At 63.4% G+C, this 112767-nt stretch carries 112 protein-coding genes and 14 pseudogenes (1 of these 126 running past the window's edge); 27 read left to right on the top strand and 99 right to left on the bottom strand.

The window, feature by feature from the left end; all coding sequences use genetic code 11:
• Window positions 1-266 carry the 3' portion of a cation:proton antiporter gene (locus tag CU110_RS10405; protein ID WP_084209042.1) on the top strand. It extends 1723 nt beyond the left edge of the window, so only the last 266 of its 1989 coding nucleotides appear in the window; its start codon lies off the left edge, out of view; the stop codon is at window positions 264-266.
• 15 nt (window positions 267-281) lie between these two features.
• Window positions 282-521 (top strand): late competence development ComFB family protein, encoded by a 240-nt coding sequence (locus CU110_RS10410; protein ID WP_127735857.1) that lies wholly within the window; start codon window positions 282-284, stop codon window positions 519-521.
• 4 nt (window positions 522-525) lie between these two features.
• Here CU110_RS10410 and CU110_RS10415 read toward each other — a convergent pair whose 3' ends face one another.
• The 3 genes from CU110_RS10415 to CU110_RS10425 form a co-directional block, all read right to left on the bottom strand.
• The gene (locus CU110_RS10415) at window positions 526-1290 is read right to left on the bottom strand and encodes an amino acid ABC transporter ATP-binding protein (RefSeq protein ID WP_084209044.1); all 765 of its coding nucleotides are present in this window, start codon (window positions 1288-1290) and stop codon (window positions 526-528) included.
• Window positions 1287-1961 carry an amino acid ABC transporter permease gene (locus tag CU110_RS10420; RefSeq protein WP_077372544.1) on the bottom strand — a complete coding sequence of 225 codons (675 nt, stop codon included), beginning with the start codon at window positions 1959-1961 and terminating at the stop codon, window positions 1287-1289. The genes CU110_RS10415 and CU110_RS10420 overlap by 4 nt, the downstream gene beginning before the upstream one ends.
• Before the next feature lie 67 nt (window positions 1962-2028).
• Window positions 2029-2763, bottom strand: coding sequence for an amino acid ABC transporter substrate-binding protein (locus tag CU110_RS10425; protein ID WP_103751385.1), 735 nt, complete (start codon window positions 2761-2763; stop codon window positions 2029-2031).
• A 99-nt stretch (window positions 2764-2862) separates the two neighbouring features.
• Between CU110_RS10425 and CU110_RS10430 the strand changes: the two genes are divergently transcribed.
• From CU110_RS10430 to CU110_RS10445, 4 genes are all read left to right on the top strand, one after another.
• Window positions 2863-3969: a DUF3549 family protein gene (locus tag CU110_RS10430; RefSeq protein WP_127735860.1), complete on the top strand. Its 1107-nt coding sequence runs from the start codon at window positions 2863-2865 to the stop codon at window positions 3967-3969.
• Window positions 3970-3982: 13 nt separating this feature from the next.
• Entirely contained in the window at window positions 3983-4492 is a 510-nt protein-coding gene (locus CU110_RS10435) for a RimK/LysX family protein (RefSeq protein ID WP_077372535.1), read from the top strand.
• Window positions 4493-4521: 29 nt separating this feature from the next.
• The gene (gene rimK, locus CU110_RS10440; protein ID WP_084209047.1) at window positions 4522-5430 is read left to right on the top strand and encodes a 30S ribosomal protein S6--L-glutamate ligase; all 909 of its coding nucleotides are present in this window, start codon (window positions 4522-4524) and stop codon (window positions 5428-5430) included.
• Between the two features lie 154 nt (window positions 5431-5584).
• Entirely contained in the window at window positions 5585-6043 is a 459-nt protein-coding gene (locus CU110_RS10445; RefSeq protein ID WP_077372529.1) for a hypothetical protein, read from the top strand.
• Here the strand turns inward: CU110_RS10445 and CU110_RS10450 are convergent.
• The 20 genes and pseudogenes from CU110_RS10450 to CU110_RS17740 form a co-directional block, all read right to left on the bottom strand.
• Window positions 6004-6654 (bottom strand): ElyC/SanA/YdcF family protein, encoded by a 651-nt coding sequence (locus CU110_RS10450; protein WP_240665563.1) that lies wholly within the window; start codon window positions 6652-6654, stop codon window positions 6004-6006. The genes CU110_RS10445 and CU110_RS10450 overlap by 40 nt on opposite strands.
• 93 nt (window positions 6655-6747) lie before the next feature.
• Window positions 6748-7308 (bottom strand): YceI family protein, encoded by a 561-nt coding sequence (locus tag CU110_RS10455; protein WP_127735866.1) that lies wholly within the window; start codon window positions 7306-7308, stop codon window positions 6748-6750.
• 30 nt (window positions 7309-7338) lie between these two features.
• Window positions 7339-7914 carry a putative Fe-S cluster assembly protein SufT gene (sufT, locus tag CU110_RS10460; protein ID WP_084209050.1) on the bottom strand — a complete coding sequence of 192 codons (576 nt, stop codon included), beginning with the start codon at window positions 7912-7914 and terminating at the stop codon, window positions 7339-7341.
• A 166-nt stretch (window positions 7915-8080) separates the two neighbouring features.
• Window positions 8081-9325, bottom strand: a complete 1245-nt coding sequence (locus tag CU110_RS10465) for a cysteine desulfurase (RefSeq protein ID WP_084209051.1) — start codon at window positions 9323-9325, stop codon at window positions 8081-8083.
• Window positions 9322-10734 carry a Fe-S cluster assembly protein SufD gene (sufD, locus tag CU110_RS10470; RefSeq protein WP_084209052.1) on the bottom strand — a complete coding sequence of 471 codons (1413 nt, stop codon included), beginning with the start codon at window positions 10732-10734 and terminating at the stop codon, window positions 9322-9324. Before sufD ends, CU110_RS10465 begins: the two co-directional genes overlap by 4 nt.
• Window positions 10734-11483: a Fe-S cluster assembly ATPase SufC gene (sufC, locus tag CU110_RS10475; RefSeq protein WP_077372513.1), complete on the bottom strand. Its 750-nt coding sequence runs from the start codon at window positions 11481-11483 to the stop codon at window positions 10734-10736. Before sufC ends, sufD begins: the two co-directional genes overlap by 1 nt.
• 75 nt (window positions 11484-11558) lie before the next feature.
• Entirely contained in the window at window positions 11559-13001 is a 1443-nt protein-coding gene (gene sufB / locus CU110_RS10480) for a Fe-S cluster assembly protein SufB (RefSeq protein ID WP_077372510.1), read from the bottom strand.
• Window positions 13002-13036: 35 nt separating this feature from the next.
• Window positions 13037-13483 (bottom strand): annotated as a pseudogene (locus CU110_RS10485) (SUF system Fe-S cluster assembly regulator); the annotation flags it as partial.
• A gap of 131 nt (window positions 13484-13614) precedes the next feature.
• Window positions 13615-14910: an adenylosuccinate synthase gene (locus CU110_RS10490; protein ID WP_077372504.1), complete on the bottom strand. Its 1296-nt coding sequence runs from the start codon at window positions 14908-14910 to the stop codon at window positions 13615-13617.
• Window positions 14911-15044: 134 nt separating this feature from the next.
• Window positions 15045-16229 (bottom strand): ATP phosphoribosyltransferase regulatory subunit, encoded by a 1185-nt coding sequence (locus CU110_RS10495; protein ID WP_077372501.1) that lies wholly within the window; start codon window positions 16227-16229, stop codon window positions 15045-15047.
• A 103-nt stretch (window positions 16230-16332) separates the two neighbouring features.
• Window positions 16333-17235 (bottom strand): protease modulator HflC, encoded by a 903-nt coding sequence (hflC, locus tag CU110_RS10500; RefSeq protein WP_127735872.1) that lies wholly within the window; start codon window positions 17233-17235, stop codon window positions 16333-16335.
• Entirely contained in the window at window positions 17232-18203 is a 972-nt protein-coding gene (gene hflK, locus CU110_RS10505; RefSeq protein ID WP_346427125.1) for an FtsH protease activity modulator HflK, read from the bottom strand. Before hflK ends, hflC begins: the two co-directional genes overlap by 4 nt.
• A gap of 297 nt (window positions 18204-18500) precedes the next feature.
• Window positions 18501-19871: a ribosome rescue GTPase HflX gene (gene hflX / locus CU110_RS10510; protein WP_065392482.1), complete on the bottom strand. Its 1371-nt coding sequence runs from the start codon at window positions 19869-19871 to the stop codon at window positions 18501-18503.
• Between the two features lie 15 nt (window positions 19872-19886).
• A complete protein-coding gene (gene hfq / locus CU110_RS10515; RefSeq protein ID WP_065392483.1) occupies window positions 19887-20135 on the bottom strand; it encodes an RNA chaperone Hfq in 249 nt (82 codons plus the stop codon).
• Between the two features lie 115 nt (window positions 20136-20250).
• Entirely contained in the window at window positions 20251-21186 is a 936-nt protein-coding gene (gene miaA, locus CU110_RS10520) for a tRNA (adenosine(37)-N6)-dimethylallyltransferase MiaA (RefSeq protein WP_077372492.1), read from the bottom strand.
• Between the two features lie 108 nt (window positions 21187-21294).
• Window positions 21295-23438, bottom strand: a pseudogene (mutL, locus tag CU110_RS10525) (DNA mismatch repair endonuclease MutL).
• Between the two features lie 33 nt (window positions 23439-23471).
• Entirely contained in the window at window positions 23472-24881 is a 1410-nt protein-coding gene (locus tag CU110_RS10530) for an N-acetylmuramoyl-L-alanine amidase (protein WP_084209056.1), read from the bottom strand.
• Window positions 24882-24897: 16 nt separating this feature from the next.
• Entirely contained in the window at window positions 24898-25383 is a 486-nt protein-coding gene (gene tsaE, locus CU110_RS10535; RefSeq protein WP_084209057.1) for a tRNA (adenosine(37)-N6)-threonylcarbamoyltransferase complex ATPase subunit type 1 TsaE, read from the bottom strand.
• Window positions 25364-26704, bottom strand: coding sequence for an NAD(P)H-hydrate dehydratase (locus CU110_RS10540; RefSeq protein WP_127735877.1), 1341 nt, complete (start codon window positions 26702-26704; stop codon window positions 25364-25366). The genes tsaE and CU110_RS10540 overlap by 20 nt, the downstream gene beginning before the upstream one ends.
• Window positions 26701-27075 (bottom strand): NAD(P)H-hydrate epimerase, encoded by a 375-nt coding sequence (locus tag CU110_RS17740; protein ID WP_127735880.1) that lies wholly within the window; start codon window positions 27073-27075, stop codon window positions 26701-26703. Before CU110_RS17740 ends, CU110_RS10540 begins: the two co-directional genes overlap by 4 nt.
• A 46-nt stretch (window positions 27076-27121) precedes the next feature.
• Here CU110_RS17740 and queG point away from each other — a divergent pair, with 46 nt between their 5' ends.
• Window positions 27122-28192: a tRNA epoxyqueuosine(34) reductase QueG gene (gene queG / locus CU110_RS10550; RefSeq protein ID WP_127736861.1), complete on the top strand. Its 1071-nt coding sequence runs from the start codon at window positions 27122-27124 to the stop codon at window positions 28190-28192.
• Window positions 28193-28211: 19 nt separating this feature from the next.
• Here the strand turns inward: queG and orn are convergent, their stop codons facing one another.
• Window positions 28212-28784: an oligoribonuclease gene (gene orn / locus CU110_RS10555; RefSeq protein WP_084209058.1), complete on the bottom strand. Its 573-nt coding sequence runs from the start codon at window positions 28782-28784 to the stop codon at window positions 28212-28214.
• 183 nt (window positions 28785-28967) lie between these two features.
• Between orn and rsgA the strand changes: the two genes are divergently transcribed.
• The gene (gene rsgA / locus CU110_RS10560; protein ID WP_077372474.1) at window positions 28968-29978 is read left to right on the top strand and encodes a small ribosomal subunit biogenesis GTPase RsgA; all 1011 of its coding nucleotides are present in this window, start codon (window positions 28968-28970) and stop codon (window positions 29976-29978) included.
• On the opposite strand, the pseudogene CU110_RS10565 reads toward rsgA, so the two are convergent.
• The 3 pseudogenes from CU110_RS10565 to CU110_RS16260 form a co-directional block, all read right to left on the bottom strand.
• Window positions 29961-30172, bottom strand: a pseudogene (locus CU110_RS10565) (aminopeptidase N C-terminal domain-containing protein); the annotation flags it as partial. The gene rsgA and the pseudogene CU110_RS10565 overlap by 18 nt on opposite strands.
• Window positions 30108-30977: pseudogene (locus CU110_RS17120) on the bottom strand (NCS2 family permease); the annotation flags it as partial. The pseudogenes CU110_RS17120 and CU110_RS10565, both read right to left, overlap by 65 nt.
• 126 nt (window positions 30978-31103) lie before the next feature.
• Window positions 31104-31679, bottom strand: a pseudogene (locus CU110_RS16260) (M1 family aminopeptidase); the annotation flags it as partial.
• A 5-nt stretch (window positions 31680-31684) separates the two neighbouring features.
• Between CU110_RS16260 and CU110_RS10585 the strand changes: the two are divergent.
• Both CU110_RS10585 and asd (CU110_RS10590) read left to right on the top strand, forming a co-directional pair.
• Window positions 31685-31918: pseudogene (locus tag CU110_RS10585) on the top strand (rhodanese-like domain-containing protein); the annotation flags it as partial.
• 17 nt (window positions 31919-31935) lie between these two features.
• Window positions 31936-32760, top strand: a pseudogene (gene asd / locus CU110_RS10590) (archaetidylserine decarboxylase); the annotation flags it as partial.
• Between the two features lie 46 nt (window positions 32761-32806).
• Here the strand turns inward: asd (CU110_RS10590) and CU110_RS10595 are convergent.
• The 3 genes and pseudogenes from CU110_RS10595 to CU110_RS10605 form a co-directional block, all read right to left on the bottom strand.
• Window positions 32807-33194: pseudogene (locus tag CU110_RS10595) on the bottom strand (amino acid--tRNA ligase-related protein); the annotation flags it as partial.
• A gap of 79 nt (window positions 33195-33273) precedes the next feature.
• Window positions 33274-33840 (bottom strand): elongation factor P, encoded by a 567-nt coding sequence (gene efp / locus CU110_RS10600; protein ID WP_077374233.1) that lies wholly within the window; start codon window positions 33838-33840, stop codon window positions 33274-33276.
• A gap of 105 nt (window positions 33841-33945) precedes the next feature.
• Window positions 33946-34281 (bottom strand): hypothetical protein, encoded by a 336-nt coding sequence (locus tag CU110_RS10605; RefSeq protein ID WP_127735883.1) that lies wholly within the window; start codon window positions 34279-34281, stop codon window positions 33946-33948.
• Between the two features lie 387 nt (window positions 34282-34668).
• Here CU110_RS10605 and CU110_RS10610 point away from each other — a divergent pair, with 387 nt between their 5' ends.
• On the top strand, window positions 34669-36024 hold the full coding sequence (locus tag CU110_RS10610) for a RimK family protein (protein ID WP_240665565.1): 1356 nt from the start codon (window positions 34669-34671) through the stop codon (window positions 36022-36024).
• An 18-nt stretch (window positions 36025-36042) separates the two neighbouring features.
• Here CU110_RS10610 and CU110_RS10615 read toward each other — a convergent pair.
• From CU110_RS10615 to CU110_RS10630, 5 genes and pseudogenes are all read right to left on the bottom strand, one after another.
• Window positions 36043-36882 (bottom strand): annotated as a pseudogene (locus tag CU110_RS10615) (DUF2797 domain-containing protein); the annotation flags it as partial.
• 80 nt (window positions 36883-36962) lie between these two features.
• Window positions 36963-37241 carry a DUF1315 family protein gene (locus tag CU110_RS17125; protein ID WP_084209063.1) on the bottom strand — a complete coding sequence of 93 codons (279 nt, stop codon included), beginning with the start codon at window positions 37239-37241 and terminating at the stop codon, window positions 36963-36965.
• 12 nt (window positions 37242-37253) lie between these two features.
• A pseudogene (locus CU110_RS17745) lies at window positions 37254-37841 on the bottom strand (rhomboid family intramembrane serine protease); the annotation flags it as partial.
• Between the two features lie 41 nt (window positions 37842-37882).
• A complete protein-coding gene (locus CU110_RS10625) occupies window positions 37883-38944 on the bottom strand; it encodes a metallophosphoesterase (protein WP_127735889.1) in 1062 nt (353 codons plus the stop codon).
• Between the two features lie 16 nt (window positions 38945-38960).
• On the bottom strand, window positions 38961-39845 hold the full coding sequence (locus CU110_RS10630) for an NAD(+) kinase (RefSeq protein WP_077372443.1): 885 nt from the start codon (window positions 39843-39845) through the stop codon (window positions 38961-38963).
• A gap of 144 nt (window positions 39846-39989) precedes the next feature.
• Here CU110_RS10630 and CU110_RS10635 point away from each other — a divergent pair, with 144 nt between their 5' ends.
• Both CU110_RS10635 and CU110_RS10640 read left to right on the top strand, forming a co-directional pair.
• Complete coding sequence (locus tag CU110_RS10635) at window positions 39990-40568, top strand: sigma-70 family RNA polymerase sigma factor (RefSeq protein ID WP_077373190.1); 579 nt, start codon at window positions 39990-39992, stop codon at window positions 40566-40568.
• Window positions 40565-41227, top strand: coding sequence for an anti-sigma factor (locus CU110_RS10640; protein ID WP_127735892.1), 663 nt, complete (start codon window positions 40565-40567; stop codon window positions 41225-41227). The genes CU110_RS10635 and CU110_RS10640 overlap by 4 nt, the downstream gene beginning before the upstream one ends.
• Before the next feature lie 56 nt (window positions 41228-41283).
• Here the strand turns inward: CU110_RS10640 and CU110_RS10645 are convergent, their stop codons facing one another.
• Window positions 41284-41670, bottom strand: coding sequence for a histone-like nucleoid-structuring protein, MvaT/MvaU family (locus CU110_RS10645; RefSeq protein ID WP_077372437.1), 387 nt, complete (start codon window positions 41668-41670; stop codon window positions 41284-41286).
• A 34-nt stretch (window positions 41671-41704) separates the two neighbouring features.
• Here CU110_RS10645 and bioA point away from each other — a divergent pair, with 34 nt between their 5' ends.
• Window positions 41705-42997, top strand: a complete 1293-nt coding sequence (gene bioA / locus CU110_RS10650) for an adenosylmethionine--8-amino-7-oxononanoate transaminase (RefSeq protein ID WP_240665356.1) — start codon at window positions 41705-41707, stop codon at window positions 42995-42997.
• Here the strand turns inward: bioA and CU110_RS10655 are convergent.
• Window positions 42903-43541 (bottom strand): YrbL family protein, encoded by a 639-nt coding sequence (locus CU110_RS10655; protein WP_127735896.1) that lies wholly within the window; start codon window positions 43539-43541, stop codon window positions 42903-42905. The genes bioA and CU110_RS10655 overlap by 95 nt on opposite strands.
• Window positions 43542-43713: 172 nt before the next feature.
• On the opposite strand from CU110_RS10655, the gene CU110_RS10660 reads away from it, so the two are divergent.
• On the top strand, window positions 43714-45060 hold the full coding sequence (locus CU110_RS10660) for a Na+/H+ antiporter family protein (RefSeq protein WP_077372432.1): 1347 nt from the start codon (window positions 43714-43716) through the stop codon (window positions 45058-45060).
• Between the two features lie 47 nt (window positions 45061-45107).
• A complete protein-coding gene (gene dinB, locus CU110_RS10665; RefSeq protein WP_084209067.1) occupies window positions 45108-46166 on the top strand; it encodes a DNA polymerase IV in 1059 nt (352 codons plus the stop codon).
• Window positions 46167-46226: 60 nt separating this feature from the next.
• Here dinB and CU110_RS10670 read toward each other — a convergent pair whose 3' ends face one another.
• The gene (locus CU110_RS10670; protein ID WP_240665357.1) at window positions 46227-48440 is read right to left on the bottom strand and encodes an EAL domain-containing protein; all 2214 of its coding nucleotides are present in this window, start codon (window positions 48438-48440) and stop codon (window positions 46227-46229) included.
• On the opposite strand from CU110_RS10670, the gene CU110_RS10675 reads away from it, so the two are divergent.
• Both CU110_RS10675 and CU110_RS10680 read left to right on the top strand, forming a co-directional pair.
• Complete coding sequence (locus tag CU110_RS10675; protein WP_127735898.1) at window positions 48439-49203, top strand: 2OG-Fe dioxygenase family protein; 765 nt, start codon at window positions 48439-48441, stop codon at window positions 49201-49203. The genes CU110_RS10670 and CU110_RS10675 overlap by 2 nt on opposite strands.
• A gap of 12 nt (window positions 49204-49215) precedes the next feature.
• The gene (locus CU110_RS10680) at window positions 49216-49833 is read left to right on the top strand and encodes a LysE family translocator (RefSeq protein WP_084209068.1); all 618 of its coding nucleotides are present in this window, start codon (window positions 49216-49218) and stop codon (window positions 49831-49833) included.
• An 8-nt stretch (window positions 49834-49841) separates the two neighbouring features.
• Here CU110_RS10680 and CU110_RS10685 read toward each other — a convergent pair whose 3' ends face one another.
• The 17 genes and pseudogenes from CU110_RS10685 to leuC form a co-directional block, all read right to left on the bottom strand.
• The gene (locus CU110_RS10685; RefSeq protein ID WP_276317927.1) at window positions 49842-50396 is read right to left on the bottom strand and encodes a YceI family protein; all 555 of its coding nucleotides are present in this window, start codon (window positions 50394-50396) and stop codon (window positions 49842-49844) included.
• 40 nt (window positions 50397-50436) lie between these two features.
• On the bottom strand, window positions 50437-50979 hold the full coding sequence (locus CU110_RS10690; protein WP_077372418.1) for a cytochrome b: 543 nt from the start codon (window positions 50977-50979) through the stop codon (window positions 50437-50439).
• Window positions 50966-52189: an O-succinylhomoserine sulfhydrylase gene (locus CU110_RS10695; RefSeq protein WP_127735902.1), complete on the bottom strand. Its 1224-nt coding sequence runs from the start codon at window positions 52187-52189 to the stop codon at window positions 50966-50968. Before CU110_RS10695 ends, CU110_RS10690 begins: the two co-directional genes overlap by 14 nt.
• Before the next feature lie 170 nt (window positions 52190-52359).
• A complete protein-coding gene (gene purF / locus CU110_RS10700; protein WP_077372413.1) occupies window positions 52360-53874 on the bottom strand; it encodes an amidophosphoribosyltransferase in 1515 nt (504 codons plus the stop codon).
• 138 nt (window positions 53875-54012) lie between these two features.
• Window positions 54013-54510: a CvpA family protein gene (locus CU110_RS10705; protein ID WP_127735905.1), complete on the bottom strand. Its 498-nt coding sequence runs from the start codon at window positions 54508-54510 to the stop codon at window positions 54013-54015.
• Window positions 54507-54731 (bottom strand): annotated as a pseudogene (locus CU110_RS10710) (SPOR domain-containing protein); the annotation flags it as partial. The gene CU110_RS10705 and the pseudogene CU110_RS10710, both read right to left, overlap by 4 nt.
• 376 nt (window positions 54732-55107) lie before the next feature.
• Window positions 55108-55842: a Mur ligase family protein gene (locus tag CU110_RS10715; protein ID WP_346427126.1), complete on the bottom strand. Its 735-nt coding sequence runs from the start codon at window positions 55840-55842 to the stop codon at window positions 55108-55110.
• A 4-nt stretch (window positions 55843-55846) separates the two neighbouring features.
• Entirely contained in the window at window positions 55847-56899 is a 1053-nt protein-coding gene (accD, locus tag CU110_RS10720; protein WP_127735911.1) for an acetyl-CoA carboxylase, carboxyltransferase subunit beta, read from the bottom strand.
• Between the two features lie 190 nt (window positions 56900-57089).
• Window positions 57090-57707 (bottom strand): annotated as a pseudogene (locus tag CU110_RS10725) (phosphoribosylanthranilate isomerase); the annotation flags it as partial.
• A gap of 22 nt (window positions 57708-57729) precedes the next feature.
• On the bottom strand, window positions 57730-58788 hold the full coding sequence (gene truA, locus CU110_RS10730) for a tRNA pseudouridine(38-40) synthase TruA (protein WP_127735914.1): 1059 nt from the start codon (window positions 58786-58788) through the stop codon (window positions 57730-57732).
• Window positions 58788-59099 carry a hypothetical protein gene (locus CU110_RS10735; RefSeq protein ID WP_127735917.1) on the bottom strand — a complete coding sequence of 104 codons (312 nt, stop codon included), beginning with the start codon at window positions 59097-59099 and terminating at the stop codon, window positions 58788-58790. The genes truA and CU110_RS10735 overlap by 1 nt, the downstream gene beginning before the upstream one ends.
• Window positions 59083-59262 (bottom strand): hypothetical protein, encoded by a 180-nt coding sequence (locus CU110_RS10740; RefSeq protein WP_127735921.1) that lies wholly within the window; start codon window positions 59260-59262, stop codon window positions 59083-59085. Before CU110_RS10740 ends, CU110_RS10735 begins: the two co-directional genes overlap by 17 nt.
• Window positions 59262-60374, bottom strand: coding sequence for a FimV/HubP family polar landmark protein (locus tag CU110_RS10745; RefSeq protein ID WP_346427127.1), 1113 nt, complete (start codon window positions 60372-60374; stop codon window positions 59262-59264). Before CU110_RS10745 ends, CU110_RS10740 begins: the two co-directional genes overlap by 1 nt.
• Window positions 60375-60867: 493 nt before the next feature.
• Window positions 60868-61989: an aspartate-semialdehyde dehydrogenase gene (gene asd, locus CU110_RS10750; protein WP_084209075.1), complete on the bottom strand. Its 1122-nt coding sequence runs from the start codon at window positions 61987-61989 to the stop codon at window positions 60868-60870.
• Between the two features lie 218 nt (window positions 61990-62207).
• A complete protein-coding gene (gene leuB / locus CU110_RS10755; protein ID WP_084209076.1) occupies window positions 62208-63290 on the bottom strand; it encodes a 3-isopropylmalate dehydrogenase in 1083 nt (360 codons plus the stop codon).
• 145 nt (window positions 63291-63435) lie between these two features.
• Complete coding sequence (leuD, locus tag CU110_RS10760) at window positions 63436-64089, bottom strand: 3-isopropylmalate dehydratase small subunit (RefSeq protein WP_077372384.1); 654 nt, start codon at window positions 64087-64089, stop codon at window positions 63436-63438.
• A gap of 11 nt (window positions 64090-64100) precedes the next feature.
• Window positions 64101-65552 (bottom strand): 3-isopropylmalate dehydratase large subunit, encoded by a 1452-nt coding sequence (leuC, locus tag CU110_RS10765; RefSeq protein WP_084209077.1) that lies wholly within the window; start codon window positions 65550-65552, stop codon window positions 64101-64103.
• A 228-nt stretch (window positions 65553-65780) separates the two neighbouring features.
• On the opposite strand from leuC, the gene CU110_RS10770 reads away from it, so the two are divergent.
• A complete protein-coding gene (locus tag CU110_RS10770; protein WP_077372378.1) occupies window positions 65781-66671 on the top strand; it encodes a LysR family transcriptional regulator in 891 nt (296 codons plus the stop codon).
• A gap of 726 nt (window positions 66672-67397) precedes the next feature.
• On the opposite strand, the pseudogene phaC reads toward CU110_RS10770, so the two are convergent.
• From phaC to prmB, 4 genes and pseudogenes are all read right to left on the bottom strand, one after another.
• A pseudogene (gene phaC, locus CU110_RS10775) lies at window positions 67398-69128 on the bottom strand (class I poly(R)-hydroxyalkanoic acid synthase); the annotation flags it as partial.
• Window positions 69129-69174: 46 nt separating this feature from the next.
• Complete coding sequence (locus CU110_RS18010) at window positions 69175-70035, bottom strand: phasin family protein (RefSeq protein ID WP_127735927.1); 861 nt, start codon at window positions 70033-70035, stop codon at window positions 69175-69177.
• A 296-nt stretch (window positions 70036-70331) separates the two neighbouring features.
• Window positions 70332-71423, bottom strand: a complete 1092-nt coding sequence (gene aroC / locus CU110_RS10785; RefSeq protein WP_054554938.1) for a chorismate synthase — start codon at window positions 71421-71423, stop codon at window positions 70332-70334.
• Window positions 71424-71534: 111 nt separating this feature from the next.
• The gene (prmB, locus tag CU110_RS10790; protein ID WP_054554939.1) at window positions 71535-72497 is read right to left on the bottom strand and encodes a 50S ribosomal protein L3 N(5)-glutamine methyltransferase; all 963 of its coding nucleotides are present in this window, start codon (window positions 72495-72497) and stop codon (window positions 71535-71537) included.
• Between the two features lie 142 nt (window positions 72498-72639).
• Here prmB and CU110_RS10795 point away from each other — a divergent pair, with 142 nt between their 5' ends.
• Both CU110_RS10795 and CU110_RS10800 read left to right on the top strand, forming a co-directional pair.
• Window positions 72640-73275, top strand: coding sequence for a Smr/MutS family protein (locus CU110_RS10795; protein WP_084209779.1), 636 nt, complete (start codon window positions 72640-72642; stop codon window positions 73273-73275).
• A gap of 51 nt (window positions 73276-73326) precedes the next feature.
• Window positions 73327-74001 (top strand): transporter substrate-binding domain-containing protein, encoded by a 675-nt coding sequence (locus tag CU110_RS10800; RefSeq protein WP_205694032.1) that lies wholly within the window; start codon window positions 73327-73329, stop codon window positions 73999-74001.
• 18 nt (window positions 74002-74019) lie between these two features.
• On the opposite strand, the gene CU110_RS18015 is transcribed toward CU110_RS10800, so the two are convergent.
• Genes CU110_RS18015 through CU110_RS10825 form a run of 7 tightly spaced genes read right to left on the bottom strand, consistent with a single transcriptional unit; the run spans window position 74020 to window position 79245 of the window.
• Window positions 74020-74220 (bottom strand): hypothetical protein, encoded by a 201-nt coding sequence (locus CU110_RS18015; RefSeq protein ID WP_346427128.1) that lies wholly within the window; start codon window positions 74218-74220, stop codon window positions 74020-74022.
• Window positions 74217-74978 (bottom strand): patatin-like phospholipase family protein, encoded by a 762-nt coding sequence (locus CU110_RS10805; protein ID WP_346427129.1) that lies wholly within the window; start codon window positions 74976-74978, stop codon window positions 74217-74219. The genes CU110_RS18015 and CU110_RS10805 overlap by 4 nt, the downstream gene beginning before the upstream one ends.
• A gap of 48 nt (window positions 74979-75026) precedes the next feature.
• The gene (locus CU110_RS10810; protein ID WP_205694033.1) at window positions 75027-75263 is read right to left on the bottom strand and encodes a hypothetical protein; all 237 of its coding nucleotides are present in this window, start codon (window positions 75261-75263) and stop codon (window positions 75027-75029) included.
• The gene (locus CU110_RS10815) at window positions 75263-75826 is read right to left on the bottom strand and encodes an alpha/beta hydrolase (RefSeq protein WP_346427193.1); all 564 of its coding nucleotides are present in this window, start codon (window positions 75824-75826) and stop codon (window positions 75263-75265) included. The genes CU110_RS10810 and CU110_RS10815 overlap by 1 nt, the downstream gene beginning before the upstream one ends.
• Complete coding sequence (locus CU110_RS17140; RefSeq protein WP_240665360.1) at window positions 75711-76328, bottom strand: hypothetical protein; 618 nt, start codon at window positions 76326-76328, stop codon at window positions 75711-75713. Before CU110_RS17140 ends, CU110_RS10815 begins: the two co-directional genes overlap by 116 nt.
• Window positions 76271-78178 carry a GldG family protein gene (locus tag CU110_RS10820; RefSeq protein ID WP_127735936.1) on the bottom strand — a complete coding sequence of 636 codons (1908 nt, stop codon included), beginning with the start codon at window positions 78176-78178 and terminating at the stop codon, window positions 76271-76273. Before CU110_RS10820 ends, CU110_RS17140 begins: the two co-directional genes overlap by 58 nt.
• Complete coding sequence (locus CU110_RS10825; RefSeq protein ID WP_164850354.1) at window positions 78175-79245, bottom strand: ABC transporter ATP-binding protein; 1071 nt, start codon at window positions 79243-79245, stop codon at window positions 78175-78177. Before CU110_RS10825 ends, CU110_RS10820 begins: the two co-directional genes overlap by 4 nt.
• 41 nt (window positions 79246-79286) lie before the next feature.
• Here CU110_RS10825 and CU110_RS10830 point away from each other — a divergent pair, with 41 nt between their 5' ends.
• Window positions 79287-80237: an AEC family transporter gene (locus CU110_RS10830; RefSeq protein ID WP_077372342.1), complete on the top strand. Its 951-nt coding sequence runs from the start codon at window positions 79287-79289 to the stop codon at window positions 80235-80237.
• Here CU110_RS10830 and sixA read toward each other — a convergent pair.
• The 14 genes from sixA to CU110_RS10900 form a co-directional block, all read right to left on the bottom strand.
• On the bottom strand, window positions 80215-80742 hold the full coding sequence (gene sixA / locus CU110_RS10835; protein ID WP_127735942.1) for a phosphohistidine phosphatase SixA: 528 nt from the start codon (window positions 80740-80742) through the stop codon (window positions 80215-80217). The genes CU110_RS10830 and sixA overlap by 23 nt on opposite strands.
• Window positions 80743-80765: 23 nt before the next feature.
• Complete coding sequence (locus CU110_RS10840; RefSeq protein WP_084209087.1) at window positions 80766-81893, bottom strand: NAD(P)H-dependent glycerol-3-phosphate dehydrogenase; 1128 nt, start codon at window positions 81891-81893, stop codon at window positions 80766-80768.
• Window positions 81894-81909: 16 nt separating this feature from the next.
• A complete protein-coding gene (locus CU110_RS10845) occupies window positions 81910-83298 on the bottom strand; it encodes an NAD(P)(+) transhydrogenase (Re/Si-specific) subunit beta (RefSeq protein WP_077372333.1) in 1389 nt (462 codons plus the stop codon).
• Window positions 83298-83630, bottom strand: coding sequence for an NAD(P) transhydrogenase subunit alpha (locus CU110_RS10850; RefSeq protein WP_077372330.1), 333 nt, complete (start codon window positions 83628-83630; stop codon window positions 83298-83300). The genes CU110_RS10845 and CU110_RS10850 overlap by 1 nt, the downstream gene beginning before the upstream one ends.
• Window positions 83627-84793, bottom strand: coding sequence for an NAD(P) transhydrogenase subunit alpha (locus CU110_RS10855; protein ID WP_127735945.1), 1167 nt, complete (start codon window positions 84791-84793; stop codon window positions 83627-83629). The genes CU110_RS10850 and CU110_RS10855 overlap by 4 nt, the downstream gene beginning before the upstream one ends.
• Window positions 84794-85431: 638 nt before the next feature.
• Window positions 85432-86325: a protein adenylyltransferase SelO family protein gene (locus CU110_RS10860; RefSeq protein WP_127735948.1), complete on the bottom strand. Its 894-nt coding sequence runs from the start codon at window positions 86323-86325 to the stop codon at window positions 85432-85434.
• Complete coding sequence (locus CU110_RS10865) at window positions 86310-86996, bottom strand: protein adenylyltransferase SelO family protein (protein ID WP_127735951.1); 687 nt, start codon at window positions 86994-86996, stop codon at window positions 86310-86312. The genes CU110_RS10860 and CU110_RS10865 overlap by 16 nt, the downstream gene beginning before the upstream one ends.
• The gene (locus tag CU110_RS10870) at window positions 86989-88596 is read right to left on the bottom strand and encodes an ATP-binding domain-containing protein (protein ID WP_127735954.1); all 1608 of its coding nucleotides are present in this window, start codon (window positions 88594-88596) and stop codon (window positions 86989-86991) included. Before CU110_RS10870 ends, CU110_RS10865 begins: the two co-directional genes overlap by 8 nt.
• Window positions 88587-89393, bottom strand: a complete 807-nt coding sequence (locus tag CU110_RS10875; RefSeq protein ID WP_240665567.1) for a glucosaminidase domain-containing protein — start codon at window positions 89391-89393, stop codon at window positions 88587-88589. Before CU110_RS10875 ends, CU110_RS10870 begins: the two co-directional genes overlap by 10 nt.
• A gap of 82 nt (window positions 89394-89475) precedes the next feature.
• Window positions 89476-91359, bottom strand: a complete 1884-nt coding sequence (gene htpG / locus CU110_RS10880) for a molecular chaperone HtpG (protein ID WP_084209091.1) — start codon at window positions 91357-91359, stop codon at window positions 89476-89478.
• A gap of 14 nt (window positions 91360-91373) precedes the next feature.
• On the bottom strand, window positions 91374-91628 hold the full coding sequence (locus CU110_RS10885) for a PaaI family thioesterase (protein ID WP_240665361.1): 255 nt from the start codon (window positions 91626-91628) through the stop codon (window positions 91374-91376).
• Window positions 91513-92268 (bottom strand): PaaI family thioesterase, encoded by a 756-nt coding sequence (locus CU110_RS10890; protein ID WP_240665362.1) that lies wholly within the window; start codon window positions 92266-92268, stop codon window positions 91513-91515. Before CU110_RS10890 ends, CU110_RS10885 begins: the two co-directional genes overlap by 116 nt.
• A gap of 2 nt (window positions 92269-92270) precedes the next feature.
• A complete protein-coding gene (locus CU110_RS10895) occupies window positions 92271-92657 on the bottom strand; it encodes an MAPEG family protein (RefSeq protein WP_084209092.1) in 387 nt (128 codons plus the stop codon).
• Between the two features lie 43 nt (window positions 92658-92700).
• Window positions 92701-92970, bottom strand: coding sequence for a DUF1232 domain-containing protein (locus CU110_RS10900; protein WP_240665363.1), 270 nt, complete (start codon window positions 92968-92970; stop codon window positions 92701-92703).
• Window positions 92971-93067: 97 nt separating this feature from the next.
• Between CU110_RS10900 and CU110_RS10905 the strand changes: the two genes are divergently transcribed.
• Window positions 93068-94996 carry a transglycosylase SLT domain-containing protein gene (locus CU110_RS10905; RefSeq protein ID WP_240665364.1) on the top strand — a complete coding sequence of 643 codons (1929 nt, stop codon included), beginning with the start codon at window positions 93068-93070 and terminating at the stop codon, window positions 94994-94996.
• Here CU110_RS10905 and CU110_RS10910 read toward each other — a convergent pair.
• The 6 genes from CU110_RS10910 to CU110_RS10940 all read right to left on the bottom strand — a co-directional run bounded on the left by CU110_RS10910 (window position 94956) and on the right by CU110_RS10940 (window position 99403).
• The gene (locus tag CU110_RS10910) at window positions 94956-95696 is read right to left on the bottom strand and encodes a hypothetical protein (RefSeq protein WP_164850356.1); all 741 of its coding nucleotides are present in this window, start codon (window positions 95694-95696) and stop codon (window positions 94956-94958) included. The two genes, CU110_RS10905 and CU110_RS10910, sit on opposite strands and share 41 nt — an antisense overlap.
• A gap of 577 nt (window positions 95697-96273) precedes the next feature.
• On the bottom strand, window positions 96274-96822 hold the full coding sequence (locus CU110_RS10920; RefSeq protein WP_127735972.1) for an exopolysaccharide biosynthesis protein: 549 nt from the start codon (window positions 96820-96822) through the stop codon (window positions 96274-96276).
• A gap of 20 nt (window positions 96823-96842) precedes the next feature.
• The gene (locus CU110_RS10925) at window positions 96843-97559 is read right to left on the bottom strand and encodes a divalent cation transporter (RefSeq protein ID WP_240499571.1); all 717 of its coding nucleotides are present in this window, start codon (window positions 97557-97559) and stop codon (window positions 96843-96845) included.
• Entirely contained in the window at window positions 97556-97981 is a 426-nt protein-coding gene (locus CU110_RS10930; RefSeq protein WP_077372298.1) for a hypothetical protein, read from the bottom strand. The genes CU110_RS10925 and CU110_RS10930 overlap by 4 nt, the downstream gene beginning before the upstream one ends.
• Window positions 97978-98394 (bottom strand): TM2 domain-containing protein, encoded by a 417-nt coding sequence (locus tag CU110_RS10935; protein WP_164850357.1) that lies wholly within the window; start codon window positions 98392-98394, stop codon window positions 97978-97980. Before CU110_RS10935 ends, CU110_RS10930 begins: the two co-directional genes overlap by 4 nt.
• A 169-nt stretch (window positions 98395-98563) precedes the next feature.
• Window positions 98564-99403, bottom strand: coding sequence for a 2OG-Fe(II) oxygenase family protein (locus CU110_RS10940; RefSeq protein ID WP_077372292.1), 840 nt, complete (start codon window positions 99401-99403; stop codon window positions 98564-98566).
• A 248-nt stretch (window positions 99404-99651) separates the two neighbouring features.
• On the opposite strand from CU110_RS10940, the gene CU110_RS10945 reads away from it, so the two are divergent.
• Window positions 99652-99855: a cold-shock protein gene (locus tag CU110_RS10945; protein ID WP_043335501.1), complete on the top strand. Its 204-nt coding sequence runs from the start codon at window positions 99652-99654 to the stop codon at window positions 99853-99855.
• Between the two features lie 11 nt (window positions 99856-99866).
• Here CU110_RS10945 and CU110_RS10950 read toward each other — a convergent pair whose 3' ends face one another.
• The 5 genes from CU110_RS10950 to CU110_RS10970 form a co-directional block, all read right to left on the bottom strand.
• The gene (locus tag CU110_RS10950; RefSeq protein WP_065392582.1) at window positions 99867-100415 is read right to left on the bottom strand and encodes a hypothetical protein; all 549 of its coding nucleotides are present in this window, start codon (window positions 100413-100415) and stop codon (window positions 99867-99869) included.
• Between the two features lie 45 nt (window positions 100416-100460).
• On the bottom strand, window positions 100461-100919 hold the full coding sequence (locus tag CU110_RS10955; RefSeq protein WP_077372290.1) for a nucleoside deaminase: 459 nt from the start codon (window positions 100917-100919) through the stop codon (window positions 100461-100463).
• A 14-nt stretch (window positions 100920-100933) separates the two neighbouring features.
• The gene (locus CU110_RS10960; protein ID WP_077372286.1) at window positions 100934-101959 is read right to left on the bottom strand and encodes an SPFH domain-containing protein; all 1026 of its coding nucleotides are present in this window, start codon (window positions 101957-101959) and stop codon (window positions 100934-100936) included.
• A 129-nt stretch (window positions 101960-102088) separates the two neighbouring features.
• Complete coding sequence (yegS, locus tag CU110_RS10965; RefSeq protein ID WP_127735978.1) at window positions 102089-103384, bottom strand: lipid kinase YegS; 1296 nt, start codon at window positions 103382-103384, stop codon at window positions 102089-102091.
• 55 nt (window positions 103385-103439) lie between these two features.
• Complete coding sequence (locus CU110_RS10970) at window positions 103440-104633, bottom strand: multidrug effflux MFS transporter (protein ID WP_127735981.1); 1194 nt, start codon at window positions 104631-104633, stop codon at window positions 103440-103442.
• Between CU110_RS10970 and CU110_RS10975 the strand changes: the two genes are divergently transcribed.
• Together CU110_RS10975 and CU110_RS10980 are read left to right on the top strand one after the other, a co-directional pair.
• Window positions 104632-105609, top strand: coding sequence for a LysR family transcriptional regulator (locus tag CU110_RS10975; RefSeq protein ID WP_127735984.1), 978 nt, complete (start codon window positions 104632-104634; stop codon window positions 105607-105609). The two genes, CU110_RS10970 and CU110_RS10975, sit on opposite strands and share 2 nt — an antisense overlap.
• Before the next feature lie 24 nt (window positions 105610-105633).
• Window positions 105634-106029: a glutathione S-transferase N-terminal domain-containing protein gene (locus CU110_RS10980; RefSeq protein ID WP_084209099.1), complete on the top strand. Its 396-nt coding sequence runs from the start codon at window positions 105634-105636 to the stop codon at window positions 106027-106029.
• 83 nt (window positions 106030-106112) lie between these two features.
• Here CU110_RS10980 and CU110_RS17145 read toward each other — a convergent pair whose 3' ends face one another.
• The 4 genes and pseudogenes from CU110_RS17145 to CU110_RS10995 form a co-directional block, all read right to left on the bottom strand.
• Window positions 106113-106541: a COX15/CtaA family protein gene (locus CU110_RS17145; RefSeq protein WP_240665365.1), complete on the bottom strand. Its 429-nt coding sequence runs from the start codon at window positions 106539-106541 to the stop codon at window positions 106113-106115.
• A 77-nt stretch (window positions 106542-106618) separates the two neighbouring features.
• Window positions 106619-106915, bottom strand: a pseudogene (locus CU110_RS17150) (COX15/CtaA family protein); the annotation flags it as partial.
• A complete protein-coding gene (locus CU110_RS10990; protein WP_127735987.1) occupies window positions 106872-107246 on the bottom strand; it encodes a hypothetical protein in 375 nt (124 codons plus the stop codon). The pseudogene CU110_RS17150 and the gene CU110_RS10990, both read right to left, overlap by 44 nt.
• A gap of 187 nt (window positions 107247-107433) precedes the next feature.
• The gene (locus tag CU110_RS10995) at window positions 107434-108078 is read right to left on the bottom strand and encodes an SURF1 family protein (RefSeq protein ID WP_240665366.1); all 645 of its coding nucleotides are present in this window, start codon (window positions 108076-108078) and stop codon (window positions 107434-107436) included.
• A gap of 190 nt (window positions 108079-108268) precedes the next feature.
• Between CU110_RS10995 and CU110_RS11000 the strand changes: the two genes are divergently transcribed.
• Window positions 108269-108460: a DUF2909 domain-containing protein gene (locus tag CU110_RS11000; RefSeq protein WP_077372262.1), complete on the top strand. Its 192-nt coding sequence runs from the start codon at window positions 108269-108271 to the stop codon at window positions 108458-108460.
• Window positions 108461-108487: 27 nt separating this feature from the next.
• Here the strand turns inward: CU110_RS11000 and CU110_RS11005 are convergent, their stop codons facing one another.
• Genes CU110_RS11005 through coxB form a run of 4 tightly spaced genes read right to left on the bottom strand, consistent with a single transcriptional unit; the run spans window position 108488 to window position 112737 of the window.
• Window positions 108488-109348 (bottom strand): cytochrome c oxidase subunit 3, encoded by an 861-nt coding sequence (locus CU110_RS11005; protein WP_077372259.1) that lies wholly within the window; start codon window positions 109346-109348, stop codon window positions 108488-108490.
• On the bottom strand, window positions 109345-109938 hold the full coding sequence (locus tag CU110_RS11010) for a cytochrome c oxidase assembly protein (RefSeq protein WP_077372256.1): 594 nt from the start codon (window positions 109936-109938) through the stop codon (window positions 109345-109347). Before CU110_RS11010 ends, CU110_RS11005 begins: the two co-directional genes overlap by 4 nt.
• A gap of 27 nt (window positions 109939-109965) precedes the next feature.
• The gene (gene ctaD / locus CU110_RS11015) at window positions 109966-111630 is read right to left on the bottom strand and encodes a cytochrome c oxidase subunit I (protein WP_084209103.1); all 1665 of its coding nucleotides are present in this window, start codon (window positions 111628-111630) and stop codon (window positions 109966-109968) included.
• Window positions 111631-111660: 30 nt separating this feature from the next.
• Window positions 111661-112737, bottom strand: coding sequence for a cytochrome c oxidase subunit II (gene coxB, locus CU110_RS11020; protein ID WP_240665568.1), 1077 nt, complete (start codon window positions 112735-112737; stop codon window positions 111661-111663).
• Window positions 112738-112767 lie beyond the last annotated feature (30 nt).

Raw genomic sequence — 112767 nt, forward strand, 5'->3', positions numbered from 1 at the left:
CACAGCTGACCGACAAGCGTGGCAACCCGCTGCTGAGACGCCATCCCGTGACCCTGACCGAGAGCACCTGGGCCTGTGAGCGCCGACTGGACGAGATCTCCCTGCCGGAGCGCAGCGGTATCCTGATCTCCCGCATCGTGCGCGCCAACGGGGACTGCATCGAGGAGCCCACGGGTGATCTTCGTCTCGCGTGTGGCGATACGCTGGTATTGTCCGGGCTGGCTGATCATATTGAAGAGGCAGAAGCGCGTCTGTTGTCGGGCTGAGGCGTCCACAATTACATGGAGCAACTGGTGTTCGATGGCATACGCCTGCATGCCACGGCCAGCGGCATGGATGGCGACAGCCGCGAGGATGTCGCCTGCATCGCGCTCAATCAGCTGGCACCGCGCTACATCCGTCATGATGTGGACATGGCCTTCTACATGACCCCTGCCGAACAGGAGCTGCTGGAAGAGCGTGTGGCCCTGGCTCTCGATGATGCGGTGGCCAGGGTGCACAGCATGCCGCGACGCAGCTAGTCGCTCAGATACCTGCCGCTCCCTGCGGCGGGACTTCATCGAGCACCTTGCGCAGGAAGGCGCGGGTGCGGTCATCCTTCGGCGCGCTGAACAGCTGACTCGGTGGCCCCTGCTCGACGATACGCCCGCCTTCCATGAAGATGACGCGGTCAGCGACTTCCCGCGCAAACTGCATCTCGTGGGTGACCACGATCATGGTCTGACGCTCCACCGCCAGCTGCTTCATCAGCTCCAGCACTTCGTCGACCCATTCCGGGTCGAGCGCCGAGGTCGGCTCATCGAACAGGATGACCTCGGCCTGGGCCGCCATGGCACGCCCGATGCCGATCCGCTGCTGCTGTCCACCGGAAAGCGCCGCCGGGAAGGCATCCGTCTTCTCGCTCATGCCGATGCGCTCGAGAATCTCGCGGGCGCGTTGATGCGCCTTGGCCTTGGGCCAGCCATTGACGACGATCAGGCCCTCGGCAATGTTCTCAAGCGCCGTCTTGTTGGCGAACAGCGCATAGTTCTGGAACACGAAGGCACTGTTGCGACGCAGGGCAAGAATGTCATGGCGACTGGCGCGTGTGGCCGCGACCTTGTGCTCGCCGATCTGGATTTCCCCGTCATCGGGTTGTTCCAGGAAGTTGATGCAACGCAGCAAGGTGGACTTGCCGGTACCCGACGGGCCGATGACGACGATGATCTCGCCCTGTTTCACTTCCAGCGTGATGCCATCGAGCACGGCCTGCCCGCCGAATTTCTTGATCAGATTTCTGACTGCAATCATCGCTGATAGGCCTTGTTGAGACGTTTCTCCATCCAGCGCTGCACGAAGGACAGCCCTTCCACCATCACCCAGTAGACGATGGCCACCATGATGAAGGATTCAAAGTACAGGAAGCTGCTGGCCGCTTCCTTCTGGGTCGCGCCCATCAGTTCGGTCACCCCCAGCGTGAAGGCCAGCGACGTGGACTTGATCATGTCCACGAAGTAGTTCATCAGCGTGGGAGCCGCCACACGGGCTGCCTGTGGCAGCACGATGCGACGCATCAACTGGACATTGGTCATGCCGATGGACAGCGCCGCCTCGGTCTGGCTGCGATCGACGCCGACGATGGCCGCACGGATCGACTCGGCCATGTAGGCAGAGAAGTGCAGCGTCAGGCCCAGAATCGTCGCGGTCACGCCATCGATCTGGGTGAGGAACGACATCACCTGCGGCAGGCCGTAGTAGAACAGGAACAGCTGCACCAGCAGCGGCGTACCGCGGAAGAAGGAGATGAACACCACGGTCAGCGCGTTGAGCACCGGCACCTTCAGCACCCGCACTACCGCCAACAGCGAGGCCAGTACCAGCGCGGCCACCATGCCGATACAGGCCATCTTGAGTGTTAGTGGCAGGTATTTGAGCATGACCGGCAGCAGGCCAAGCATGTAATCGATATTGAGAGTATCCATTCGTTATCCGGACAGGCTGAGGGCTTGGCTGAGAGTCTCCCCTGTATCAGGGCGCGCCCGTCAATGTTCAAGGCGTGGTGATGTCATTGCCGAACCACTTGTTGGAAATCTCGGCCAGACGACCATTTTCCTTGAGCTCGGTCAGCGCGGCATCCACCGCGTCACGCTTGGCTTCACCCTCGGCATCCTTGCGGAACGGCAGCGCGTTCTCGAGACGTGAGAACGGCGTGCCTGCCAGCTCCAGCGGCAACGGTGTCTTCTGGATCACCTGGCTTGCGCTGACGCGGTCCATCACGAAGGCATCGACACGGCCCAGGGCGGTGTCCTGCTCGATGTTGGATTCATAGGTCTTGATATCGATCTGGTCGGCGTACGGCAGCTCCTTCATCAGCGCTTCGTAGTTGGACCCCAGATTGACCGCCACGCTGTGCCCCTTGAGGGACTCGACGCCGGTGATCTCGTCATTGCCACGACGCTTGACCACCTGCGCCCCGTCATAGACGTACGGCTGGGTGAAGGCGAACTTGGCCTTGCGCGCATCGGTGATGGTGATCTGGTTGGCCACGGTATCGATACGACCCGCTTCCAGTGCACCGATCAGACCGGAGAAGCTCATGGTGACGAATTCGACATCGTCGCCGGTGATCTCGCCCACGGCATTCAGGACATCCACCTCAAAGCCCTGCAGCTTGTCCTGCTTGACGAAGGTGAACGGGAAGTAGCCCCCGGACATGCCGACCTTCAGGGTGTCGGCGTGAGCGGCCAGGCTGCCCATGGCAGCAGCCCCCAATGCCGCCGCCATCACGGTGCCCTTGAGAGCAGTGGCAGAGAAGACGGCAGCAAGTGAACGTGAATGGCGCATCGGAAATCCTCGATGGTGGCAACCGCAGCGGTGAGCCTCATGACTCCACTCTCCTCCCTGAGCAACTTCTTCCAGCGCACCGGTGCTGACGTGCACCTTTATCATCTGGGGCGCATCCTGTCCCCCTTGAGCCTTGAAGAGCTGGAAGCCTTCGAGACCCAGCAACAGCCGTGGTCGCAACCTTTCAAGGGACAGGCCCGGCTGGCGTGCGTCTTCCGACCCGCCGGCATCGACGATCCACTGGTGTGGTTTCTGGCCCTGCCGCTGGATGAAGAAGGCCGGCTTTCTCCGCCGCAACGAGATGCATTCCTCGAACGCCTGCTGACCACACTCGGCCAGACGGCACTGAACGTCGGTCGTTCTGACCTGTTGCAGGCCGAGGCAGGCAAGATCGACAACCTGATGCAGGACAATCCCCTGGCCTTCACTCCAGATGACAGCCTGCGCGCCATGCTGCATGCCCGCGCCAGCATCGACTGTGATCGCCCTGCCAGCCAGTACTATGAACAGGCGGAACGCTATCTCGCCGCGCAACTGCCCCTTGATGACTGGCCCAGCGTTGGCCTGCAGGGCATCGCCGATGGGCTGACGCGTCGCGGTGAGTTCACCAATGAACTTGCCGAGGCGATGATCGAACGGATCGGCTATCTTCCCGACACGCCGCTGCGCGCGCTCGCCCTGTGCCTGGAGCAGGCTCCCCCGGCCCATCCGCAGCTGGCCAGTCCGCTGACGGACAGTCTGGAGGCGGAGCTGCTCGACAGTCTGATTCGCCGCGGTCAGACGGCACGGGAGCTGGGAGACCTGGAAACCCTGTGCGCCTGCCTGCGTGCAGCGGCTGCCAGCCCCCTGCCAGCGGCCGCCGAATGGCTGGATACGCTATTGGCGGACGAGAGCGCCGCCAGCGTGGATGTGCTGGTCGCGATCGCCGCACGCGGTTATGCCCATCTGGAAGATGCCGAGCGCCTGCCGACCTTCCTCGTGCGACTGGCCAACTGCCCGCAGGCCAGCTTCCAGGCTCTCGCCCGTGATCTGGCGCTGATTCCGCGTCTGCGTCTGCCGGTACTGGTGACGCTGCGTAACGCCGAACCCGACAGCGCCCTGGGGCTCGCCCTGGCGTCGCTCACCGGCCGGACTCATGCCCTCTGATTCAGGATGAAACATGCCGCATTCCAAGACCCCTGCTCGTCATCACGCTCACAAGGCACCGCCTCTGGATCTCAGATCCCTGAACCACGATCTGCTCGGCTTTCGGCCGCGAGCCGTCGTCGGGCGGCGTGAACTGATCGAGCTGCCGGAGCTGCATCTGCACCTCAACGCCAAGATCGACACTGGCGCGCACTCGAGCGCACTGCACGCAGAGAACATCGAGGTCTTCGAGAAGGATGAAGACCTGTGGGTACGCTTCATCACGCGCAGTGGCGGCAGTGATTCTCCGCCCCATGATGTCGAGACACGGGTCCACGACCGGCGTCGGGTCAGGTCTTCCAACGGTCAGGCACAGTGGCGCTACGTGATTCGCTCCCGCATGCAGCTCGCCGGGCTCGACTACGACATCGACATGACACTGGTCGATCGCTCCCAGATGCGCCACCCCATCCTGCTGGGGCGCCGTGCACTGCGTCGCCTGCTGGTGGCACCGGGTGCCGCCTATCTGCATGGCGAGCCCTGACGACGGCCCTTTCGGCTCTGGAGGATTTCATGCATATCGGTATCCTGTCGCGCAATTCCCGCCTCTACTCCACTCGCCGCCTGATCGAGGCAGCCGAAGCCCGCGGGCATACCGCACGCGTCGTGGACACGCTGCGCTGCTACATGAACATCGCCTCGCACCGCCCCTCCATCCATTACAAGGGTGCCGAGATCGAGCATTTCGACGCCGTGGTGCCACGCATCGGCGCCTCCGTCACCTTCTATGGCTGTGCGGTACTGCGCCAGTTCGAGATGATGGGTACCTACGTGGTCAACGACTCCGTGGCCATCTCCCGCTCACGCGACAAGCTGCGCTCGCTGCAGCTGCTGTCGCGCAAGGGGCTGGGCCTGCCGGTCACCGGCTTCGCGCATTCGCCGGATGACATCCCCGACCTGATCACCATGGTCAAGGGCGCGCCGCTGGTCATCAAGCTGCTGGAAGGCACCCAGGGCATCGGGGTGGTACTCGCCGAGACCAATCAGGCCGCCGAGAGCGTGATCCAGGCCTTCATGGGCATGAAAGCCAACATCATGGTGCAGGAATACATCAAGGAAGCGCGTGGCGCCGACATCCGCTGCCTGGTGGTGGGAGACAAGGTGGTCGCCTCCATGAAGCGCCAGGCCGCCGATGGCGAGTTTCGCTCCAACCTGCACCGTGGCGGCACGGCCAGCGAGATTCGCATCACGCCGGAAGAGCGCTCCACCGCCATCCGCGCCGCCAAGGCCATGGGCCTGGCCGTCGCCGGTGTCGACCTGCTGCGCGCCAACCATGGCCCGGTGATCATGGAAGTGAACTCCTCACCGGGTCTGCAGGGCATTGAAACGGCAACCGGCAAGGACATCGCAGGGATGATCATCGACCACATCGCCAAGTCCGCCGCACCCGCTAGGAAGATCCCGCCCAAGCCCAAGGGGTGAGGACACTGTCGGACGTCACGATAACGTCATCGAACTGTCGTAAAATGAGTGGATTGACGCTACGGGAAGAAATATCAGGACTTTCTGCACATCAGGGGTAGAAAAACACTGTTTTCACCCGCACAATCTCTCCTGACGGAGGAGGTGACCGCCCATGTTTCTCGACAATCGCCAAGTGGCGATGGATAGCGTCCAGGAAGCCCTGGCAGACAGTCTTGATTATTTCGAGGACAACGCCGAACGGCTGCGTCCCGGGCTGCTGAAGGCCTTTGAACCCTTCTATGCCCGGCGCGTGGAGCTCAAGCAGGCGCTGGAAGTCGAGACGCGCAAGCATCTGAGCCTGATGCCGCGAGACGCTGATGTCGAGCGTGATGACTACATGTGGCTGTGGAGTCGCCTGAAGAGCATCGTCAGCAATGACAATCAGGTTCTGATCAACGAACTGCTCGAACAGGAGCGCGTGCTGATGCAGGCCTGCTCGACGGCCTTCACGCATCCTCTCCCGGACAGCATGGAGAAGGTGCTGGAAGCGTGCTTCCACAACTGCCGCCAATTGATTCGCGAGCTCTATCGTCACCAGACCGGCATCGCGGCACGCCGCCGCGCCGGCTGACCTCGGGCCCGCGGCAATACCGGTGTCGGCAGTCGCTCCGCCGGCCCCAGGAAACGCGGCTTGCGGCCCCACAGGTAAAGATCCCCCACCGTGGCGGCACGCGCCAGCCATTCGCGCAGCATCAGCCGCAGCCCCGCAGGCCGACGCTCGGAAACCGCCGGACAGCCGACGGCATCCAACCCCAGCACGTCAGCGATGAACAGTGCCCGTGGCAGATGCCAGGGCTGAGTGACCAGCACCGCCTGATCGACACCGAAGACCTTGTGCGCACGCACCAGCGTATCGAAGGTCGAGAATCCGGCGTAATCCAGCGTCATGAACTGCTGTGGCACATTGCGATCACGCAGGTCACGCCACATGGTCATCGGCTCATTGTAATAACGCGTACGATTGTCCCCTGACAGCAGCAGGTTGCTCACTCGATGCAGCCGGTAGAGCTGGGCTGCGGTGTCGAGACGAGCCTGATAGTGCGGGTTGCGTCCTCCGCCCACCAGGCCATGGGAGGTCCCGAAGACGATTCCCACTTCACGGCTTTCGCAGGTCAGCGGGGAAGACGCGATGCGATCACGGGTCGACATCACGACCCACAGATTGAGCCCGACCACTATCATCAGGCTCACGACCAACAGGCCAATCATGGCCATCACGGCCCGCTTGATCACTCGTCGCATCTGCTCCCCGCACCCATCCTTGCCTGTCTCGGCTCACTCTTCCTGCGTCATGATCGCCTTGACGCTGACCGGCACCTGGGTCGCGATGTTGCCCAGTCCCGCCAGGTCACGCAGGGTACGGATGCCATCCACCAGCGAGAACTGGCTGGCATCGACCATCACCGGCGCATCCGTCTGCACCAGCCAGCGCTCTCCCTGCAGACGTGTCACCTGCAGGCTCACCGGCAGGGTCTGGGTGCTGTCATGCAGCGTCAGCTGCCCTTCCAGGCTGACATGCTGGGTATCGCCCGGCTCCATGACCTTGAGCGTCGGCATGTCCAGTGACGCGGTCAGCACGGCCAGGGGATAGTCTCCGGCCTCAAAGAGTTTCTCGCTGACACGCTGATCACGGATCTCGATACCGGTATCGGCGGAGTCTAGGTCAATCTCGACCGACAACTGGCCCGCATCATTGACGCGAGCACGCCAGGAATCGAAGGCGTGCTGCTCGACGGTGCTGGCACCGTTCTTGCTCATCTTGGTGGACTGGAAATTCAGTTGCGAGGCATCGCTGTCCAGTGTCCATGACGCCTGTGCACTGACGGCAGTACTCATGATCAGGCTGGCGGTCAGGACACGTAAGGCTCAGAACATGCCAAGTTCCAGGCGCGCCTCTTCACTCATCATCTCCCGCGACCAGGGGGGCGAGAACACGATCTCGACGTGAACCTTGGAGACATCCTCCGCGCCCAGGATCTTGCGCTTGGCATCCTCGGCGATCACGTTGCCCATGCCGCAGCCCGGTGCCGTCAACGTCATCTTCAGATTGACCATCTTCTCGCCGCTGATCAGGGTGTCGATACGACAGCCATAGACCAGCCCGAGCTCGACGATGTCCACCGGGATCTCGGGGTCGAAACAGGTGCGCAGCTGCGCCCAGACGAAGGCCTCTATCTCGGCGTCGCTCTGCCCGGCCGGCAGATGCGGGCGCGGCACGGCGTCCAGTCCCAGTGCATCGAGGCTGAAGCTCTCGATCAGGTACATGCGGCCTTCGTACGCCACGCTGACGGTGCCGCCCTTGGCCTGCATGACTTCGACCACCGCGTCCTCATGCAGGGTCACCGACTTGCCGAAGGGTACCGAGATACCTTCCACGTCACGCTGCAACGGCATCTTCTGGCCCTTGCCGAGGCTGGCCAGCTGGTCTTCAGTGTGGCTCATGCCCTCTCCTTGCCGAACCGCATGACAGCCATGCGGATCAAGAATACTGTGGGTTCACTCAGGATGTGCGGGTCACAACATCCCCTGGCAAGCGCCGATAGCAATGAGGCCCGCCATGCGCGAGCCTCATTGATCAGCGCCCGTCAGGGCCACCGCAGGGGGATGCTCAGCGCACCATGGTCAGCACGCGCTGCAGAGCCTCGACGAACAGGTCGATCTCCTCCGGCGTGTTGTAGGCCGCGAAGGAGGCGCGACAGGTGGCATCGACACCGAAACGTCGCAGCACCGGCTGAGCGCAGTGATGACCGGTCCGGATGGCCACCCCCAGCTGATCGATCAGCAGACCGATGTCCTGGGCGTGGGCACCGTCGACCACGAAGGAGATCGCGCCGGCCTTGTCGGGCGAGTTGCCGATGATGCGCAGCCCGTCCACTTCGCGCATGCGCTCGGTGGCATGGCGCATCAGCTGCTGCTCCCAGCGCGTGATCAGCGCCATGTGGGTGCAGTCCAGCCAGTCGATGGCCTTGCCCAGCCCGATGACCTCGGCGATGGGCGGCGTGCCAGCCTCGAACTTGTGCGGCAGATCCGCGAACAGGGTGCCGTTCTCGAACGAGACCGTGCGGATCATCTCGCCGCCGCCCTGCCACGGTGGCATGGCATCGAGCAGCGCTTCCTTGCCGTAGAGCACGCCGATGCCGGTCGGGCCATACATCTTGTGGCCCGAGAAGACATAGAAGTCGGCGTCGGTCTCGCGTACATCGACCTGCTGATGCGGCACCGCCTGGGCGCCATCGACCAGAATCAGCGCGTCGTGAGCATGCGCCAACCTGGCCATCTCGGCCACCGGGTTGATGCTGCCCAGGGCGTTGGAGACCTGATTGACGCAGACCAGGCGCGTCTTCTCGCCCAGCAGGTCACGGTAGGCCGCCATGTCGAGCACGCCATCGTCGTCGCACGGTATCACCTTGATGACGATATCCAGGCGTTCCGCCAGCATCTGCCAGGGCACGATGTTGGCGTGATGCTCCATCACCGAGATCAGCACTTCATCACCGGCATTCAGCCAGTTGGCCCCCCAGCTGTTGGCGACCAGGTTGATCGCCTCGGTGGTGCCGCGCGTGAAGATGACTTCACGCGTCAGGCGCGCATTGATGAAGGCACGTACCTTCTCGCGCGTCCCTTCGTAAGCGGCCGTCGCCTCGTCCGCCAGGCTGTGCAGGCCACGGTGGATATTGGCATTGGTGTTGCGGTAATAATCGCTCATCGCGTCGATGACGGCAGTCGGCGTCTGGCTGGTGGCGGCGCTGTCGAGATAGATCAGCGGCACGTCACCATGCACGCGACGCTCGAGGATCGGAAAATCCTCGCGGACCCGCACGACATCGAGCATCAGATTGTCGAGTGCGCTCATGCGAAGTCCTCATCACGCGCCACTGCCACGGCCCCGCCGCCCAGCTCGACACTCAGATCCACCAGCTCATCGAGGTGGAAGCGTGACGGCAGGCGACCCGCGACGCTGCGCTCGATACGCTCGGCGATGGCGTCGATGCCCAGACCGGACATGACCTCATTGGCGAAGGCCAGGGTCAGCAGGCCGCGGGCCGTCTGCTCATCGATGCCACGCGCGCGCAGTGCGAAGACAGCCGTCTCGTCGAGCTGGCCGGTCGTGGTGCCGTGGGAGCACTTGACGTCGTCGGCATAGATCTCGAGTTCCGGCTTGGTATTGATCTCGGCGCGGTCCGACAGCAGCAGGTTGGCGTTGTTCTGATGCGCCTCGATCTTCTGACTGTCACGCTTGACCAGCACGCGGCCATTGAAGACGCCACGTGCGCGGTCGGCCAGGATGCCCTTGTAGTTCTCATCCGAGAAGGTCAGAGCCTCGTTGTGATTGACCAGCGAGTGGGTATCCACGTGCTGACGATCACGACCGAAGAACAGGCCATCGAGGCGTGCATGGGCGTTGTTGCCGTTCAGGTCGCAGACGATATCGTTGCGCACCAGACCACCACCGGTGTTCAGGTTGATGGAGCGATACTGGCTGTCACGCGGCTGCTCGACCTGCAGCGAGGCGATATGCGTCTCGCCGGTGGCGGCTTCGCCCAGCTTGTAATGATTGAGCACGGCGCCGCGCTCCAGCATCACTTCGCTGACCATGTTGGTGAAGTTGGTCGCGCCACTCTCACCGATGTGATGCTCGATCACGCTGGCTTCGGCGCGGCTGCCCAGCTGCACCAGCAGACGCGGATGGCTCATGGTCACGGGCTGGCCTTCGACGGCGGCACGCGACAGGAACAGCACGTAGACCGGCTTGTCGAGCACCGTCCGCGGGCCGACCTGAATCACCGCACCCTCTTCGGTGAAGGCGGAGTTCAGCGCCACGAAGGGCGTGAAGTCGATACCGGTCAGGCGGTTCAGCGAGCCGCCGATCACTTCCGGCTGATTGACGATGGCGTCAGACAGCGGCACGACACGCACGGTGTCGGGCAGACCTGCCACATCGGAAAGCTCGGCGTTGTAGAGACCATCGACGAACACCAGGCGGTAAGCATCGACGGCGAGCGCCAGCTCGTCCTTCACCGCCGCCGAGAGATGGGCATCGTCGGCGAGACGGTATTGCTGGCGACCCAGCGCCTGGGTGTCGGTGTACTTCCAGGCCTCGACCTTGCGAGTCGGCAGACCCAGCGCTTCAAAGCGGGCGATGCCGGCCTGACGGCGCGCCGCCATCCAGCTCGGGTCAGCCGCGAAGCGAGCCTTGCGCGCGGCGAATTCGCTGGCGAAGGCTTCGCTGCCGGGGACGGACGCGGTAGCAAGTGCTGTCATTACGCGGTTTCCTCCTGCAGCCAGTCATAGCCCTGGGCTTCGAGTTCGAGGGCCAGCGACTTGTCGCCGGACTTGACGATGCGGCCATCCATCAGCACGTGGATGTGGTCCGGCACGATGTGCTCGAGCAGACGCTGGTAGTGCGTGACCATCAGTACGGCACGGTTCTCGTTGCGCAGGGAATTGACGCCCTTGGCGACGATCTTCAACGCATCGATGTCGAGACCGGAGTCGATCTCGTCGAGCATGGCGAGCTTCGGTTCCAGCACCAGCATCTGCAGGATCTCGTTGCGCTTCTTCTCGCCACCGGAGAAGCCTTCGTTGACGGCGCGCTGCAGGAAGCTGGCATCCATCTGCATGAAGGCAAGTTTCTCGCGGATCAGCTTCATGAATTCCGGGGCCGGAATCTCGCCCAGGCCTTCGGCTTCACGCTTGGCGTTCAGCGCCGCCTTGAGCAGGTAGACATTCTTGACCCCCGGGATCTCCACCGGGTACTGGAAGCCCAGCAGCAGGCCGGCACGCGCGCGCTCCTCGACTTCCATCTCCAGCACGTCCTCGCCTTCATAGGTGATGGTGCCCGAGGTCACTTCATAACCGTCCTTGCCGGCGATCACGGAAGACAGCGTGGACTTGCCCGCACCGTTCGGCCCCATGATGGCGTGGACTTCACCCTTGTTGATGGTCAGGTCGAGCCCCTTGAGGATTTCCTTGCCTTCCACCGAGACGTGCAGATCTTTGACTACGAGCATGATGATACCTTTGGCTGACAGGCCGCCCGCAAGCGGCCCTCAAGAATGGGGATGAATGCGAAACAGGCTGTGGCGTTAGCCTACGGCGCCTTCGAGGGTGACATTGAGCAGCGCCTCGGCCTCGACGGCGAACTCCATCGGCAGCTCCTGGAAGACGTCCTTGCAGAAACCGTTGACGATCATGTTGACCGCATCTTCCTCGCTGATGCCGCGCTGACGGCAGTAGAACAGCTGATCCTCGCCGATCTTGGACGTCGTCGCCTCGTGCTCGACGGTAGCGGTGGCGTTGCCGATCTCCTGATACGGGAAGGTGTGCGCACCACAGCGATCGCCGATCAACAGCGAGTCACACTGGGTGAAATTGCGCGCGCCCTTGGCCCGTGGACCGATCTTGACCAGGCCACGATAGGACTGCTCGGAGTTGCCGGCCGAGATGCCCTTGGAGACGATGGTGGACTTGGTGCCCTCACCGATGTGGATCATCTTGGTACCGGTGTCCGCCTGCTGGCGACCATTGGTGACGGCAACGGAGTAGAACTCCCCGACACTGTCCTTGCCACGCAGGATGCATGACGGGTACTTCCAGGTGATCGCGGAGCCGGTCTCGACCTGGGTCCAGGACACCTTGGAACGATCACCGCGGCAATCGGCACGCTTGGTGACGAAGTTGTAGATGCCACCCTTGCCGTCTTCATCGCCCGGATACCAGTTCTGGACGGTGGAGTACTTGATGTAGGCATCTTCCAGCGCGACCAGCTCGACCACGGCGGCGTGCAGCTGGTTCTCATCACGCTGCGGTGCGGTGCAGCCTTCCAGATACGAGACCTGAGCCTGCTTCTCGCAGATGATCAGGGTGCGCTCGAACTGGCCGGTGTTGGCGGCGTTGATGCGGAAGTAGGTGGAAAGCTCCATCGGGCAAGTCACGCCTTCCGGCACGAACACGAAGGAGCCATCGGTGAAGACGGCCGCGTTCAGCGCGGTGAAGTAGTTGTCTGCCTTGGGCACGACGGTCCCCAGATACTGCTTGATCAGCTCCGGGTAGTCCTGGATGGCTTCCGAGATGGAGCAGAAGATCACGCCCGCCTCGGACAGTTCCTTCTTGAAGGTAGTGGTCACCGATACGGAGTCGAATACCGCATCCACCGCCACGCCAGCCAGCGCGGCGCGCTCGTGCAGCGGGATGCCCAGCTTCTCGTAGGTCTCCAGCAGCTTGGGGTCCACCTCATCCAGACTCTGCGGACGATCTTCCGGCTTCTTCGGGGCGCTGAAATAGGAAATCGCCTGGTAGTCGATCTCGGGGTAATCCAGGTGTGCCCAGGACGGCGCCTTCATCTTCAGCCACTGATGATAGGCATCCAGACGCCACTCCAGCATCCACTCCGGCTCACCCTTCTTGGCCGAGATGAAGCGAATCACGCTCTCATCAAGTCCCGGCGGAATGGTGTCGCTCTCGATGTCGGTCACGAAGCCCTGCTTGTACTCTCGCTGTACAAGCTGCTCCATCTCCTGGCTCGCCATGCTGGTCTCCTCTCCCGGAGATCTTCATCGCTGTAGAGACTGACGGCCTGAATGGGCAACTGGATCGGCATCCGCAGCGGTGCGGTGGATGCCAGATGTGCCAACGTCACGCTGCCCAGCAGTTCACCGATGGCGCGTGAGACTCTCTGCCAGTTGTCGGCCACGCCACAGGTGTTGACCAACTCGCAATCGCCATCGGCGTGGCTGCATTCCGTGACGGCCACTGGACCTTCGATGGCGCTGATGATGTCACTGGCCGTGATGTCACTGGCGGGTCGCGCCAGACGGTAGCCCCCCTGCGCCCCACGACGTGACTCCAGCAATCCGGCGCGTACCAGCGCCTTCAGGGTCTTGCTGACGGTGGGGTGCGGCAACTGAACGCTTTCCGCGAGATCGATCGCTGCATGGGCCGACTCCGGCTCGCGAGCGATGCGCGCCATCACCACGGCGGCATAATCGGTCATTCTGGAAAGCTTCAGCATCTTGCCTCCACTGCGGGGTTATCAATTGGGGACCATTTTAGTCCTGTATCAGAACGATGTGAAGCCAAGCACCCAGCGAAAACGCCAAATTGCGGCCTGGGCAACCAGTTTGCCGACAAGATAGGTCATGATCAGTCGTGGAACGGATTGCGCAGCACGATAGTCTCGTTGCGATCCGGGCCGGTGGAGATGATGTCGATCGGCACGCCGACCTGCTCTTCCAGGAAGCTGATGTAGGCACGGGCATTGGCCGGCAGCTTCTCGACTTCACGCACGCCGATGGTGGAGTCGCTCCAGCCCGGCAGGTCCTGATAGAGCGGCTCGATGGCTTCATAGCCTTCGGAATCCACCGGGTTGTCCAGCACGTCGCCATCCTTGCTGCGATAGCCGATGCAGACCCGGATGTTCTCGAGACCATCCAGCACGTCCAGCTTGGTCAGGCAGATGCCGCTGACCGAGTTGATCTGCACGGCGTGACGCAGGGCGACGGCATCGAACCAGCCACAACGACGCGCACGACCGGTGGTAGCACCGAATTCGTGGCCACGCTCGGCCAGGTGACGGCCGAACTCATCGAACAGCTCGGTCGGGAACGGGCCGGAACCGACACGGGTGGTGTAGGCCTTGGTGATGCCCAGCACGTAGTCGAGATACAGCGGGCCGACGCCGGAACCGGTGGCGGTGCCGCCGGCAGTGGTGTTGGAGCTGGTGACGTACGGGTAGGTACCGTGGTCGATGTCGAGCAGTGAGCCCTGAGCACCCTCGAAGAGGATGTTCTCGTTGGCCTTGCGCACGGAGTGGACCAGGTCCACGGTGTCGCAGACCATCGGACGCAGCTCTTCGGCCATTTCCATGGCTTCGTCCAGCACCTGCTGGAAGTCGACCGGCGCTTCACCGTGATAGTGCTGCAGCACGAAGTTGTGGTAGTCCAGCACTTCGCCCAGCTTGGAGGCGAAACGCTCACGGTGGAGCATGTCACCCAGACGCAGACCACGACGCGCGACCTTGTCTTCGTAGGCCGGCCCGATGCCACGACCCGTGGTGCCGATCTTGGCGACACCACGCGCCTTCTCGCGCGCCTGATCCAGGCGCACGTGATAGGACAGGATCAGCGGGCAAGCCGGCGACAGACGCAGACGGTCACGTACCGGCACGTCATTGGCTTCCAGCTCACGGATCTCCTTGATCAGCGCTTCCGGAGACAGCACGACGCCATTGCCGATGACGCAGGTCTTGCCCGGGTGCAGGATACCGGACGGGATCAGGTGAAGAACGGTCTTCTTGCCATCCAGCACCAGTGTATGGCCGGCGTTGTGGCCACCCTGGAAGCGCACGACGGCGCTGGCGGATTCGGTCAGCAGGTCAACGACCTTGCCCTTGCCTTCATCACCCCATTGGGTGCCGAGCACGACTACATTCTTGCCCATGATTCCTAGTCTCTTTCGGTGAATAACCGTCGGTGAAAACCCACTCACAAGTGCAGCCACCTCAAGGGCAGCTGCACCTCGGGACCTGGTGGCCCCTGCTGTTCTGCTGGCTGGCACGCATGGCCGTCAGCGGATCACGACTGCAGCGTCACGACCTGCCAGGCGCCATCGACCTGGACAAGCTCGCGGTTGCAACGGTGCGCATCGGCACCGGTGGTCTGGCCCGGTAGCGCGGCGATGACACGCTCGCCGTCGGCGCGCAGTTGATCGACACACTCGCGCAGCGCGCTGTCATTGAGCGCCGGTGCCCAGATGCCATCGCAGGCCGGAGGCTGCACGGCGAGCGACGCCAGCTGCTTCAGGTCCATCGAGAAGCCGGTGGCCGGACGCGCACGTCCGAAGGCACGCCCAGTATCGTCGTAGCGCCCGCCCTTGGCCAGCGCCTGACCGTAGCCCGGCACATAGGCCGCGAACACCATGCCGGTGTGATATTCATAACCGCGCAGTTCGGCGAGATCGAAGTACAACGTGACCTGCGGATGACGCTCACGCACGACCTGACTGAGGGCGGCAAGCTGATCCAGTGCGCCGGCGACGGCAGCGGGCGCGCCGGCAAAGGCGGTCCGGGCCTGGGCAAGAATCTCTTCATCCCCGTGCAGGTGCGGCAGGGTCTTGAGCATGCCCGCCACCACCTTGTCACCCACCACCCGATCGATCAATGCATCGAGAGCGGAATACTGCTTGCGCTCGATGGCGGCGAACAGCTCGCGCTCATGCTCGTCGCTCATGCCGGCTTCGGCGATCAAGGCACGATAGATGCCGATGTGCCCCAGCGCCAGGTGCAGCTCGCCAGCACCGGCCTGCTCGAGGCTGGTCAGTGCCAGGTGCAGGATCTCGTGGTCGGCCTCAAGGCCAGCATGACCGAACAGCTCGGCACCGACCTGCACCGGGCTGCGTCCGCCCTGATGCTTGTCCGCCTTGGTACGCAGCACGTTGGCGCAGTAGCACAGACGCACCGGCCCTTCACGATGCAGGGAGTGGGCATCCATGCGTGCCACCTGCGGGGTGACATCGGCACTGGCTCCCATCATGCGCCCGGTCATCTGATCTGTCAGCTTGAAGGTCTGAAGGTCAAGCTCGGTACCGGTGCCGGTCAGCAGGGAATCAAGGAATTCGACGGGAGGCGGCAGCACCAGGTCATAGCCGAAGCGATGATAGAGGTCGAGCAGCGCGCGGCGCAGCGCCTCCATACGGGTTGCCTGAGGCGGCAGTACCTCATCCATGCCATCCGGGAGGAGCCAGCGATCTGCGATGGTCATTGCGCTATCCTGCGAGAAATTTTTGACAAGGAGTGGCGCGTATCGCGCGTCGATAGAGGAAAAACGGCCACAAAAAAACCGGGCGGTGCCCGGTTGCAGGAGTCTAGCATGAATCCTTTCGGGATGAACCCCACCCGCCCTGCGAATCCTTGAAGAAGCGGAAGAATTCGCTATCCGGCTGGATGACCATCATGTTGCCATCACCCTTGAAGCTGTCGCGATAGGCCTGCAGCGAGCGATAGAAGCGGAAGAACTCCAGATCCGCCCCGTAGGCCGAAGCGTAGATGGCGGCCGCTGATGCGTCCCCCTCACCACGCAGGGTCTGCGCCTGCTCTTCAGCCTGTGCAAGCAATACCGAACGACGGCGGTCCGCATTGGCCTGGATCTTCTCGGCCTGCTCCTGACCCTGGGCACGATATTCACGTGCCTCACGCTGACGCTCGGTCTTCATGCGCTCATAGACCGCCTGAGAGACTTCGTCCGGCAGGTCGATGCGCTTGACGCGGATATCGAGAATCGACACCCCCAGTTCCTTGCGCATCACCGCGTCGAGCTCTTCGGTGGGCTTCTTCATCAGCGCATCACGCTGTTCGGAGATGATCTGTACCAACTCGAGCTTGCCGAACTCGTTACGCAGACTCTCGTCGACACGCGGCGCGATCAGACGCTCTGCCATCTGCTCATCACCGGACGTCGCCTCGTAGTAGCGCTTCGGGTCGATGATCTTCCACTTGACGAAGGAGTCGACGATGACCGCCTTCTTCTCGCGGGTCAGATAACGGCTCGCCTGGGCATCCAGTGTCAACACGCGCGTATCGAAGGTACGAATCGTGTTGTAGACCGGCAACTTGAAATGCAGGCCCGGCTGGATGTTGTCTTCCACCACCTCACCAAACTTGAGCTTGATGGCGCGCTGGGTCTCATCGATCGTGTAGAGGCTGTTGCTGGCGAACCAGGCAACGACGGCCAGACCCGCCACGGCCATCAGTGAGCGATTGTTGATCATTGACGACCCTCCCGACGAATGCTGTTGCTGCTGTCATTGCTGCTCTGGCTGCTGCGGCCGAGAGCGTCGCTCGCCTGTCGGGACACGCGATCCAACTCACTGCGACTCATGCCACTGGCATCCTCGGACGTGGCATTGGACTTGCCAGCCAGCTTGTCCAACGGCAGGTACATGAGGGAGTTGCCGTTCTCGACATCCACCAGCACCTTGTTGGTCTTGCCGAGCACTTCCCCCATGGTCTCGAGGTACATGCGCTCGCGGATGATCTCCGGTGCCTTCTGGTACTCGGTCAGCAGGGAAGTGAAGCGATTGGCCTCACCCTGGGACTTGGCCACCACCGACTCCTTGTACCCTTCGGCTTCCTCGATGATGCGCTGCGCCTGACCTTGAGCCGCCGGGAGAATCGAGTTCTCGTAGGCCAATGCCTGGTTGATCGTGCGCTGACGATCCTCACGAGCCTTGATGACGTCATCGAAGGAATCCTGGACCGCTGCCGGCGCCGACGTGGACTCGACGTTGATGGTCTGCAATGTCAGACCCACGCCATAGTTGTCCAGGTAGGACTGCAGACGCGACTTGACGTTGCTGGCCAGCAGCTCACGCCCGGAGGTCAGGATGTCATTCATGTCGGCGCTGCCGACTTCATGACGCAATGCAGAGTCCATGGCGTTCTCGAGGCTGACCTCAGGAGCACGCACATTGAGCAGGAAGTCACGCGGGTTGGATACCTGATACTGGACGGACATCTGCACTTCGACGATGTTCTCGTCCTGCGTCAGCATCGACTTGGTCTGGGAGAGCGAGCGCACCTTGGTGACGTTGATCTCGCGAACGTCATCGATGATCGGCGGATTCCAGTGCAGACCCGGGCCGACGATGTCGTTGTACTTGCCGAAGCGAAGCACCACGCCACGTTCGGACTGATCGACCAGATAGAAACCGGAAGCCGCCCAGATGGCGACCAGCACCACCCCGATGATGCCCGGCAGGGCAAAGGCATTGGTGCTGCCACCACTGCCGCCGTTGCCGCCCCCGCTGCCGCCACGCCCGGCTCATTCCAAGCCATACGTCGTCTCCACTCAGTCGATGTTCCGCTCGTCGTTATGATGACGCCGCCCATGCCGGCTTTCGTTGCCGGGAATCGTCCCCGGCAATTGATGACCGGTTCTTTGCTATGACACGGCGGCGCGCCCCTTGCGGGAGAAGGCCATGGCCCTGCCTGACAACCATCCTCTGCCAGGCGGCATCCGACAATCCCTACTGCGTCAGGACTTGTGCGTCACCGAGAGGCGATGCTTCTCGGCGCGCTCGGCAGACAGCTCACGCTGCCAGGCCTCACGATCATCATGCTCGCCCCCGAGGTAGGCCTCGGGAGATTCCCCAAGATGCGACAACAGCTGGAGAAAGTCGCGCTTCTCGAGACGAATGTCCATCAACGCATTGCCCTGCTCGTCATACGCTTCACTCTTGACGGCATCCAGCTCATGCAGACCGGCACGCAGGCGTGACTTCTCCGGCCCCAGCGTCAGACGGGTCGAGATGACATTGTCTGACAGCAGCTCGGAGAAGGCCTGCATCAGCAGATCCAGCCCCTTGCCGTCACGCGCCGACAACCATACGACCAGCGGACGCCCGAAGCCGTCGCGCTCGATGCGCGGCGCCATGTCGAGGCGATCGACCTTGTTCATGACCAGCAGGCGTGGCACGTCACCGGCCTCAATCTCGTTGAGCACCTCGTTGACCTGCTCGGTATTGCGATCATTTTCCGGGTCAGCCGCATCGATGACGTGCACCAGCAGGTCCGCCTCGGCGGCTTCCTGCAGGGTGGCCTGGAACGCTTCCACCAGCTTGTGCGGCAGGTGCCGAATGAAGCCGACGGTATCCGCAAGCACCGCAGGGCCCACGTCTTCCAGCTCCAGACGGCGCAGCGTCGGGTCGAGCGTGGCGAACAGCTGATCCGCCGCATAGACCTCAGAGGTGGTCAGCGCATTGAACAGCGTCGACTTGCCGGCGTTGGTATAGCCGACCAGTGACAGGCTGGGGATCTCGGCACGTGCCCGAGCACGGCGGTTCTGATCGCGCTGCTTGTGCACCTTCTCGAGCCGCTTGTGGATCGACTTGATCCGGGCACGCAGCAGACGACGGTCAGTCTCGAGCTGGGTTTCCCCCGGGCCACGCAGACCGATACCGCCCTTCTGACGCTCAAGGTGGGTCCAGCCACGCACCAGGCGGGTGGACATGTACTCGAGCTGAGCGAGCTCCACCTGCAGCTTGCCCTCGTGGGTACGCGCGCGCTGGGCAAAGATGTCGAGGATCAGACCGGTACGGTCGATCACGCGACACTGGAGCGAACCTTCAAGGTTGCGCTGCTGGGAAGGGCTCAATGAATGGTTGAAGATCACAAGCTCGGCTTGGTGCTCGGCCAGGGCCTCACGCACTTCCTCAAGCTTGCCTTCTCCGATGAACGTACGGGAGTCAGGGCGGGGCCGGCTACCCTCGATGAGGGTGGCCGGCACGGCGCCTGCCGAACGTACGAGTTCGAGGAGCTCACCGGCATCCTCGCGTTCTTTTTCGTCCCGGAAATTGACATGGACCAGGACGGCCGTTTCACCGGCTTCGGGTCGTTCGAAGAACAATCAGCGCCTCGGATTTCAGCTTTCTGTGGAGGGCACGGTCGCATCCTGGGCCGGCAGGCGCACATTGCGCGAGGGCACCACGGTTGAGATAGCGTGCTTGTAAACCATCTGGGAGACGGTATTGCGCAGCAGGATGACGAATTGATCGAAGGATTCGATCTGGCCCTGCAGCTTGATGCCGTTGACCAGGAAGATCGAGACCGGAATACGTTCCTTGCGCAGGATGTTCAGGTACGGGTCCTGGAGTGATTGACCTTTGGACATGTGACTCTCCGTAAAAAATGTCTCGTTCGAGGCAAGTATGGTTATGTTCGCCAGCGCTCCGGGTTGCCCTCTTTGGGGGGCTTCACGGGCGCGGGTCGTGACAGCTCATGTTACGCTAAGTGCTGGTCTGGCGCACGATTTTCAAGGTTTCACTGTAAGGATTTACACCCATGGAATCCACGTGGTGAATCCCCTTCCAGCTACGCAGCCAGGTCAATTGACGCTTGGCGAGCTGGCGGGTGGCAATGATGCCACGCTCACGCATCTCGTCACGCGTCAGATGCCCCTCCAGATAATCCCACACCTGACGATAGCCGACACAGCGTATCGAGGGCAGCCCGGGGTGCAGCTCCGGGCGAGCCTTCAGCGCTTCGACCTCGCCAATCAGGCCCTGTTCCAGCATCTGGTCAAAACGCGTCTCGATACGTTCATGTAACACGGCTCTGTCATGGGGCGCCAGTGCGATCGGGATCGGCCGGAACGGAAGCTCGGCTTCCGGCTGCTCCGCGAGCAGCTCCGTCATCGAGCGCCCGCTCAACAGACAGACTTCCAGCGCACGTGTCAGACGCTGCGGGTCCGAGGGCCGGATCCTCTCGGCGCTCGCCGGATCCAGCCTGGCAAGCTGCGCATGCAGCGCCGGCAGCCCTTCGTCTCTGGCGCGTGCTTCCAGCTGTTCACGCAGCGCGGGATCCGCCGCCGGCAGCTCCGCCACACCTTCCAGCAGCCGCTTGAAGTACATCATGGTGCCGCCGACCAGCAGCGGCATCTTGCCGCGGGACTGGATCTCGGCGATATGCGCCAGTGCATCGCGACGAAACTCCGCTGCCGAATAGCTCTCCAGCGGGTCCAGGAAGTCAATCAACCGGTGCGGCGCCCGCGCCAGCTCTTCGGCGCTGGGCTTGGCGGTCCCGATGTCCATGCCACGATAGATCAGCGCGGAATCGACGCTCACCAGCTCCGCCCCCTGCTCCTCGTGCCAGCGGATGGCCAGGTCCGTCTTGCCGGAGGCTGTCGGCCCCATCAACAGCATGACGGGCGGTTTGTCAGCCATCTCATGCGCGGCACGGGGGGAAATGTCGGGGGATTGCGTCTGGGTCATGACCTATTGTCTGGGCTAGGAGGTGAATCAAGGGTGAACCACTGTCGATACCGGGCAGACTTACTGCCCGCGCAGGAACAGCTTGTCGAGTTCATTCATGGAAAGTTCGGTCCAGGTAGGACGGCCATGATTGCACTGACCGGAGCGCTCGGTGCGCTCCATGTCTCGCAGCAGGGCATTCATCTCGGGGACCGTCAGACGACGATTGGCCCGCACGCTGCCCCGACAGGCCATGTCCGCGAGCAGCTCATTCATGTGAGCTTCCATGCGATCGCTGCGGCCGTAACGCTCGAGATCCTCCAGCATGCCGCGCACCAGTGGCTCGACATCGGCATTGCCGAGCACCACCGGCACCTGTCGCACCAGCAGGGTTTCCGGTCCGGCGGCGTCCAGCTCGACACCCAGACGCGTGAATGCCTCGGATTCGCGCTCGAAGGTACCCATCTCGCGCGAACTGACGGCAAGTGACACCGGCACCAGCAGCGGCTGGGCCTCCAGATGACCGCCGCCATGCACATGGCGCTTCATGCGCTCGTAGGTGATGCGCTCATGGGCGGCGTGCATGTCGACCATCACCAGTCCACGCGAGGTCTGCGACAGGATGTAGACCCCGTGCAGCTGCGCGATGGCGTAGCCCAGCGGTGGCGTATCATCCTCGGCGCTCTGGGCTGGCAGGCCACGCATCACTCACCTTGGCGCATCCCTTCGCCCAGGGTGACACGCGGGGCGCGTCGCGCCTCGCGCTCGGCACTGGCGATGGCGGCAAGGTCGCGAGCAGCGCCATGCTCAAGCGTCGTGCCCGCTGGCCCGCCACCCGGCGTCAGCAGATGGTCTTCGCTGGGATGCAACGCACGATAGCCGGCCATGAACTGACGCACCCGCTCAGCACTCAGGCGCTCGCTGGAGCGGCCATCTCCGGCCGGCGGCAGCTGTGACGATGGCTTCCAGGTCGCGGCAGCGCCTGACGGCTCACCTGCAGCGGCTGACTGATCCTTCCCGGCCGACGCACCACCACCAGGGGATGACTGCGCTGACGCACCATGCTCCTGCGCATCCTGCTCCTGACGCCCGAGACGCATGCCCTGCTGCTGCCAGCCGGGATCCTCCTCCTTCTCCTGGCCCTCGATACCGGTGGGCGCGGCGCTGTTGTCACCGGGGCGCACCTCGGCCAGTGCCTTGTGCAGGCTGGAGAACAGGAAGTCGTGCACCAGGCGTCCGTCGCGGAAGCGCACTTCGTGCTTGGTGGGGTGAACGTTGACATCCACCACCGTGGGGTCCAGCTCCAGATAGAGCACGAACACCGGATGCCGGCCGTGGAACAGCACGTCGCGATAGGCCTGACGCACGGCATGCGCGACCAGACGGTCACGCACCACGCGGCCATTGACGAAGAAATACTGCTGGTCCGCCTGGGCACGCGAATGCGTCGGCAAGCCGACCCAGCCGGAGAGACGCAAGCCGGAGGCCTCGATATCCAGATGCAGCGCATGCTCGAGGAAGTTGCGGCCCAGCAGTGCGCCGATCCGTCGCTCCACCGTCAGCGTGTCCTCGCCGGCACGCAGCTGATGCACCACCTTCTGGTTGTGGCGCAACGTCCAGCCGATGTCGTGACGCGACAGCGCGAGACGCCGGAAGCTTTCCTCGACATGGCCGAATTCGGTCTTCTCGGTACGCATGAACTTGCGACGCGCCGGCGTATTGAAGAACAGGTCACGCACGGCCACGCTGGTGCCACGCGGATGGGGCGCCGGCGAGACACGCGGCGACATCTCACGGCCTTCCGCCACCACCCGCCAGCCATTGGCGGGCTCATCTGAGACGTTCGAGAACAGCTCCAAGCGCGAGACCGAGCTGATCGAGGCCAATGCCTCCCCTCGAAAGCCGAGACTCGCCACTCCTTCCAGGTCATCAAGGCTCTCGATCTTGCTGGTCGCGTGACGTGACAGGGCCAGCGGCAGATCCTCCTCGGTGATGCCGCAGCCGTTGTCACGCACGCGAATCAGCCGCGCACCGCCGCCTTCCAGTTCCAACTCGATGCGCGTACTGCCGGCATCGATGGCGTTCTCGACCAGCTCCTTGACCACGGAGGCCGGTCGCTCCACCACCTCGCCCGCCGCGATCTGGTTGGCAAGACGCGGATTGAGGATGCGGATACGCCGCTCACGTGTTTCAGCGACATCCGTATCAGATGGCTCGACGGACATGGAAGAACTCCTGATTATGCATGCGTAGAGGGCTCAGCCGCGCGGAATCTTGAGCACCTGACCGACGCGGACCGTGTCCCCGCTCATGCCATTGGCCTGCTTCAGCGCGGCCATGCTCACGTTGTGACGCTGTGCGACTTCCGACAGCGTATCGCCACTCTTGACGCGATACTCGCCACCGTTGCCGCCTCGTGCCTGGCTGCGTCGCCATGCCAGCAGGCTGGCAGGCGGCGGATTGCGCTCGAAGTGACTCTGGATACCCGAGAAGATCGAGCGCGCCAGCTTTTCCTGATAGGCGCCACTGTTGAGGTTGCGCTCTTCCTGGGGATTGGAGATGAAGCCCGTCTCCACCAGCAGAGACGGGATGTCCGGCGACTTGAGCACCACGAACCCGGCCTGCTCCACCTGACGCTTGTGCAGCGAGTTGATGCGGCCCAGATTGGCCAGCACGCCGCTGCCTGCCGCCAATGAATCATTGAGCGTGGCGGTCATGGTCAGATCCAGCAGCACGCCGCGCAGCATCTCATCCTTGTCATTCAGGCTGAGGTTGCCATCCACGCCGCCGATCAGGTCAGCACGGTTCTCGGTGGCCGCCAGCCAGCGGGCGGTCTCTGAGGTGGCGCCTCGGCTGGAAAGCGCAAAGACCGAGCTGCCATGCGGCCGCGGACTGTTGAAGGCGTCGGCGTGCACCGAGACGAAGAAGTCTGCCTTCTGCTCACGCGCGATCTCGGTACGCTTGCGCAGCGGGATGTAGTAATCGCTGTTGCGGGTCAGGATGGCCTTGAAGCCGGGCTGCTCGTCGAACATGCGCTTGAGACGCTTGCCGATCTTGAGCACCACATCCTTCTCCTTGGTGCCGCTCGGGCCGCTGGCGCCCGGGTCCTCACCGCCGTGACCGGGGTCAATGGCGATGATGATATCGCGCTTGGGATGCGTCGCCGCCTTGCTGCTCGGCAGCGGCGCGGCAGGCTCGCCCTTCAGCTTGCGCTTGGCTGCCGCCTGCTCCTGCTCGCGGATACGGGCTTCGATCGGGTCAATGGGATTCTCGACCGCAGACTCGCCCGGGAACTCGAGATCCACCACCAGACGGTTGCCGTACTTGTCGTTCGGCGCCAGCGTGAAGTCCTTGGGATTGACCTGGCGCGTCAGATCCAGCACGACCCGCAGGGCATCGTCCTGTCGTCCGGTACGGATCGCCTTGATGGCACTGCCTTCCAGATCCAGCGCATCGAGCTTGCGCTTCACCGCGTTGCTGGCCACCTCGCTTGCCGCGAGGTCGATCACCAGACGCCGAGGATTGTCGAGGCTGAAGATGTTGGCACTGGCTGCGCTATCGAGATCGAACACCAGCCGCGTGTGGTCCGGCGCGGTCCACAACCGCAGATTCTCGACCTTGGCGGCCAGCGCCTGGGGAGCGAGCGCGAGACTTGCCAGCGAGCACATCACCCCCCCGGCGCCATCATGCCTGAGAGGCGCGTCGCTCGGCCAGTGCCTCAAGCCAACCCTCTCCTCGCGGTGTGAGGGCATGCAACTCGGCCTCGCGGCCCTGCTCGGCGACGGACAACGTCACGCGCAGGTCCGGCACCGGCAGGAAGCCCTGACCACAGCTTGGCCACTCGATCAGCGCCAGGCTGCCATCGGCAAGCAGGTCTCGCCCGCCGATGAACTCAAGCTCCTCCGGGTCAGCCAGCCGGTAGAGATCGAAATGATTGATGTGCCATTCGCCGCCCTCGGGACGTGGCAACACATAGGGCTCCACCAGGGTATAGGTCGGACTCTTCACCGCCCCCTCATGCCCGTAGGCACGAAGCACGCCACGCGTGAGAGTCGTCTTGCCGGCCCCCAGCTCACCTTCCAGGAACACCAGCCCGCGGCCGGCAAGGACGTCGCCCAGCTGGCTGCCAAAGGCAACCTGGGCATTTTCATCAGACAGGAGTATGCGCATTTCGGGCCCGTGGATTGAGCAATAAATGCATATAGGATGCCAGATCACCCGCGAGCAGGCCACGCTCGCCGCGCTCCTGCACCGCACGGTCGGCGGCCAAGGCGTGCACCAGCACGCCGACCCGTGCCGCCTGCGCCATGCAACGCGTGACATGCGCCGCCTGTGCCGTGCCCTGCTCATGGGTGCGTGACTGGCGTGCATCGAAGCCACCATTGAGCGCCTGGGCCGCCAGCCCCGCGATGATGCCGCCCAGCACGTCCCCCATGCCGCCACTGGCCATGCCGGGATTGCCATAGGGACACAGCGCCACGTCTGGCCCTTCCAGTACGCCGGCGGGACTGGCAATCAGACTGCCGGCCCCCTTGAGCACTACACTGCCGCCATATCTTTGCTGCAGGGCGCGCACGGCGCCGGGCCGGTCCTGCTCGACCTGTGCCACGGAGCAGCCCAGCAGGCGCGCCGCCTCTCCAGGATGTGGCGTCAACACCCAATCGTCACGACGGATCACCTCACCTTCACCGGCTCGCCAGGCCAGCAGGCTCAGGGCGTCGGCATCCACCACCAGCGGCTGATCGGCCGCGAGCACGCGAGACAGTCCTCCCCAGCCCCACAACAGGCTCTCCAGCGGCTCCGTCCCCATGCCGGGGCCGACCAGTGTCACGCTGGCCTGTGCCATCTGGGCTTCCAGTACGGCAAACCCGTCGTGACTGCTGCCCTCCGGCCCGCTCTTGAGACCACGCACCATGACTTCCGGGCAGCGTGTCAGGCTGGCGCTGACATGCGCCGGCGCGGTAAGCAGCGCCACCTTGCCGGCACCGGCACGCGCGGCGGCTTCACTGGCCAGCAGAACGGAGCCGCCAAGCCCCGGCCCGCCGCCAAAGACCAGCACGCTGCCGGCATCCCCCTTGTGCGCCAGCGGAGAGCGCGGCACCAGCTCGGTCTCCAGCCAGCGCGGCGTGAGGCGCTGCACGGACTCGCACGCCAGCAACGCTGCCGTTCGGGTCTGCTTGACCACCTCCGGCAGCACCCGAGCCGCACCAAGCCGCGCCAGACTGACGTGTCCGGCATGCAGCTCGGCGCGCCCGGTGTGCAGACCCGGCTTGTCGACCAGAAATGTCAGCGTGACATCCGCCTCCACGGCGACACCGGCCACCGCCCCCGTGGCGGCATCAAGCCCCGAGGGCACATCCAGCGCCATGACATGCGCGCCCTCCCGGTGACGTTGGTTGATCAGCTCGATGGCGTGGGCGACCGCGCCGCGGGGCGCCTCGCGCAGACCGATACCGGTCAGGGCGTCCAGCAGCAATGGCCAGCCCTTCACCAATGATTCTGCCGCTCGACCCCGGCTTCCCGCGCGGCAATCGCGGCCAGCTGGGCATCGCCCGTCAATTGCGCCTCATCCTTCAAAGCGATGATGCGCACCTCGAACCCCGCCAGCTGAGCGAGACGCGCCACCAGATAGCCGTCGCCCGCATTGTTGCCGCCACCACACAGGACACACAATCTGCGCGTCTCGGGCCATCGCTGCCGCAGCAGGTCGAAGGCTGACTGCGCCGCCCGCCCCATCAGACGCTTGTCCACCGACGCTTCAGGCAAGCCGTTGGTCATCGAGACGGTCTCTTCCGCCAGCAGCCAATGCTCGAGGTCACGCAGCGCCGCGATGGGCCACAGGCAATTGACCGAACGCCACAAGGCTTGAGTGGCGGATGATGACTCGCGCGTCGCCGACCCTCAGGCCATGGCGGAACTGGCAGCCCGCATCAAGACATGGGGGCGCGAACTGGGGTTTCAGCAGGTCGGGATCACCGATGTCGACCTCTCGGAACACGAGGCCTACCTGGAACGTTGGCTGGCCAATGGTCATCACGGCGAGATGAACTTCATGGCCAAGCACGGCACCAGGCGCACGCGCCCGGAGGAGCTAGTGCCCGGCACGCTGCGCGTCATCAGCGTGCGCCTCGACTACCTGCCGCCCGAGGTCGAGACCACCCAGGTACTCAGTCAGCCCGAGCGCGCCTACGTCTCACGCTACGCGCTGGGACGCGATTACCACAAGCTGATGCGCAAGCGGCTGGCCAACCTGGCCAAGCAGATAGAGAAGGAAGTCGGCACGTTCGGCTACCGCGCCTTCGTCGACTCCGCTCCGGTCATGGAGCGCGCGCTGGCCCAGAAGGCCGGTATCGGCTGGTTCGGCAAGAACGCCATGCTGATGAACCAGCAGGCTGGCTGCCTGTTCTTCCTGGGCGAACTCTACACCGACCTGCCTCTGCCGGTGGATGCCCCCTTCGAGAAGGAACACTGTGGCAGCTGCAACGCCTGCAAGGTCGCCTGCCCGACGGATGCCATCGTCGAGGACAAGGTCATCGATGCACGCCGCTGCATCTCCTACCTGACCATCGAGCTGGATGGCGCCATCCCCGAAGAATTCCGCCGTGCCATGGGCAACCGCATCTATGGCTGCGACGACTGCCAGCTGTTCTGCCCCTTCACGCGCTTTGCCAAGGCGACCCAGGAGGCGGATTTCTCGCCACGCCATGATCTGGATCGCATCGAGCTGATCCGGCTGTTCTGCTGGGGGGAGCAGGAGTTCCTCGACAAGACGCAAGGCAGCCCCATCCGGCGTATCGGCTATGAGAAGTGGCTCTCCAACATCGCCATCGGGCTGGGCAATGCGCCCTGGTCGGAGCAGGTCGAGCATGTCCTGCGTGCCCGCCTGCCCTATCCCAGCGAGCCACTGCGCGAGCACGTGCGCTGGGCACTGAAGGAGCAAGCCATCAAGCGCGGCGCCCGTCTGGCCACCGCGCTCTGAGACTCTCACGCTGCGTCGTTCAGACGATGCCCTGCTGGGTCAGCTTGAGGAAGGTTTTGCGGTAATGCGCAAGCTCCGCCAGTGACTCGCGGATATCATCCATCGCCTGGTGAGTCGCCCGCTTCTTGAAACCGTCCAGCGCGGCCGGATTCCAGCGCTTGGCGAGTTCCTTGAGGGTCGAGACATCGATGTTGCGGTAGTGGAAGAACGCTTCCAGCAACGGCATCTCATGCTGCAGGAAACGGCGGTCCTGATGCACGCTGTTGCCGCACATCGGCGAGGCGCCTGCCGCCACGTGGCGGGCCAGGAACTCGAGAGTCTGACGTTCGGCTTCGGCGGTATCGATTTGACTTTCCTTGACGCGCGTCACCAGTCCGGACTCACCGTGGGTGCGCGTGTTCCACTCATCCATCGCCTCCAGCAGGCTGTCCGGCTGATGCACGGCCAGCACCGGCCCTTCGGCAATCAGGTTGAGATCTCCGTCGGTGACCAGCGTGGCCACCTCGATGATGCGCTCACGCGCGGGGTCCAGCCCGGTCATTTCCAGGTCGATCCAGATGAGTCGATCGGCCTGCGCGGTGGGATTTGCCATGGGTCACTCCTTGCTGAACGGGGAATGGGAAGACGCTGAGGATCCGCCTGTGACGGCAGTATCACACGCCATCCCGGGGTGCCGCACGACACCCGAGGGCGCAAAGGGTACAATCGCGCCGCAGAGGGGGGAAGACGCTCCCATCCCTGGCGAACGAACGGCGACCGGAGTCACCAGCCAAGCATGAGCAAACGCAAGCTAAGCCGCCAGCAACAATGGCGCATCGAGAAGGTCCAGGCCGAGCGTACCAAGCGCGCAGAAAAGCGCGAGACGCAGGACCGCGACAAGCTCGACGCCGGCGAATACGGCCCGGAACAGCACGGCCGTGTCATTGCCCACTACGGGCGCAGCCTGGAAGTCGAAAGTGAATCCGGCAGCCTGCATCGCTGCCACCTGCGCGCCAACCTGGAGACGCTGGTCACCGGTGACCGCGTGATCTGGCGTGAAGCCAGCGACGCCACGGGTGTGGTGGTGGCACGCGGTGCCCGCACTACCGAGCTTGAACGCCCGGACATGCGGGGGGTGCTCAAGCCGGTGGCCGCCAACATCGACCAGATCATGATCGTGTTCGCCGCCGAACCCGCGCCACAACCCAACCTGATCGACCGCTACCTGATCGCTGCGGAAGCCACCGGCATCACGCCGGTGCTGGTGCTCAACAAGGTTGACCTCCTGCCCGAGAGCGGTGGTGTGCTGCGTGACCTGCTGGCACGCTACGAGGCACTCGGCTACGACGTCGTCGCCTGTACCACGCGCGGCGAGGCAGGCCTGGACGCCCTGAAGGCACAGCTGAGCGATCGCACCTCGGTGTTCGTCGGTCAGAGTGGCGTCGGCAAGTCGTCACTGGTCGGCATGCTGCTGCCCCGAGAAGAGATACGTGTCGGCCCGCTCTCCACCGAATCACGCCAGGGCATGCACACCACCACCACGGCCTGGCTCTATCACATGCCGGACGGCGGTGATCTGATCGACTCACCCGGTATCCGTGAATTCGGCCTGGTGCACCTGACGCCGGAGCAGGTCACCGATGGTTTCCGTGAATTCCACGACTACCTGGGGCTATGCCGCTTCCGTGACTGCAAGCACGAGAAGGAGCCGGGCTGCGCCCTGCTCCAGGCGGTCGACAGCGGCGAGATAGGCCGCGTGCGCTTTGACAGCTACAAGAAGATCCTGCTGTCACTGACCGAGAGCTGAACGTGCGCTCATCAGCGCCTGACGCTTGGCATCGAAACGCTTGTAGCGCGTCAGCGGCGTGATGATGCGCGCCGCGCTTCGCCATCGAGGCGATGGAAGTTGACACGGTTCTGGCCGGCGAAGGCACCGATCAAGGCGCGCACCTTGTTGGGGTTGGTCAGCGAGAACGCCGGGTGCTCCATCAGGAAGCGCAAGACCGGTGCGCCCACCCTGGCTGATACCGGCCGCCGATTCGATATAGGCGTTGGCAGGGCTGGTGCCCAGCGGTGCGGAGACCAGCGCCGAGAAGGCATCGACCATCATCGAGCGACGGATGTTGCGCGGGTCACCATTCTCATCCTTCAGATTGCCCGCCTCAGCGACCGCCATGAAGGTGGACAGGGCATCGAAGAACCTGCTCATTGGCGTGATAGAGCGCGACGAAATCATCGCGCAGTGCCGTGGCCAGTTGCGCCTTGGCGGTCTTGCGCGCCCAGTGGATGGCATCGACATCGACGGGTGGTCGCCACGATGCCGATGATCAAGGCGCCATGGATACGTCTGGCGACCAGAACCGCCGTCAGCGCCAGCCCGATCATGAAGATCACCAGCGAGGGCGTCATGGGGGCGACACTGACCACGGTGACGGGGTTGGACACGATCAGCTTGGCATTCACCAGCCCGATCAGGGTGATGAACAGGCCGATACCGCAGGCAATCGCATAGCGCAGCTGAGCGGACCAGACGTCGCACGTTGAACAGCGCCAGGATGGCGAAGATGACACCCGCCCAGAAGACGCACCCCAGCGCGACCTCCCAGCGCATGCCGGTCCCCAGCACCATGGTGTAGGCGAACAGGGCATTGATGCCCATGCCCGGTGCCACCAGGATCGGATTGCGGGCGTACAGTCCCATCATCAGGCTGCCGAAGAAGCTGACCAGCACGGTGGCGGTCAGTGCGGCACTGAACGGCATACCCGTAGCGGACAGGATGCCGGGATTGACCACGATGATGTACATCGAAGCCAGGAAGGTGGCAATGCCTGCCAGCACTTCCGTGCGCGTCGTGGTGCCTTCGGCGCGAAGTGAAAAGAGGCGCTCGAACAAGGTGAGACTCCCGTGGACTAGGTCGCGATTGGTTGGAAACGGACCGGCATCTTCCGCGAACTGCGCGGTGCGCAGCATGGCGACGTCTTCGATGCGCTTGACCGGCGCCGAATTCATGTCGGCGGAGAAGGTCTGGTCACGATAGACGGTGAAGCCTTCCTTCAGGGACAGCTGGAACCAGTCACGGCAGGTGACGCGATTGCCGGACCAGTTGTGGAAGTACTCGTGTGCCACCACCCCTTCGACGCGCTGGAAGGCAGCGTCGGTGGTGGTGTCGGGATTTGCCAGCACACAGGCGCTGTTGAAGATGTTGAGACCCTTGTTCTCCATCGCGCCCATGTTGAAGTCATTGACCGCGACGATCATGAAGATATCGAGGTCATACTCGCGCCCATAGACCTCCTCATCCCACTTCATGGAGGCCTTGAGAGACATGGTGGTGAAGCTGTCGGCATGCTTGACCAGATCCCCCGCCACCAGCGCGAACAGGTAGCACGGCTTGAGGTGCGGGTCCTGCCAGGTGACGAAGTGACGGCCGCCGTCCAACTCGCCACGCTCGACGGGATTGCCGTTGGAGAGCAGGATCGGGTAGTTCGCCTTGTCCGCGATGACGGTCGACCGAGGCCATGGACCGCGAGCGCGACCTGCGCATTCGTGACTATGCCGAGCTGATCACCGAGCTGGGCGCGCGGGGCATCAGTCCCGAGCAGCATGTGGTGACGCACTGCCAGAGCCACCACCGCTCAGGCCTGACCTGGCTGGTGGGGCGTGCACTGGGGTTCGAGGACATTCGCGCCTATCCCGGTTCCTGGAAGGAATGGGGCAATCGCGAGGACACGCCGATAGAACGCTGACTGCAAGGATCAACATCGTGGATCGTGCCAAGCTGTTCTCTCTGAGCCAATACCCGTTACCCCAGCACCTGATCTCACGCCTCATCGGGCGCATCGCCGCCTGCGAGAACCCGTGGGTCAAGAACACCTTCATCGAACGTTTCATCAAGGCCTACGACGTCAACATGAACGAGGCGCTCGAGGAGAATCCGCGCGCCTACGCCTGCTTCAACGACTTCTTCACCCGTGCCCTCAAGCAAGAGGCCCGCCCCATCGAGGAAGGACTCGTCTCGCCTGCCGATGGTGTGCTGTCGCAGTTCGGAGCCATCAGCCACGGCACCCTGGTGCAGGCCAAGGGTCAGGCCTTCTCGCTGACCCAGCTGCTGGGTGGCAGCGAGGAGCGTGCCGCCCCCTTCCGCAACGGCCGCTTCGCTACCGTCTATCTGTCACCGAAGGACTATCACCGCGTCCACATGCCCCTGGCGGGCCGCCTGGTGGAGATGGCCTACGTGCCGGGACGCCTGTTCTCGGTCAATGAAGCCACCGCCACGCATGTGCCGGGCCTCTTCGCCCGCAATGAGCGCCTGGTCTGCATCTTCGAGACCGAACACGGCCCGATGGCCATGGTGCTGGTCGGCGCGATGATCGTCGCGGCGATCAAGACCGTGTGGAGCGGCCAGGTCACGCCACTGTCCGGCGATGTCGAGACGACCCGCTTCGATCAACTCATCGAGCTGGCACGGGGCGCCGAGATGGGTCGCTTCCAGCTCGGCTCCACCGTGGTGATGTGCTTCCCGGACAGCGTCGAGTTCGATGACACCCTGATGCCGGGCCAGAAGGTCAGCATGGGGCAGTCACTCGGCATGCGGCCAGCAGCGACGACTTGCCGGTCAGCCGCGCCCCGAGCGCCATCACGCGCTGGATCAGCTCACAGGTTTCCTCTCTCAGGCCCTCGAGACTCATGCCGGGGCGATACCATTCCAGCATGCAGAACCTCACCATCGCGGAAGGCACGCGCGATCTGGAAGATCGGCCCGCTGCCGGCCGCCAGCAGACGCTTCATGTGGAATTCCGGCGAGGTCTGCAGCCACATCGGCACCCGTTCACGCTCACCGGGCAATTGCAACGACGATGACAACGAGGCCAGCCCCACGTCGGTCGAGCCGGCCTGCCCCAGCACCGGCGTCTCCACCTCCAGCACCTCACGCTCGGCGAAGAAGGCCCGCACCTCATTGATCAGTCGTGCGCGCTGCACGAGTCGCTCTCGCGTCGCAGTGGGCGCCCAGTCTTGCGGCAAGGGCAGGATTGACCGGCACAAACGATGATGCCCCGCACGAGGCGAGGCATCAGAGGGATCACGACGTGAGCGAAAAGGCTCAGGCGCGCGAGACGTACTCGGCGCTGCGCGTATCGACCTTGAGCACTTCGCCCTGGTTGATGAACAGCGGGACACGCACCACGGCACCGGAAGACAGCGTCGCCGGCTTGGAGCCACCGTTGGCGGTGTCACCCTTGAGGCCCGGATCCGTCTCGACGACTTCCAGCTCGATGAAGTTCGGCGGAGTCACCGCGATCGCGTTGTCATTCCACAGCGTGATGGTGTAGACGACCTGCTCTTTCAGCCACTTGATGTTGTCGCCCAGCGCCTTGCCATCGACGGCATACTGTTCGAAGGAGCCATCGGTACGCATGAAGTGCCACATTTCCCCGTCGGTGTAGAGGTATTCCATGTCGACTTCCATGACGTCGGCAGCTTCGATGCTCTCACCGGACTTGAACGTCCGCTCCCACACACGACCGGTCTTCAGGTTGCGCAGCTTGACGCGATTGAAGGCCTGCCCCTTGCCCGGCTTGACCAGCTCATTGTCAACGATGGCACAGGGGTCATTGTCCAGCATCACTTTCAGACCGGACTTGAATTCGTTGGTAGAATAATTGGCCATCTTGCTCGCTCTCGACTCGTTAACGGGTCTTGCCCGCCATGAATTCCAGATTGCCGCCAGAAGTGATGCGCATGATAACCCGAACCTCGCCATCCTTGCATACCATCACGCATGAGACGTGCGAAAGTCACGGAGTCGTGCCCGGCGTGAATTGCGTCGGAACAGCACGGTGCCATAGCCCAACACGCTGCGCAGCGGGGTGGCGTCATCCTGCGCCACGCTGCCCGCCGGCCACAGTGCGGCCATCGCATTGCCTGCCGCCGGCAGGGCGTCCGGGCCATCGCCTTCTGGCTGGATGATGACGAGGGTGCGTGCATTGGCACGCAGAATCAGATGGGACAGCTGACGACGACTGAACCAGTCGCTATCGAAACTGACTTCCTCGAGCTCTACCAGAGCATCGAGATCGGCCCGGATCGCCGGACGCAGAATGGGGGTCATGATGCAGGCTCTCCCGCCTGTCAGCGCCCTGAGGCAGCCCTGAAATCAAGGTGTCGTGGGGCGGTAGCAATCCGCTGCATTCTGGGCATGCAGGCACGTCTTGTCTCGACCTATTTGCATGAAATTATTTCATCTTGTTGTCTATTGCGATGACGGAGATTGTTTTTCATGATGCGCTGCATTCGGCACCGCTTCGGTGCCCGCCCTTCGAGGCTACTCAATGTCCCGCCTGCGTATCGTGGTTGACCGTGTCAGTGACTGGCGCGCCTTCTATCCCAGTGATGATGTCATCAGCGCCCACGACTTTCTGTCCGAGCTCTCCCACGAGACGCTCCGCAGCCCGCGACCCACGTCATCAATCTCTGCGGCGGGCTCGATTACCTCGGGATCGGCTATTACGTCTCGCTGCTGGCACAGGCGCGCGGACAGAAAGCCCTGCCGTCGGTGGAAACGCTCAACCAGCTGTCGCGCAAGTCACTGATCGACATGGAACTGGGCAGCATCCGTGTGCTGCTTGAGGAGCTGACGCGCAAGAGCGCCCTGCCCGCCCCGCAGACAGTCCCCCACGAGACCGGCAAGCATGCGCATCTCGACCTGCTGCTGACCTTCGGTGAGAGCGATGACCCCGCACTGGCACGTCTCGGTCGCAAGCTGTTCGAGCGACTGCCCTGCCCGTTGCTCGAGGTGCGACTCGAGGCGCGTGGCGAGCGCTGGACCCTCAGGCGAGTGCGCCCGCAATCCTTGAACCATCTGGCGGAAACGGACGAGGATCGCTTTGCCCAGGCGCTCAACCGCCATTCCCGCAAGGTCTGGCGCACCCCGAAGGCTCGCCGCCACTATCGTTTCGACCTGGCGATGCTGGTGGACCCGAATGAGGCACTGCCACCGTCCAATCGTACGGCGCTCAAGCACTTCATCCGCGAGGGACGCCGCCTGGGCATCGATGTCAGTCTGATCACCAAGCGTGACGAGGGACGTCTGGCCGAATTCGATGGGCTGTTCATCCGCGAGACCACAAGCCTGGACCACCATACCTACCGCATGGCCAAGCGAGCCGAACACGAAGGGCTGGTGGTGATCGACGACAGTCAGTCGATTCTGCGCTGTACCAACAAGGTCTTCCTGCATGAGCTCCTGAAGGCTCGCGGCCTCAGCGCCCCACAGGGGCGCCTGATTCATCGCGGCGAACTGCGCCAGCTGGCCGAACGCGGACAGCACATGCGCTATCCGCTGGTGATGAAGGTGCCGGATGGTGCCTTCTCGCGCGGCATCGTCAAGATTGACGGGCCGGAGACACTGGTGCGTGAAGCCGAGCGACTGTTCCATGACTCCGCTCTGCTGCTGCTGCAGGAATGGCTCCCAACCGAGTTCGACTGGCGTATCGGCGTGCTCGACGGCAAGGTGCTGTTCGCCAGCCGTTACTACATGGCGCGTGGCCATTGGCAGATCTATGACCACAGCGGCGCCCGCACCCGCTCCGGCGGCTTTGCCACCGTTGACCCGAGTGATGTGCCCCCCGCCGTGATCAAGGCGGCTCTCAAGGCGACACGTCTGATCGGTGATGGGCTCTATGGAGTTGACCTCAAACAGCTCGAGGATCGCGTGGTGGTCATCGAGGTCAATGACAACCCCAATCTGGATGCGGGGGTCGAGGATGTCGTGCTGGGACGCGAGCTCTACCACCGAGTGATGCAGGTCTTCCTGGAGCGCATGCAGGCGCGCCGCCAGCCCGTGCTCGGCTGAATCCCCCTCGCCGAGCTGGACCTCGACCTCATACCCCGTGAACTTGCGCAGATTGATCACCCCGCTGTCGAGGATCAGATACTGACCCTTGAGCCCTTCGAGAACGCCTTCCACCACGGGTGTCTTGTCGAAGTTGAACGAGGTGACCTTGGTCGGCGCGGTACGCACCGGAAACTCGAAGGCCAATGCCGTGGTATCCAGTACCCGGATGGCGTCTTCCCCGCAATGCGCCTGCAGCGCCGCCAGACCCTCGGCCATCTGCTCGAGCAGTGCATCACGCTCGGCTTCCAGATCCAGCTCGGCCACATCGCCCTTGAGCATCGCGCGCCAGTTGGTGCGGTCATTGAGTGCCTGCTTGAACAGCACCTCGACCAGCCCAGACTGCAGACGATTGGAGACCTCGACGATGGGCAAGGCCTGGATGGCACCCTGATCGAACCAGCGCGTCGGCATCTGGGTCTTGCGGGTGATACCGACCTTGAGGCCGGAGGAGTTGGCCAGGTAGACGATATGCGGCTGGAAGCAATGCTCCTCACCCCACTGAGGATCACGACAGGTTCCTTCCGCGAAGTGACAGGTCTCCGGCTTCATGATGCAGCCATCACACTGTGGCAGCTTGCGAAAGCAGGGATAGCAATGCCCCTGCGCGAAGCTCTTCTTGGTCTTGCGCCCGCAATGGCTGCAGTGGATCTGACCGGTGAAGTCCAGGCGTACCTTGTGGCCAATATAGGCGTTCAGCGGCTGGGTGATCTCGCCCAGTCGCAGGCCATAGCTGGCCGCCAGCGGCTCACGCGAGACTGACTGCGCATCCGCCGAGGTATCGATCGCAAGCGCCTCACCGGCAGGCACGATGGACATCTTGCGGATGTCCCCTTTCAGGGTCACCGACTCCACGGCGGGCTGAGGTGCGCCATCGACGTCCAGTGCATCATCCAGTGTCAGTTGACCCACTTGATCTGCTCCGGCTCATCGCGTGAAGCAGTGTCGTCACCGTCACGTGGACCGCAGGTACCGTTGTCGATGAAGCCGACACGTGACTCGGCAGGCACGTTGTTGTGGACCTCGTACTTGATGACGGCCTCCATGCACAGCTCGACCTGCTCCGAGGTCAGCACCCGGCCGTCCGGCCATTTGCGCAGCTGCATGGACTGCTTGAGGCTCTCGTAGATGGTCGGGGTCATCTGTTCGACCATCCCGTCGAAAGTCATGTCACTCATGCGGCGCGGCAGCACGAATCCCAGCACCAGCCCTGCCAGCAGCCCACCGAGATGCGCCTCATTGGCGATGGCCCCAAGGCCGATGGCACTCGATAACGGTGTCATGCACAGCACCAGATAGATCAACATGAAGATCATCAGCGAGCGCTGCATCTGATAGCCCAGCATCGGCCGTCGACGAGCCGCGATGAAGACATAGCCGATCACGGCGAAATCGATTCCCGAGAGCCCGCCAAACAGCACACTGCCGGTGGCGTACTGCGCCAGGTTGGCAGCCACCCCGCTCACCAGCACCACCAGCGCGAAGCGCCAGGCGCCATCGATGGCCTCGATCTGGCGCCCGAACACCCATAGCCACAGCAGATTGAAGACCAGATGCAGAATGCCGAAATGCATCAAGGAGGGTGACCACAGCCGCCACCACTCCCCCGCCAGTGTCGTGGACAACGGCGCCGGTGCAATGTGCTGACTGCCCACCAGCTCAAAGGGCACGATGGCCAGCCATTCGAACACCGCCGCCTGACCCAGCACGTACTGACAGAGTACGGTGAGGCAACAGGCGAGCCCGACCAGCCATGTCAGCGGAGTCTGAGGGATCATTCAAGGGAACACTTACTCTGAGTCCGGGATGGCGCTTTGGTTCACTGGCTGCTTATTGAAAAAAACAATGGCGATGGCAACTCTTCCGGCAGTGGACGACTCGAGGGTTCGCGCGGCACCGGCACCCAGACGAAATTGGCGGCATCCAGCGTCGCTTCGCCACTGAAGCGATAGGCGACCAGGCGACCGCACTTGACGGCGCTGTAATCGAGACAGGCGATATTGGTCGCCGGGAGCGCAGGCACGCCTTCACACCAGTAATGCCCCAGGAACAATGGCAATTGCTCTGGTCCGTAATACGGCAATTTCTCGAGCTCGCCCTCGCTCAACCAGCGCGACTCCAGCTCTCCCGGCAGATTGTCGGGCTGGAACACCACATCGCCATAGGTGCGAGGCTCGCGCGCCCAGAAATGCGCCCGGAAACTGCGGCGCGTGAAGCCATCCCCCGAGTGGATCTCGACGCCCTCCGGCAAGCGCAGACTGGTCCCCCGAGTCAGGCGATCCAGCACCCGATAGGCAAAGCTCGAGGGGTCGACGGAGTCCTGCAGGAAGGCTTCATCGATGCAGCCATCCGGAAAGCGCGCCAGAAACGGACGCACCAGCGCTTCATCCCAACAGGCGTGGACCACGCGCAGACCACTCTTGCCCTCTCCCAGCGACGGCAGTTCAAGACACAGTGGCATGCGCATGAACCAGCTCAATGCGTCATCCCACTCATCGGGATGATGCTGATACTGATCGAGCGTCTCGCGAATGATGCGATTGTGCCGCGAGGTATGCGGGCGCAGAAAATCACGGTGATCGCCACTCTCCCGCAGGCGTGCACGCCGACAATAGGCCAGCGCGTTGTATTCATGGTTGCCCATCACGATCAACGCCTCACCGGCTTCCACCATCCGGCTGGCCAACTGGACGGCCAGTCGGATACGAGGCCCACGATCGATGATGTCACCAAGAAAGATCACCTTGCGCGAGGCATGACGATACACGCCATCCTTCAGGTGATAGCCGAGCTTCTCCAGCAGCGCCGCCAGCGTGGCGCCACAGCCGTGCACATCACCGATCAGATCATAGCCATCCCGTGGCGCCACGAATGCGTTCATGCTGCTTGCCTTGATGTCATTCGCCGAGGCGGTTGCTCCAGCCGAGCTTGGTGCGACAGATCTCGAAATAGTTGTGCTCCAGCGGATGGATCAGCGTCAGACGTTCGCGCTTGCGACGAATCTTGAGCACATCGCCGGGCTTGGCCACGACCTGAGTCTGGCCATCGCAGCTGATGTGGGGATAGGTCGTGTTGCTGGCGCTGATGTGCAGGAGTATCTCGCTGGCCGCGTCGATCACGATCGGACGACTGGACAGCGTATGCGGGAACATCGGCACCAGCGTGATGGCCTCCAGGCGCGGGTGGACGATCGGCCCGCCGCCAGAGAGCGCATAGGCGGTCGAGCCGGTCGGAGTGGCCACGATCAAGCCATCGGAGCGCTGGGAATAGACGAACTGGCCATCGATGAACAGCTCGAACTCGATCATCCGCGCCGCCTTGCCAGGATGCAGCACGACATCGTTGAGGCCGTCCGCCGCACCTATCTTCTCGCCGTCCCGAAAGACTTCCGCCTCCAGCAGGAACCGCTGCTCACTGAGGTAGTCACCCTCGAGCACCTCGGCGACCTTTTCCTCCAGCTCATCTGGACGGATGTCGGTGAGAAAGCCCAGCCGGCCGCGATTGACGCCCAGTACCGGCGTGCCACTGCGACACAATGCACGCGCCGCGCCCAGCAGACTTCCATCACCGCCCACCACGATCACCAGATCACAGCGCTCGCCCATCTGACGACGGCTCGCCACCTCAAGGCCATGGTCAAGCAACAGCGTCGCCGTGCGCTCCTCGATGATCATCGCCAGCTGGCGAGCCTCAAGAAAGCGAATCAAGCGCTTGAGCGTGTCCACTACCTGAGCACTGCCCAGTCGACCAATCACGCCGATCGTATTGAATTGCTGCTTCATCACGCCTCCCGGGCTGTCATGCAGAACATTATGCGGACTCCCTTGACCAGCGGCAATGCACCTGCCATGTCACTTGCCAACCTCTCATGGGGCGACTACCGTCAGCTGAACGATGGATTCCCAGCCAATGGAGTCGGGCCCCCGATGCCAGCACACACGACACCCGTCAGTTCGCAAGACCCGGACGACTTTGACCACGCCAGTGCCATAGAGGCCTGTGCGCTCGGTGATGAAACCGCCTTTCGTCGCCTCTATGACCTTGAGTCCGGCCGCATGCTGGCACTTGCCATGCGCCTGCTCGGCAGCCGGGATCAGGCCGAGGACGCCGTCCACGATGCCTTCATCAAGCTGTGGTCCAATGCCGGCCAATATCGCCGTGAACTCGGCAATGGCCGCGCCTGGCTGTTCACCATCCTGCGCTATCGTGCACTGGATCAGCTGCGGGCCCAGGGACGGACGCCCCGCGGTGACAGCGAGGCGCTCGACAGCCTCGCCGACTTGCTCGCCAACCCGGAAGCGGCAGCACACGACAGTCAGACAGCCCATCAGCTGAGCGATTGTCTGGGTGAGCTGGAAGCCCCACGACGCGAACCCATTCTGCTGGCATTCTTCAAGGGCCTGACCCACGAGCAGATCGCCGAAAAACTCAGCGCCCCGCTCGGCACCATCAAGGGTCGCATCCGTGCCGGACTCAAGCGACTGCAGGAGTGCCTGTCACGATGAACCATTCCCCGATCCCCGAATCTCCACAAGAGCAGAATCTGTTGCTGGGTGAACACACCCTGGGCCTGCTGGACCCCGAACGTGAAGCCGAGGTGCGCGCCTGGATAGAACGTGACGATGAGGCCGCCCGCATGGCACTTCGCTGGCAGCAGCACTGGCTGAGCGTCAGTGATCGCCTGCCGCCGGAACCGGCCTCCGATTCGCTGTGGAAACGCATCGATGCCAGTCTGACGCGCCTCAAGCAGACTCCGACGCCAGCCAATGACACCCCGCCGGTGGCGAACGAGGTGCCCGAGTCATCCGCGCAGCGCATGGTCGCGGTGCTGCAGACTCTCGAGGACCCTGCCACGCCGACCTGGGTCGCCAGTGTCACGGCCGGTGGCGGACTTCAGCTGACACCCAATGTCACTATCGAGCGTCCGACGGATCGCGCCATCGAACTCTGGACCCTGACCGATCCAGCGGAGGGCCCGCGTTCGCTGGGTCTGGTGGACCCGGTGGCAGGTATCGAGTTGAGCGCCGAACAGATCGGCCGCATGAGTCCGGGCCAGTTGCTCGAGATGACACTGGAGCCCAGCGGTGGTTCGCCGACCGGCAAACCGACCGGCAAGGTGCTGGCCATCGGCCGCCTGGTCAACCTGGGACAGATCGACAGCTGACGGCGAACGCCAGACACGAAGAAGCCCCGCCATGGCGGGGCTTCTTCGTGTCTGGCTCAGCTCTCGGTACGCTCGAGCCAGGATTCGACGGTTTCGGCACCGTGCTCTTCCTTCCACTCTTTCAGCTGCTTGTGATTGCCACCACGGGTCTCGATCACTTCACCGGTATTCGGGTTCTTGTAGACCTTCAGCTTGCGCTTGCGACGAACGCCGCCAGCCTTGGTTTCCGCGCTCGCGGCAGCTGCCGGCGTCTGGCTGGCTTTCGGATCCAGCAGGCCAATCACGTCGCGAGTAGACTTGCCGTATTCACTCATCAGGGAATCAAGCTTGTCCTTGAATTCCAGCTCATTCTTCAGGCGATCATCGTTGCGCAGGCTTTCCAGTTGCTCTTGAAGTTTCTTGAGCTCTTGTTCTTTCTGCATGAAATCAGTCAACAGGGACATGGGGTTCTCCAAGCTTTGGCATCCGTATACGCAGATGCACGCGATGCCTGCCCCGCTTGAGGTCGTGGGCGGAGTCGGGCCGCGCATGACACTGAGTGACGGCGAGACCCTGCTGGACGCAACCTGCTCCTGGTGGTGCATGATCCATGGCTACGGCCATCCTCGACTCGTCTCCGCGATTCAGCAGCAAGCGGCTCAATTGTGTCATGTGATGCTCGGGGGCATTCGGCACCAACCGGCGGTGGCGCTGGCCGAGGCACTGGTGCGCATCACCCCGGAGGGGCTGAACCACGTGTTCTTCTCGGACAGTGGCTCCGTCGGCATGGAAGTCGCCATGAAGATGGCAGTGCAATACCAGCAACAGCGTCAGGATCGTGATGACACTCGCGGGCGGACGCGAATGCTGTCGTTGATGAAGGCCTACCACGGGGACACGGCAGGCTGCATGGCGGTCTGCGACCCGGAAGAGGGCATGCACTCACTGTTTGCCGACTTCCTGCCCAGACATCATTTCGCGCCGGCACCGACGGCGGGATTCACGGCGCCATATGAAGAGGTCCTCGGTGACATCGCAGCGCTGCGCAGAGAGCTCGAGACGCATGATGACATCGCCGCCCTGCTGATGGAGCCGCTGCTCCAGGCTGCCGGCGGTCTCAACATGTACTCGCCTCACTACCTGAAAGCGGCACGTGATTTATGTGACGAGTTCGGCGTGGTGTTGATCTTCGATGAGGTCGCGACAGGATTCGGACGTACTGGAAAACTGTTTGCCTGTGAGCATGCAGATGTGACGCCCGATATCATGGTGCTGTCAAAAGGACTGACGGGAGGGTATCTGGGACATGCTGCCACCCTCGCCCAGAGCCATATCTTTCATGCCTTCGATGGCAAGGATGCCAATACTGCCTTCATGCATGGCCCGACGTTCATGGGCAACCCATTGGCTTGCCGAGTGGCACTGGAAAGCCTCAAGGTTTTCGAGGAAGACGATTATCTCGGCAAGATCGCCAGCCTCAATCAGGTACTACGAGAGGAACTCGCGGATTTCTCACATCCCGCCATTGGCGACATACGCGTATTGGGAGCCACTGCCGTGATAGAGGTTCACGATGCAGCAAGTCTTGAAGGGGCTCAGGCTCACGCTCGTCAGCAAGGGGTCTGGTTGCGACCCTTCGGCCGCTGGCTCTATACCATGCCGGCTTATATCACCTCACACGACGACTTGCGCAAGATCACGCATGCCATGAAGAGCCACTTCCCCAGAGACGCCGCTCGAGGCGCGCATGTGCATCTGCCGTCAGCATCCCGCCCTTCATCAGCTTCTTGAGAAAATGACGATAGCGGCGGGCGATCTTGCGGCGCGCCAACCAGGCGATACCGGTGGCGAGGGGGATGAAGTCCGGATTGGAGATACCATCGATCAACCACAGGCGCGGGGATTGATGCTCGCGAAACTGGACCACGATGTTGCGATCATTGAGGTCGGACGGTATCAGCCAACGCTTGTCGAGATAGCGATAGAGGTTGGCCAGCTCATCCATCAATGCCTCCTCCCCCACCCGCTCGGGAGTTTCATGACAGACCTCTCGCAGACGGCGCGAGGTCGTGCCGTCATCGTCGAGTATCAGATCGAAGACCAGCCCGAGGCCCTCTCGGGTCGCCACGCTGCCATGATAGGCAGGCACGTAGGACCAGTCGTGCACACCTCGCCTCACGAGCCCTTCGAAGTAGCGCTGCTCGCGCTGATTCTGGCGGCTTCCTTTGTCGGGATAGCGCGGTACCTTGATGCAGCGCCGAGGATCACGGGGGTCCTGATAGACACGGCGATCATTGCCCATGCCGATGACACGGGCATTTTCAAGCTCCAGCATGCGCTCTCCTGTTGAATAACGCCTGCGACTGCAGCCGCCGGGCAGCGTGGCATTCTACAAAAAGCCCTTCCCTTGCGCCAACCATTCATCGGCCATTCAGCTTGGGACCTCGCTCTGGTATGATAACGCGCCGTTTTCTGGCAGTTTCAGGACGAAACCGCGAGGTACTCGCATGAATGCGGTAATACTGGCCGTTCTGGTCATGGTCGGCCTGTCACTGGCCCGAGTCTCGGTCGTCTTCGCTCTGGTGGCCGGCGCCTTGGTCGGCGGCCTGTTCAGTGGCCTGTCTCTGACTGACACTCTCGGCGCCTTCAACGACGGCGTCGGCGGTGGTGCCAAGGTCGCCCTGGCCTATGCCACGCTCGGTGCCTTTGCCGTGGCCCTGTCTCGCTCCGGCCTGCCGGATCTCCTTGCGGCACGCCTGATCGGCATGCTCAATGGAGAGAGCACCCCTCGCCGTCAGACCGCCATCAAGTACGGCTTGCTGGGCAGCGTGACATTGGTGGCGATCTCGTCCCAGAACCTGATTCCTGTCCACATCGCCTTCATTCCGATCCTGATTCCGCCACTGCTGGTGGCCATGAACCGCCTGCGCCTGGATCGCCGCGCCGTCGCCTGTGCCCTGACCTTTGGTCTGACGGCTCCCTACATGCTGCTGCCGGTGGGCTTCGGTTCCATCTTCCTCAATGACATCCTGCTGGCCAACATCAATGAAGCGGGCCAGGCAATGGGGCTGGAAGTCACCCGCGGCATGGTGCCGATGGCAATGGCCATTCCGGTAGGCGGCATGTTCCTGGGACTGCTGACTGCGGTCTTCGTCTCCTATCGCAAGCCGCGTGACTACGCCAATCGCGAGATCAAGTCGACCAATGTCCCGCACCATACTCCAGTGCACGCACCATCCCGCAGCGGCCTGATCATGGCTGGGGTCGCCATCATCGCCGCCCTGGGCATCCAGCTCTATTCCGGTTCGATGATCCTGGGCGGCCTGGTCGGCTTCGCCATTCTTTCCCTGGGTGGCCTGTTCAAGTGGAACGAAGCCGACGACCTGTTCACCTCCGGCATGCGCATGATGGCACTGATCGGCTTCATCATGATCTCGGCAGCCGGCTTCGCCTCCGTCATGAAAGCCACGGGTGATATCCAGACCCTGGTGGATGCCTCCTTCCACATCATCGGAGACAACAAGCCGTTGGCCGCGCTCGTCATGCTGATGGTCGGACTCTTCATCACGCTGGGCATCGGCTCCAGCTTTTCCACCATCCCGATCATCGCGGCGATCTATGTCCCGCTGGCCCTGCAGTTCGGCTTTTCCCCCCTGGCGACCGTCGCCCTGATCGGCACCGCGGCCGCACTGGGCGATGCTGGCTCCCCCGCCTCCGACTCCACGCTCGGCCCGACGGCAGGCCTGAATGTCGATCAACAGCATGATCATATCTGGGACAGCGTGGTGCCGACCTTCATCCACTACAACATCCCGCTGATCGTCTTCGGCTGGGTAGCGGCGATGACGCTGTAATCCGCCTGATACTGGACAGCCATCCAGTCTTTTAGGATGATGCGCGAATGCGCAAGATCCTTCATGCTGACTGCGATTGTTTCTACGCCGCCGTCGAGATGCTTCGTCACCCAGAGTGGCGCGAGGTGCCCATCGCCATCGGTGGCCGCACCGAGCAACGTGGCGTGATCGCCACCTGCAATTATCCGGCTCGCGCCTTCGGCGTCCGCTCTGCGATGTCCACAGCGCGCGCCCTGCGCCTGTGTCCGCAACTGATACTCGTCCCCCCCGACTTCGAGCGCTACCGTGCCGTCTCGCAGGAGATCCAGGCACTGTTTCACGAACTGACACCACTGGTGGAACCTCTATCGCTGGACGAAGCCTACCTGGACGTCAGCGACATCGAGGAATTTCAGGGAAGCGCGACCTGGATGGCGCGCTGGCTGAAGGAAGAAGCCCTGAAGCGCACCGGGATCACGCTGTCGATCGGCGTGGCCGCCAACAAGTTCCTGGCCAAGATCGCAAGTGATTGGGAGAAACCCGATGGCCTGACGGTGATCACGCCAGAGTCCAGCGACGCCTTCATTCGTAAGCTGCCCGTCGGCAAGCTGCATGGCGTCGGCCCGGCCACGCTGGCCCGCCTCAATCGGCTGGAGATTACCACCTGCGATGACATCCGCACGACACCACTGACCACACTGGTCGAACACTTCGGCAAATTCGGACATCGCCTGCATGAACTCTCTCATGGCATTGATGACCGCCCCGTCAAGGTCGAGAGAGAGCGGAAGTCCATCAGTGTCGAACGCACTTTCGATCAGGATCTTCCGGATCTCTCCGCCTGCCTCGCCAAGCTTCCCATGCTGATGGAGCGCCTCGGGGAGCGTCACGCACGCCAGGAACAGCCGGTGCTGGCCAAGCAGTTCGTCAAGGTACGCTTCAACGACTTCACCAGCACCACGCTGGAAAGCCTCCTCCCCGCCTCCACCCTCTCATTGCCGGACGCCAGGAGTTTCGCACTGCTGATGGAGCAAGCCTGGCAACGTGGCCATCGACCGGTGCGCCTGCTGGGAGTCGGTGTTCGACTCAAGGCCCACGAAGAGACGCAACAGCTGGGGCTGTTCTGAGAGGGTGCCGCGCCTGACTGGCAAACTTGACGGACGGATGACAGGCATAAAAAAAGCCAGTCACAAGGACTGGCTTGTCCGGTCATCGATACCCCAAGGGTATCGCCGGAAGGGTCGTGAAACCCGCTCAAGGAACCATCGCAACCTGCAATGCAGGCAGGAAGCGAGAGTGGGCGAACAGCTCTGCGCATTGAACGACGCAGCCACTCTCGGCAAACGCCTGCGGGGAGCCGCTTCAACTGTCAGCATCATATCTTTTAGCCCGCAAACTAAAAAGCCGATCCACAGCAACAGTCCCATGCCACAACGGCACCGATGAGGCGGGTTGTTGCCCCCGGACAGCAGCCGCTGGATATCCGCCGCCGCCATGGGCTTGTAGAAGTAGTATCCCTGAATGAGATCACAGCGCATTTCACGCAACAGCTCGAGTTGCTGGATATTCTCCACCCCCTCGGCCACCACCTCCAGCCCCAGTCGATGCCCGAGGAAGACCGTCGCTTCCATGATGGCGCGATCCTTGGGTTCCTGAGCACATTCGATCACGAAGGAGCGATCGATCTTGAGCGCCGTCACCGGCAGCATCTTGAGGTAGCTCATCGAGGAGTAGCCGGTCCCGAAATCATCGATCGCGATCTTGTAGCCTCTGTCGTGCAGGGCACGCAGGCTATCGCGCACCTTGACGTCAGCATCGATCAACACGTTCTCGGTCAGCTCGATGCCGATGTCCCGTGGCGTCAGGCCATATTCCGCCACGCATGCCTCAAGACGCTGGAAGACGTCGCTGTTGATCGCCTGACGCCCGGAGATATTGATATCGATCCGATAGCCCTTGATCCCCATGGCATGCCACTCGGCCTGCTGGCGACATGCCTGGCGAATCACCCAGTCACCCAGGCGCTCGATCAGATTGGTGCGCTCTGCCACCTTGATGAAGTCAGTCGGGGGAATGGGCCCCTCGGGCGCATGCCAGCGCATCAGCGCCTCTACCGACTCGATACGCTCACTGCGCGCCGCGACCTGAGGCTGGAAGTGGAGGAACAGCTCGCCACCCCCATCCTCGCTCAGCAGCGTCTGAAGGCGCCCCGCCAGATGATGCTGATGCAGCATGGCATCGCGCACTTCCTGGTTGAAGAACTGATATCCATCACGCCCGGCCTGCTTCGCTCGGTGCTTGGCGACGTCCGCATTGCGCACCAGTTCCGGCGCATCATTGCCATTCTCGGGATAGAGGCTGACGCCGATGCTCAGACGCAGCAACAACTCACGCCCTTCTATCTGGAAGGGGCGCTGGAAATCTTCGCGGATCCGCTCCACGACCGACAAGGCATCACTTTCATAATCCAGGCGCGGCATCGCCATGACGAATTCATCGCCGCCGAAGCGTGACAGTAGATCCTGACTCCGCTGGAACCCCTGCAAGCGCGACGCGACGCTGCGAATCACGAGGTCCCCCATCTCATAGCCCTGGGTATCGTTGATCTCGGTGAAGTGGTCGATATCCAGGAACAGCACCATCAAGGTATCGCCGTGACGCTGACACTCCCCGAGCATGTTCTCGAGCTCAGTCTCGAACGTCTGCCGATTGGGCAGTTCGGTCAACGGATCGAATCGCGTCATGTAGTCCAGCTCACGCTGCACCTTGCGCTCGCCCGCCAGATCGATGTCGATGCAGAACATCAATGGATTGTCCGACCGCTCACCTAACATGACGTGGTGAGAGAACACCGGCACCGGTGCGCCTGACTTGTGCTTCAGCTCAAGCTCGCTCGCCGGGATCTGGGTGCCGTGATTGACCCACGCGTGGTGGGCATCCACCACGATGTCCGCCATTTCATCCGGTATCAGCAAGGCTTCAAGACAACGCCCTCGAGCTTCCTGCTCGCTGAAACCATACAGTCGCTCGCTGGCCTCATTCCAATAGATCACTCGGCGCTGGCTGTCGTACCCCTGCACTGCCACACGTGGCAGGCTTTCCAGCAATTCGCGAAAGCGCTGGTCACTGGCGGGGAGTCCCATGCTGGCCGAGGGGCCAACAACACTAGTCTGCATGACCGCCTCCTGCGTGTGCTGTTGATATGCCATCTGACGATGACGAATCAGCATGATGCCCGCAGTTGCGCCAATAATCACCATCAGCAGCGCTGAAGGCCAGCGGCCGATGATGTCCTGCACTGCCACGACCCCCACCAGCAGGCCGATCGCGATGGCAGCGACCACTGTTCCAAAGAGCGCAATTCCAGTCGCTCTTCCGGTCTGACGAGACCCATCTGCCATGATCCAGGATACCTCCCCTACCATCTTCTCTGAGTACTGGCCGACAAGCGTGCATGAGGAGCTGGCTCGTCAGCACTGGAGCAAGGCAACGATCACTCCACACATTGACTTGAACGCCTGGCAGGGTTTCCTGGACAACCTTCCCCGTGACCCTTACGTCAACACACGATGGAAGCGCATGTCCTGGCTGCACCTGAATGACCAGATGGAAGTCGAAACCCTTGGCGAGTGCCCGATGGCGCAGGGTGGACGCTTCAATGATGCTGCCAGCATGGCGGACCGCCTGAGATACTACGATCCGCTGGAAGCGGCGTTCACCGAGCGCGACGACGTGCGCGCCTTCGTCAAGGCCTGGGCCGACATGTGGGGCATCGGGCCGCGTGAGCCGATCCTGATGCAGATCACGGGTGTCCGCGGCGACGGCACCATTGACCCTCTCCAGGGACAAGGCATTCACGCCGATGGCTGCAAGTACTTGAGCATTCTGGTACTCAATCGCGAGAACGTCAGTGGTGCCATCAATACCCTCTACCGCGACAAGGCCGGCAGCGAGTTGCTGGCGACCACCGAGCTGGCACCGGGAGAGGTTCTGCACATCCATGATGACCAGCTGTTCCACAGCGTCAGCTCCATCACTCAGGATAACGCGGGCCAGCACTTCGAGCGCTTCATCATCATCATCAACTGCTCATTCATCGATGAGTTCCAGAACCGCATGCTGCGTCGTCACTTCCCGGGGGCAGTCCTGAACGACTGCGAGTGACAGGAAATCCTCATGACGCTTGAATCAGGACTGACCTTCTTCCTTGCCATCTTCCTCTTCGGGATCACTCCCGGCCCCGGAATCCTCGCCCTGATGGCGCGTGGCATGAGCCAGGGAGGCAATGCCTGTGTCCCGATGGCCGTCGGCATGAGCCTCAGTGACGTCTGCTACATGCTGGCGGCCGTCTTCGGGCTCTCGGCACTGGCGACCCATTGGAGCGAGCTCTTTCTGGTCATCCGCCTGCTGGGGGCCGCCTATCTGATCTACCTGGGGTACAAGCTCTGGACCTGCCGACCCAGCCTGGAAGACACGGAAATTCCCGACATACGCGGAAGCTGGTGGCGTGGCTTCCTGCAAGGCTTCCTGATCTCGGCCTCCAACCCCAAGGTCATCCTGTTCTACATCGCCTTTCTGCCGACCTTCATGGACATCACCCGCCTGAGTGGTGGCGATATCGTGATCGCGGCCGCTCTCAATCTCAGTGCCTTGCTGATCGGGGTCGTCCCTGTCGGTTACGCCGCAGGCCGCATTCGTCGCCATCTGCGCTCGACGCGAGCCGTCAGACGCCTCAACCGCAGTGCTGCCAGCCTGATGATCGGTGCCGGCAGCTACCTCGCACTGCGTGGTTGATGGCACCGTTACTGACGGATACCTTCCACCACCAGGTACATGTCGACCGTCGCGGCCGCTGGCCCAAGCTTGGAGGTGTCGATGCCATAGTCGGCGAGCTTGAGCGTGGTGGTGCCCTCGAAGCCCTGACGATAGCCGCCCCAGGGGTCTTCGCCACCGCCGATGTGATCGACATCGATGGTGATCGGCTGCGTCTCGCCATGCAGTGTCAGATCCCCCGTCAGCTTGCCGGCACCATCACCGGAAGAGGTGAACCCGGTGGAGACGAAAGACGCCGTCGGGTACTCGGAAGCATCCAGGAAATCAGCGGACTTGATGTGCTTGTCTCGCTCGGCGTGGGCGCTGTCCAGGCTGTCGACATCGACTTCGACCTTGACGCTTGACGCCTCGGGCTGACCCTCGTCATAGCGGAAGGTCCCCGTGAAGTCCTTGAACTCACCCAGGACGTAGGAGTAGCCGAGATGGCTGATCTTGAACTGGATGAAGGCGTGCTGGCCCTTGGTGTCAATGACATAGTCCGAGGCCTGAGCCTGGCCCGCCATCAAGGGGAGTGCCGCTGCCAGAAGGCCGCCAGCGAACGTCTTGCCGAGCGAGAAGGCCTTGTCAGCGCAGCGGCCAGAGCATACGTCGCAACGTGTCCTGGCCCTCCATCAGATGATGCTTGAAGGCGGCAGCGGCGTGACCAAGCGACAGGATGACAAGCGCCCAGGCCGCGTACCAGTGAACGTCTCCTGCCAACGTCGCCTGATCCTTCATCCCGCTGAGCAAGGCAGGCACGTCAAACAGCCCGAATACGCTGATGGCTCGTCCATCCGCCGTCGAGATCAGATACCCCGAGATCATCACCAGCAACAGCAATGCATACAGCAAGGCATGCCCGATGCGCGCCGCCCGCTGCTCGATGCGGGAGCCATGCGCCTGTGGCGTCGGCTGCATGGCTCGCCAGACAAGGCGCAGCAACGTGATCACGAACAGCACCACGCCCACGGAGCGATGCCACCAGGGACCCAGCTGATACCAGCGATCATAATAGCCCAGTGATGTCATCCACCACCCGAGGGCGAAGAGGCCGATGATGGCCAGCGCCGACAGCCAGTGCATCACGATGACGGGCCAGCCCCACCCCCGACGACTATTGCGCCACATGCGCCAGGCGATCCAACCCAAGCGCCAGATCACGCTTGATGTCATCGAGATCTTCCAGGCCCACTGCGATGCGCACCATGCCGTCCACGATACCGGCGGCCGCTTTCTGCTCATCACTCAAGCGGCCATGCGTGGTGGTGGCAGGATGCGTGATGGTGGTCTTCACATCACCGAGGTTGCCGGTGATCGACAGGATGCGCGTGGCATCGATGACCGACCAGGCCCCTTCACGACCTCCCTTGATGACCACCCCCAGCACGGCACCGAAGGCCTTCTGCTGAGCCTTGGCGAGCGCATGCTGCGGATGACTCTCGAGGCCTGAATAGTGGACGCGCTCGACCGCAGGATGCGCTTCCAGCCAGTGCGCCAGCTCCAGCGCACGTGCACAGTGGGCCTCCATGCGAATGTTGAGCGTCTCCAGTCCCTTGAGGAAGACCCAGGCATTGAAGGGACTCAGGCAGGGCCCGCACGTCCGCACCACGCCGAAGACCTCTTCCATCAACGCGCTGCTGCCGACCACTGCCCCGCCCAGAGTCCGCCCCTGCCCATCCAGATACTTGGTGGCGGAGTGGATGACGATATCCGCGCCCAGGGTCAGCGGACGCTGCAATGCCGGGGTGCAGAAGCAGTTGTCGATGGCAAGCCATGCATCATGTTCATGTGCCAGCGCTGCCAGCGCCTTGATGTCACCGATCTCGGACAACGGGTTGGACGGCGTCTCGGCGAACAGCAGCTTGGTGGACGGTGTGATGGCCGCGCGCCAGGCCTCGAGATCCCCCAGTTCGACGAAGCGCGTGGTGATGCCCAGCTTGCCGAAGTACTTGGTGAACAGGCTCACACTGGAGCCGAAGATGGAACGCGAGGCGACGATCTCATCCCCGGCTTCCAGCAGGGCCAGCACGGTGGACATGATCGCGGCCATGCCGGAGCTGGTGGCCACGCAGCGCTCACCGCCCTCCATTGCCGCCAGTCGCTCCTCGAAGAAGCGCACCGTCGGGTTGGTGAAGCGCGAGTAGATGTTGCCGGCTTCGTCACCACCGAACTTGGCTGCCGCCTCGGCCGCACTGCCATAGACGAAGCTGGACGTGGTGTAGATGGGCTCGCCGTGCTCCTGCTCACCGCCACGCAAGTGACCGGCGCGGATGGCGAGCGTCTCCAGTCCCAGCTCATCGCGGGAAAGGTCGGCGCGGGAAAGATTGTCGTCGTGCATGGTGTCCAGTACCTCTACTGATGGAATCCGCTGATCTCTGCGGGAAACAGAGCAGAAAGCTGTCGGTCAATGTTACCGGTTTTGAACGCGCAACGGGCCCCGGATTTCTCCGGAGCCCGTTGCGAATCACTCACCCTGCCATGACCTGTCACGCGAGACAGGTCATGGGGTCAGTCGATGTCTTCGGAATCGTTGTGCAGATCCACGACCGCGTGGGTCTCGCCTGCGTTCTTGGCACCATCGTTGCGTGAGGCCTGCAGGTCGTTGAGGTAGGCCTCATCGATATCGCCGGTCACGTAGATGCCATCGAACACGGAGCAGTCGAACTCGTCGAGGGCAGGATTGACCTCGCGACAGGCGTCCTTCAGGTCATCGAGATCCTGATAGAACAGACGATCCGCGCCGATCAGATCCGCGATTTCCCTCTCGGTACGACCATGGGCGATCAGCTCTTCCGCGGCCGGCATGTCGATACCGTACACATTGGGATAGCGAACCGCTGGCGCCGCCGAGGCGAAGTAGACATTCTTCGCGCCCGCCTCACGGGCCATCTGGATGATCTCGTTGCAGGTGGTGCCACGCACGATGGAATCATCCACCAGCAGCACGTTCTTGCCGGCAAACTCGATATCGATGGCGTTGAGCTTCTGACGCACGGACTTCTTGCGCAGCGTCTGCCCCGGCATGATGAAGGTACGACCGATGTAACGGTTCTTCATGAAGCCTTCGCGGTAAGTCACTCCCAGATGCTGAGCCAGCTCGAGAGCGGACGTACGCGAGGTATCCGGAATCGGGATGACGACATCGATGTCCTGCTCCGGCCATTCCCGCACGATCTTGTCGGCCAGCTTCTCCCCCATGCGCATGCGGGTACCGTAGACATAGGCACCGTCCAGCAGGGAGTCCGGACGCGCCAGATAGACGTGCTCGAAGATGCACGGCTTGAGTACCGGGTCATCAGCGCACTGCAGGGTATGAAGCTGACGCTCCATGTCGATGAAGACGGCTTCCCCCGGTGCCAGGTCACGGATCAGCTCGAAACCGGCGACGTCCAGCGCCACGGATTCGGAAGCGATCATGTACTCGGTACCTTCAGCAGCCTCGCGCTTGCCGAAGCAGGCCGGACGAATCCCGTGCGGATCACGGAAGGCGACCAGGCCGGTGCCGTTGATGATCGACACGGCGGCATAGCCACCCTTGCAGCGACGGTGCACACGACGTACCGCATCAAAGACATCACCCGCGCCCAGACGCATGCCCTGCTTGCCCAGCTCGTGAGCGAAGACATTGAGCAGCACTTCGGAATCGGAGCTGGTGTTGATATGACGCAGGTCGGAGGAGAAAAGCTCCTGCTTGAGCTGCTCGGAGTTGGTCAGGTTGCCGTTGTGCGCCAGGGTGATGCCGTAGGGCGAGTTGACGTAGAACGGCTGCGATTCCGCCTCGCTGGAAGAGCCAGCGGTCGGATAGCGAACATGGCCGATGCCCATGTTGCCCTTGAGTCGCTGCATGTGACGAGTGCGGAAGACATCACGCACCAGGCCATTGCTCTTGCGCAGCAGGAAACGACCCTCGTGCCAGGTCATCATCCCCGCGGCATCCTGCCCACGATGCTGCAATACGGTCAGCGCGTCATACAGCGCCTGGTTTACCGAGGCGTTGGCCATCAAACCTACAATCCCGCACATCCCGTCATTACCTCACTGATACACACTAGGAGAGGAGGGCGCCAGCCATCATCAGCGCGCCTCCACATGGCAATATGAGTGCTCACATGCCGCAATTGTCAGGCCTGCCCACACCACAGGCAACACCTGACCGATGGGTCAATCCCAATCCCCTCCCGTGTCCCACTCACGGTAGCGTGCCAGCGACCAGTCGCGCAGCTGCTCCAGCGTCGGGCGCAGCTGCGCCGCCTGCCAGTCCGCACTGTCACGCAGAGGTGTCAGGCCGACGACAGCCGTCACCAGCACCAGGATCACCGCCGCCCGAAGCGCGCCGAAGACACCCCCCAGCAGGCGATTGAAGCCCCCCATGCCGACCGCCTGGACCAGGCGTTCGAGCAGACGCAGCATCAATCCCCAGACCAGCACCGTGCCCAGTACCACCAGCACGAAGCCGACCGCGGTGCGAATGCCCGGAGACAGGATCACCTCGTCGAGCAGGGCCCCGGCTTCCGCCCCGAACTGGCGTGCCGCCACCAGGGCCACCAGCCAGCCTGCCAGTCCCAGCGCCTCGCTGAGCAGACCACGCATCAACCCCAGCAACACGGAGATGATCAGCAACCCCAGACACAACCAATCGATCCAGACCAGCGCGTTCACTCACCCTCCTTCCGGCGCACCAGAAGGCCCTTGATATTGACCTGCTCCTGAAGGCGAGAGCGCGCGGACTCACCAATCTCGGAAGATTTGTAGGGACCGACGAATACCACGGTCAGATTGCCATCCCGCGCGACGCGATAGGCCGCGAATCCCTTGCTCTGCAGGTCCTTCTGGAGTCGCTCGGCGTTGGCCGGCTTGCCGAAGCTGCCGACCTGCACCGCCCAGCCACCGGCGGAAGAAGATGGCGCGCTGGCGGCAACGGCAGGCTTGGGCTCAGGCGCCGGCTTGGGCTCTGGCTTGGGCGTCGGGGCCGGCTTGGGCTGCGGTGTCGGCGCAGCCTTCGGCTCTCACGCGCCGCCAGACGACTGGCCAGATAACCTGCCGCATGCGGGTTGTGCCCCACATCCAGACACCAGTCACGCCCATGACGCTGGACCCATTGCATGCGCCCCTTGAGCTGGACATTGGCCATGGCATGGCGCACGCATGACACCTCAAGCGCCACACCGGCCGCGACGAGCGCATTCAGCGCGCTGGCCGCGTTGTCGCGTGGCAGGCCGGGGTCCGGAAGTGCCTCGAGGGTCATGATGGGGTCGCTCAGTCGCTGCCAGTGCCAGCGTCCTGCCAGACAAAGTCCTGCCACAGCACCTGAGGCGTCACACCCAGCGAGCGGGCGTGCTCGGCACAGCTGCTCGGCAAGTGATCGGAGCCGAAGATGGCCGGGCGCCCTGCACGCAGGATACCCGCCTTCTCGAAGCCGATGTTCTCGAGGTCCGTGCCCAGGAAGGCAGCATGATCCTGTGCCACGGTGGTGATCATCGCCACATCGCAGTCGATGATGTTGACGGCATCCAGACGCCCGCCAAGACCGACCTCCAGAATCGCCAACCGTGGCTGTCGCTGAGCGATCAACCACAGGCCAGCGAGCGTGCCGGCCTCGAAGTAGGTCAGGCTGATCACGCCCTGCCCATCTCCCGCATCCGAATGACGCGCCGAATCCACCTGCTCGAAGGCAGTGATCAGCTCGTCGTCACTGGCGTGCTGCCCATCGAGGGTCACGCGCTCGTTGTAATGCAGCAGGTGCGGAGAGGTGTAAGTCGCGGTCGTCAGACCATGCGCACGCCCGAGCGCCTCGAGCATGGCGACCGTGGAGCCCTTGCCGTTGGTACCGGCCACGGTGATGACCCGCTCGCCAATGCGACGAGCCCCGGGGCCGACAAGCCCCAGACGCTCAGCCACGCATTGCACGCGGGCGAGCCCCATGTCGATGCTGACGGGATGCTGGCGCTCCAGACGCGAAAGCCAGTCTTGCAGTGACAGCTCGCGTGGCACGGCCTCATGCAGGGCAGCAATGCAGGGCAGCAACGCTCAGCGGAGGCCGCTCACGGGACTGCAGCACCTCTCGGGTGCTGCAGTGGCCCGGCGCATTGGCCTGCTCAGCCATCGCGACGATCGCCTTGCGGCTTGTCGGCGGAGAATGTCTCGTCAAGCACGCTGTCAACCGCGGAGCGCGGCTCTGCACGGCAGCCTTGACCGGCAGACCCTGCAGCTTGAGCAGGATGCTGGACAGACGCTCACGCATGTCGCGACGATGGATGATCATGTCGACCGCGCCATGCTCGAGCAGGAACTCTGAACGCTGGAAGCCTTCCGGCAGTTTCTCGCGCACGGTCTGCTCGATGACACGCGGGCCAGCGAAGCCGATCAGGGCATTCGGCTCGGCAACGTTCAGGTCGCCCAGCATGGCAAGCGATGCCGATACGCCACCGAAGACCGGATCCGTCAGCACGCTGATGTACGGTACGCCTGCCTGCTTGAGCTTCTCGAGCGCAGCGGAGGTCTTGGCCATCTGCATCAGGGAGAACAGTGCTTCCTGCATGCGCGCGCCACCGGAGGCCGCGAAGCATACCAGCGGCACTTCTTCCGCCAGCGCGAGTTCGGCGGCACGCACGAACTTCTCACCGACGATGGCCCCCATCGAGCCGCCCATGAAGCTGAATTCGAAGGCAACGGCCACGACAGGCTGTCCGGAAAGCGTGCCGCGCATGGCGACCAGCGCATCCTTCTCGGACGTCTGCTTCTGGGCGGCGCTCAGGCGATCCTTGTACTTCTTGGAATCGCGGAACTTGAGGCGATCGACCGGCTCCAGATCTGCCGCGATCTCCTCGCGACCCTCGCTGTCGAGGAACCAGGACAGACGGGCACGCGCAGTGAGACGCAGATGGTGGTCACACTTCGGGCAGACGTTGTCGTGCTTGGTCAGCTCCGGAAGGTACAGGACTGCTTCGCACTTGGGGCATTTACGCCACAGGCCATCAGGAATGGAGGTGCGCCGATCCTTGCGTTGGATACGGCTCATTGACGGCACAATCTTGTCAAGCCAGCTCATGGTGGGGAGGCTTCCGTTTTGCTGCTGTTCTGGGCACCGCTCGACGACTGTCGGCGGCCATGCGAGTTGGCACAGTGGCGCCAAAGGAAAAGACCGTGCAACCCATTGGTCGTACGGCCCCTTTTCCAGATTCTGGCAAACATTGTAGCGGCTTCGCCCCCCTTGCGGGTAGTGCGAGATGCCAATTGCGTACTGCCTGACAGAACGCCTGGAGGCGCTCCCGTGACTTCTCACCAGGGGCAGACTCTACCCCTCCCGAGACATCGACCGCGTGGGGCGCTACCTGCCTGACCGCCTCCGTCACGTTGCCGGCCTCGAGCCCGCCCGCCAGGATCACTGGCAGGGGCAATTCTCGAGGGATGCGCGACCAGTCAAAGGTCTCGCCAGTACCACCGGGGACACCGGGACGATAGGCATCCAGCAGCAGCCCGCGTGCGTCATGGAAGCGTTCTGCCTCTGCCGCCAGGTCGATCCCGTCACGCATGCGCAACGCCTTGATATAGGGGCGGCCAGCGGCGCGGCACTGCTCGGGCGTTTCGTTGCCATGGAATTGCAGCAGATCGAGATGCGGGGCAGCGGCGGCCACTTCAGCCTCACTGGCATCGACGAACAATCCGACACGCATCACGAATGCCGGCACCAGGCGCGAAAGCTCCGCCAGGCGAGCAACGTCCACCGCCCGCTTGCTGCCCGCCCACAGCACGAACCCCAGCGCATCGGCACCTGCCGCCACGGCGCCGGCGATATCCTGTTCACGTGTCAATCCGCAGATCTTGATTCGGGTACGCTGGCTCGCTCGAGCGCTCATCTCGGTCATGGGATCACTCCGTTCAACGTGAGGATTCATTCTGTGCGACAGGCGCGCCTGCCGCAGGAATCGCTTGTTCATGTTCCCGACTGAGACGCTCGGCCTCACGGGCAACGCTTGCCAGCCGAATGGCTTCCTTTTCACTGAGCTTGCCTGCCGCCCGAGCCTCTTCGGCACCCTCGGCTTCGGCACGGGCCAGGCGTGAGCGTACCATCGGGCAATCCGGCAAGGGACGCTCTCCCGTCCACTCCCCGAGATGGGCCACCAGACCAGGCCCGAGCGGCTCCCTGGGCAGCTCATAGCGCGGCGGATAGATGACGTCGACGAAGTGAAGTCCCGTGGCTGCTGCCGTGGCACTCGAGCGCGTGCGATCTCCCCCGCGCATCAGCTCGACGATCCACTCGACAGGCTTCTCGCCACGCCCGATGGCCATCAAGGTACCGGCGATATTGCGCACCATGTGGTGCAGGAAGGCATTCGCCTGGATGTCGATCATGACCAGCTGGCCGTGACGACTCACCTCGATGAAATGCACGTGGCGTCGTGGCGAGCGCGACTGACAACCTGCCGCACGGAAGGCCGAGAAGTCCAGCTCCCCTACCAGATGGGCGGCCGCCGCCTGCATGTCGGCGACATTCAGGGGTTCACGACACCAGGTGGCGTTGTGTCGCTCCATCACTGGCCTAAAAGGCTGATTGATGATCATGTAGCGATAACGACGCGCGATGGCGCTGAATCGGGCATGGAAGTCATCGGGAACGGGGACCGCCCAATGGATACCGATATCCGGGGGAAGATTGACGTTGCCGCCCATGCGCCATGCCTTGCGGCTGCGGCCCACGGGGGTATCGAAGTGCACGACCTGACGCACGGCGTGCACACCTGAATCGGTGCGCCCGCTGCAGTGGACGGTGATGGGAGTGGAAGCCACCTTGGAAAGCGCCTTTTCAAGCGTTTCCTGCACGGAAGGTGCGTGGCTGAGGCGCTGCCAACCGCAATAGCGGCTGCCATCATACTCGACGCCCAGAGCGATGCGCCCCGGGCGTCTTTCATTATCATCAAGCGGTGTAAAAAAGGGCATCAGGTCAGACCAAAGCGCTCCATCAACGCCAGCGCCTCTTCACGGATCATCCCGTCACTGGCGGAGGCGAGCGGCTCAAGCAGCGCTGCCGCTTGATCATCCTCACCATCCACCAGCAACTGGCGGGCTTCCTCGAGCTGCTGGAAAGCCACGCTGTCCTGGGCGCCAGCCCCTGCCCCTGCCATGCCGACAGAGGGATAGGCATTATCCTGATCCCCGGACTCGAACGCCACTTCCTCCACCTCGAATTGCGAGATATCACGACGAGGGACATCCACCTCTTCCAGCGTCATGCTATCCAGCGACGGCAACTCGTCCGCCACCCATGGCGGCACGCATGGGGCTACCCATTCCGGCATAACGGTTGAGCAGCGCCTGAGCCTCTTCACGCTCTTCTGCATTGCCCGCCGCCAATACCTTCTCGCTTTCGTGATTCAGCGCCTCGAGATTGCCAAGTTCTCCATGCACACCCATCAGCTTGAGACGCAGGTCCTGACGACTCTCATCGTCTGCAAGGCCGGTTTCCAGCAGGGCTTGCGCCTGATCGAAGCGTCCATAGGCGATGAAGATATCCGCCTCGCTGATGGCAGCGGCCTCAGGCTGGGCCAGAGGCTCAAGAGTGTGAGAGCCACGACTTGCCACTGCGGACGTCTCTTCCGTGACGGGTCCTGCAGGTCCTGGTCGTTGTGACGCACGGCATCCGCGAAGCTCATGCTGGAGTCATCCTTCGGCCCCGAGCGACGACGCAGCAACAGCAACAGCAGCAACAGCAATGCTCCCGCCGCGCCGCCCACCATCATCAGATTGTCCTGTACCCACTTCCACGTCGCCTGCGGCCAAGGCTGGCTGGGCAACACGAGATTGCCTTCACCATCACGCGGCTGGCCCAGATCCACCCCGGCAGCGACCAGACTCTCGGGTAGTGTCAAGGGAGTGATGCCGCTGTTGACCAGCAGACGGTTCTGCTTGGCCAGCAATACCTTGGCCGTTTCCAGCTGCTCGGTACGCTCGGCTAGGGAAGCACGCAGCTCACCGACTTCACTGCGCAATGAAGCGACTTCACTGCGCAGGTCGTCACGCTCCTGCTCCAGTTGATCCAGACGCTGCTGGTTGGTCAGCAACTGGTCTTCCAGCGATTCGAGGCGATCCGACAGCTCATCGATGGCCTGCTGGCTGCCCGCGGAAATCTGCGTACTGGCGGCCGCCTTGGTCTTCTTGCTGGCCGGGGCAGGAATGGTCTTGCCTTGCGCCCCCGCGACCCACTGCTGATATTGCTCACGCACTTCGCGATCGGCCGCCGTGCGCGAGCGGCCCAGCATGGTGGCGCGATCGGGAACGCTCAGGACCACCCCCGCCCTCAGCTTGTTGATGTTGCCGCCCGGGAAGGCACTGGGATTGGCTTCCTGAATCGCCAGCATGGCCTGACGGATGCTGACCCCGGCATCCGGACGCACGCGTCGTGCGATGGTCCACAGGGAATCGCCACTGCGTACCTTGATGCTTGACGGCGGACTGACCACTGTCACGGAAGACCACGGAACGCGAGGGTGTCGACCCCGTGTCGGCCAACGGACGTGAGCGCGCACCAGAAGGCGTCACCAGTGCCGGCTGGCTGGAATAGCCCGCCGGATCGAACAGCAGCGTGACCTGACGCTGCAGCTTGCCATTGGGCCACTCGACGTCCAGCAGCAGATCCACATAGGGCTCACGTACCGCCCCGTTGGTGGTCAGCTGAAGATAATAGCGGCTGCCCTGCTGCTTGATGGCCACCTTGACGTCATCACTGACATAGCTGCGGTCCACACCGGCACGCGCAAAGGCGGCGGCATCGGAGACGTTCGCCTTGATCAGGCTGCTATCAAGCCCGGAGGTATCTGTCAGGCCGATGCGGGCATCCAGCGGTTGATTCAGATTCGAGCGCAATCGCGGCGATTCCATGCCGACCGCCAAGGCCTGAGCACTATAGATGGCGAAGGAGATCGCCAGTGCGAGAGGAAGCTTGCGTCCCATTGAGTGTCCCTTCGTATGCGACCGATTCAGTGTCCGGCCGGCGCATTATGTTACGTATTCTTACATAGATCAGGCGGCGCGATGTTCCCGCAGAATGGTCAGCATGCGCTTGAGCGGCTCCGCGGCCCCCCACAGCAGCTGGTCACCCACGCTGAAGGCAGACAGGTATTCACCACCCATCGCCAGCTTGCGCAGACGGCCGACCGGAACGGTCAGGGTGCCGGTAGCAGCAGCCGGTGTCAGGTGCTTGAGGCTGTCTTCCTTGGTGTTGGCGACGACCTTGACCCAGTCATTGTGCTTGGCCAGGCGGTCTTCGATCTCGTCCAGCGGCACGTCCTGCTTGAGCTTGACGGTGAAGGCCTGGGAGTGGGAGCGCATCGCACCGATCCGCACGCACAGCCCATCGATCATGATCGGGTTGCCTTGGCTATCGAGAATCTTGTTGGCCTCGACACCGGCCTTCCACTCCTCGCGGGTCTGACCGGATTCCATCGGGGAATCGATCCACGGCAGCAGCGAGCCGGCCAGCGGCGCACCGAACTGCTGGGTCGCGAAATCATCGCCGCGCATGGTGGCGGTCACCTTGCGGTCGATATCCAGAATCGCGCTGGCCGGGTCTGCAAGCTCCGAGGCCACGCTGCCATTGAGCTGGCCCATCTGGGTCAGCAGCTCACGCATGTGGCGCGCACCGCTGCCGGAAGCCGCCTGGTAGCTCATGGAGGTCATCCACTCGACCATGCCGGCCTCGAACAGGCCACCCAGACCCATCAGCATCAGGCTGACGGTGCAGTTGCCGCCGACGAAGGTGTTGGCGCCGGCGCCGATCTTCTCATCAATCACGTGACGGTTGACCGGGTCCAGCACCAGCACGGCATCCTTTTCCATGCGCAGGGTGGAGGCCGCATCGATCCAGTCGCCCTTCCAGCCGGCTTCACGCAGCGGGCCGAACACCTGCTTGGTGTAGTCGCCGCCCTGACAGGTGACGATGACGTCCAACGCCTTCAGCTCATTGATGTCATTGGCATCCTTGAGCGCTGGCACCGGCGTACCCACGTCCGGGCCGGCCTGACCGACCTGGGAGGTGGAGAAGAATACCGGCTCGATACCGGCGAAATCGTTGTCATCACGCATGCGCTGCATCAGCACGGAACCGACCATGCCACGCCAACCGACAAATCCGACTTTCAACATGCTTGTTCTCCTTGTTCATGCACGGCCGGGAGCATGGAAGACACCACCGCTCCCGACACAGGAATGACCCGCAGCGAGCACAGGCAACTCACACGAGGCGAGCCTTGCCCAACGCTCCAGCCGCAGGTCCTGACATGAGAACCCGGCGACGCACGCCGAGCTCCCCCATGATCATCGCGTGAACGCCGCTGGCTCGCGGCGTTCACGCGGGTCTTGCCTTACGCCTGGGCCTTGAAGGCGGCCAGCACGGCATCGCCCATCTCGGAGGTGGAGACCTTGCGAGTGCCGGCGTAAGCGATATCGGCGGTACGCAGCCCTTCATCCAGTACCACGCCGACCGCCTTCTCGATACGCTCGGCCCACGCCGCTTCGTTGAGCGAGTAGCGCAGCATCATGGCCACCGACAGGATGGTGGCCAGCGGGTTGGCGATGCCCTGACCCGCGATGTCCGGCGCGCTGCCGTGGCACGGCTCATACATGCCCTGGCCGCTGGCATTCAGCGAGGCGGACGGCAGCATGCCGATGGAACCGGTCAACATCGCGGCCTCATCCGAGAGGATGTCGCCAAACATGTTGCCGGTGACCACCACGTCGAACTGCTTCGGTGCGCGCACCAGCTGCATGGCGGCGTTGTCGACGTACATGTGCGACAGCTCGACATCCGGGTAGTCGGCGGAGATGCGCTCCATCACGTCACGCCACAGCATGGTGACTTCCAGCACGTTGGCCTTGTCGACGCTGCACAGCTTCTTGTTGCGCTTCTGGGCCATCTCGAAGGCGGTACGGCCGATACGCTCGATCTCGGACTCGGAATAGACGTAGGTGTTGTAGCCGACCTGCTGTCCGTCGCGCGTCTCGATGCCACGCGGCTGGCCGAAGTAGATGCCACCGGTCAGCTCACGCACGATCATGATGTCCAGACCGGACACCACTTCCGGCTTGAGGCTGGAGGCCTCGGCCAGCTGCGGGTAGAGAATTGCCGGGCGCAGGTTGGCGAAGAGTTCAAGCTCCTTGCGCAGCCCCAGCAGGCCGCGTTCCGGACGCAGGGAGATATCTTCCAGCTTGTCCCACTGCGGGCCACCGACCGCGCCGAGCAGGATGGCGTCCGCCGCCTTGGCGGCGTCCAGCGTGTCCTTCGGCAGCGGATGGCCCGCCGCGTCATACCCTGCACCACCGACCTTGCCTTCGCTCAGCGTGATGTCCAGCCCTTCGCTGCGTGCGGCTTCAAGGATCTTCACGGCTTCGGCCGTGATTTCCGGGCCAATGCCATCACCGGGCAGAATCAGGATATTGCGGCTCATCTGGAACTCTCCTTGGGCCGGAGAGCATCCGGCAAGACCGACGGTTCACCGCCGGTGCTGAGACTGGGCTCGCTGCCACTCTGGACGGCGAGCCATGACGAATGTGTTGCGACTTCGGGCGCTGACTGGCGTGACGCTGGACAGATCAGGCCGTCTTGCCATCGCGGAACAGCCACGGACGCTCGGCGCGATGACGCGTCTCGAAGCTGTCGATGGCGTCCTGATCCTTGAGAGTCAGACCGATGTCATCCAGGCCTTCCATGAGGCAATGCTTGCGGAAGCTGTCCACCTCGAAGGGGATCGACTCACCGGACGGCGTGATGACCGCCTGTGCCTCGAGATCGATATCCAGACGATACCCTTCCACCGCTTCGGCCTCCTTGAACAGGCGATCCACCGTGCCCTCGTCGAGGGTGATCAACAACAGGCCGTTCTTGAACGAGTTGTTGTAGAAGATATCGGCGAAGCTCGGCGCGATGACGACACGGAAGCCGAAGTCGGTCAGTGCCCAGGGCGCGTGCTCCCGCGAGGAGCCGCAACCGAAGTTGCGACGTGCCAGCAGCACGCTTGCGCCTGAGTAACGAGGCTGATTGAGCACGAAATCCGGATTCAGCGGACGCTTGCTGATGTCCTGTCCGATATAGCCCTCATCGAGATAACGCAGCTCATCGAAGAGGTTCGGGCCGAAGCCGGTACGCTTGATCGACTTCAGAAACTGCTTCGGGATGATCAGGTCAGTATCGACGTTGGCGCGATCGAGCGGTGCCACGAGGCCCTGCTGGCGAATGAACTTTTCCATGTCGGGCCTCCTCAGGCTGCGTGGGTATCGGAAGTAGGAATGGGGGCAAAGTCACGAACATCAACGAAGTGACCCGCAATCGCGGCAGCGGCGGCCATGGCCGGGCTGACGAGGTGCGTACGCCCACCGAAGCCCTGACGGCCTTCGAAGTTGCGGTTGGAGGTGGAAGCACAATGCTCGCCGGCGCCCAACTTGTCGGCATTCATCGCCAGACACATGGAGCAGCCCGGCTCGCGCCATTCAAAGCCCGCGGCGAGGAAGATCTCGTGCAGCCCTTCGGCTTCCGCCTGTGCCTTCACCAGGCCAGAGCCCGGCACGACCATCGCCTGCTTGAGGCTCTTGGCGACCGTACGGCCTTCGGCCACGCGCGCCGCTTCACGCAAGTCCTCGATACGCGAGTTGGTGCAGGAGCCGATGAACACGCGGTCCAGCTTGATGTCGGTGATCTTCTGCTGAGCGCTGAGGCCCATGTACTCGAGCGCACGGGTGATGCCACGCGCTTCGGTGTCATCGTTGGCGGCTGCCGGGTCCGGCACCACGCCATTGACGCTGGTGACCTGCTCCGGGCTGGTGCCCCAGGTGACCTGCGGGGCGATGTCCTCGGCCTTGAGCACGACGACCTTGTCGAATTCGGCGTCTGCATCGGAGACCAGATTGCGCCAGTCGGCCACGGCCGCTTCCCACTGCTGGGCGTTCGGCGCATAGGGACGGTCGCGCAGGTAATCGATGGTGATGTCATCGACCCCGACCAGACCGACCCGTGCACCGGCTTCGATGGCCATGTTGCAGATGGTCATGCGGCCTTCCATGGAAATGTCCTGGATGGCGGTGCCGCCGAATTCGATGGCATAGCCGGTACCGCCGGCGGTACCGATCTCACCGATGATGGCGAGCACGACATCCTTGGCGGTGACGCCAGTGCCGAGACGACCATCGACGCGCACCAGCATGTTCTTCATCTTGCGCTGGATCAGACACTGGGTGGCGAGCACGTGCTCGACCTCGGAGGTGCCGATACCGTGAGCGAGTGCCGCGAAGGCACCGTGGGTCGCGGTGTGGGAATCGCCACACACCACGGTCATGCCCGGCAGGGTTGCGCCCTGCTCCGGCCCGACCACGTGCACGATGCCCTGACGCGCATCATTGATGGTGAACTGCTCGATGTTGAAGCTGTTGCAGTTGTCGTCGAGGGTCTGCACCTGGATGCGAGAGGTTTCATCCTCGATCCCCGCGATACCGGCAGCGCGCTCCTTGAGAGAGGTCGGCACGTTGTGGTCCGGCGTTGCAAGGTTGGCATCCAGACGCCACGGCTTGCGACCGGCCAGACGCAGCCCTTCGAAGGCCTGCGGTGACGTCACTTCGTGCAGCAGGTGACGGTCGATGTAGATGAGTGCAGTACCGTCTTCACGTTGCTTGACCAGATGCTGGTCCCACAACTTGTCATAAAGGGTCTGGCTGGCCATGTCGTGTCTCCTCGTGGCGCCCTACGGTAAGAGCGCGGTGTGTCGTCCAGTGTTGATGGCGGGGCGGTCGTGCGAGCCGGCTCGAGCATCGCCGCCGCGTCCTGTGTCATCAAGAGTACTCGGCGGCGATGAATAAAAGCAATTCATGTTTTTCATGCTTTGGATTCCCAAAAGGAATACCATTGGATCATTCTTCTGAACGCCCTCATGACAGGATAGCTGCCTCACATGGACACTCCCTCTCTTCAGGCCTTCGTTGCCGTCGCGGAAACCGCCTCCTTCTCGCTGGCGGCCGAGCAGCTGCACCTGACACAACCCGCTGTCTCCAAACGCATCGCGCAGCTGGAACAGCTCCACGGCGCGCGGCTGTTTGATCGCATCGGGCGGCGCGTCACCCTGACGGAGGCCGGCAACATCCTGCTGCCGCGGGCCCGTGCCATTCTGGTGATGCACGATGACACGCGGCGCGCGCTACGCAATCTGTCCGGCGAGGTAAAAGGCAGCCTGACGATGGCGACCAGCCACCATGTGGGCCTGCACCGTCTGCCGCCACTGCTCAAGGCCTTTACCATGTCCCATCCCGAGGTACGCATGGACATGCGCTTCCTGGATTCGGAACAGGCCTATCAGGGCGTACTGGATGGAGAGCTGGAACTGGCCGTCGTCACTCTGGCACCGCATCGCGATCCCAATCTGACGGTGGTGCCGGTGTGGCTGGACGAGATGCGCTTCGTGTGCGGACGAGACCACCCGCTGGCGGGACACAAGGCGTTGCCGCTGGCCGCCCTTTCACAGCACGACGCCGTGCTGCCGGGCCACCTGACCTTCACGCGTGGCATCGTCATCGACACCTTCGCGCGTGATGGCCTCTCGGTGGAAGTCTCGATGTCTACCAACTACCTCGAGACCCTCAAGATGATGGTCGCCATCGGCCTGGGCTGGAGCGTGCTGCCGGAAAGCATGATCGACGACGAGATCGAGATCCTGCCCATCGACCACCGCCCCATCGAACGCCAGCTCGGCTACCTCTATCACAACAACCGCACCCTCTCGAATGCCGCCAGCGCCATGATCGAGCTGCTGGAAGGGGCAAGGGATGCGGCCTCGAGACACCGCTGACGAATTTCGAACGTCCTGCTGGTGGTGCCGCTGATCAGCGCTTGCCAGTGTCCTTGTCATTGCCCGCTGAGCCATCCGTCTTGCTGGCCGTAGGCTTGGCATCATCCTTCTTGGCCTCTTCCGCTGCCTTGGCGGCGGCGGCCTTGCTGGCGCTGGAGGGACGACCACGGCGCGGCTTGGGCGCTTCGCTGGTGGTGTCGCTCTTGGCTTGTTCGCGGTCGTCTTGTTGGCAGCTGTCTTGCGCGGCGTGGAGGTCTTTCTCGCCGTGGTGGTCTTCGCCGTTGAGCTACCTGTACTGCTGGCAGCCGTGCTCGCAGTGCTCGGTTTTGCCGTGCTCGGTTTTGCCGTGCTCTGTTTTGCAGTGCTGTCGCTGGCCGTGCTGCTGGTGGGCGTTGCGCTCTTGGCAGCAGTGCTCTTGGCAGCAGTGCTCTTGGCAGCAGTGCTCTTGGCTGCTGACTCAGTAGCCGCTGATGCCGCCTTGGAAGCGGCAGGCCCGGTGCTGGCGCCTTGCGCCCTGGAGGCACCGGACGAGCTGCTGCCCTTCGCGTCGCTGGCATCATTGCTCGCCTTGCCCGCCGCGCTCCCTGTCATTGCCGACACCATCTCTTCCAGCGGCAATGTCACCTGCTTGAGCGCGTCATTCACACTCTTCTCGACCGTCTCCTGCACATCACGCACGGTCTTGAGCTGCGCCTGTGCGGCTGAGGTGATCTCTTCCGGCACAGTCTGGCCGAGTACTTCCGGAATGGTCTGGCGCGCATAACGCCCCGGCGCCGCTTCGATCACGTCGAGCTTGCCCTCACCCGGCGTGCGCGCAGAGACTTCCGGTTCAGGCTCGACGAAACCATTGCCGGACATCCATGCCTGCCAGTCATTCCACCAGGAGCCTTCATGCGCCTCGGTGCCCTCAAGCCAGGCATCCGGTGTCGCCGGCAGCTCGTCATTGGTGACGTAGCCGTACTTGTTCTTGTGCGGCGGATTGACGATACCCGCGATATGGCCTGAGCCACCCAGCACGAAGCGCTTGATGGAAGCCTTGGGCAGCTGGGTGCCGTTGTAGGTGGTCTGCCACTTGGCGATGTGATCCTCGCGGGCAGAGACCCAATAGCTGGGAATCTCGATCTGCGAGAGGTCGATCGGCACACCGTCCAGCTCGATACCGCCGGGCTGCACAAGGCGGTTCTCCAGATACATGTGACGCAGATACCAGGCATGGGTACCGGCCGGCAGGTTGGTGCCGTCGGTATTCCAGTACAGCAGGTCGAACGCGGTCGGCGCTTCGCCCTTGAGATAGTTGGAGACGTAGAACGACCAGAAGAGGTCATTCTCGCGCAGCAGGTTGAAGGAGAACGCCATCACGCGGCCATCCAGGTAGCCGTCCTGCGCCATCTGCTTCTCAAGGCCCTGCAGTACCGGCTCGTTGAGGAAGACACCGATCTCGCCGGGATCGGAGAAGTCCTGCAACGTCGCCATGTAACTGACCGAGCGCACGCGATCCGCCTGTTTCCTGGCCGTGAGATAGGCCATGGTGCTGGCCGTCAGCGTGCCGCCGATGCAGTAGGACAGGATATTGACCTGCTTCTCGCCGGTGGCCTGTTCGATGGCATCCATCGCGGCAAGCGGCCCCATCTGCATGTAATCGGCCCAGGTGAGATCGCTCTGCTCCGGCCCGGGATTGCGCCAGGAGATCAGGAACACGGTGTGCCCCTGCTCCACCAGCCAGCGCATCATCGAATTGTCCTGACGCAGATCGAGAATGTAGTACTTGTTGATCCACGGCGGCACGACCAGCAACGGCGTACTGAAGGCCTTTTCCGTCGCCGGGCGGTACTGGATCAGCTGGATCAGCTCATTCTCGAATACCACATCCCCCGGCGTGACGGCGATGTTGTCGCCGAGACGGAAGGCTTCGGTGTCGGTCATCGCGACATTGATGCCTTCGGCGGAGTTGGCAAGGTCTTCCCGCAGACGCTTCAAGCCGTCGAGCAGATTCTGGCCGCCGGTTTCACGGGTCACCCGCTGCACTTCCGGGTTGGTGGAGGCGAAGTTGGAGGGCGAGAAGGCACTGACGTACTGGCGCGCGTAGAACTCGAGATTGCGCTTCTGGCTCTCCGGCAATCCCTTGATGCCCGCCAGCATCTCATCCACGGCGCGCGAGAACAGCAGGTATTGCTGCACGAGGAAGTGATAATACGGTTCGCTCTGCCAAGCCTCATCGCGGAAGCGACGATCAGAGCGTGCGGGGCTGATCACGGGCTCGACACTCTCACCGCTCATCTCGCGCAGCGTGCCCTGCATCAGGGCCATCTGGTCCTGGAAGAGGCGGGTCTGCGTGGAAATCAGCAATTGGGGGTCACGTGCCAGCGCCTCCGCGCCTGCCTGGAAGCAACGTCCCATCTCGTCGTAGATGGTGGAGGCAGCAGCACTTGGCCACAGGCGCTCCAGCATGTCACTCATCAGAGCCTGATACTGGGTGCTGGCTTCCTGTACCACGCCGGCCCATTCACCGCCGTCGACGCCATCGGGGAACAGATGGGAAAAGGCCTGAGAGAATGCCTGAGAAAGTGCCTGCTGCTGGGCTGAAACCATATCGCCCGTCCTCCTTGTCATTGGCTATCTCCGCCGTGGCGGAAGACGCCTTGCTGGCAGCGGAAGATGCCTTGTCCGTGGCTTCCTTGCCCGCATCGGAATAGGCCTGTTCCATCTGGCTGCGCATCTCGTTGCCCATTTCCGCCAGTTTCAGGGAATCGTCCATCATCTGCTGGGACAGCTCGGTGGCCACTTCCAGCTGACGATTGCCGAATTCGCTGAGCTGCTCGACACTCTTCACTTCCGTCGCGGCGCGGGCACGCTCGAAACCGGTATCGGCATAGCGCTTGGCGGCATCCATCTGGAACTCGGCCACCTTGCTCATGTGGTCGAGCACCAGGCTGTTGAGCTTGCGCATCGGCTGATAGAAGCTGCGAGCCTGCTCGGCAAAGGCGTTGAACATCTGATCCTGTTGCATGACGGTTCCTCCCATGGATTCCGTACCGGAAGAGCGCGCAGAAGACTCTGCGCCATCTTTGGAGCGCAGCATTATGCTGCACTGCACAAAGACTAGTCTGCTCCCGAAGCGGTTGCAATCCCATGACCCCGCCATGCCTTCCGCCATCCCCGGCGGCATGAACCTGGCAAACGGCGTGCCCGCCCCCGGTGTCATCAGCGGCTTGAGCAGGCTCATCGGATCATAGCCCTCGACGCCCGCTTCCATCTGACGACGAAAGCGCTCCATCAATTCCTGTTGAAAGGCTTCCACATCCGGCAGGCCCATCGCCTGGCGAAACTCCTGAGGCGTCAGGTCGAATTCGACATTGATCTTCATGGCAGTGTCCTTGTGTTGTCTGCCCGCGCACGGCGTGGTGCGCGAGTCCGCTGGCATGCTTGCCATTCGAGTCTAGCAGCGAGAATGACACGGGGGCAGCCTGCTACTTACGCCTTTTCTTATTTACTTTGTGCAAGCCAACCCACCACGCAAGCAAGCCAACCCAGCCACGCAAGACGCAGCCCAGCACACGAAGGATGCAGGGCATCACTTTCTCACTAAAGGATCAGGGGCTTGTCATCGTTTCTAGTTCAACAGCTGGGCAGCGCCAGCAGTTCAGCCGCGCCGCAAGCGGCTTACACCTCGCGCAGCACCGGTGTGTCGACCTTGACGTCGGCATTCTGGCCACGATGGCGCAGCAGGTGGTCCATCAACGTCAGCGCGACCATCGCCTCGGCGATCGGCGTGGCACGGATGCCGACACACGGATCATGACGGCCGGTGGTGATCACCTCGACCGCCTCGCCGTTGACGTCGATGCTGCGACCCGGCAGTCGCAGGCTGGAGGTCGGCTTGAGCGCGATGCTGGCACGCAGGGTCTGGCCGCTGGTGATACCGCCCAGGATGCCGCCGGCATGATTGGAGAGGAAACCTTCCGGCGTCATCTCGTCACGGTGCTCGGTACCCTTCTGGCTGACCACGGCGAACCCGTCCCCGATCTCGACGCCCTTGACGGCGTTGATGCTCATCAGGCCATGGGCCAGCTCGGCATCGATGCGATCGAAGATCGGCTCACCGAGACCCACCGGCACGCCAGTCGCCTCGACGGTGACCTTGGCGCCCACGGAATCGCCTTCCTTGCGCAGGGCGTCCATGTACTGCTCCAGCTCCTCGAGGCGGTCCGCATCGCCACAGAAGAACGGATTGGTGTCGACCAGCGACCAGTCCTTGACCTCAAGCTCGATGGGACCGAGCTGGGACAGATAGCCGCGCACCTGCACGCCGTGGCTCGCCAGATACTTCTTGGCGATGGCACCGGCGGCGACGCGCATGGCCGTCTCGCGCGCGGAGCTGCGGCCACCGCCACGGTAGTCACGCTCACCATACTTGTGGTGATAGGTGTAGTCGGCGTGGGCCGGACGGAACTGGTCCTTGATCTTGCCGTAGTCCTTGGAGCGCTGATCGGTGTTCTCGATCATCAGGCCGATGGCCGTGCCGGTGGTGCGGCCCTCGAACACGCCCGAGAGAATGCGCACCTGGTCCGGCTCGCGCCGCTGGGTGGTGTGACGCGAGGTACCGGGGCGGCGGCGGTCCAGATCGATCTGCAGATCCGCTTCGCTGATCTCGATGCCCGGCGGGCAACCATCGATGATGGCGCCCAGCGCCGGGCCATGGCTTTCGCCGAAGGTGGTGACAGTGAACAGCTTGCCGAAGGTATTTCCGGACATTCAGGGGGTCCTCAGGCGATGCCGCCGGTCATGGCCGACGGCGTTCTGATAATATGTGTCGTGAGCTTTTCAGGTCTGGGGCTGAAGCGACGGCACCAGACGAGCCTGTCTTCAGGCGAATTCGGGGGCGCAGACGTCCAGTGTCTGGGCATCGATGGCGAAGACGCCGTTGCCGCCGCGCTCGAACTCCAGCCACATGAAGGGCACGTCCGGGAACGCGTCCATCAGGTGGCGCTCGGAGTTGCCGACCTCGACGATCAAGACGCCGTCGTCGGTCAGGTAGTCACGCGCCTCGCGCAGGATACGGCGCACGATATCCAGGCCATCATCACCGGCGCCCAGCGCCAGCGCCGGCTCGTGGCCGAATTCCTGCGGCATGTGGGAGAGATCGAAACTGTCCACGTAGGGCGGATTGGAGACGATCAGGTCATAGCGCTTGCCGGCCACGCCCGCGAACAGGTCCGACTGCACGGCGATGACCCGCCCTGCCACGTCGTGGCGCTCGATGTTGCGACGCGCGACTTCCAGCGCCTCGCTGCTGATATCGACCAGATCCACCTCGGCGGTCGGCATCACCAGCGCCGTGGCGATCCCGATGCAGCCGGAACCGGTGCACATGTCCAGCACCCGGGTCGGCGGCAGTTCCGGGAACCAGGCCGAGAAGCCGCTCTCGATCAGTTCGGCGATCGGCGAGCGCGGAATCAGCACGCGCTCATCGACATCGAAGGGAACGCCGGTGAAGAAGGCTTCACCGAGCAGATACGGCAGCGGCTTGCGGGTGGTGATGCGTTCACGCACCAGCGCCACGATGCGCGCACGCTCCATGGTCAGCAGACGGGCGTCGATCACGGCGGGGTCCGTGTCCCACGGCAGATGCAGCGCACCCAGTACCAGCGCCACCGCCTCGTCCCAGGCAGAGTCGGTGCCGTGGGCGAAGTGCAGACGGTGCGCGTGGAACTCGCTGGTCGCCCAGCGAATCAGGTCGCGCAGAGTCACCAGCTCCTCGACGAGACGGGAATCCGGCTCACTGAGGCTGGAAGGATGGCGCAGGTCGGACGCGGAAGTAGTGGACACGGTGATTCCTGTAAGCGGACAGATGGACAACGAGCGCCGCCAGTCATGAAGCGTCGGTGGCGTCTCGCGCAGGCATTGTAGCGTTCACGAGGCGTGGCGGCGACCCTTGCACAGCACCGACAGCCACGCTATACTGCGCCCCTTGCCATTCACCGCTTGCGGAGCCCCCAGCCATGCCCCCCGACACGACGACAGCTCGGATGACGGCGACGATTTCAACGCCTTCCGCGCCGCCCTCAAACAGGCCGGCGTGCGCAAGATCACCAGCAACCGGGCAGACCCCGGCCGCAAGCCGCTCAGCCGTGACGAGCAGGCCCGACTGGCCGCGCGTCGCGCTGCCGCCAGCGAAGCCTCGACCGACTCTCTCGGCACGCCATCGCGCACCACGGACGGCCAGGTCGAACCGGTCACGCCCAGCCAGCTGCTCGACTTCGCGGTACCGGACCTCCCCTACCGCCAGCGCCAGCGCCTCAAGCGCGGCGAGATCGCCTGGGAAGCCGGTCTCGATCTGCACGGCTACACACTGGAGCAGGCGCGCAGCGAGCTGGAATCCTTCATCGATGACGCCATCGCGCGGCGCTCACGCTGTGTGCTGGTCGTACATGGCAAGGCGTGGACCGGCATGGCGGATCACCCGATCATCAAGAGCCACGTCAACGCCTGGCTGCGCCAGTGGCCGGACGTGCTGGCCTTCACCTCGGCGCTGGAGCTGGACGGCGGCAGCGGCGCAGTTTATGTATTGTTGCGCAGCAAGGGCCGTGATCCGTTGATGGACTGAGCCAGCGATTCCCTGACCGACAGCACGCTTTCCCGCGTGAAGGACACTCAGGTGCTGAAGGTCTGCACCACCGGTGACTATGCCCCCTTCAGCCATCGTGAAGACGACGGCGAGTTCGAGGGCATCGACCTCGACATGGCCGCCTCGCTGGCCGCAAGCCTGGGCGCAAGCGTCGAGACGGTTCCGACCAGCTGGCCGACGCTGATGGAGGACTTCACCTCCGGCAAGTGCGACATCGCCATGTCCGGTATCTCGATCAAGCTGGATCGTCAGGCACAGGCCTACTTCAGCCTGCCCTACCAGACCGGCGGCAAGACGCCCATCGTGCGCTGTGAAGATGTCGACAAGTACCAGACCGTCGCCCAGATCAATCAGCCAGGCGTGCGCATCACCGTCAATCCGGGCGGTACCAACGAGCGCTTCGCCAACGAGTTTCTCGGTGATGCCACCCGTGTGGCACACGATGACAACCGCACCATCTTCAACAACATCATCGAAGACCGCGCCGACGTGATGGTGACGGATGCCATCGAGACCCAGCTGCAGGCCAGCCGTCACCCGGCGCTGTGCAGCGTGCATCCGGACACGCCATTCACCTTCTCCCAGAAGGGCTATCTGCTGCCGCTGGGTGACAACATCTGGAAAGCCTATGTGGATCAGTGGCTGACCCAGATGCAGGGCACCGGCGAGCAGGCCGCTATCTTCGAGAAATGGATCAAGGGCTGAACCAGCGCGTCCGACCTCCTAGCCATCCAGCCCCTTCTCGTAACGATCCAGCGCCTCGGCGGCCAGGTGACGGCCCAGCTTGATCAGGCCTTCGGCCCGATGGAATTCGTAGGCGCCACACACCGTCTTGGGGATCTCGACCAGAATGTCCGGCGGATACCCGGCGATCTTGTACTTGGCCAGTGTCGCCTGGGTGATATCGAAGGAGCGCATCATCATGTCGAGCTTGCCCCAGGCCTGCTCCGGCGAATTGTCGTCGGCGTCGCCTCACGCTCGGCCGAGAACATGCGCTCGGCACTGCGGCGCACGCCACGCAGCCAGTCACCGAATCCGCCCTCCTGCGCCTGCAGCGCGGCCTCGCGTGCTTCCTCTTCGGCCGCCTCCGCCGGGGGCAGCATCTGCTCCAGCGTCTGGTTGCGCGGCGAGTGCGCGGTGGCATTCACCGCCAGCACCAGATCCACATGCGCGGCCACCAGCGGCGTGATGGGCAACGGATTCATCAAGCCACCATCCACCAGCATCTTGCGATCGCGCTGCACCGGCGTGATCACCCCCGGCACGGCGATGGAGGCCCGGATCGCCTCGAGCAGATTGCCGCTCTGGAACCAGACCTCCTTCTGGGCGATCAGGTCCGTGGCAACGGTGGTGAGCGGTATCGGCAGGTCCTCGATGCGCGTATCCCCGATCAGGGCCTCCAGCTCTTCCATGATGCGACGGGCGCGGATGGCGCCCATCGGGCTCCAGGTCACGTCCACTAGTCGCAGCACATCGAAATAATCCAGCTTGCACACCCAGTCCCGATAGGCGTCGAGCTGACCGGCGGCATAGATGCCGCCCACCAGCGCGCCCATGGAACAGCCGGAGATGGCGCGAATGTCGTAGCCCCGCGCCAGCACTTCCTCGATGACACCGATATGAGCATAACCGCGTGCCCCGCCACTCCCCAGTGCCAGGGCGATGGTCTTGCGCTTGGCCATGGCATGTCTCCCGATGACGATGATGAAGGATGACCTTGGCGCGACGGACTACTCGCCCGCGACGGTCCAGTCGATGATCCGTGCCGCGACCGCCGCGACATGTCCCGGCTCCAGATGCAGGTGATGGCCGCCGGGCAGGACGCAACGCTCCAGCCCGCGCACGGCCGCTCGCGCCAGCTGCGCTTCGGGCCGCTCCCTCAGGATACCCTGCTCCCCCTCGATCAGCAGCACCGGCTGATTGACGGCGGCCAGCAGCGCCAGTACCTGCTCCGGGGTATAGCGCATCACCGAGGGTCTGAGCAGACGACGGTCACTGCACAGCCGCCAGCCCTCTTCAGCCCGGCCCGTTGGAGCCTGGCGATGCGCGGTGGCGTCAAGAGGTCCGACTGCTCACCTGCCAGTATCTTCACCGGTACCTTGAGCCTGGCCACGGAGCCCGTGAGGTGATCACTCAGATGCCGGAAGATCTCCACCTCGTGACGCGTATCGAAGCTCAGCGACAGGCTGCCATCGCCGTGGCGATGCGTGGCATGCTCGATGTAGTCCGCAAGTGCCCGGGGCGTGAAGTTGGCGAACAGCGAGCGGCGACGCAGGTAATCATGCATCGCCTGAGGCGAATCCCAGCGGGCACGCCGGCCACGCGTGCGCCCTGCCGGCGTGACACGGTCGATGAAACCGAAGCGCTTGGCGATCTTGAGGCCGATGGCATCACGTCCCAGCATCAAGGGCGGGTCAAGCAGGATGACGCAGTGGAAACGCGCCGGCTGCTTGAGCGCGGCCATGTAGTTGACCACGCCTCCCAGCGAATGCCCTACCCCGATGACCTTGCGACTGTCCGGGCTGACGATGGCCGGACAGTCGCCCGGCAGGGCGATAGCCCGCTCGACGACTCGCGTGATAGCGCCGCCAGCAGATCAGCTCACCCAACAGGCCCAGCAACACCGGCAGCGCCAGCAAGGTCCAGAGACGAAGCCTGCGACGCAGATCATCACGCTCGGCATTCGCCGCGCGCTGCTGGCGCGCGAGTGCGCTCTCGAACGCCTGTTGCATGTCATCCAATGCCGTTCGCTGGCGTGTCGCCTCCGCCTTGTCGGCCACCGGGGCAGCCCCCAGTGCACTCAGGCGCGACTGCCAGTCATTGCGCAGACGGGTTTCCTCGGCCGCCTGGCGATCCGCCAGCTGATGCAGTCGCGTCAGCTCGCGCACCTGATGGGCACCGGCACGCAGCGCCACCAGCTCCGGGCTGCCCGCCAGCACATCCACCGCGTTCTCCAGCCAACGGGCATTGGCATTCAGCTCGCGCTCACTGCCGTCCGCCGCGCTGCGCCGCCACAGGCGATCACTGGCCATGTCGACATCGCTGACCACCAGCAGCTGGCCGACGGTGTCTCCGCCGTCTCCTCACGCGGGGCCAGCCAACCAGCGCTGGACATCACCAGCTGATCGACATTCTGGTTCAGCAAGGCATCCGACAGACGGTCCGGGCCGATGCCAAGCAGCGTCGGACTGAGGGCGCGCGTGCCGTCCAGCAGACCGATCGGCAAGGCAAGTCGGGTGTCCGCCACCACCTCGCCGGCACGTGACTCAAGTCCTGCATGGGCCAGCAAGGCGCTCAGAGCCTCAGAGGCCGGGGCTGGCTGATCCAGCATCTCGGGGAGCGGGTCCAGCATCATCAGCACTCGCCCTCCACGATCCAGATAGTCACGGATCGCCGTCAGCGTCGCCGTCGGCAACAGGCGCGGGGCGATCACCAGCAGCGCATCCTGATCGCCGATAGGGCGCGCCGGGTCATCCCCGCCGGACAGCCAGTCGATGCGCAGGCGGGCATTGAGACGTTCCATCAGCCCCCAGCTACCCAGTGCCCGGCCCTGCTCCATGCTCGGCTGACCCATCACCGGCAGGCTGGAGATCACGCCCAGGCAGGGTGGCTGGGTGCGCGAGACTTCCTGGATCTGACGCGCGACCTGCGCTTCCAGTCCGCCGAGATCGGAGGCCTTGAGCATCGGGATCGCACGGCGCTCGGAATAGGGGCCATCGATGATCAGACCGAACAGCATTCTTTCACCGCCAGGTAGCGAAAGCGCCGTGAGTCCCTGGGCCTCGAGGTCCGTGAAATCGGCACTGTCCGGCTGCGGGTCCACCCGCTTCAGGCGCACCTGAGGCTCACGCGCGAAGGCGCCCAGACGCGTCTCGATACGTGTCGCCAGCTCCCGCAGCTGCGGGAGGTCCGCGGCAAAGCGCTCGCTGTAGGCGAAGGTCAGCGTCACGGGGGATGTCAGCCGCGATAGCAGCTCCCGGCTGGCAGGGCTCAGGCTGTGCTGGCGGGTATCGGTGAGGTCATGCGCCGTGATCAGCGGATTGGACGCGTTCGGGGATACCATGGCGGGCAGACGCTGGGCGGCCAGCAGCACGGCCGTGACACTTGATGCCACGGCCAGGGCGACCAGCCACTGGGGCGCCTGCCGACGCGTGTTGCGCTCCTGCTTGAGGCCACGCACCTGCAGCACCAGACCGGCCAGGGTCAACGACAGGAAGTAGCCGACATCCAGCAGCGCGGGGCGCCCTTCGCTGAAGGGCGTGAGATGGGCCGGCAGACTGATCAGATCCAGCAGCTGCACCCAGTGTGGCGCCAGATGACGCGCCAGCTGAGCAGTCACCGCCGGCGTGCCCGGCAGCATCAACGCCAGCCCCAGCACCAGCGCCCCCAGCCAGGCCGAGAGCGCCGAGGGCGCACGGACCGCCAGCGCCTGACCGAGACTTGCCAGTGCCATCACCAACAGCGCCATGCCAAGATACCCGCTGAGCACAAGGCCGAGATCGGGATCGCCCAGCCAGTGGATCAGCACCAGCAACGGTGCCGTCATCGCCAGGCCCAGCCAGCCCAGCACACAGGCGCTTGCCAGGCGGGCGCCCGCCAGCCGCCATGGACCAAGTCCGAGCCCTGACAGCCATTCAAGCAGGCCATTGGCGCGCTCTTCCGGCCAGCCACGCAGGGCCAGCAACGGTGTCCATAGCACCAGCAGCCATGGCAATACCTGCCACAGCGCTCCCAGGTCCGCACGATCACGTGCCAGAAGATCACCGACCTCGAAGGCCCCCAGCGGGGCCAGCACCGCCATCACCACCAGCAGAGACCAGCTGGCCCCCTGGGTCATTGCCTGATGCAGGTCACGCCGCACCAGCGCCATCATCGCCCTCATGACGATACCTCCTGATCCGCATCCAGGGGGCGCTTCACGCGCGGCAATGGCGCGGGCTGCTCGGCCATGCGCGCCACCAGCTGACGGAATGCCACCTCGATGTCCCCCCGCTCATGCACGCACTCATCGAGCCGTATCTGCATGTAGCTGCACCACCGCGCCAGCGCGGAGCGCGGGTCCTGCCCGGGCCTGCCCACCAGTCGGGCGCCCTCGGGCGACACGGCGGTGATGGCCGCGACACCGGGCAGCCGCGAGACGCTGGCCAGTTCCAGCTCGCTGAGTTCACGGCTCAGGATCACCCGCCACACCGGCAGGGGCGACGTGCCGCCATGAGCGGCACCGAGTCGCTCACGATAGGCACTGGGCACCGCCTCGCTGACGGACAGGGCCGCCAGCGCCGCCGGCGTGTCATCGAAGCCCAGCTGGCCGTTGGCCATGACCAGCACGCGATCACAGATGCGCGGCACCTCTTCCAGCAGATGAGTGGAGACGATGATCAGGCGCTCGCGCCCCAGCTCACGTATGAAGGCGCGCACGCTGTCCTTCTGCAGCGGGTCCAACCCATCGGTGGGCTCATCCAGCAGCAGGATGTCCGGGTCATGGGTCAGCGCCATCGCCAGTGCCACGCGCCGGCGATAGCCTTTGGATAACACGGCGCACAATTGATTGGCGAACGGCGTGATGTCGAGGCGATCCATCAAGGCAGGCAGGCGCTCCTTGCGAGTCCTGCGCGACAGACCATGCAGGCCCGCGACGCACTCGAGCGTCTCGCGCACGGTAAGCTGCGGCCACAATGGTGCCCCTTCCGGCAGATAGCCGATCCGTCGCTTCAGGCGATTGAGCTGACGCTGACCGGCTCGCCCATCGAAGGCCTCTCCCTCGAGCGTCAGTTCGCCATCGGTTGCCGCCAGGGTGCCTGCCAGCATGCGCAGACTGGTGGTCTTGCCGGCGCCATTGGGCCCCAGCAGGCCGATCACTTCGCCGCGAAAGGCCTTGAAGGAGAGTCCGGACACGGCCTGGTGAAGGCCGAATTGACGCCCCAGCCCCCGGCTTGCCAGCAGTGGCACAGGCGCAGGCTGATAGAGACTGACATGAGCGAGAGACTGGAATGAACGACATGCTGGCGCTGTTCGTCGCGACACTCAACATCACCGTGCCGGTCTTCGCGATGGTATTTCTGGGACTGGGTCTCAAGCGTCTCGGCTGGATCGATGACACCTTCATCGGCACCGCCTCTTCCCTGGTCTTCAAGGGCACCATGCCCGCACTGGTGTTTCTGTCCATCGTGCGAGCGGACCTCGATCACGCCCTGCGCCCCGGCATGCTGCTCTACTTCGCCTGCGCCACGCTTGGGACCTTCCTGCTGCTGTGGGGCTGGGCCATCTGGCGCATTCCGCTGAAGGAGCGCGGCGAGATCGTCCAGGGGGCGTTTCGTGGCAACTGTGCCATCGTCGGGCTGGCACTGGCAGCCAACCTCTATGGCGATCTCGGCCTGTCGATGGGCGGCATCCTGATGGGCGTCGTCATCCTGTCCTACAACATGCTGTCAGTGGTGGTGCTATCGAGTTATCTGGGCGATGGCCGCACCAGCTGGAGTGCCATCGCGCGCGGCATCATCACCAACCCGCTGATTCTCGGTGTCCTGGCGGCGCTGCCCTTCGCGGCGTTCAGCTGGCAGCTGCCACAGTGGCTGGAAACCTCCGGTGACTACTTCGCGCGCATGACGTTGCCGCTGGCGCTGATCTGCATTGGCGGCACCCTCTCGATGCGCTCACTTCGCGAAGGCCGCCAGCTGGCGCTGAGTGCCAGCCTGATGAAGATGATCAGCGTGCCACTGGTGGCCACGGCCTTCGCCGTGCTGCTGGGCTTTCGCGGCACGGAACTCGGTGTGCTGTTCCTGTTCTTCGCCTCACCGACGGCGGCGGCAAGCTTCGTGATGGTGCGGGCCATGGGCGGCAATGATCGCCTCGCCGCCAACATCATCGCCATCAGTACCCTGATGGCCGCGCTCACCATCACCCTGGGCATCTTCCTCCTCAAGCTGAGCGGATTGGTCTAGCAAGCTCCGCCGGGCTGACGAAGTGGTGCAGGTCCGCCAGACCTGCCGCCCAGATATCGGCATCCAGCCACGCCAGACTCGCGGTGGCAAAGGCCAGCTGAGTGCTGCCGGGGCCATCCACCAGCGCACTGGCCAGGCTCGACACCAGCGGGTTGTGGCTGATGATCAGCCAATCACGCGGCTCACGCGCCTCGCTGCAGGGCGGGACGTGGGTCTGCAGCCAATCCAGCACCGGCGTGAGCGGGTCATCCGGGGTGATGATTTCCAGAGTCGTCTGTTGCTCACCGGCAAGCTTGAGCGCCGAGGAGACTTCCTGCGCCGTCTGCTGGGCACGGGTGAAGGGGCTGACGACGAGGGTCAGACGGGCACGGCGTTCCGCGGGCAACTGATGCGCCAGCCATTGCCCCATGCGGCGGGCTTCTTCACGCCCTCGGGCGCTCAATTCCCTGCTGGCGTCCGGCGAGCCGGAGCTTGCCTCCCCGTGACGCATGATCAATACACTCATGGCTTTCTCCTGAAGGGGAGTCTTCAGGAGCCATCAGGTTCCAATTGACGCGCCTGCTTGACGGACTCGCGCGACAGCACGAATTCCACATCCGTGGATTGCTCACCGCCCATCAGGGCGCGGGCCATGTGGTGAGGATCGACATCCTCGAAGAGCACCTTGGCCATGCCATTCACCAGCGGCATGTAGATCTCCAGACGCTCTGACTCATCCTGGACCAGCCGCACCGTATTGACACCTTCCGCGACCTGCCCCAGCACCTCCACGGCCTGATCCAGAGTACGCCCCTCCCCGAGGGCGTAGCCGACCCGGTAGTTGCGCGACAATGGCGACGAGCAGGTGACGATGAGATCCCCCACGCCAGCCAGGCCGAGGAAGGTCATCGGATTGGCGCCCTTGGCCACGGCGAAACGGCTCATCTCGGCCAGCGCCCGTGTCATCAGCATGGCACGCGTGTTCTCCCCCATGCCCAGGGCCGCCGCCATGCCCGCGGCGATGGCGTAGATGTTCTTCAGCGCCCCGCCCAGCTCCACCCCGTAACGATCATTGCTGGCATAGACCCGGAAGTAATCACAGCCGAAGGCCGTCTGCACGCGTGCGCGGGTGTAGGGGTCATCCGAGGCGATCACCGTCGCGGTCAGCTGACGCTGAGCGATCTCACTGGCCAGATTGGGGCCGGAGAGCACGCCGATGTGGGAGAAGCCGGTTTCCTCTTCCAGCACCTCGCTCATCAGGGTGAAGCCTTCGCTCTCGATCCCCTTGGTGGTCGCGACCAGAATCTGCTCCTCGCGCAGATGCGGGCGCGCTTGACGCACCACACTGCGAAACGCCTTGGAGGGAATCGCCACGCACACCAGTTCCGCCTCCTTGAGGGCCTCTGCCATGTCGGTGGTGGCCCGCACGGCCGAGTTGATGACGAAATCCGGCAGATAGCCCGAATTGCGGTGCTCGGTGTTGACCTCTTCGGCCTGGCTTGCATCACGCATCCACTGGGTGACATTGGCACCATTGTCGGCGGCGATCGAGGCGATCGCGGTGCCGAAGCTGCCGCCGCCCAGCACACAGACATTCAAGCCGGCTGCCTGCGGTGCACTTTCCGAAAGCTCGCGATCACGGATGGCGCGACGAGGAGCGGGTGAAGAGGCAGACATGAAGACTCCTGTCAGTTCAGAGTGTCTTGAGCGCCGTGATCATGTCGCCCACCACCTTCTGACCATCGCCATAGACCATGCGCGTGTGGTCCAGATAGAACAGGTGATTCTCGACACCCGAGAAGCCTGCCCCCTGGCCACGCTTGATCACCAGCACGTTGCGTGACTGATCGGCATTGAGGATCGGCATGCCGTACAGCGGGCTAGAGGGATCGTTCTTGGCGACCGGATTGACCACGTCATTGGCGCCGATGACCAGCGTCACGTCGGTGTTCTCGAAGTCGTTGTTGATCTCGTCCAGGTCCGCGATCATGTCGTAGGGCACCCCGGCTTCCGCCAGCAGCACGTTCATGTGGCCCGGCATGCGACCGGCGACCGGGTGGATCGCGAAGCGCACTTCCACTCCACGCTCGCCCAGCAGCTCGACCATCTCCCAGACCTTGTGCTGCGCCTGGGCCACCGCCAGACCATAGCCCGGCACGATGATGACGCGCTCGGCGAAGGCCAGCTGCACGGCAGCGTCCATCGGATCAGAAGCCTTCATGCTGCCTTCGATCTCACCCTGCTCCGCGCCGCTTGCGCCACCGAACTGCTTGAACAGCACGTTGCGGATCGGTCGGTTCATCGCCTTGGCCATCAGCTGGGTCAGCAGCGTACCCGCCGCCCCGACCACGGTACCGGCGATGATCATCGCGGCATTGCCCAGCACGAAACCTTCCATTGCCACCGCAAGGCCCGTCAGCGCATTGAACAGCGAGATGATCACCGGCATGTCCGCGCCGCCGATGGGCAGTGCCAGCATGGCGCCGAACAGCAGTGCCAGCACGAAGAACACGATCACCAGCGAGCTTGACGGCTCCACCGCCGCGATCACCACCCCGAGATAGATCGCCAGGCCCAGCACGATCATGTTGATCAGCTGCTGATTCTGGAAATGGACAGCCTTCTTGATGCGCCCGTCCAGCTTGGCCCAGGCGATGATGGAACCGGAGAAGGCCACCGCACCGATCAAGGCGCCGAGCACGCCCAGCCACAGGGCCAGCGAGCCGTGCTGCTCGATCAGTCCCGGGTTGTCGCTCATGCGCATCAGCTCGACCGCGGCGATCGCCGCCGCCGCGCCGCCGCCCATGCCGTTGTAGATGGCGATCATCTGCGGCATGTCGGTCATCGCGACCTTCTTGCCCGAGTACCAGGCAATGCCGCCACCGATCACGATGGCCAGCAGCATCAGCCCGTAGCGCCCGTCAATCTGCGGGTGCAGGAAGGTGAGCAGCGTGGCCACGACCATCGCGATCCCGGCCCAGTGGATGCCGCTGCGCGCCGTGGTGGGGTGCGACATGCGCTTGAGGCCCAGAATGAAGACCACCGCCGCGGCGAAATATCCTGTTTCGACCAGCCAGTTCATCAGCGAGCCTCCTTGTCGTTGATGGCGTTGGCCGCGTCAGCGCCCTTGCTGCGATCACTGGCCTTGAACATTTCCAGCATGCGCTCGGTGACGACGTAGCCGCCCACCGCGTTCCCCGCACCCAGCAGCACGGCGATGAAGCCGATGAACTGCTGCATGCCGGTCTCGGCCTGGCCGAGGGCGATCATCGCCCCGACCAGCACGATGCCATGGATGAAGTTGGAACCGGACATCAGCGGCGTATGCAGGATCACCGGTACCCGGGAGATGACCTCGTAGCCGACGAAGGCCGCCAGCATCAGGATGTATATGGCTGAGAGTCCTTCGATCATGCGGCGTCCTCCGCGCGAGCGCGTACGTCATCGTGGGTGATGCGGCCCGCTTCGGTCAGGCGCATCGGGCCGAGTACCGCATCCTCGAAGTCCAGCGACAGTTCGCCATCCTTCATGAAGGGTGTCAGCAGGTTGAAGAGATTCTTGGCGTACATCTCGCTGGCATTGACCGACAGGCTGGAGGCCATGTCCAGCGGGCCGAGTACCGTGACGCCGCCATGTTCGACCCGGGCACCGGGCTGGGTCAGCTCACAGTTGCCGCCCCCTTCCGCCGCCAGATCCACCAGCACGGCGCCGGGCTTCATGCCCTCGACCATCTCGCGGCTGATGATGCGCGGCGAAGGACGCCCCGGAATCGCCGCGGTGGAGATCACCACATGGGCATCGCCCATGTGACGCGCCAGTGCCTCGGCCTGCTGGGCGCGCTCCTCATCGGTCAGCTCACGGGCGTAACCACCCTCACCGGAGGCATCGACACCGGTATCGATCATCTTGGCCCCCAGCGACTCGACCTGCTCACGGGCGGCTGCGCGAATGTCATAGGCCCAGACCTGCGCGCCGAGACGCTTGGCGGTGGCGATGGCCTGCAGCCCCGCGACACCGGCCCCGACCACCACGACACGTGCCGGACGCACGGTGCCGGCAGCGGTGGTCAGCATCGGGAAGAATACCGAGGACTCGTTGGCCGCCAGCAGTGCGGCATGATAGCCGGCCACGGCGGCCTGGGAGGACAGGGCATCCATGCTCTGGGCACGCGAGATGCGCGGCACGAACTCCATGCACAGGCTGGTCAGCCCGCGCTGGGCAAGCGTCTGGATCAATTGCGGATTCTGATACGGCGTCATCAGGGCCACGATGACCGCGCCCTCACGGAAGTCGTTGATCTGGGACTCGCTGGGCGTACGCACGCAGAGGATGAGGTCCGCCGCGGCACGTGCCGCCGGGATGTCCTGCTCGGCGACGATGGCGACTCCGGCCTGCTCGGCATAGGCGGCATCATCGAAGTGCGCATGGCGCCCGGCGCCGCTCTCCACGTGCACGATGGCGTCGCCGGAGTCAGCGATGGCGCTGTCCAGATGACGTGCCAGCTTGCCGGCCGTCACCGGGTCCAGCGCGACACGACATTCTCCGCGCGCCAGGGTGGGGTCTGCGCTCGGGCGCACGCATTTCACGCACGACAAGAATATTCAGCATCGCGCACCTCGTTTCACATCCATGTTCATGCCAGAGGCTGCCAGCCTTGAAAGGTTCATGGCGTCGTTCCTGTTGAGCGCTGATTCGCGTCATCCTTGCCTGCCCGATGCGCTTTCAGCGACGTTATTGTCTGTCACAGGTGAGGCGTGCCGGAATCGCAAGCCGCGGGTCACGCACGGCCAAGAGGCCTGACATCCCCTGTGACACGATGAGTGTCCAGTATCAGTCTTTTCTCGTCGGTATATCAGGGTCAAGCGCTGCATTGCAAAAAAGGCAATAAAATCAATCATAAAGCTAACGTTATGCGCGACATAACAGTGAGCTTATGCCTGAACGACACTCTACATCTCGCCAAGCGACTGATTTCCAATGAGTTTGTGAATCAGGCCCTTCCAAGAATAGCTCAGCTTTGTGTTATGCATCGCATAATCTCAAGCTTATGGCTGTTGCCGCCATTGCCACGGGTAAAGGGATGCCACCGAAGCAGCCTCCCCTCGTGATGGCGCCGAGGTGAGTGCCAGCGCGTGATCCCGGCATTGCGCCCAGCGGATGCTCGGCCAGCGCTTGCACTGTCAGAAAGCGGTCCAGCCCTCTCGCCAGGCGCGGCTCAGGAAGAGCAGCTCATGCAGATCGGTGCGGCATTCGCCGCCGGCGGGCGTGTCCAGTCATCGACGAGTTCCGCCTCGACACCCTGCGCCTGACCGAGTGCCTGCGCCGCCTCGAGACTGCCCTCTTCAGGACGATGGAACGGGGCACCCAAGCGCTCACGGAACGCTTCGAGCGTCGTGTCATCGCCCTGCTCGACCCGCGCGATCACTTCCAGCAACAGATGCGTGCGCGGCACGTAGAGCGGGTTCACACCCAGCATGGCGAGGCGCCGCTGGCGCTCATCATCGGCGGAGAGCCCGATGGCCATGACACGTGTCTGATAGCGTGCAAGCCAGGCCGAGGCTTCATCGCGCGCCTGTGCCGAGTTGCCGTGCGGCCCACGCTCGCCCGCCAGGCGCACGACCAGCGCTTCCGGCGCGGCCTGCGTGACATCCCAATGGCTGAGCAGACGATAGGCGTGGGTGTGATCCACCTTGCCGGCCGCCAGCAGCTCACGCCATTGCTGCACCAGTGTCATGTCCTCATCCCGGGAATCCGGCAGCCCGAGACGCGCGCGCATCAGGCGAGCATATTCGCGCTGCAACTCGCCTTCATAGGCGCCCAGCGCGGCGGAGAGCGCTTCCACATCGATCAGCGGCGACAGCGCAATCCCGAGGCGCTCCAGGTTCCAGAGCCCGATGCCCGGCTGCTGGGCAAACCCATAGCGCCCGGCCTGGTCGGTATGGTTGGGGATCAGATTCTCTTCGTAGCCATCGAGGAAGGCATAGGGGCCATAATCGAAGGTCAGCCCCAGCAGCGACATGTTGTCGGTGTTCATCACGGCATGCACGAAGCCGTAGGCCTGCCAGGCCGCGATCAGTTTCGCGGTGCGAGTGATCACTGTCTCGAACATTCGGGCAGACACTCCGGGAAGTGCTCACGCAGGGCGTGGTCGATCAACGTCTTGAGGTCGGCGTGACGGCCGGAGTGCGCCAGCCACTCGAAATGTCCGAAACGCAGATGACTCTCGCAGACCCGCAGCACGGTGGCACCGGGCTCGAGCGTCTCGCGCTGGACCTGCTCGGCATTCACCGCCAATGCCAGCGCGCGACTGGTCGGGATGCCCAGCGCCGCCATGTATTCACTGGCCAGATACTCGCGCACGCTGGAGCGCACCACCGCCTGCCCATCACCGAAGCGGGAATATGGCGTACGCCCGGCTCCCTTGAGATGCAGGTCGAAGACGCTGCCGTTCTCGGTCTGAAGCTCACCGAGCAGCATGCCGCGCCCATCGCCCAGCTGCGGGTTGTAATGACCGAACTGGTGCCCGGTGTACTTCTGGGCCAGCGCGTCCATGCCCGGCAGCAGGCGCTCCCCCGCCATCAGCAGGCGAAGTGACTCGCGATCCTCCCGGCTTGACGCCATTTCCGCCACCAGCGAGCCCAGGCCCAGCAGGCGGGCGCAGTCAGGACTCACATCGGCCAGGCGAGTGCCTTGACGTGGCTGCGGCGCAACACGACTGAAGAAGTGCTCCGGCAGACGGGCGTAGCGGTTGTTGAAGCTCAATGACATCAGATCAGGCACGTGGCAACTCCTGGATTAGAGGGAAGCGCTCACTCTCGGCCTGCGCCTGCCACCAGTGGCTCAGCCGTTCGTTGAGCACCAGCAGCTGTCGTGCCCGCGTGGCAGCGGTGTAGGTCAGATTGGTGACCAGCACCTGATTGGCTAGCTGCTGTCGTTCACCGGGCAACATCAGGTCATCCGCCAGCACGACGCAATCGAACTCCAGGCCCTTGGCGCGGAAGACGGTCCCGAGCATGACGCAAGGCAGCGTGACGGTCTGGTCGGCCAGGATGGCGGCCTGCAGATCACCATCCTGCCTGCGCAGCTCACCGATCCATTGATCCAGCGGCGCCTGCGCGTACCAGGAGGCCAGCTCGTGCAGGCTGCGCGCCTGATGATCATCGAGACGCGCGAGAGCCCCCAGCACCTGTGCCGGGGTCTGGCCAAGCCGCGTCAGTGCTGGCGGCAACTGACGCCACCATTGCTGCTGCTCGTGCCTGTCGCCCTGCTCCGCCAGCTGGTGGCAGCGCCACAGGCGCCAGTGGTCCAGCAGACCCGCCAGCGGATAGCCTTCGATGCCGTCCAGCCATGCCACCGCGATGCCACGCTGATGCAGTGCCAGCGCTTCACCCAGCGCCGCGATGGGCCCGGCACTGATCACGGCATGTCGCGCGCCGGCGGTCAGCAAGGCCTCACGCACACCTGGTGCCGCCAGACGCGTGGCAGGCCCGAGACCGCTCATGGCCTGCTCACGCGAGGTCGGGGAACAGGCCGCCAGACGCGTTCCCAGCGCGGCCAGTGACGGCCCGAATCGCCAGGCCCCCGGCAGGGAATAGACGGTGGCATCGCCAAGCAGCGGCGAATCCAGCGAGCTCAGCCCCTCGGCCTGGCGTGCCAGACTCTGGTGTGGGTCGCCGATCAGCAGCAGATCACAGCGCTGACGTCTCAGCATGGCCAGCAGCGCCGGCGTGGCGTCCTGGGCCTCATCCAGCATGACCAGATCGGCATCGAGCGACTGACCATGCTGGGACCACAGCTTGAGCAAGGCATTGAAGGACAGCGCCTGCTGATGGTCCGCCGGGTCCAGCAGGCACTCCCACACCAGTCGCATGCTCTCGACCAGCTGGCGCAGCTCATTGGCGCTCAAGCGGTCGGCGCAGCCCTCCGGCAGATGCTCCGGCATGGGCACGGCATCACTCAGCGTGAAGAAGGTATTGAGTCCCTGGGCGATCAGGCTGCGCGACTGACTGGACAGGCTGCCCAGCCAGTTGAGGCTCTGGGGCGACAGTCGGCGCGTGATGTCCGGCTGCCGCTTGAGCTTGTCGCCGTACTCTTCCTGCAGCGCCTGACGCGCCAGCTGGTGCAACGACAGGGACTGGACATTGGCCGGCAGCTGGCTGGCCGTACGTCCCGCGACCGCCGGGTTGAGTGAGGTATAGATGAGGATCTCATCGGCATAGGTCCGCGCCAGCTCCACCATCAGGACGGTCTTGCCGCTGCCGGCACAGGCTCGCACCACCACGCAATCGCTGTTCTCGGCACTGGTGGCCGGCGTGCGATCGCGCAGTCGCGAGGGAAAGGGGTGGGCGAGAATCCGCCGTTGATCATTGCTCAGATGCATCGGGGCATGATCCCTTCTGTCAGACCGTGGGACAAGGACAAGACACCATTGGCCGCCAGGCGCTCACGCACGGTACGGATCAGGCCGCGATTCCAGCGCAACAGCTCATTGAGCGTCGCGAAGTAGGCCTCGCCCCGGGTCGAATAGGCGCCCAGCATCGGGATGAGATCCTCGGCGCGCACCCGTTCACCGGCATTGCGCAGGCGGGCCCGCAGCTGGCGCATCCTGGCATAACGCGGGTTGGCATTGAGGTTCTGGTAATAGGCGGCCAGCCCCGCCTCCAGACTCTCGAAGCGCTGATATTCACGCCCTGCCCGGCCGGTACCGCAGCCGGAGGTGAAGCAGCGCATGCCGAACAGATTGTTGGCGTTGCGGGCGTGACCGGACGTCCCCCAGCCGGACTCCTCGATGGCCTGCACCATCACCATGTCCAGTGGCAGGGTATCGATGCTCGCCAGCAGGTCGTCCCAGGGAATGCCGATGTCCGCGGCGCTGACGCTGCAGCGCTGCTGCGCCTGCTCGCACAGGGCATTCAATCGCTCCTGCTCACGCTCGCTGTAGTCTCTGCCGGCCTCGCCTGCTCGCCGACGCATCGCCTGCAGCCAGTCACGCTGTTCCGAAAGACGCTGATTCTGGGCCACCACCAGCGGGATCATCAGCTCGAAGAAGGCGACCTTGCGTGGATTGCCGGCAGCAAGGACACGCAGGTCCGGCATCTGATGGGTGGTGTCCCTGACCAGCAGCTCGTCATCCAGGCGTGCCGCCTCGGCGACCGAGCACACGGCCATCACCACCATCAAACTGGCAGCGTATCTCATGAGGCTGCATGAAACCCCAAAAATGCCTTGAGCCTCCAGGTGACGTGTCCGGTCAGTCGCCTCAGGCGCTGAGCATGCCGTTCAGGCGACGCACGTAGGCGGCCGGGTCTTCCAGCGCGCCACCTTCGGCGATGATGGCCTGATCGAGCAGCACGTGAGCGAGGTCGGTGAAGTAGTCGCCTTCGCCGCCTTCCAGACGCGAGACCAGGGCGTGCTCCGGGTTCAGCTCGAGAATCGGCTTCACTTCCGGCAGCGGCTGGCCAGCGGCTTCCATCATCTTGCGCATCTGGTAGCCCATCTCGTGCTCCGGCAGCACCACGCAGGCCGGGGAATCGGTCAGACGGTGCGTGATACGCACTTCCTGAACGCTATCAGACAGCGCTTCCTTGACACGCTTGACCAGATCTTCCTTGGCCTTGGCAGTCTCTTCCTGAGCCTTCTTCTCTTCCTCGTTCTCGACATCGCCGAGATCGAGATCGCCCTTGGCGACGTCGGCGAAGGACTTGCCGTCGAACTCGGTGAGGTGGCTCATCAGCCACTCATCGATACGGTCGGTCAGCAGCAGAACCTCGATGCCCTTCTTGCGGAAGATCTCGAGATGCGGGCTGGACTTGGCGGCGTTGAAGCTGTCGGCGACCAGGTAGTAGATCTTGCTCTGACCTTCCTTCATGCGTTCGACGTACTGGGCCAGCGACTGATCCTGAGTGGCGCTGTCGGTATGCGTGGTGGAGAAGCGCAGCAGCTCGGCGATCTTCTCGCGGTTGGCGTAGTCTTCCGCCGGGCCTTCCTTGAGCACGGAGCCGAACTGGTTCCAGAAGGTCTGGTACTGCTCGGGGTCCTTGGCCAGCTTCTTGAGCATGTCCAGGCCACGCTTGGTCAGCGCGGACTTGAGCTTGTCGACCTGCGGGTCCTGCTGCAGCAGCTCACGCGAGACGTTCAAGGACAGGTCATTGGTGTCCAGCACGCCCTTGATGAAGCGCAGGTACAGCGGCAGGAACTGTTCGGCGTCATCCATGATGAAGACGCGCTGCACGTAGAGTTTCAGGCCACGCGCGGCATCACGCTGGTAGAGGTCGAACGGCGCACGACCCGGCACGAACAGCAGGCTGGTGTACTCGAGCTTGCCCTCGACCTTGTTGTGGCTCCAGCTGAGCGGGTCGGAGAAGTCGTGAGAGACGTGCTTGTAGAAGTTCTTGTACTCCTCGTCGCTGACCTCGGACTTGGAGCGCACCCACAGCGCAGTGGCGGAGTTGGCGGTTTCCCAGTGGATCTGCTCGTTGCCTTCTTCGTCCTTCTCGACACGCTGCATGCGCACCGGCAGTTCGATGTGATCGGAGTACTTGGTGACCAGGTTGCGCAGGCGATGTTCATCGGCGAACTCGAGGGCATCGTCCTTGAGGTGCAGCACGATCTCGGTACCGCGCTCGGCGCGCGCGATGTCCGCCACGCTGAACTCGCCCTCGCCACGGGACTTCCACTCGACACCTTGGTCGGCATCGAGGTCGGCGCGACGGGTGCGCACGGTGATCTCGTCGGCGACGATGAAGCCGGAATAGAAGCCGACACCGAACTGGCCGATCAGACGCGAATCCTTCTGCTGGTCACCTGACAGGTTCTTCATGAACTCGGCGGTGCCGGAGCGCGCGATGGTGCCCAGATTGGCCACCACGTCATCGCGGCTCATGCCGATGCCGTTGTCACGCAGGGTGATGGTCTTCGCGTCGGCATCGTGCTCGATCTCGATGCGCAGCTCGCTGTCGTTGCCGTAGAGGGCATCGTTGTCCAGCGCCTGGTAGCGCAACTTGTCGCAGGCATCCGCGGCATTGGAGACCAGCTCGCGCAGGAAGATCTCGCGGTTGGAGTACAGCGAGTGGATCATGAGGTGAAGCAGCTGCTTCACTTCTGTCTGGAAGCCATGCGTTTCGGTGTGGGTGGCGGTGGTCATCGTGAAGGACCCCTCTATGCCAGAGGTTCCAGCACGAAATGCATGCGCGCACTGGCGACCGGCCGTTGACTGGAGTGCTGCCAGGCACTGACGCGCACGTTGGCCATGCGCCGTCCCTCGCGCAGCACCTCACAATCGATGCGCGTGACACTGTCACCCCGCGCCGTGGCCAGATAATCGATGGAGAAATCGATCAACTTGGGCAGACGCGCCTGACGCCCTCCACGGCCATTCAAGCGCAGCACCTCGAGCGTGGCGGCCGTCTCCATCGCGGCCGCCAGCACGCCTCCATGCACGGCGGGCAACATGGGGTTGCCGACGTTCTCGGGCATGGCGGCCATCGCATAGCGAAGCGGCGGCGGCCATCAGCGCCTCGCCAAACCCTGGAGGCGTATTGCGCGCCCCCAGGCGAACGAAGTTGCCGATGGCGCGACACAGAAGCTTGCCCGGCTGCTGCCAGATCTGCGCTTCGGTGAAGACCATCGACTCGGTGACACGCAGGACGCGTGCCTCGCCGATCAACGCCATGCCTTCCACCCCGGGACGATAATGATCGAGACGCAGATCCAGCGTCGGGCAGACTTCCGGACGCTCAAGGCCCGTCAGGACGGCACTGCCGCACAGGGTGTCGGCGAACATCGTCAGCACGCCGCCGTGCACCAGGTGGCGATGCGGGTCCCCCACCAGTGCCGCCTGCCAGGGTAACGTCATGCGCACGGCCGGCGCGGCGACCTCATCGACACTGACCTGCAATCTCGCGGTATGCGGAATGAAGCTCACGAACCCCGTCAGCGCCCTCACCCAGCTGGCGTCATCCAGCCCTCCTCCCGCCGCCGGCACGTCAGCGCGATTGACGGCCAGCCCCAGCAGACTGTGCGGCCCGTCTTTCGTCGCCTCCGACGCCGTCACCGTCACATCCATAGCGGTATCGCGATCAGCGCGAGGGAGACCAGATAGCCGACGCCCCACAGCAGGGAGCGCAAGAGCGCGATATTCGCCAGATAGCAGCCCCAGTACCCCAGACGCGCCAGCACGAAGATCACCGCCAGAGTGGTGGCGATCGGCGCGCCGGGCGCGACGATGACACTCACCAGCACCCCGGCGGCAAACAGCGGGAACGCCTCGTTGCTGTTCTGATGCGCGGCGAGCGCACGCGCCCCGAAGCCCGTGAGTTCGCGCTGCTGCGCGCGGGGGTCATGGTTGTCATAGCGTCCGGTACGTTGCTGGGCCCAGGCGACGGGCGCCTTGGTCAGCACCAGCATCAGCGCCGCGAACAGCAGGCAGGCATAGATCAGCATGCAGGATTTCCTCGAGACTCGTCATGAAAGGCATCGTCCGTCGTCAGGGCGCCGAGGGATCGGAAGGCTCGGGGTCAGGGACCTCGCCGCGCCACAGGCGATAGTCGGCCAGCGCATCATCGAGCTTGCCGAGCAACCAGGTCACGATCACCAGATCATCCAGAATCCCCAGCCCCACCAGCATGTCGGGGATCAGGTCCAGCGGCGAGACCAGATAGAGCAACGCACCTGCGGCCAGTCCCAGCGCCTTCCACGGCACCGGACGATAACGTCCACTGATCACGTCACGGCACAGCGGAACGAGTGTACGCAATGCCGCTCCGGCCTTGCCCAATACGTGTCGGCGACCAAACAGGCGGGTCAACCACATTGCCTTGCCCATGGCCCGCGCCATGCGCCGCTTCACATCGTTGCGCCATTTGACAAGCCTGGGTCTGCTGCTGGGCCTCAGCCTGCCGCTGCAAGCGGCCACCCCCAGTGATCAGAGCTTCCGCGCTGCGCTGGAGGATGCCCGAGCCAAGCGCTTCCAGGATATCCAGCAGGTCGCCGTCAACGGCCATGTGCTGGAAGGCTATATCGAATATCACCAGCTCAAGGCACGCCTGCCCTACGCAACGCCGGCGGAAGTCCTGTCCTTCATGGAGCGTCACGCCGATTCCCCCCTGGCGGAGTGGATGCGCGGCCAGGCCATCTCGGCCTACGGGCGCACCGGACGCCATGATGCTTTGCTCGAGGTCAGCGATGGCGTGCCGGCCGGCGCCAGCCGTCAGTGCCATTACTACACGGCACAGCTGAACAATGATTTCGCCAGCGCCTCGCAAGGCGGCCTGAAACTCTGGCATGTCTCGGGCTCGCAGGATTCCGCCTGTGACCCGCTGTTCTCGACGCTGCGCGAACGTGGCGTGATCGATGATCAGGCCGTCTGGGAACGCATGATGCTCGCCTGGGCCGCCGGTCAGGGCAGCATGGTCAGCTACCTGGAACGCCAGCTGTCGGGTAACTGGCAGCAGGCCATCGCCGCACGCGAGCAGCTGGATGGCAACTTTGCCGCCATTACCCGGATTCCGACCGATCTGGGTCACGGTGGGCATGCCTTTGCCGCGCTCAGTGTCGCTGCCATGCATGGCTTCGTGCGCGCGGATACCGAGGCAGCCCTGGAGGCCTGGCGCAAGGTCAGCCCGCACATGCCGCTGAGCGATGAGCAGCGTCATGAGGTCGAGCGTGATCTGGCCTGGTATTCCCTGGTACGTGACATTCCCAACAACCAGGGCTGGGTGGATGAGCGCCTGGCCATGCTCGATGATGAGGAGCTGTTCGACCTGCGCATGCGCAATGCCATTCGCGATGGCGCCTGGGGCGAGGTACGCGAATGGGTCCTCAAGATGCCGGAACGCTTCAGTGGCGAAGCCCGTTATCAGTACTGGCTGGGCCGTGCGGATGACAGCCTGGGACGCCGGGATGAGGCACGTGCCGCCTGGGCACGCGCCAGTGGCGAACGCAACTTCTATGGTTTCCTCGCCTCGGACCGGATCGGCAAGGCCTATTCGCTCAATCGCGATGACCAGACCTTCGATGATGCGCAACTGGCAGAGATTGCCCGCACCCCGGCCGTCAGGCGTGTCAGGGCGCTGATGGAGATCGATGAGATCGGTCTGGCGCGTTCGGAATGGTTCAATGCCGTGAGCCAGGCCGATGACGCCGGCGCGCGTCGCCTGGCGGCTTACGCCCTCAAGCAGCAATGGTATGACCTGACCGTGTTCGCAACCATTCGCGGCAAGCTGTGGGATGGCCTGTCCTGGCGCTTCCCGCCCGCCTGGCAGCAGGACTTCCAGCGCTATGGGGCCAACGCCGGTGTGGACCCCTGGATGCTGATGGCACTGGCGCGTCGCGAGAGTGCCTTCAATCCTACCGCCACCTCGCCCGTGGGTGCCCGTGGGCTGATGCAGCTGATGCCGGGCACGGCGGCCAAGGTCAGTCGTGACCTGGGGCTTGCCACGCCCAGCCATGCCGCGCTCGGTGACCCGGACACCAACATCCGCCTCGGCAGCACCTATATCCGCGAGATGCTAGACCGCTACTCCGGCAATCGCCTTGCGGCAGCGGCGGCCTACAACGCAGGCCCGGGCCGCGTGGATCGCTGGCTGGCCGATACCCCGCGCGAATATGACCGCTTCGTCGAGCGCATTCCCTTCAAGGAAACCCGTGAGTACGTCAAGGCAGTACTGGCGTATCGCGTCATCTTCGAGTCGCTGGCCAAGGGCACGAGCGACGGCGTCAGAGTGGTCAGTGAGCGCGAGGTCAATCAGCCCTACACCACCGCGCTGGTGGACCGCCGCTGAAGAGAGTGATGCGAGGGCGGCGCCACAGGCGCCACGCCAGTATCAGCCCCCCTGCCCAGCTGACGCTCCCCAGCAGCCCGTAGGCGATCATGCTCCAGACATTGCCGGGACGATGGCCCGCATTGATGATGATCACCCGCGCCAGGTCGATGTCCGGCCAGCGTTCACTCAACAGGGCGCGCTCGTCTCCGGGGAGGTCCGTCTCGGCATGCAGCACGGTACCGAACAGGCCATCCGGGAACTCGATGAGCGGCGGGACGTTCTTCAGGCTCTGGACGGAATCGGTACGCACCAGCACGCCCATGCGCTCGATGCGCGGCCACTCGTCCGAGGGAATGCCATCGATGCCACCGAAGGCGCGTGACAATCCTGCCAGCTCCAGCAGATAGGGGTTCATGTCCGAGATCACCGGGTAATAGAGCGTCTCGATACGCTGCCCACCTTCGGCAGCCGCATCCAGACGAAAGGTCTCGGCATGTTCGCGATAGACCGCCCAGTGATCGCGTAGCGACACGAACTGATTGACCGGCAGATTGCCCTGTTCAACGGCTTCCAGGTTCAAGGTCTCAGGCCGGGACGTGACGCGGCCCACCCAGCGTCCCTCTTCGAAGGCAAACAGCCAGGCCGCCAGCCCCACGAGCAGCAAGACGACGATACCCGCCCCGGCCAGCCGGCGACGCAAGGTGTAGGAAGGACTCATTGGTTAGCATTCCCTGCTTCTGCCAGCCTTTGAGTCGCGAGGACAGACGCTCACTTTCACGACAGTAGCGCTGACGCAGACGCAGCACCTCAAGTGAGTTGCTCGACAGCGCATCCAGCACATAACGATTGCAGGCGCGTTCCGCACGTTTCTGGGCAGCTTCCAGCGCCTTCCGCGCCTCACGCTGGGCAGGTGTCATCCCGGCATAGGGGTCGCGCAGGGGCTTGTAGGTGGCGGCCGCCTTGCAATACATGGTGCGAGTGTCGAGATGGGCAGCACGCCCCCTCTGCTGCAGGGCGTGACAGGTCTCGACGAACAGACGGCTGGCCATGCGTGAGCAATCACGTTGCTCCGCCGCGCTGCCGGTCTTGCTCAGCCGAGCACACACCGACTCCTCCTGGATACGCCACAGCTGATGACGGAAGTCGACGGTGTAGCCGTGATAGAGCACCTGTACCTGCTGGACACGCGAATCGTAGACATCGCTGATATCACGAGACTCAAGATGGGTCACGATCTTGAGGAAGGAGGCAAGGGTCAGCGTAGCAGGATCCATGTGGCGTGAGGGATAAGGCGTTCATCCCCGGCTTCTCCGTCGCAGTGTGACGACGCCATCCTCACCGATCAGCCCCAGCCCGAGCAGCAACAGCGTCGCGGCGGGCAGTGCCGAGGCAAACGGCACCAGCTCCAGAGGCACCATGGTGGCCGCCAGCAGAATGGCCAGTGCAGCGATCAGACGATAAGCGATGCCACGTGTCATGAAACCGAGCCGCGGCTTGAGCAATCGGTCGATGCGCCGTGTCCAGGGACGCGCTCGCTGCACGCCATGGGTGAGGCGCTCATGCTCGAAACTGAAGCTGGCCAGCCGTCTGGGCAACCAGGGAGTGCGATGGCCCAGCAACAGCTGGAAGGCGATCAGCCCGATGAACAGCGCACAGGTAGTCGGCACGCCCGGAATGGCCCCGGTCGGCAGCAGAACCAGCAGCGCCGGCAACACCAGCAAGGGGCCGAAGCCGCGTGAATTGAAATGTTCCAGTATGGCACCCAGCGAGATGTCGCCTTCTATCTCGCGGTCCAGCTCTTCCAGCAATGCGGTGAGACCGCTGTCCTTGGCGTGTTCGCTCATGAGATATCCGTGGTGAGACATCAGCCGACCAGACGTTCACCGAGCATGCCGATCATGAATCCCAGCGTGGCCCCCAGCGGTGGAGACCAGTGATGCACCACTCGCGCCTGGGGGGCGATGTCCTGAAAGATCAGATACAGGATGCCTCCCGCCGCGAAGGCCATCAGCCCGCCCAGCAGCCGGGGGGCATCCGCCAACCACAGATGGCCGGAGAAGGCCGCCAGCGGACCGAGCAATGACAGCAGCAGGAAGGCGCCCAGTCCCTGTCGCGCGGTGAGGCCAGCGCCTTCCAGCTCCCGATAGGCATTGAAACCTTCTGGCAGGTTCTGCACGGCGATGAACAGCGCCATCAGCATGGCCGCCGCAGGTGAGGCGGATGCCAGGGCCCCGAGAGCGATCGCCTCGGGGATGAAGTCCATCAACATCGCCAGCAGCTGTCCCCTGGCGTCACCGCTGCGGGCCAGCCAGCGATCCAGCTGCATGAAGACGAGCGCCCCGAGCAGAAACAGCCCGAGCAGAGGCAGGACGGACAGGGATTCCATGGCGCGAGGCACCAGCACCAACGCGACCGCTGCCAGCAGGATGCCTCCCCCCAGCGCCGTGATGCCAGCCAACCAGCTGCGCTTGACGTGGGTTTCGTGGCTACGCTCCAGTTGCGCGATCACCCCACCCAGCGGGATGCACAACCCGGCCGCCCAGGCCATCGCCAACATTTCCCAGGGGAGGTCTGCCATCATGCTGCCGGGCGGCCACCAGGGGCCGGACGTTCACCCAGCACGCGCATCAGCAGGCTGGTACCGAGCCCCCAGGCACCATTGAGAATCAGCCCGCCGATGATCATCATCGGCACCACGGCGATGCCCTTGAGCGGGAAGACGACCAGCATGGCCACTGCCGTCGGACCGACGGCACCGAAAGCCAGACTGATCAGCCAGTGGCTCATGCCGGTGCTGCGGCGTACCAGCGCCCATAGCGGCAGTCCCCATAGCCCGCCCCAGAAGGCCAGCGAGAGCACTGACGGAACGCCCAGCGGCCCGGCAGGGGTCATGTTGTAGGGCGCCTTGGGCAGGATATCGGCCAGATAGAAGAGCCCGAACAGCCCCTGATGGAAGATCAGGGTCGCCAGAAAAGCCGCCACGAAAGCCTTGAGCCAGATCATGTGAACACCCTTGTGGCCTGTTCCTGGGAGATCTGCTCGTTGAGCGTCCAGAAATCATAGAGCACGCCGATGAAGAACAGCCCACCGGTACACAGATAGATCAGCCCGGTCAGCCACTTGCCCATGTACATGCGGTGGACGCCGAATACGCCCAGGAAGGTGAGCAGAATCCAGCTCAGCGAGTAGTTGATTGGCCCTTCACGAAAGCGGAAATCCGCCTCGCGGTCCATGGCGGGAATCAGGAACAGGTCGATCAGCCAGCCGATCCCCAGCAGGCCGAAGGTGAACAGCCAGATGGTGCCGGTGACCGGTTTGCCATAGTAGAAACGATGGGCGCCGAGGAAACCGAAGATCCACAGCAGGTAGCCCATGGTCTTGGAGTGCGTGTCCTGTACGACGGGCGATGCGGTCATCTGTAAAGCCTTAGCCGTGAAACGGCAGATCATGATTGCGAATACAGTCAATGCGGTCTTGGCGAGCGGGAATCAAGCCTCTCGTGCCCGCAAGCCTCGTCCAGACGCGACAACGCCACCCACGCAGCCGCGCGGGTGGCGTTGAAGCCTGTCGTGTCGTCACCGAAGCCTAGATCACGCCCAGTTCGCGCAGACGTTCCTTGAGATAGGAATCCGCGGTGTGCTTGTCAGACAGCACCACTTGTGGACGCGGATGCAGGAACAGCGGCAGGGACAGACGCGACTGACTGCACCCTTCCCCCGTCGGATTGATCACGCGATGCGTGGTGGACGGGAAATAGCCGCCACTGGCTTCCTGGAGCATGTCGCCGACATTGATGACCAGCTGACCTGGATCACAGGGCACGTCCATCCATTCACCATCGACATCCATCACCTGCAGCCCCGGCTCATTGGCGGCAGGCAGCACGGTCAGCAGGTTGATGTCCTCATGGGCAGCGGCACGCACGGCACCCGGCTCTTCCGAACCGGTCATCGGCGGATAGTGCAGGACGCGCAAGAGCGTCTGCCCACTGTCCTTGATCATGTTGGAGAGCGGCTCACGATAGAGCTCGGCCACTTCAGCGGGCGAATGCGCTTCCACCCAGCTCAGGAGCTCCGCGGCGAAGGCTTCTGCCTGACGGTAGTACTCCATGGCATTCTCGCGCAGGCTGTCCGGAATCTTTCCCCACGGATAGATGTGGTAGTACTCCTTGAGGTCCCGCGCCGTATGCCCCTTGGCGGTCTCGGAGACATCCGCCGGGAAGAGACCATCCTGGGTCTTCGGGTCGTAGCGCCACTCCAGCTTGTCGGCACTCGCGAAGAATTCCGCCCATTCAGCGTAGATCTTCTCGACCAATTCATGAGAAATCGGATGATTGCGAATCACGCCGAAGCCTGTCGTGCGCAGGGATTCGACAAATTTTTCGGCAGCATCGGCCGAGCGGTAATCTACGTTCTGGACCTTCATGGCATTTCCATCTATGTTGGCTCTGTGTACGCATCCTACTTGAGCAGGCAGACGTCGCCAATACGACGACTGACTATTCGGTCAAGATGCGAACATGTGCAGTTTCTACTGCAGGCGTAGGTCAAGCAGGAAAGGATGTCGTCGCAGGACGTAACGCGTCTCTCTGGTGGAATTCCCCCTAGCCGCACCAACGCAATCCGGTCTGATGGGCAGACCACCAACATCATCACGTAAGCAAGGAAAGAATCATGGCAACTGGCACAGTCAAGTGGTTTAACGACACCAAAGGTTTCGGCTTCATTTCTCCGGACGACGGCGGCGACGACCTGTTCGCGCACTTCTCTGAAATTCAGGCAGAAGGCTTCAAGTCCCTGCAGGATGGCCAGAAGGTTTCCTTCGACGTCACCCAGGGCAAGAAAGGCCTTCAGGCCGCAAACATCAAGCCGGTCTGATCATCTAACGATCACTGCTGAGCGTCATCAACGGATTCGTTGGCCGCCTTCTGAGCTTCATTGATCTCGGCGTTGGCTTCTGCCGCAGCGTCATCACCCTGCTGTTCAGCGGAGTTGGTCAGTTCAGCAGCCTGCTCCTTGGTGGAGTCGTAGGCGTTCTTGGCAGCATCGGCGGTGGCGTCAGCGGCATCGTTCACACCCTGCTTGGCGGACTCGTAAGTCTCGCTGGCGGCGTTCTTGGTCGCATCGAGGGCATCATCGCTCTCGGCGGCAGCTTCATCACCCATGGCGTCAGCGGACTGCGCTGCGTCATCGGCCATGTTGTCAGCCTTGTCAGCCGCGTCGTCCATTTCAGCAGCAGCTTCATCTGCAGCCTGGTCCATCTCGGCAGCAGCGGCTTCAGCAGCCTGATCGGCACTCTGCTCAGCCTGCTCTGCGCTTTGCTCTGCAGACGTCTCGGCTTGCTGGGCGGCCTTGTCGGTATCGCCATTGTCACAACCGGCGATGGCCAGGGACAGGCCAGCGGCCAGTGCGGGAATCATCCATTGCTTGAGCTTCATCGTCTTCTCCTTGATAGGTGGGGAGTCATCAGCCCCTTGTTTCGATCACTCTCCGATATCTTCGTTCCATACTTCCGGCTGTTCGCGGATGAATGTCTCCATCAGCTCCCGACAACGCGCATTGTCCACGACGTCCACCTTGACGCCTTGAGCGCGCAGATGGTCTTCCGCGCCCATGAAGGTCCTGTTCTCACCCACGACGACATGGGGAATCCCGTAGAGCTGGATGGCGCCACTGCACATCGGGCACGGTGACAAGGTAGTGTAGAGCACGCACTCGCGATAGACCTTCGCCGGCAGACGTCCGGCATTCTCCAGCGCATCCATCTCACCGTGCAGTACCGTGCTGCCCTTCTGCTGACGCTGGTTGTGGCCACGCCCGATGATCTTGCCATCGTGGACCAGTACCGAGCCGATCGGTACGCCACCTGCGGCATGGCCCTTCTCGGCCTCCTCGATGGCCGCTTGCAGGAAACCTTCGTGATCCTGAGTCTGCGCTGACATGGTCTTGCTCCTGATCACCCGAGTCCCGCTTCCCCTGTCATCATCTGACGGGCTCGTCTCAGCCCTTCATTGCCCGCATTGGTGGGCTCACCGACTTCATTGGCAAGCTCGCGGAAGCTGCCCATCGCACCGAGCAGCGCCGAGGCTTCATAGGGGATGAAGACTCGATCACCGTCACGGGCCATGTCCGGCAGCATCTGCAGGTATTTCTGTCCCAGCATGTAGCCCACCACCAGCTGCGGATCTTCCGCCCCGATGGCATCACGCAGCTGGTAGATGGCCTGGCGCTCACCTTCGGCACGCAGGATGGAGGCCTGCTTGTCGCCCTCGGCGCGCAACACCGCGGACTGTTTCTCACCTTCCGCCGTGGCGATGGCCGCCTCGCGCTGACCATTGGCCTCGGTGACGGTGGCACGACGCCGGCGCTCGGCCGCCATCTGCAGACGCATCGCATCCTCGACTTCATCGGGCATGCTGATGTCCTGGATCTCGACTCGGGTGACCTTGACGCCCCACTTGTCACCGACCTCATCCATGGTGACCTGCAAGGCATCATTCACTTCCTTGCGACTCTCGAACAGCTTGTCGAGCTCCATTCGTCCGATCTCGGAACGCAGGCTGGTCTTGGCGAGCACCTCGATGGCCTGGGTGAAGTTCTCCACTTCATAGACCGCGCGCTTGGGGTCGACGATCTGGAAATAGAGAGCGCCATTGACGGTCACCGTCACGTTGTCCGTCGTCACCACGCTCTGCCCCGGAAAGTCCATCACCGTCTCACGACGGTCGATGCGCGTCTCCTCGACCACCAGCGGCAGGTTGTCGCCCTTGATCTGGCGATAGCGGCGAATGGTAATCGAGCGCGGCTTGTCGATGAAAGGCACGACCAGATTGATACCGGATTCCAGAGTACGGCTGTAGCTGCCGAGCCGTTCTATCACGACAGCTTCGGACTGCTGGACGATCATCAATCCCTTGGCCAGCAGAATGACGACAAGCGCCACGATGAAGAGAATGATGATGAGACCCGGACTGATGATCATGTTGCTCAACTCCCTTGAACTGGGCAGCTTCCGACGCGCTCCACGCAGAGCGTGATGCCTTCGACGCTGAGGATCCTGACCGTGTCCCCCGCTGCCGGCTTCGTCTCCCCCTCCCAGCGTAGCGGATACTCATTGCCTGACACGCGCACGGCAAGTTTGCCGCCGTTGCCGATGATCACCTTGGCCAGCTGCCCGGACTCCGCGCCACTGCCCAGGGTACCGTAGGGCGTCTTGGGCAACAGATAGGGATGGATCTTGCGGACGACACGCCACCCTGATCCGGTAGCCAGAGCGCAGACGCAGCGCACTGACCCCCAACGCCAGCAGCACGAATTGCGCTCCCAGCAACTCAAGCCCCGCCAGAATCAATCCGAGAATGACCCAGAGATGCCACGCTGCCACACCTGTCATGCCATCGTTCTCCCAAGCGTTTCTCTCGTCCATTGCGGTCAAGAGACTGAAGAAATCTCGTGCTGAAAATGCCACGAGCGCAGCCCGAGTAAACCTCAGACTGCGCTCGTGTACCAGCAACAGCTCGGTATCCGCCGGCGCCACCAGTTGCAGTGCCTGTGGCGCGATACTGAACTCGCTGTCCTCGATCAGATGACTCTCGCCGTCCAGATTGACCGGCAGCGGCTCCCCCCGATAGCGCAGCGTATCGGTACGCACATAACGCACGAAATGACCGTTCTCAGGCAGGGATTCCAACTCTTCCACCACCTCACCGATGCGCGCGATGGGGAAATCACGAATCACCAGCACATCGAAACCGGCATCATCGAGCAAGGCCCGTGGCGCCAGCTCCTGCCCGCCACCGGCCTGCCGACCATTGCCGATGGCCAGCACGAACAGCGCAAGCTCTTCCTCGACCCCATCGAGCGTGAGACGTCCTCGATAGGGACGGAAATCCCACGCCTTGAGCACGCCCATCAGCGAATAGGCCCCACCCCCGAACAGCTTCTTGAGTCCGGCCGGGGTCGAGCGGGTCACCTCCGCTCCGAAACCGGCCGAGGCGACATTGAGGAAGTAGGCATCATCGAGCTGCACCAGATCCACCGCTCGTGATTGCCCTTCACAGGCCAGTGCCAGAGCCTCGGAGATACCGGGCGGTATCCCGAGCGAGGTCGCCAGGTCATTGGCCGTCCCCAGCGGAAGAATGGCCAGTTCCGGACGTTGAGCCCGTGGATGCGTCATCAGCGCATTGGCCAGCAGGTTGAGCGTGCCATCCCCGCCCCCGGCAATCAGGCGTGTGACGCCTTCCGCGATCGCTTCATCCACCAACCTCGCGACATCCTGTGCTTCGAAGGTCAGACGTATCTCCAACCCCTGGGTGCGCTCACGCTGGGCGAACAAGGCATCACGCAGCTCAGGCTGCTGTGCCTTCTCACCGTTGAGTATCACGCGCACACGCGCCGCTGATTCCATGTGGTGTCTCCTTGGCGACATGCGGATCGAGCGACAAGCATACTCCCGTCAGGCCTCAGGAATGAACCACCCACGCCAGCAAGGGAAGAATCATCACCACGCTGATCAGGAGCAATCCCTGTTGCGGCGCCAGCGGGGTACTGAGCAGCGCGGTGGCCACGATGGCCGAGCCCCCCAGCTGAATACTGCCCAACAGCGCCGCCGCCGTACCAGCACGCTCACCGAAGGCTTCCAGCGCCAGACTGGAAGCGGCGCCCAGGGCCAGCGAGAAACCGACTGACAGCACCCCCACCGGCACCATGAAGGCTGCCGCCGACAACGGCAGCCAGGCCATGGCGGCCCCTTGCATCAGCCCGGAGACTAGGATGATCGCCAGTCCCAGCCGAACCGTCGGCTGGCGTCCCAGCCGGGTGATCACGCGCGGTGCGAAGAAGAACGTCAGGATATTGATCACGGCGTTGCCCCCAAACATCGCGCTGAAGGCAAGCTCGGAATGGCCCAGCGTTTCCACCAGCAACTCGGAAGAGGAGGAGACATACAGCAGGATCGCACTCATCGCCGACATGGCCACCAGCGCCTGATACAGAAAGCGCCAGCTGGTCAGCACCGGACGATACCGCGCCCAATTGTAGAGCGGACGCTCCACCACCGTGTTGGCGGGGCGCGTCTCGGCGAACAGCCGCCAGGCGGCTGACCCGACGCATAGCGCGAAGAACCCCATGAACAGGAAGTTGGAACGCCACCCGAACTGCACCGCCAGCAGGCCGCCCAGAACCGGCGCCAACGCCGGAATGATGCACAACGCGCCGTTGAGGTAGCTGTACATCCTGGCACCCTGCTCCGGCGTATAGCAGTCACGCACCGCCGCGAAGGCCACCGTGACGGTGGCACAGGCACCCAGCCCCTGCAGGATGCGCCCGACATACAACATGCCGATGTCCTGGGCCAGCGTCGCGACCACGGCACCTGCCAGATAGACCAGCGCACCGCCCAGCAAGGCGGGACGACGGCCATAGAGGTCCGTCAGCGGCCCGACCAGAATCTGGCCGACCCCCACCGCACCGAGAAACAGGGTCACCGTCATCTGCATCACGTCGGTGGGCTGCGCAAACTCGCGCGCCATCGCCGGCAGCGATGGGAGATAGATATCGATCGCCAGCGGCGAGAACATCACGCAGCCGACCATTAGCAGCAACAGTTGTCGGGCACTCGGCAGGGGCCGTGCGGTAGCGGAGGAAGACGCGGACATGGAGTCTCTCCCCCTCAATCCGCGCCTGGACCTCAATCTCCTGCAGGTGTTGCAGGTGCTTCTGGAAGAATGCAGCGTCACGCGGGCCGCGGGCCGTCTGCACCTTTCCCAGTCGGCCGTCAGCAAGAGCCTGGCTCGCCTGAGAGCGATGTTCGATGACCCCCTCTTCATTCGAGAGCGTCATGGCCTGCGGCCCACGCCACGTGCGCTCGGGCTCAGGGGTGAGCTTGCCGAGCTGCTCTCGCGTCTCGAGCATCTCAGCGCACCGCCGACCTTCACGCCCGCCACCAGTCGCCGACGCTTCCAGCTGGCCGTGCTGGAGAGCGCCTGGGCGACGCTGATGCCCTCCTGTACCCGCGCCCTCACCCAGGCCCTCCCGCTCGGCAGTCTCGAGATCAGTCGCTGGCAGGCCGACTGTCTCAATCTGATGGAAAGAGGCCTGCTGGATATCGGCCTCGGGGCACACGACCATCCGACCGACACGCCGAGCGAGCCCCCGGCGCTACCGAGAGGCTTCCACTCGCACACCCTGTGGCGCGATGATCACGTGATGTTGCTGCGCGACGGCCATCCACTGCTCGAGCGTTCGGTGCCGCTGACTCTCGAGGAGTTCGCCACGCTCGATCATGTCCAGGCCACCTGCGAGGGCCGCTCTCGCTGGTCGCTGGATGAGCGGCTCGAACGGCATGGTGCTCCGCGTCGCATCAAGGTACTGGTGCCGGACTTCCGGGATGCCTTGAGCATCGTCGCGCACAGTGAGCTCATCTTCTGCGCACCCAGAAGCTTCGCCCAGGCCAGCCGCCAGCAACACGGACTGGTCATTCGCGAACTGCCGCTGAAACTGCCGGCCCTGAGTTATCGCCTCATCTGGCATGCCAGCCACGAGCAGGACCCGGGCCATCGCTGGCTGCGTCAATCGCTGATGACCCACATTCGCAACGCCCATGGGGCAGACGCAGCCGCCGACGAACACTAGAATGGCCGCACACGAGGTATTTCCATGCGCCCCATCATCCGCCTGTTCTTCCGCACTCTGCGACTGGTACTGGCCCCCTTCATGCTGATCAGCGAAAAGCTGACCCGTGGCAGTGCACTGGAGCGCAGTCCTGCCCAGCAGGCTGAAGTCGATGCCGAGACCGCCAGGCTGGCGCTGTATCAATTCTCGACCTGCCCGTTCTGCATCAAGGTGCGCAAACGCATGCATCAGCTGAACCTGAACATCGAGCAGCGCGACACCCAGCACAACGCCACTCACCGCCAGGCCCTCGAACAGGGTGGCGGTCGCGTCAAGGTGCCGTGCCTGCTGATCACCCATGACGATGGCCACGAGGAATGGATGTACGAATCCGACACCATCAATGCCTATCTGCAGGAACGCTTCGGTCGCGCCGCCTGATCAGGCCAGCGTCTGACACATTCCCGTCCGCTTAGCCCGGTGAGCCTGGCTCATCCGATCCATCGCCCACACCATCGCCAATGTCAGCATGACGGCCCCCAGGGTGTGCGCCAGCGCCAGATCCAGTGGCAGCCACCACAGCACATTGGCGATCCCCAGCCCAGCCTGCAGCCCCCAGGCTGCCAGCGCCCAGCCCCAGGGATTGGCACATGACGCCGCTGGCGCCAGTAGAGCATCAGCAGCATTGCGCCCAGCAACACTGCTCCACCGCGATGCGCCAGATGGATGGCGGTACGCGCCTCCCCATGCAGCTGTCCGTGCAGATAGCTCGGGCCGACATCCTGAGACAGATGGAAGCCCTCTCCCCAATCCATCGCCGGCCATAGCGAGCCATTGCAGGTGGGGAAACCCTCGCAGGCGAGTCCGGCATAATTGCTCGAGGTCCAGCCTCCCAATGCCAGCTGTCCAAGCAACAGTGCCGCTGCCAGCGTGGCCAGCCACGGCTGACGCAAGACACGATGCCCGTGATCGTCCGCCGCTCACGCCGCCGGACACGCCAGCCCAGCACGAGTAATGCCAGTGACGCCAGCCCGAGCAGGCTCGCCGCATAGCGGTGAATCATCTCAGCCCATGCCTTGTAGCCCTCCAGCGGGTGGTGAGGACTATGCAAGCTTGCCGTGTGCGCATCCGGCACCACCAGGGCGCCATAACAGCCAGGCCAATCGGGGCATCCCAGGCCGGCATCCACCAGGCGCGTCCAGGCCCCGAGGCCGATCACGAGAATGACCAGTCCCAGCATGCCGGCGACCAGATGCCGAGCCATCCGCCACACACGGCTCAGCTCAGCGCGGCGCAGCCGGATTGCGCTTGAGCAATCGGCGCACATCCTTCATGACGGCCTGCGGTGTGATCTCGGGGCCGTATGCCACCACGACTCGCCCCTGTGGGTCGATCAAGCGCAACGGCTGTGGCGAGGCCCCGGCACCATTCGCCGAGGGCCAATGGCCCAGCGCACGCTGCTCCCCCGGTACTTGGGGATGCTGAAAGGACTGCTCGGCCACCACCAGACGCCCCAGCCGCGGCGCCTCCTTGCCAAGGGCGCGGTGCAGACGCCACCAACGTTCGGCCTGCGCCGTGGCCAGCTCCGACCGACTCGGCTCCGGCCAGCTGAGCCAGAAACGCTGCTCATCCGCGCCCCGAGCGGCTCTGGGCGGCATGCCACGAGATACTCCAGTGACCAGTCCTGCAGCGGCATCACGTCCGGCAGCAAGGCACCGTTCGCCACCCGCCCTTCGGGTATCCCCACCTGCACACTCAGCATGGCCCACGCCAATGGCAACGGGGCAGACAGCAGCCCCAGCAATGCCACAAGTTTCAGACGCTGTCGCATCACGTGTGTCATCGCTAGACCTGACGCTGACGCAGCGCGGCCTGTCGTTGGCGGCGCGCGCCCACGATCATCACCACCGCCGCACCGAGACTGAGCCCCAGCCACTGCAGGGCATAGGCGTAATGGCGCTCAGGCGTCATGTTGCTCGGCTGCCACCAGGGCAAGAACCTTCCCGCACCGCCGGTCTGGTGCACGATGCCGGCAAACGCCGGAGCGCCAAGCGTCTTCCAGGCACTCAGATCCACCTGCTGCAACCGCTGCCCCTCCCGGTTGGGGCCGAACAGTGGCCCACCGCTGGTCCCCTGGCCGTTCAACCACTGCCAGCGACCCCTGATCACCTGAGAGCCTTCAGGGGTGGTGAACTCCGGGTCCGCACGTGGCGCTGGCGATGCCACGAAGCCCCGCTCCACCAGCCACCAGCGGCCATCCAGCGTTCGAAAGGGCGTGAGCACCGCCACGCCATGGCGCTTGTCCAGCGTGCGGTTGTCCAGCAGCAGGCTGTGCTCCGCGAGCCACTCGCCGCGCAGCTCGATCAGGCTGGCACTGGCGGGCGGTGCCGTCGGCATCACCAGCTCCGGCGCGCTGGCGGTATCCTCCAGATGCTGGGCACGCGCCTGGCCACGCATCACCTGCCAGCTGCACAGACACAGGCCGAGCACGATCAGGCATCCCCAGAACAGCCACCAGCCGCGTCCGACCTGGCGCTCCTGCGTCGCTGTGGATGACGCCTCTGTGGATGACGCCTGCGCCGCTGGCACTGACTTGCGCTTGTCAGCCGGATGAGCTCGACTGTCACAAGCGAGTGCTGCGCTGTGCTCACCCGCCACTGTCTGCGCCCCGGGAGGTGACATGCTGCTCAAATCGCTGATCGCGCTGGTCTTCGTCGGCATGCTGGCAAGTCTCATCGCCGGAGCCGGCTTTCTGTTACACGACGGCAGCCGCAGTCGACGCCTGCTGACGTCTCTCAAGTGGCGAGTGGGCCTGGCGGTCTGTCTGGTGATTCTGCTGGTCATGGGCTTCTCCACCGGAATGCTGAACTGACTCGCGCTCGACGCTCTTCGGCCTGCCTCAGAACACGTAGACGAACAGAAACAGGCCGATCCACACCGCATCGACGAAGTGCCAATACCAGGCAGCCGCCTCGAAGGCGAAATGGCGCTCGCGGGAAAAATGACCGCGAATCACCCGAACCAGCATCACGATCAGGATCACGGTGCCGATGGTGACATGCAGGCCATGAAAGCCGGTCAGCAGGAAGAAGGTACCGCCATAGACACCGGCTTGAAGCGTCAGCCCCAGATGATGCCAGGCCTCGTAATATTCGAGCCCCTGCAACAGCAGGAAGCACACCCCAAGCGTCACGGTACCCGCCAGCCAGTTGCGCGCCGTGCGGCGATATCCCATCTTCAGCGCCTCATGGGCCACCGTCAGGGTGACACTGGAACTGACCAGCAGCAGCGTATTGGCCAGCGGCAACTGCCAGGGGGACAGCACTTCCTTCGGTCCGGCAATGCTGGCATCCGGCGGATTCATCAAGGGCCAGCTGGCCGTGAAATCAGGCCACAACAGGGCCGTCACGCCCTTGGCACCCTCGCCATCCAGCCATGGCAACGCGAAAGTACGTACGTAGAACAACGCGCCGAAGAAGGCAGCGAAGAACATCAGTTCAGAGAAGATGAACCACGCCATGCCCCAACGAAACGAGCGGTCCATCTGATCGTCGTAAAGGCCGCCCATCGACTCGCGAACGACATCGCGAAACCATCCTGCCATCACCAGCACCACGGCCAGCATGCCGATGCCTGACAACCAGGCGGCGCTGCCATGCACCATCCAGATTCCCGTGCCGATCATCATCCCACCCACGGCCAGCACACCGAGGATGGGCCAGGCACTATGTGCCGGAACGTAATAGCTGCCACCGCTCATCGTTCACCTCCTGCAGAGTTCTCTGCCAGGTCGCCCGCCGGCATCGACGGCATCGTGACCGGGTAAAGGGTATAGGCCAGCGTCAGATCGCGAATGCCCTCGGGGAGATCCGGGTCCACCTGGAAGACCAGCGGCAACTCGCGCCGCTCTCCCGCCGCCAGCGTCTGTTCCTGAAAGCAGAAACACATGATCTTGCGCAGATGCAGCGAGCCCTCGGCAGGACTGACGCTTGGGACCGCACGACCACGCACCGGATGATCGGCGTGATTGGTGAACACGAAGCGTGCGCGGTACTGGCCACCGGGGTGGATGCGGAACTGCTCATCCAGCGCCTCGAGTGTCCAGGGCAGACCCTGTCCCTGCTGGGTGATGAAGCGCACCGAGACCCAACGGCTCTCGTCGATCTCCATGGCCACCGCAGCCCTGGCCTGACTGGCGGCCTTGCCATTGAGGCCCGTGAGATTGCAGAAGACGTCATAGAGCGGCACCAGCGCGAAGGCGAAGCCCAGCATCCCGACCAGCGCCAGCAGCGTGCGCCGCACGGTACGTGCCACCGCCTGTTGCTGTGCTGCGTGATCGCGTGAGGACATGTCACTCTCCTGGCCGCTGGCTATCGCTCAGCGGATGATCTGACCATCGCGGGTCTGCGGCGGTATCTCGAAGGTATGCAGCGGTGCCGGGCTTGGCACGCTCCACTCAAGATCCACCGCCCCTTCCCAGGCCTTGGCTGGCGCCCTGACACCGCCGCGCGCGCACTTGATGATCACGACCAGGAACAGCAGCTGCGAGATACCGAACAGGAAGGCCCCGATACTGGACAGCATGTTGAAGTCGGCGAATTGCAGCGCGTAATCCGGAATGCGCCGTGGCATGCCGGCCAGCCCCGAGAAGTGCATCGGGAAGAAGGTGAGATTGACGCCGATGACCGACATCCAGAAATGCCATTTCGAGAGCCCCTCGTGGGGATAGAAGCCGGTCCACTTGGGTAGCCAGTAATAGGCCCCGGCGAGAATCGCGAACAACGCGCCGGGCACCAGTACGTAATGGAAATGGGCCACCACGAAATAGGTGTCGTGATACTGGAAATCCGCTGGCGCGATGGCCAGCATCAACCCCGAGAAGCCGCCGATGGTGAACTGGACGATGAAGGCGATGGCAAACAGCATCGGGGGCTCGAAGCTCAAGGAGCCACGGAACATGGTGGCGATCCAGTTGAAGACCTTCACGCCGGTCGGCACCGCGATCAGCATCGTCGTGTACATGAAGAACAGCTCCGCCACCAATGGCAGGCCGACGGCGAACATGTGATGCGCCCAGACCAGGAAGGACATGATGGCGATGGAGCCGGTGGCGTAGACCATCGAGGCGTAGCCGAACAATCGCTTGCGCGAGAAGGTCGGCACGATGGCGGACACGATCCCGAAGGCCGGCAGGATCATGATGTAGACCTCAGGATGGCCGAAGAACCAGAACAGATGCTGGAACAGCACCGGGTCTCCCCCGCCTGCGGCATTGAAGTAGCTGGTGCCGAAGTTGATGTCGAACAGCATCATGGTGATGGCACCCGCCAGCACCGGCATCACCGCGATCAGCAGGAAAGCGGTGATCAACCAGGTCCAGACGAACAGCGGCATGTCCATCAGGCGCATGCCCGGCGCACGCAGATTGAGGATGGTGGCGATGATGTTGATGGCGCCGAGAATCGAGCTGATGCCGGCGATGTGCAGCGAGAAGATGAAGAAGCTGGTCGAGGGCGGCGCATAGGTGGTGGAAAGCGGTGCGTAGAAGGTCCAGCCGAAGTTGGGACCCCCGCCCTCCATCAACAGGGTGGAAAGCAGCAGCAGGAAGGCGACCGGCAACAGCCAGAAGCTGAAGTTGTTGAGACGCGGAAGCGCCATGTCAGGGGCGCCGATCTGCAGCGGAATCATCCAGTTGGCCAGTCCCGTGAAGGCCGGCATGATGGCACCGAACACCATGATCAGCCCATGCATGGTGGTCATCTGGTTGAAGAACTCCGGCTGCACCATCTGCAGGCCGGGCTGAAAGAGCTCGGTACGGATCACCAGTGCCATGATGCCGCCGATGAACAGCATGCTCAGCGAGAAGATCAGATAGAGCGTGCCGATATCCTTGTGGTTGGTGGTCAATAGCCAGCGCAGCATGCCGCGCGGCGCGGTGCCATGGCCTCCTCCCGCATGGGAGCCGCCTGCGGAATAGCCGCCGGCTGCCCCCTCGCTCTCGCTGGCCTGAAGTACCGCCTTGCGTGGCTGTTCACTGGCCATGACACGCCTCCTGAATGCGTCGCTTGCACGCTATTGAGACAGCTGTTCCTTGATGACGGCTGGCTGTACCAGCTCGCCGGTATCGTTGCCCCAGGCATTGCGCTCATAGGTGATGACAGCCGCAAGCTCGACCGGACTGAGCACATCGGCGAAGGCCGCCATGGGCGTGCCTGCCTTGCCGTTCACCACGATATCGATGTGCGCCTGCATGTCCTGCGTGACGATGGCACTCCCCACCAATGAGGGGAATGCCGGGGGCATGCCCTGTCCATCCGGCTGGTGGCAGGCGGAGCAGATGGTGGCGTAGGTCTTCTCGCCCTTCTCCATCAACTCCTCGAGACTCCAGTCGCGTCCGGCATCATTGCGTGACGCTTCGGCCTCGGCCTTGCGTGCGATCAGCCACTCGTCGAATTCGGCCTCCGGCAGCGCCTCGACCACCACCGGCATGAAACCGTGGTCCTTGCCGCACAGCTCGGTGCATTGGCCGCGATAGGTGCCGGGTGTCTCGATGCGGGTCCAGGCCTCGTTGATGAAGCCGGGGATGGCGTCCTTCTTGACGCCGAAGTCCGGCACCCACCAGGAGTGGATGACATCGGAGGACGTCGTCAGGAAGCGCACCTTGCGATTGATGGGCAGCACCAGCGGATTGTCGACTTCCAGCAGGTAATGCTCGCCCTTGGCGGCGGTGTTGTTGATCTGCTCGCGCGGGGTCGCGAGACTTGAGGTGAAGGCGACATCCTCGCCCAGATACTCATATTGCCAGCGCCATTGGTGCCCGGTGATCTTCACGTCAAGCGCCGATTCGGAGGCGTCGTACATGTCCTTGAGGGTGGCGGTGGCGGGAACTGCCATCACCACCAGGATCAGCAACGGGATGGCGGTCCATAGAATCTCGATGCGGGTGTTCTCGTGGAAGCTGGCCGCGACCGCACCACGCGACTTGCGATGCTTGACCATCGCGTACCCCATCACACCGAACACCACGATCCCGATGACCACACAGATCCAGAAGATGATCATATGCAGGGAGTGGATCTCGCGACTGACGGCCGTGACGCCGACCGGCATGTTGTATTCGACTCCCCATGCCGCGGGAACGAGCCCCATCAGTGACACCGCCTCAGTGACACCGCCGTC

Source organism: Cobetia sp. ICG0124, assembly GCF_004006355.1.
Lineage (GTDB): Bacteria > Pseudomonadota > Gammaproteobacteria > Pseudomonadales > Halomonadaceae > Cobetia > Cobetia marina.

Bases quoted from the DNA above. Each gene is read 5' to 3' on its own strand.
- ctaD (WP_084209103.1), bottom strand. From the start codon at position 111,630: ATGGCCAGTGAACAGCCACGCAAGGCGGTACTTCAGGCCAGCGAGAGC.
- sufD (WP_084209052.1), bottom strand. From the start codon at position 10,734: ATGACAGCACTTGCTACCGCGTCCGTCCCCGGCAGCGAAGCCTTCGCC.
- CU110_RS10495 (WP_077372501.1), bottom strand. From the start codon at position 16,229: ATGACCATCGCAGATCGCTGGCTCCTCCCGGATGGCATGGATGAGGTA.
- CU110_RS10945 (WP_043335501.1), top strand. From the start codon at position 99,652: ATGGCAACTGGCACAGTCAAGTGGTTTAACGACACCAAAGGTTTCGGC.
- CU110_RS10455 (WP_127735866.1), bottom strand. From the start codon at position 7,308: ATGAGTACTGCCGTCAGTGCACAGGCGTCATGGACACTGGACAGCGAT.
- efp (WP_077374233.1), bottom strand. From the start codon at position 33,840: ATGGCCAATTATTCTACCAACGAATTCAAGTCCGGTCTGAAAGTGATG.
- CU110_RS10465 (WP_084209051.1), bottom strand. From the start codon at position 9,325: ATGAGCGCACTCGACAATCTGATGCTCGATGTCGTGCGGGTCCGCGAG.
- CU110_RS10655 (WP_127735896.1), bottom strand. From the start codon at position 43,541: ATGCTGGAGCTTGAAAATGCCCGTGTCATCGGCATGGGCAATGATCGC.
- CU110_RS10625 (WP_127735889.1), bottom strand. From the start codon at position 38,944: ATGAACGCATTCGTGGCGCCACGGGATGGCTATGATCTGATCGGTGAT.
- CU110_RS10870 (WP_127735954.1), bottom strand. From the start codon at position 88,596: ATGCATCTGAGCAATGATCAACGGCGGATTCTCGCCCACCCCTTTCCC.
- CU110_RS10970 (WP_127735981.1), bottom strand. From the start codon at position 104,633: ATGTCCGCGTCTTCCTCCGCTACCGCACGGCCCCTGCCGAGTGCCCGA.
- CU110_RS10895 (WP_084209092.1), bottom strand. From the start codon at position 92,657: ATGCTGATCTATGCCTGCCTGCTGTTCGCGGCGCTGATGCTGGTGCTG.
- CU110_RS10920 (WP_127735972.1), bottom strand. From the start codon at position 96,822: ATGAGCGAACACGCCAAGGACAGCGGTCTCACCGCATTGCTGGAAGAG.
- CU110_RS10695 (WP_127735902.1), bottom strand. From the start codon at position 52,189: ATGCACGACGACAATCTTTCCCGCGCCGACCTTTCCCGCGATGAGCTG.
- CU110_RS10445 (WP_077372529.1), top strand. From the start codon at position 5,585: ATGTTTCTCGACAATCGCCAAGTGGCGATGGATAGCGTCCAGGAAGCC.
- CU110_RS10930 (WP_077372298.1), bottom strand. From the start codon at position 97,981: ATGATCTGGCTCAAGGCTTTCGTGGCGGCTTTTCTGGCGACCCTGATC.
- CU110_RS10840 (WP_084209087.1), bottom strand. From the start codon at position 81,893: ATGTCTGCCTCTTCACCCGCTCCTCGTCGCGCCATCCGTGATCGCGAG.
- CU110_RS10410 (WP_127735857.1), top strand. From the start codon at position 282: ATGGAGCAACTGGTGTTCGATGGCATACGCCTGCATGCCACGGCCAGC.
- CU110_RS18010 (WP_127735927.1), bottom strand. From the start codon at position 70,035: ATGAAGATCAATGTCGAATTCGACCTGACGCCTCAGGAGTTTCGCCAG.
- CU110_RS10975 (WP_127735984.1), top strand. From the start codon at position 104,632: ATGGAGTCTCTCCCCCTCAATCCGCGCCTGGACCTCAATCTCCTGCAG.
- CU110_RS10675 (WP_127735898.1), top strand. From the start codon at position 48,439: ATGATCCAGGATACCTCCCCTACCATCTTCTCTGAGTACTGGCCGACA.
- tsaE (WP_084209057.1), bottom strand. From the start codon at position 25,383: ATGCGCATACTCCTGTCTGATGAAAATGCCCAGGTTGCCTTTGGCAGC.
- bioA (WP_240665356.1), top strand. From the start codon at position 41,705: ATGCACGCGATGCCTGCCCCGCTTGAGGTCGTGGGCGGAGTCGGGCCG.
- orn (WP_084209058.1), bottom strand. From the start codon at position 28,784: ATGGCAAATCCCACCGCGCAGGCCGATCGACTCATCTGGATCGACCTG.
- CU110_RS10635 (WP_077373190.1), top strand. From the start codon at position 39,990: ATGCCAGCACACACGACACCCGTCAGTTCGCAAGACCCGGACGACTTT.
- CU110_RS10420 (WP_077372544.1), bottom strand. From the start codon at position 1,961: ATGGATACTCTCAATATCGATTACATGCTTGGCCTGCTGCCGGTCATG.
- asd (WP_084209075.1), bottom strand. From the start codon at position 61,989: ATGTTGAAAGTCGGATTTGTCGGTTGGCGTGGCATGGTCGGTTCCGTG.
- CU110_RS10885 (WP_240665361.1), bottom strand. From the start codon at position 91,628: ATGGAGACGGCCGCCACGCTCGAGGTGCTGCGCTTGAATGGCCGTGGA.
- rimK (WP_084209047.1), top strand. From the start codon at position 4,522: ATGCATATCGGTATCCTGTCGCGCAATTCCCGCCTCTACTCCACTCGC.
- CU110_RS10980 (WP_084209099.1), top strand. From the start codon at position 105,634: ATGCGCCCCATCATCCGCCTGTTCTTCCGCACTCTGCGACTGGTACTG.
- CU110_RS10950 (WP_065392582.1), bottom strand. From the start codon at position 100,415: ATGAAGCTCAAGCAATGGATGATTCCCGCACTGGCCGCTGGCCTGTCC.
- leuC (WP_084209077.1), bottom strand. From the start codon at position 65,552: ATGGCCAGCCAGACCCTTTATGACAAGTTGTGGGACCAGCATCTGGTC.
- CU110_RS10430 (WP_127735860.1), top strand. From the start codon at position 2,863: ATGACTCCACTCTCCTCCCTGAGCAACTTCTTCCAGCGCACCGGTGCT.
- yegS (WP_127735978.1), bottom strand. From the start codon at position 103,384: ATGGAATCAGCGGCGCGTGTGCGCGTGATACTCAACGGTGAGAAGGCA.
- CU110_RS10680 (WP_084209068.1), top strand. From the start codon at position 49,216: ATGACGCTTGAATCAGGACTGACCTTCTTCCTTGCCATCTTCCTCTTC.
- coxB (WP_240665568.1), bottom strand. From the start codon at position 112,737: ATGGGGCTCGTTCCCGCGGCATGGGGAGTCGAATACAACATGCCGGTC.
- leuD (WP_077372384.1), bottom strand. From the start codon at position 64,089: ATGGAAAAGTTCATTCGCCAGCAGGGCCTCGTGGCACCGCTCGATCGC.
- CU110_RS10530 (WP_084209056.1), bottom strand. From the start codon at position 24,881: ATGTGCTCGCTGGCAAGTCTCGCGCTCGCTCCCCAGGCGCTGGCCGCC.
- hflC (WP_127735872.1), bottom strand. From the start codon at position 17,235: ATGATCAACAATCGCTCACTGATGGCCGTGGCGGGTCTGGCCGTCGTT.
- queG (WP_127736861.1), top strand. From the start codon at position 27,122: ATGGCGGAACTGGCAGCCCGCATCAAGACATGGGGGCGCGAACTGGGG.
- hfq (WP_065392483.1), bottom strand. From the start codon at position 20,135: ATGTCCAAAGGTCAATCACTCCAGGACCCGTACCTGAACATCCTGCGC.
- CU110_RS10490 (WP_077372504.1), bottom strand. From the start codon at position 14,910: ATGGGCAAGAATGTAGTCGTGCTCGGCACCCAATGGGGTGATGAAGGC.
- CU110_RS10645 (WP_077372437.1), bottom strand. From the start codon at position 41,670: ATGTCCCTGTTGACTGATTTCATGCAGAAAGAACAAGAGCTCAAGAAA.
- htpG (WP_084209091.1), bottom strand. From the start codon at position 91,359: ATGACCACCGCCACCCACACCGAAACGCATGGCTTCCAGACAGAAGTG.
- CU110_RS11010 (WP_077372256.1), bottom strand. From the start codon at position 109,938: ATGTCCTCACGCGATCACGCAGCACAGCAACAGGCGGTGGCACGTACC.
- CU110_RS10810 (WP_205694033.1), bottom strand. From the start codon at position 75,263: ATGCGCTATACCCCGGAGCAGGTACTGGCGCTGCTGGCCGCCGTCAAT.
- miaA (WP_077372492.1), bottom strand. From the start codon at position 21,186: ATGGCTGACAAACCGCCCGTCATGCTGTTGATGGGGCCGACAGCCTCC.
- CU110_RS10770 (WP_077372378.1), top strand. From the start codon at position 65,781: ATGGACACTCCCTCTCTTCAGGCCTTCGTTGCCGTCGCGGAAACCGCC.
- CU110_RS10940 (WP_077372292.1), bottom strand. From the start codon at position 99,403: ATGAAGGTCCAGAACGTAGATTACCGCTCGGCCGATGCTGCCGAAAAA.
- CU110_RS17125 (WP_084209063.1), bottom strand. From the start codon at position 37,241: ATGAGTGACATGACTTTCGACGGGATGGTCGAACAGATGACCCCGACC.
- CU110_RS10925 (WP_240499571.1), bottom strand. From the start codon at position 97,559: ATGATGGCAGACCTCCCCTGGGAAATGTTGGCGATGGCCTGGGCGGCC.
- CU110_RS11005 (WP_077372259.1), bottom strand. From the start codon at position 109,348: ATGAGCGGTGGCAGCTATTACGTTCCGGCACATAGTGCCTGGCCCATC.
- leuB (WP_084209076.1), bottom strand. From the start codon at position 63,290: ATGAGCCGCAATATCCTGATTCTGCCCGGTGATGGCATTGGCCCGGAA.
- CU110_RS10670 (WP_240665357.1), bottom strand. From the start codon at position 48,440: ATGGCAGATGGGTCTCGTCAGACCGGAAGAGCGACTGGAATTGCGCTC.
- CU110_RS10425 (WP_103751385.1), bottom strand. From the start codon at position 2,763: ATGGCGGCGGCATTGGGGGCTGCTGCCATGGGCAGCCTGGCCGCTCAC.
- truA (WP_127735914.1), bottom strand. From the start codon at position 58,788: ATGCCCTTTTTTACACCGCTTGATGATAATGAAAGACGCCCGGGGCGC.
- CU110_RS10450 (WP_240665563.1), bottom strand. From the start codon at position 6,654: ATGATAGTGGTCGGGCTCAATCTGTGGGTCGTGATGTCGACCCGTGAT.
- CU110_RS10845 (WP_077372333.1), bottom strand. From the start codon at position 83,298: ATGAACTGGCTGGTCGAAACAGGATATTTCGCCGCGGCGGTGGTCTTC.
- CU110_RS10910 (WP_164850356.1), bottom strand. From the start codon at position 95,696: ATGAGTCCTTCCTACACCTTGCGTCGCCGGCTGGCCGGGGCGGGTATC.
- aroC (WP_054554938.1), bottom strand. From the start codon at position 71,423: ATGTCCGGAAATACCTTCGGCAAGCTGTTCACTGTCACCACCTTCGGC.
- CU110_RS10830 (WP_077372342.1), top strand. From the start codon at position 79,287: ATGAACGACATGCTGGCGCTGTTCGTCGCGACACTCAACATCACCGTG.
- CU110_RS10740 (WP_127735921.1), bottom strand. From the start codon at position 59,262: ATGGGTGTGCATGGAGAACTTGGCAATCTCGAGGCGCTGAATCACGAA.
- CU110_RS10435 (WP_077372535.1), top strand. From the start codon at position 3,983: ATGCCGCATTCCAAGACCCCTGCTCGTCATCACGCTCACAAGGCACCG.
- dinB (WP_084209067.1), top strand. From the start codon at position 45,108: ATGCGCAAGATCCTTCATGCTGACTGCGATTGTTTCTACGCCGCCGTC.
- CU110_RS10990 (WP_127735987.1), bottom strand. From the start codon at position 107,246: ATGCCGCCCAGAGCCGCTCGGGGCGCGGATGAGCAGCGTTTCTGGCTC.
- CU110_RS10640 (WP_127735892.1), top strand. From the start codon at position 40,565: ATGAACCATTCCCCGATCCCCGAATCTCCACAAGAGCAGAATCTGTTG.
- sufT (WP_084209050.1), bottom strand. From the start codon at position 7,914: ATGAGCCACACTGAAGACCAGCTGGCCAGCCTCGGCAAGGGCCAGAAG.
- CU110_RS10955 (WP_077372290.1), bottom strand. From the start codon at position 100,919: ATGTCAGCGCAGACTCAGGATCACGAAGGTTTCCTGCAAGCGGCCATC.
- CU110_RS10805 (WP_346427129.1), bottom strand. From the start codon at position 74,978: ATGGCCAAGCGCAAGACCATCGCCCTGGCACTGGGGAGTGGCGGGGCA.
- CU110_RS10860 (WP_127735948.1), bottom strand. From the start codon at position 86,325: ATGTTCGAGACAGTGATCACTCGCACCGCGAAACTGATCGCGGCCTGG.
- CU110_RS10935 (WP_164850357.1), bottom strand. From the start codon at position 98,394: ATGACCGCATCGCCCGTCGTACAGGACACGCACTCCAAGACCATGGGC.
- CU110_RS17140 (WP_240665360.1), bottom strand. From the start codon at position 76,328: ATGGCCAGTGATCGCCTGTGGCGGCGCAGCGCGGCGGACGGCAGTGAG.
- CU110_RS10820 (WP_127735936.1), bottom strand. From the start codon at position 78,178: ATGAGGGCGATGATGGCGCTGGTGCGGCGTGACCTGCATCAGGCAATG.
- accD (WP_127735911.1), bottom strand. From the start codon at position 56,899: ATGAGCTGGCTTGACAAGATTGTGCCGTCAATGAGCCGTATCCAACGC.
- CU110_RS10690 (WP_077372418.1), bottom strand. From the start codon at position 50,979: ATGTGGCGCAATAGTCGTCGGGGGTGGGGCTGGCCCGTCATCGTGATG.
- purF (WP_077372413.1), bottom strand. From the start codon at position 53,874: ATGTGCGGGATTGTAGGTTTGATGGCCAACGCCTCGGTAAACCAGGCG.
- rsgA (WP_077372474.1), top strand. From the start codon at position 28,968: ATGAGCAAACGCAAGCTAAGCCGCCAGCAACAATGGCGCATCGAGAAG.
- sufC (WP_077372513.1), bottom strand. From the start codon at position 11,483: ATGCTCGTAGTCAAAGATCTGCACGTCTCGGTGGAAGGCAAGGAAATC.
- CU110_RS10660 (WP_077372432.1), top strand. From the start codon at position 43,714: ATGAATGCGGTAATACTGGCCGTTCTGGTCATGGTCGGCCTGTCACTG.
- CU110_RS10850 (WP_077372330.1), bottom strand. From the start codon at position 83,630: ATGATCGAAGGACTCTCAGCCATATACATCCTGATGCTGGCGGCCTTC.
- CU110_RS10960 (WP_077372286.1), bottom strand. From the start codon at position 101,959: ATGATCATCAGTCCGGGTCTCATCATCATTCTCTTCATCGTGGCGCTT.
- CU110_RS10415 (WP_084209044.1), bottom strand. From the start codon at position 1,290: ATGATTGCAGTCAGAAATCTGATCAAGAAATTCGGCGGGCAGGCCGTG.
- CU110_RS11000 (WP_077372262.1), top strand. From the start codon at position 108,269: ATGCTGCTCAAATCGCTGATCGCGCTGGTCTTCGTCGGCATGCTGGCA.
- CU110_RS10875 (WP_240665567.1), bottom strand. From the start codon at position 89,393: ATGGTGGTGATGGCCGTGTGCTCGGTCGCCGAGGCGGCACGCCTGGAT.
- CU110_RS10605 (WP_127735883.1), bottom strand. From the start codon at position 34,281: ATGACCCCCATTCTGCGTCCGGCGATCCGGGCCGATCTCGATGCTCTG.
- sufB (WP_077372510.1), bottom strand. From the start codon at position 13,001: ATGGCGAGCCAGGAGATGGAGCAGCTTGTACAGCGAGAGTACAAGCAG.
- sixA (WP_127735942.1), bottom strand. From the start codon at position 80,742: ATGAGTGTATTGATCATGCGTCACGGGGAGGCAAGCTCCGGCTCGCCG.
- CU110_RS10630 (WP_077372443.1), bottom strand. From the start codon at position 39,845: ATGAAGCAGCAATTCAATACGATCGGCGTGATTGGTCGACTGGGCAGT.
- CU110_RS18015 (WP_346427128.1), bottom strand. From the start codon at position 74,220: ATGATGATGCGCTCCTTCGATATCACCCAGGCGACACTGGCCAAGTAC.